Origin of the sequence: Stappia indica (assembly GCF_001696535.1) — a bacterium.
Classification (GTDB): domain Bacteria; phylum Pseudomonadota; class Alphaproteobacteria; order Rhizobiales; family Stappiaceae; genus Stappia; species Stappia indica.
In genome coordinates this window covers 623,190-723,176 of the sequence record NZ_MBQE01000002.1, presented here as the reverse complement: position 1 = coordinate 723,176, position 99,987 = coordinate 623,190, and the positions used below count along the sequence as shown (strand labels likewise).

The window sequence follows — 99,987 nt, the reverse complement described above, 5'->3', positions numbered from 1 at the left end:
AATGCAACGACGCAGAACATCCGCATCGTTCAGAGCGGCCCAAACCGCCCCGCGACCAGCCAAAATCCGATACTCACCAAACAAATCCATGAAAGCTCCTCCCGGCCCGGCCTCTGGCAGCAAGATGCATGGCGGGCCGTGTGCCCGGTCTCCCTCCAGGCGCCTTCAGGAGAAGGCAGCGCCTGGCGCTTGTACACTGTACTTTCGGTCGAAGCAGAACACCGGCTTGTCACGACGAAGCGGGCGGCCCTAGACTGAGCCGTCGCCGCAGCGTCATCCGGTCGTCGGCCTTGCCGACCGGCCGGAACGGGGGAGATGGCGGGCGGCACGAGGGAGGACAACGTGCAGCCGAACGGCGGCATCGAACACGCCTGCGGCGTCGTCGCGCTTGAATGCGACGACCCGGGCGATGCGGGATACTGGGCTCGCGTGGCTGCCGCGCGAGAGCGCAGCGCTGCAGGCTTTGCGCTGGTGTTCTTTTCCTCCGCGCGTTTCGCGCCCCACACGGTGACAAAGGCTCTCGCCGCGACCTGTCCGGGCCTGCGCTATGCCGCCTGCTCCACTGCCGGCGAGATCACCCGAAACGGCATCTCCGAGGGCAACCTCATCGTCATTCTCTTTCCGGCCGACCGCTTCCGCATCGCCGGGCACCGGATCCGCGATATTCGCCGCGCCGGGATGGAAAGGATCGTGGCGCAGGTCGGCGAAGCCAAGCGCCAGTTCGTCGGGCCCGCAGCCGCACGCTCCGCTCACACCTTCGCCCTGTGCCTGATCGACGGTCTCTCCTTCGCCGAGGAATCCGTCACTGCCGCCCTTCACTGGGGCCTCGACGACATCCCGCTGCTTGGCGGCTCGGCCGGCGACGACATGCGCTTCGGCGAGACGACGCTGATCCTCGACGGCGAGCCGGCCAGCGATGCCGCGCTCCTCGTGCTGGTCGAGACGCAAGTTCCCTTCCACATCTTCAAGACGGACAATTTCGTGCCGACGCCGGACAAGCTGGTGGTCACCCGCTCAGATCCCGACAGGCGCATCGTTCACGAGTTCAACGCAGCACCTGCAGCGCAAGAATATGCCCGCGTGATCGGCATGGATCCGCAGAGCCTGTCGCCGATGAGCTTCGCCTCGCATCCGCTCGTCGTGCGGGTCGGCGGCGAATACTACTGCCGCTCCGTGCAGAAGATGAACCGCGACGGCTCGCTCTCCTTCTTCTGCGCCATCGACGACGGCATCGTCATGACCGTAGCGGAACCAGCCGGGATGACCCGCACCACCCGCGCCGCCTTCGACGCGGTGCGCGAGCGCGTCGGCGGCATCGACTTCGTGCTCGGCTTCGACTGCGTGCTGCGCCGGATCGACGCCCGCAACCGCCAGGTGACACACCGCATCGCCGCGATCTATCGTGAGAACAAGGTCATCGGCTTCAACACCTATGGCGAACAGTACCTGTCGATGCATCTCAACCAGACCTTCACCGGCATTGCCTTCGGTCTGGGCCAGAGCGGCGGGAGCGGCCCGTGAGTATTCTCGATATCGACGATGTCGAACGCCTGAAACGCATCAACGATGCGCTGATCAATCGCGTCGAGCGCGCCATGGATCAGCAGCGCAACGCCTTCTCCCTGTTCCAGACCGCCATCGCGCTGGAGGGACAGGTGCGGCAGCGCACGGACGAACTCACCTCCACCTTGCGCAATCTCGAGAAGACCAACGCGGAACTGGCCCGCCAGAAGGAGATTTCGGAGCGCGCCGACCAATCGAAGACCAGGTTTCTCGCTGCCGCAAGCCACGACGTGTTGCAGCCACTGCATGCCGCACAGCTGACCATGTCGGCACTCTACGACCTGCAGGAAAGCGAGCGCGGCAGGGCGATGGTGATGCAGGTGGAGCGCTCGCTCGACACCATGAACGAGCTGCTGCACACGCTGCTCGACATTTCCCGTCTCGATGCCGGCGTGATGGTGCCGGACCATACAGCCGTCCCCCTGGTGCCGGTGGTCGAATCCCTGCTGTCCGACCTGCGGCCTATCGCGGAGGCCAAGGGACTGCGCCTGCAGACATCCATCACCGGCGATCATGTCCGCTCCGACCGCACGATGTTGCGGCGCGCGCTGCAGAACCTGATTTCCAATGCCATCCGCTATACCGACCGCGGCGGTGTGCTGATCGGCACGCGGCGCCGCGGCAACATGGTGGCCATCGAGGTGGTCGACACCGGCTGCGGCATTCCCCTCGACCAGCGCGAGCTGATCTTCGACGAATTCCACCGCGGGCCGGTCGCCAAGGGACGCGCCAGCCGCGACGACGACTGCGCTCTGGGTCTCGGCCTTTCCATCGTGCGCCGCCTGGTGACGGCGCTGGGACACGACCTCAGCCTGACGTCGGAAGTCGGCAAGGGCAGCCGGTTTCGCATTCTCGCCGAGCGCTGTGAACCGCCCTCGGTCGGCGAGATCAGGCCGCAAGCGGCCCAGCGGCCGGCCAACGACGCGACACTTTCCGGCCGCCGCGTTCTTCTCCTGGAGAACGATATCGAGGTGACGCGCGCCATGTCGACCCTGCTCGACGGATGGGGTTGCGAACACCGGATCGCGGCCTCGCACGCAGAAGCGGAAGAGGTGCTGAACGAAGGCTTCGTGCCGGACCTGATCATCGCCGACCAGCATCTGGACCATGGCGACCACGGTACGCAAACGGTAGCTGCCCTGGCGCGGCGTCTGAGGCGGCGGGTTCCGGCCATCCTGGCGACCGCCGATATTTCCGAGCCCGTCATGCGCGATGCTGCAAATCTCGGTGCGGAGTTCATGGCAAAGCCGGTCAAGCCGGCGCAACTGCGGGCGCTCATGGCGCATATGCTGGCCGCTGCGCCCTAGTTGCGCTTGGCGAAAGCAGCCGATCAGTCGCCAGTGCTGCCGCTGCGGCCATGTCCCACGGAGCCGGCCGGATCGAGCCCGGAAGCCTGCTCCAGTTTCGACATCTCGATCACCACCTGCGTGCGGCTGTGGACGTTGAGCTTGCGAAGGATCTCCGAGACGTGGGCCTTCACCGTCGTCTCGCCCACCTGCAGCTCATAGGCGATCTGCTTGTTGAGCAACCCGTCGCAAATCATGCCGAGCACCTTGAGCTGTTGCGGCGTCAGCGTCGCCACCCGGTTGATCATGTCCCGGGCATGGTCGTCGATCTGTTCGTCGCTCGTCGCCACCAGATTGTCCGGCACGAAGACAGCCCCGTTGATGACTTTCTGGATGGCGTCTGCAAGGGCCGCCTTCTTGGCAGACTTGGGAATAAAGCCGGCAGCCCCGTAGGCAATCACCTGCGAGACAACCTTAGGGTCTTCGTGGCCCGAGACGACCACCACCGGCAAGCGCGGGAAGTTGGTGCGAAGATGCAGCAGCCCGTCCATGCCGCGCACGCCGGGAATGCTGAGATCCAACAGTGCCAGATCGAAACCGCCTTCCGCGGCCAGGATATCGCAGGCCTCCGGCAGCGAGGCGGCATCCTGGGTATCGGCATCCGGATAGGCCAGCGTCACCGCGCTGTGCAGGGCCTCTCGAAACAGCGGATGATCGTCGATGATCAGGAATTTCGCCATGGCACCGGATTGAACTGGCATGTCGGTCTCTCCGACCATCGCATCAAATGCGTGATCTTCAAAGGCTTTGTCCGCAAGCAGCTGGCACATGCTTGCTCCCCGGCGACAAGTGTTGCCAAGGGCCTGCACTCCGGCAAGCGGACTAAAGAACGAGAGACGCGGCTCCTGGGTGCGCGGGAAGGTTCAGGCGAAGCGGGTGAAAAGCTCCGCCTCGCTGCTTTCGCTGTCGCCGACCGCCTCGAAACAGACGACCGGTCCTTCCGACAGGGCGGCATTGTAGGCAAAGCCTTCCGCGCAGAGGCCGGAGAAGATCTCGATCATGCCGGCCTTGCCGATCTTGTGCGGATGCACTTCCAGCACGATGCGCTTGAGACCGTGGACGCGCAGATCACGGAAGAGATCTAGCTCGGCCCCCTCGATGTCGGCGATAAGGACGGTGATGCCCTTGTCCGCGATGAAGGCGGAAGCGTCGACCGCCGGCACCCGCACCGTCTCGGTCACGCCCTCCTGGTCCTGACCGATGCCCGAGCGCCAGAATTCGCGGTGCAGGGTAAACTCGACGTAGCCGGTCTTCAGGGTCGCAGGATCGGAGACGAAGGCCGCATTGATCACCTCGACACCGGTCACGCCGTTCTTGAGATGGGTCTGGCGGATATGCGGGATCAGGCGTGCATCTGCCTCGACGGCAGCATAGTAGGCGGGCCCGACATTGCGCATCACGCCAGCGGAAATGAAGCCGATGCCGGCACCGAGTTCCAACACCCGGTCTTCCTTGCGCACGAAACGCGAGGCCATGGACAGCTCGGACGCCTCGTAACGGCCGCGGCGGATCTCCTCGATGATACGATCGTTGGCAACGGTCTCGTCCAGAGACAGCACCAAACCGCTGGTGCGATGGGTTACCAGTTGCCCCGACATCCGATCCACTCCCGTCCTTCGGCATGCGATGGCGCCACGGCCCGACCCGCAACCAGCTGCATCCGTATTTTTATCAATGCTCGCAATGCGAGCAATACTGCTCTTCTTGTCGCAAAGCTTCAGCGCCTGCGCAAGAGGTCCGTTGGATTGCGAAGGGTGTCGTTTCAGCGCTTTGCCGGAGCGGCGAGCCCCAGAATGGCGGCGACCAGCGCGTCGGCTGCCTGGTCCAACTCGCCGCTATTGTCGATAACGCAGACGGGCGCGACCGGCAGCGGCTCTTCGGCACGCGCGATGCGTGCAGCGATCTCGTCCGCGCGCTCGCGCCCACGCGCCGCAAGGCGGGCAGCCAGAACCTCGGGAGCTGCCGCGATCTGGATCACGGACAGCGTCGGAAACCGCTCCTTCATGCCAGCGAGAACCTTGCGGGACCCGTTGATAACGGCAGGCCTTCCGGCGGCGAGATGCCCGGTCAAGGACGCAGGAAGCCCGTAGCCCAACCCATGCGCCCGCCAGCAATAGGCAAAACGGCCCGCGCGTTCCGCCTCATCGAACGCTTCTGCCGTGATCGGCACATGCTCCTCGGCGTCCCCGCTTGCCGGCCGGGTGATCGACCGGCGCACGAAAAGCACCTCAGGCCGATCGGACAAGGCCGCCCTCGCCCGCGCAAGCAGCGTGTCCTTGCCGACCCCGCTTGGCCCGACGACGGCGATCAAAGGCCCCTGCCTGCCCGATGCTGCCCCCTGCATCGCTCAAACCACCCGGTTGCCTTCGCGCCAGACGGTGCGCACGATCGGGATGTGCTCCTCGACGCGCACACGCACCAGATCGGCGCGCTTGCCGATGGCGATCTCGCCGCGGTCGTCGAGCCCGGCGGAGCGGGCCGGCGTGCGTGTGACCATGGCAATCGACTCCGGCAGGTCGATCCCGTCGACCACCTCGCCCAGGAAGAAGGCGGACTGGATGAGGCTGAAGGGGATGTAGTCCGACGACAGGATGTCGAGCAGGCCGTTGGCCGCAAGATCCCGCGCCGAGACATTGCCGGAATGCGAGCCGCCGCGCACCACGTTGGGAGCCCCCATCAGCACCGCCAGCCCCTGCGACTTGGACGCGCGCGCCGCCTCCAGCGTGGTCGGGAATTCCGCGACGCGGATCCCCAGTTCCACCGCCTCGTCGACATGAGCATCGGTCGCGTCGTCATGGCTGGCCAGCATGACCCCGCGCGCTCTGGCGCGCTCGGCGACGATCTTGCGGTTCTTGTCGGACCAGGTCGCCGACTGAGCCATCCGCCGCTCGCAGAAGTCGTTGAACTCCGCGTCGCTCATGCCCCGCTTGCCCTTGTAGTAGATCGCGTAAGCCTCGAGGCTCACGAACTGGCGCTGCCCGGGCGAGTGATCCATCAGCGAAGCGATGCGCACGCGCGGGTCGTTCTCGAAGATCTCGAAGCTATCCAGGCAATTGGGCGCGGACACTTCGCAGCGCAGGTGGATGAAATGCTCCGCCCGCAGCCGGTCCTTCGCCATGCCCGCCTCGATGGCATCGGCCAGCCGCCGCATGTCGGCATCGGTGATGTCGGTATCCTCGTCGAGCCCGACGCGCAGGGCATCGAAGACCGTGGTGATGCCGCTGGCAGCGATCTGAGCATCATGGGCACAGACGGCTGCAATCGGGTTCCACCGGACCTTGGGGCGCGGCGCGTAGTGGTTTTCCAGATGATCGGTATGCAGCTCGACCAGCCCGGGGGTCACATAGTCGCCGCCCATGTCCTGTGCGCCCGGCAGCGACGAGGGGCCGCTGTCGATCCCGGCGATGCGGCCGTCGCGCAGATGCAGCGAGCCCTCGACAACCTGGTCGGCCAGCACGATCCGGGCATTGGTCAGTATGGTATCCATCGGTCCGTCTTTCTCGAGGGGAACGGTCTGTCAGCCGCCTGTTCCCGCAAGTGGCGCCTGATGCAGGCAGATGAAGGGAGCGCCTGGAGCCGGCTCGGCGAAGATCGCAAGCCGGTCGAAGGCGACCGGGGTCGCCACCAGCGCATCGAACTGCTCGTCCAAAGCCCGGCGAACGGCAACTGCCGTCTCGCCGTCCAGCCGGTCGCTGAGCGTCATGTGGAAGCGGAATGCGTCGAAAATATAGGGATAGCCCCAGGTCTCCAGCAGCTCCCGCTGCTGCGGCGACAACTTCTCCGGGCGGCGACGCGCGATCTCCGCCTCGGTAAGAGGCGCCCGGAAGGGCTCGAAATGCCGCACGATGCCGCTAGCCAACCCGTTCAGCTCGTCCACCGGGCCGGCGGGCGTCAGCGCGAAGAAGCCGTCGAGATCCGACAGCTTCAAGCTCACGGGAGCGATGGGCCGCGTCGCACCGCAGAAGGCATCGAAAGCGGAAACCAGCTCGTTCTCGCTCCGCCCTGCAGCCAGACGGAACGGCGCCTTCAGCGTCCCGTGAAAGCCGTAGCGCACCGCAGAGGCGATCAGGCCGGCCCGGGCCTGCGGCGAGAACCCGCCGATATCAGCCGGCTCGACAGCTCTGCCGAATACGCTGCGGCCGAGCCAGTCCTCGGCCGCGCGGACCAGCGGGTGCCCGGCGTCGGGCGTGAAGTAGATCGCGTATCGCATGCGTTCCGCTTTTCGTGAAGCCGAGAGCCGGCCAGGACGGTCGCGCCAGGGGACGCAACACCTCGCTCCGAACCCCAGCGACGGGCAGGACCTGCCGGGAAAGCCCCTGACAGTAAGCCGTCGAACTTACGTCCGACCGGCCCGACCGATCAACAGGCCTCTGAGCCATCCGGACAGGCTGTCCATCGCCATTACCATCAGGACGATGAGGATGATGTAGTAGCTGACCTCCTCCCAGTCCTTCTGGGTGATGATCGCCTGGGTGAGCAGCAGGCCGATGCCGCCGCCGACGATGGCGCCGATCACGGTGGCGCTGCGCGTATTCGATTCCAGGAAGTAGAGAACCTGGCTGAGCAGCACCGGCACGATCTGCGGCATCACGCCGAAGCGCGCCTGCTGGATCGGCGATGCGCCGGTCGACTGGACACCTTCCACCTGCTTGCGGTCGATGTTTTCCAACGCCTCCGAGAACAGCTTGCCGAAAGACCCGGTGTCGGTCATCAGGATCGCCAGCGACCCCGTCAGCGGACCGGGTCCGAAGGCGCGGCTGAGGATGATGGTCCAGATCAGCCCGTCGACGCCGCGCACGAAGTCGAACACACGCCTGAGCGCAAAGCGCACGATCCGTGCGGGCGTGAAGTTGGACGCGGCAAGGAACGCGAGCGGCAGTGCAACCAGCGCCGCGCCCATGGTTCCCAGGAACGCCATCAGTACCGTCTCGAACAGGGCCCAGGCGACGTCGCCGTGCCGCCACATCTTGTTGGTCCAGAATTCCGAGAGCATGTAGGCGATGTTCGGCCGTGCCGGATCGATGCGCTCGCCAGACACCGCCAGTCCCGCCAGCTCGGGAACCGAGCGGCCGCTGAACGGACTGTCGAGCGTGAAGAAGAACAGCTCCCAGCCCGGCTCGTAGCGGAAAGTCTCGGTCCGGTTGCGGGTCATCGAGAACCGCCCCTGCGGTGTCGTCGCGGTGACGCGGGCGGACGATGCGTTGATCCAACTCGGAACCTCGCCCTCCGGCAGTTCCAGACGGATGCCCCGCCCCTCCGGCTCGACGCGGATCACGCCGTAATCGGGAACGGTGAAACGCGCGCCCTCGCCCTCATAGACGACTTCGTAGCCCTTCCCGAGATCGATCCGCGTAACGCCGTCCTGCATGCCCACCCAGTCGGGCAGACGGCCGGGCGGATAGGTGCCCTTGTTCTCGCCTTCGATGGCCACGGTGACGTTGCCGGTGCGGTTGTCCCGCGTGACATGCGTCTTGTAGCTCCAGAAGTCGGAAAGCAGGATCGCCGCGTTGTCGGTCCGCGCATTGGCGACAATGCCCGGAATGTCGAAGGCGAAGAACACGTAGGTCAGGTAGAGGAGAACCACCGCGGGGACGGTGAAAGCGAGCCGCCGCTTGCGGTCGAAGGCGGCAACCGCAGCGTCGCCGAGCGAGCCGGCCTGCGCTGTGGAGATCATCGCAGCCATGTCAGTGCCCCTTCACCAGCTTGTGCCGGAAATGGCTCGACACCTGGTCTATGACGACGATGGTGGCGAAGAGCAGCAGGAAGATCGCGACGACCTGGTCGTAGCGCCCCTGCCCCCACTGCATCGCCGTCTTGAGATCGTAGCCGATGCCGCCAGAGCCGACGAAACCCAGAATGGCGGAGGCCCGGACGTTGATCTCGAAACGCAGGAGCGCATAGGAAAGCCAGTTCGGCATGACCTGCGGCAGCACGCCGAGCCACATCGACTGGCTCCAGCTCGCGCCCGCCGAGGCAAGTCCCTCGACCGGCTTGCGGTCGGCGTTCTCGCTCACTTCCGAGAACAGCTTTCCGAGCGCTCCCGTTGTATGGAAGGCGATGGCGATCATCGCCGGCACCGGCCCGCCGCCGAGCAGGAAGATGAGCACGAGCGCGATCACGATCTCGGGGATCGCCCGCATCGCATCCATCAGCCGCCGGAACACGGGGATCAGCGCGGGAAACCGCGCCAGCCCGCGTGTCGACAGCAGCGACAGCAGCGCGCCCCCACAGGCTCCGATCAGCGTTGCCACGCCGGCAATGTTGATGGTCTCGATCAGAGACGGCAGAAACGTCCACATCAGGCCCGGCAGGTTGCCGGCCTTGGCGATCGCCTCGCTCACCACCTCTGACGGAAAGTCGAAGAACTGGTGGATGCCGGTCCAGAAGCCGCCGGCATTGCGGGCATCGGCAAGCTGGAAGCCCGATAACATCAGCAGGGTGAAGACCAGCAGCAGGATGCCGCTGTACATCTGCCGCTGGCGGGCATGGGCGAGATAGTCGGCGCGGATGTCGCCCGACCTGGCGGAAGCCGTGTCCGTCATGAAGTCCTGCTATCGATGGCTGTTGGCCAAAGCGCACGGGCGGGACCACAGGCCCCGCCCGGCTGTCACGAAGATCGGCCGATCAGTTGCTCTTGGCCTTACGGACCGCGATGATCGACTCGTAAGCGTCGTGGGTGATCGGGGCGAAGCCCGCGGTCTCGCCGGCGGCCACGTTGTAGGCGCACTCCGGATCCTTGCCGTGCAGGTCCTTCAGGAGCTGGGTGACCTTCTCCTTGACGTCGGCCGGCAGGGCGCGGCGCAGGACGACCGGACCCTCCGGGATCGGCTTCGAGCGCCAGATCTCGACCAGATCGTTCATATCGACGAGACCGGCATCGACCGCCTTGCGCAGGGCGCCGGAATTGTAGCCGTCGATCCACTCGCCCTGGCCGTCGGCCCAGGTCACGCCGCCGTCGACATCGCCGTTCTTCACGGCAACGATGGTCTGCTCATGACCGCCGGTGAAGACCACTTCGCCGAAATATGCGCCGTTTTCCATGGACGCACCGGTCTGCTGCGGGATCTCGATGGACGGGATCAGGTAGCCGGAGGTCGAGTTCGGATCGCCGAAGCCGAACTTCTTGCCCTTCATGTCGGCAAGTGAGGTGATGCCGCTGTCCTTGCGGGCAAAACCGATGGAGTGATACGAGAACGACCCGTCGAGGTTGGTCTTGACCAGCACAACGTCGACCGCTTCCGGATCGGTCAGATAGGTCTTCGCGTAGCCCGAGGCACCGAGCCAGGCCAGATCGATGGAGCCGCCAAGCAGACCCTGGATCACACCGTCATAGTCGGCCGGGGTGAAGATCTTGGTCTCGACGCCGAGCAGGTCCTGCACATAGGAGCGCAGGCACTCGTTGGAGGCCAGACGGTCCTGGGCGTTCTCGCCGCCGAGAACGCCGATGCGGAACTCGGTGATCTCCTGCGCCGTTGCACCGACAGACATGGCCGCGACCGCGGTAGCGGCCAAGAGAAGCTTCCTGAGCATGTGACGTCTCCTGAAAGAGGTCGTTTGGTATTAGTTGTGTGACCGCGCGCGGAAAGCCGCGCCGGATCCTGCGGCTCAGGCGGAGGCGGAGGCCGTCCGCAACATGGCCGGGGATGGGGAGACCACCGCTGCCGGCATCGGCCGGGCGGTGATGCTGGTCGAGGTGATGGCCTCGGAGATTTCGTTGCCCTCGCCATCGGTGCCGTAGATCTCGCGCACCGCTTCGGCCGTCAGCTCATTCGCGGTGCCGTCGAACACGACCCGCCCCTGCGACATGCCGATGATCCGCTCGCAATAGGTGCGCGCGGTGTCCAGCGTGTGCAGGTTGGTGATGACGGTGATCCCCTCGCGCTCGTTGATGTCCTTGAGCGCATCCATGACGATCTTGGCATTCAGCGGGTCGAGCGAGGCGATGGGCTCGTCGGCGAGCAGCACCTTCGGTGATTGCATCAGCGCGCGGGCGATCGCCACACGCTGCTGCTGGCCGCCCGACAGTGCCTCGGCGCGCTTCATCGCATGCTCCGCGACACCCAGCCGCTCCAGGATGTCGATGGCGCGCAGGATGTCGGCCTTGGAAAACAGGTTGAAGACGGTTGAAAGCGTCGAGCGGGCATTCAGCGTGCCGTGCAGCACGTTGGACACCACGTCGAGGCGAGGCACGAGGTTGAACTGCTGGAACACCATCGCGCAGTCGCGCCGCCACGAGCGCAACGCCGATCCCGACAGCGCCGAGACCTCGGTGTCGCGGAACAGGATCCGTCCGCCATTCGGATCGACCAGCCGGTTGAGCATCCGCAGCAAGGTGGACTTGCCGGCACCCGAACGGCCGATGACACCGACCATCTGTCCGTCCGGAATATCCAGCGTCACGCCATCCACCGCGGTCAGCAATCCGAACTTTCGCGTCACACCGTCGAGCTTGAACATCTGCGCCTCAATCCTGATGATTGAAGCTTGCGTATCCTGTATAGATGACAGGGAATCTGCGGTTTTATGACAATTTCCTGACGTTTCCCGGCTCCGAAAAAGCAATGTGCCGGCTCATGACTTCACTGGCTTGCCCCGTAACGGTCCAGAAACGCCTGGGCATCGAGATTTCGAAAGTCTTCGAGCGTTTCGCGCAAGCGTTCGTGGCTCCAGTTCCACCAGGCAAGCGCCTGCATGCGTGCCACGACATCGGCCGGAAACCGCTCCCGGATCAGCCGCGCGGGAACGCCGCCGACGATGGTGTACGGCGCGACATCGCGGGACACGACGGCCCCCGATCCGATCACCGCGCCGTCGCCGACGGACACGCCGGGCAGGATGGTGGCACCGTGGCCGATCCATGTGTCGTGACCGATCCGCACACGCAGCGCCCGGCGCCGCCGGAAGAAGTCGGCCTCCTGGTCCGCGTCGTCCCAGTAATCGTTCGCCCGATAGGTGAAATGGTGCAGCGTTGCTCGCTCCATCGGATGATGGGTGGCATTGATCCGCACGCAGGCGGCGATGTTCGCGAACTTGCCGATCTCGGCGTTCCAGATCATCGCGTCGCGCATCACATAGGAATAATCATCCATGCGGGTCTCGCTGATGCTGACCCGCGCGTCCACCTCGGTGTAGCGGCCGAACTCGCAGTCGCTGACCTCGGCGGTCGGATGGATGAACGGAGTTTCGGAAAGTCGTGCCATACCCCGCCCCTCAGGCTGCGCGCGCCGGCCCGAAGCCGCGCACGTCGATGATCCGGTCTGCGACAGCCTCTCGCACCTCCTCGTCGTGGAAGATGCCGATCTGCGCGACGCCCTGCGCCTTCTTCTGAGCGATCATCTCGATCACCACGCGCCGGTTGGCGGCGTCGAGCGAGGCGGTCGGCTCGTCGAGCAGCAACACCGGATGATCGGTGATGAAGCCGCGGGCGATGTTCACGCGCTGCTGTTCGCCTCCGGAAAAAGTCGCGGGCGGCAGCTGCCAGAGGCGCTGCGGCAGGTTGAGCCGCTCGAGCGTCCGTGCAGCCCGCTCCCGCGCGGTGGCTGCATCGATGCCGCGCGCAACCAGCGGCTCGGCGACCACGTCGATTGCCGCAACGCGTGGAACGGTGCGCAGGAACTGGCTGACATAGCCGAGGGTTTCGCGGCGGATGGCCAGCACCAGCCGCGGCGAGGCCGCAACCAGATCGACCATCGCCTCGCCGTGGCGGATCAGGATCTCGCCGCCCGTTGCGGCGTAGTTGCCATAGAGCATCTTGAGGATGGAGCTCTTGCCGGCGCCCGACGGGCCGCCGAGCACGACGCATTCTCCGGCATGCACCTCGAAGGACGCCCCCTCCACCACCGGCAGTTCGAGACCGCCCTGCAGGTGCATGCGGAAGGACTTGGACAGGGCACTTGCCCGCACGGCGACGGTGCCGGCTTCGCGGCTGACGAGATCGGACATGGTCACACCTGCAGAATGGAAGAGACGAGAAGCTGGGTGTAGGGCGCCTGAGGATCGTCGAGCACCCGGTCGGTCAGTCCTTCCTCGACCACCCGGCCGTCCTTCATCACGATCATCCGGTGCGACAGCAGCCGGGCAACCGCGAGATCGTGGGTGACGACGATGGCGGCAAGGCCGAGGTCGTTGACGAGACCGCGCAGCAGATCGAGCAGACGCGCCTGAACCGACACGTCGAGACCGCCGGTCGGCTCGTCCATGAACACGAGGCGCGGCCCGGTCACGAGGTTTCGGGCGATCTGCAGCCGCTGGCGCATGCCGCCGGAAAAGGCGCGCGGCTGGTCGTCGATACGGTCGGCGGCGATCTCCACCCGCGACAGCCAGTGGGTGGCGGTATCGCGGATACGCCCGTAGTGGCGCTCGCCGACGGCCATCAGCCGCTCGCCGACATTGGCGCCGGCCGACACGGTCATGCGCAGCCCGTCCGCCGGGTTCTGATGCACAAAGCCCCAGTCCGTGCGCATCAACAGGCGCCGTTCGGCCTCGCTCATCCGATAGAGATCGCGGCTCTCGCCGTCCCGCATGCGGTAGCTGACGCTGCCCGCACTCGGCTCCAGCCGTGTCGAGATGCAGTTGAGCAGCGTCGTCTTGCCCGAGCCGCTCTCACCGACGATGGCCAGCACTTCGCCTGGATAGACCTCGAACGAGACATCCCGGCAGCCGACCCGCTCACCGTAGTAGCGCGACAGTCCCGCAACGCTCAGCAGCGGCGTTTCATCCAGCATCGTCATCGCGCTGCCTCCCCTTCACCCTTGCCATGGCCCGCATAGGCCTCGTCCGGCGACATGCTGCCGCGATGGCCGGCCGCGCGGCGGTCTTCGCAATGGTCGGTGTCCGAGCAGACGAACATCCGCCCGCCGCGATCGTCGAGGATCACCTCGTCGAGATAGACGCCCTCGGCGCCGCACAGGGCGCAGGGCTCGTCGAATGTCTGGATCTCGAAGGGATGGTCCTCGAAATCGAGGCTGACCACCCTTGTGTGCGGCGGAATGGCATAGATCCGCTTCTCGCGGCCCGCGCCGAACAGCTGCAGCGCCTCGCTCATGTCCATCTTCGGATTGTCGAACTTGGGCGTCGGCGAGGGATCCATCACATAGCGACCCGACACCAGCACCGGATAGGCATAGGTGGTCGCGATATGGCCGTGACGGGCGATATCCTCGTACAGCTTGACGTGCATCAGGCCGTATTCCTCGAGCGCATGCATCTTGCGCGTTTCGGTCTCGCGCGGCTCGAGAAAGCGCAGCGGCTCGGGGATCGGCACCTGGTAGACCAGCACCTGACCGGCCTGCAGCTTCTCTTCCGGGATGCGGTGGCGCGTCTGGATGATCGTCGCCTCGCGCGTTTTCGTGGTCACCGCGACGCTGGCGACCTTCTGGAAGAACGCGCGGATCGACACTGCATTGGTGGTGTCGTCCGCCCCCTGGTCGATGACCTTCAGGACGTCCTGCGGCCCAAGGATCGAGGCGGTCACCTGCACCCCGCCGGTGCCCCAGCCATAGGGCATCGGCATCTCGCGGCTGGCAAAGGGCACCTGGTATCCGGGAATGGCGATGGCCTTGAGAATCGCCCGGCGGATCATCCGCTTCGTCTGCTCGTCCAGATAGGCGAAATTGTAGGTGGCGAGGTCCTCGCCGAGTGCGGTTGCGGCGCTCATTCGGCAGCCTCCTGCGTGTCGCTTTCGCGTGTCTGCCGCGCCTCGAACTCGGCCCGCATCCGGCGGACGAGATCCAGCTCCGCCTGGAAGTCGACGTAATGCGGCAGTTTCAGATGCTCGACGAAGCCCGTCGCCTGGACGTTGTCGGCATGGGAGATCACGAATTCCTCGTCCTGCGCCGGGGCAACGCGGTCCTCGCCCAGCTCGCCGGCGCGCAGCGACCGGTCGACGAGTGCCATCGCCATCGCCTTGCGCTCCGACTGGCCGAACACCAGGCCATAGCCGCGGGTGAACTGCGGCGGCAGCTTCGCCGAACCGGCGAACTGGTTGACCATCTGGCATTCGGTCACGCGGATGCGGCCGAGCGAGACGGCAAAACCGAGCTCGGGCACGTCGATCTCGACCTCGACCTCGCCGATGCGGATCTCGCCGGCGAAGGGATGCGTGCGCCCGTAGCCGCGCTGGGTGGAATAGCCGAGAGCCAGCAGAAAGCCCTCATCGCCGCGCGCAAGAGCCTGAAGGCGCAGATCGCGCGCCATCGGAAACTCCATCGGCTCGCGCGTCAGGTCGCCGGAGGGTTCCTGAGGCATCTCGGCCGGGTCTCCCGAATAGGCCCGCTCGATCAGGTCTTCCTGCGCCAGAATGTCGGAGACACGGGTCAGCGGCTCGCCTTCGCTTTCGCGCGCCGGGGCCGGCGCCACCGTCTCGTCGCCGGCAAGGGCAGGATCGAGCAAGCGATGCGTGTAGTCGAAGGTCGGGCCGAGAACCTGCCCGCCGGGCAGATCCTTGTAGGTGGCCGAAACCCGCCGCTCGGCAACCATGTCGCCGGTCTCGACCGGCAGCGAGGCACCGAAGCGCGGCAGGGTCGTGCGGTAGGCGCGCAGCAGGAAGATCGCCTCGATCATGTCACCCCGCGCCTGCTTGACGGCCAGTGCGGCAAGCTCGGGCGCGTAGAGCGAGGCTTCCGCCATCACCCGGTCGACGGCCAGCGCCAGTTGCTCGACGAGCTGTTCGACGGTGATCGAGGGAAGGGACCGGTCGCCGCGACGACGGTCGGCCAGCATCTTGTGGGCGTTGGCGATGGCCGCCTCGCCGCCCTTTACTGCGACATACATCAGCCCGCCTCCGTCTCGTTGACATGGGATACGACCGTGCTGCGCGGCAGCGCCATCATGCGCAGCCCCGCGACGAGCACGACATCGACACCGCGCGGAAAGAGCGCCCGGTTCGCGGCGCGTTGAGCCACGAAATCTTCCGGCAGACCGACCGGCCCCACGACCCGCTGACCGTCGATACCGGGGCCGTCCAGCCTCAGACGCACGCCGCCTTCCAGCGCCTCCACCTCGACCACCAGCGTCGTCGAGCGGTCGGGATATTCCTGCGTTCCGATGGCAAAGGCGTCCATTGCCGGCATGTTCGTGCCCCTTGCGAAGGCGAAAGCCGACCTATCGGCATCGCGCGCCACCGGCGCGCCGCACTGGAAGGACAGCCAGGCCCGCACGCTCTCGCTGTCGGCTCCTTCGCCGAGCCAGACCGGGGTGTCGGGATCGCATATCGCCAGCGCCACTGCACCGGAGCCCTGCCCCAGCGGCGCGGGCGGTGCGATGGAGACGGGAAGATCATGAACGGTGCCAGGGCGGGCCATCGCATCCATCAGGGCGCGAAAGACGGCCTGCGCCTGGAAAACCGGATCGTCGAAGCCGCCGGAGACGGCAACCGTGGAAAGAAGGGCTTCGGACATCAGTCGTCTCCCCGGACCATGGTGAAGAAGTCGACGCGAGTGGCGGCGGCCTCACGCTTGACGCGGGAGACTTCCTCCGCGCGTGCCGCAGCCAGCGGCGTGAGCACCTGCGCCTCGATATCGTCGCGGCGCGCGCCCTCGCTCCACATCGCGGCAAGCACTGCACAAAGGCGCGCCTTCGCCCGATCCTGACCGAGCGCATAGGCATGACCGACAGTGCCGCCGGCGAGCCGGACGGTGGCCCGTGTCACCGCCGCCTCGCCGAGGTTGAACGGAGCGCCGTCCCCGCCGATGCGGCCGCGCACCATGACCAGGCCGATCTCCGGCCCGCGCACCGGCATTGCTTCCGGCAGGTCGCCGAGCGCCGCCGCGCAGGCCGCAATCTCCACGCCGGGGGAGGCCGCCAGCACGTCCATCAGCCGCTTGAGGCCAGACCCCGCCTCGCTTTGCGTTTCAGCTTCCGCCATCTGCCGCTCCGTTGCTGAATTCACACTTGCCTGAAGGATTGCCCGTCTCCGCAACCGCGGCGGCATGCCCTTCGAGCTCCAGGCTGACTACACCCGCCATCCATATTTGTCTAGTATTATAGACAACCGACAGAATGGAGCCTACAAGTTCCGCGTGACGACGGCATGACAGCGCCGGCCCGCCCCCTCTCCCTTGGGCCTGAGCCTGAGCCTGGGCCTGGGCCTGAGCATGGGCATGGGCAAGCACATGCCCGACAGTTGTTGGCTGTCAGCGCCCGGCCTTGCTAGAAGAGCGAGGGCCGAAGCGGCGGCGAAGGGACACGCATGAGCGGAATTGAACGGCAGACGGGGGTCGCCCTGTGGCGGCAGATCGCCGACGAAATTCGCGCTGCTATCGGCAATGGCGACCATGACGACACGGGGCGCCTGCCGACCGAGGCGGTGCTGGCCGCGCGCTTCGACGTCAACCGCCACACGGTACGGCAGGCCTTGGCGGCTCTTGCCCGGGAAGGCGTCGTGGAGACCGTGCAGGGGCGCGGCACCACCATCGTCCCGCGCCGCCGCGTCACCTACCCGATCGGAACCCGAACCCGCTTTTCCGCCGGCCTCGGCGGCCAGGTGGCTCAGGCCGTCACGCGCCTTGTCGGCGTCTCGCAGGAACGCGCGACACCCGAACTTGCGGCTCAATTGCGGCTCGCCGAGGGGGCCTCACTGCTCCGGCTCGAAACGCTGGGCGAGGCGGACGGGGTCCCCCTGTCCCGCGCCGTACACTGGTTCGACGCGGAACGATTCGCCCGCTTGCCCGAGGCCTATCGCCGGGAGGGCTCGATCACGCGGGCGCTGGCGGCCTGCGGCGTCGCCGATTATGTGCGCCAGTCGACGGAGATTTCGGCAGCCCCGGCCACCGCCTCCGACCGGGCGGACCTTGCCCTGCAGCCCGGTGCCGTGGTCCTGCTCACCCGTTCGATCAACGTGGATGCGCAGGGGCACCCGATCCAGGCCAGCCACAGCCGCTTTGCCGCGGACCGCGTCAGCCTCTCGGTCGCAACCGAGCCCGGCTCATCGTCCTGAGCAGAGGAGCGTTGTGCAGCCTAGGAAGCGCTGAGCCGCCCGGCCAGGCGCTCCAGCATCGCCAGACAGGCCCCGAGCTGATCGAGGGATACGAACTCGTCCGGCTTGTGGGCCTGCGCGATCGAGCCCGGGCCGCAGACGACGACCGACATTCCCAGCTGCTGGAACAGGCCCGCCTCCGTCCCGAAGGAGACGACATCGGCACCATTGGCGCCCGTCAGTTCGGCGACGATGCGGCGCGCCTCGTTGTCGTCCACCGGTTCCAATCCCGCGACTTCGCCCACCACCTCGCGGCGTATCGAAGCTTGCGGGTGCACGGCGCGCATGGCCGGCAGCAGCTCGTCGTGGACATAGGCATCGATGGCCTCGCACACATAGGCACGGTCGGCCTCGGTGACGGGGCGCATCTCCCAGTCGAGGCTGGCGAGCCCGGGGATGACGTTGTGCGCCACTCCGCCGACGAGCCGCCCGAGCTGCAGCGTCGTCCAGGGCGGGTCGAAGCGGCTGGCCGCAGGCGCCCTCCCCTTCAACTGCTCCTTCAGCTCCATCAGCCGCATGCCGTAGCGCAGGGCATATTCAACCGCGTTGACGCCGGCATCGGGGACGGAACCATGGCCCTCCAGACCGCGGAATGTCGTGGTGTACTCGCAGCAGCCCTTGTGCCCCTCGATGATCCGCATTTCGGTGGGCTCGCCGATCACCGCAAGCGCCGGCCGCACGCCCATGCCGGGCAGCTCGCTCACCAGCTTGCGCGCGCCGAGACAGCCCACCTCCTCATCGTAAGTCAGACAGATATGCACCGGCCGCGAAAGCTTCGACGCGGCGAAGAGTGGGGCCGTCGCCAGAACGGCGGCGATGAACCCCTTCATGTCGCAGGCACCGCGCCCGTAGAGCAACCCGTCCGCCTCGCGCATGCGGAACGGATCGGACGACCAGTCCTGATCCGCCACCGGCACCACATCGCTATGGCCGGAGAGCACGATGCCGCCATCCTCGTTCGGACCGATGGTCGCGAACAGGTTGGCCTTGCTTCCGGTCTCGTCGACCATCACCCGGGTCTCGGCGCCTAGATCTCCCAGCCGGTCTGCGGCCCAGGCTATGAGCTCCAGATTGCCGTCGCTCGAAACGGTGGCGAAGGAGATCAGCTCACCGAGCAGGGTCTTGGTGTCGTCGATCAGTGCCATGCCGGTCTGCCTGCCGCTTCAGTCTTTGACGAAGAGCGCACGCGGACGGTTGCACAGGCACTCCGCCGGGCCGTCTTCGCGGATCAGGATGCTCTCGGTGATCTCGAGGCCCCAATTGTCCATCCACAGACCCGGCATGAAGTGGAAGGTCATGCCTGCTTCCAGCACCGTGTCGTCGCCCGGGCGCAGCGAGATCGTCCGCTCGCCCCAGTCCGGCGGGTAGGACACGCCGATCGGATAGCCGCAGCGCGCGGCACGGTCGATGCCGGCACGCTCCAGCGGAGCGCCCAGCGCCTCTGCGATGTCGCACGCCCGGTTGCCCGCACGCGCCGCTTCCAGACCCGCCTCCAGGCCCTCGACCAGCGCCTTTTCCGCATCCAGCAGGAACTCCGGCGGCTTGCCGAGATAGACCGTCCGGCAGAACGGCACGTGGTAGCGCCGGTAGCAGCCGGCGATCTCGAAGAACGTCGCCGTATCGGCGGCAATGTGCCGCCCGTCCCAGGTCAGGTGGGGTGCCGCCGCATCCGATCCGCTCGGCAGCAGGGGAACGATCGAGGGATAGTCGCCCCAGGCATCCTCCGTGCCGCGGATCGCGTCGGCGTAGATGTCGGCAACGAGATCCGTCTTGCGCATGCCGGGATGGATCCGGTCGAAGATGCCGTCGATGATCTTCTCCGAAATCCGCGCGGCCCGGCGCATGAACACCAGTTCCTCGTCGGACTTCACCGCACGCTGCCAGTTCACCAGCGCTGTCGCGTCGACGAAACTCGCCTGCGGCAGTTCTTCCTGCAAGGTGAGGAAGGCCTTGGCCGAAAAGTAGTAGTTCTCCAGCTCCACGCCGATGCGGGCCTTGCCGAGCCCGGCCTCGCGGATCAGCTCCGCCAGCGTCTGCATCGGATGACGGACGTTCGACTGCACATAGTGGTCCGGATAGAAGGCGACGCGCTCGTCCGGCATCCACACGGTGCGCACCGCTCCGTTGGCGTCCTGCCGGCGTCCCCACCACAGGGGGGCTGCGTCGTGGAAGACGAGAACACCCTGGTGGACGTAGAACGACCAGCCGTCATACCCGGTCAGCCAGGCCATGTTGGCAGGGTCCTCGACGAACAGGACGTCGATGTCCCGCTCGCGCATTTCCTTGCGCACCTTTTCGAGTCGCCTGGAGAATTCCGCGTCGGAAAACGGAAGTTCGGTGGCCGGCATTCCTGTCACTCCTCAACAGCCGGACACCCGCGGAGATCCGGCAAATCATCGACGCACTGTGCACGCTCCCCCTGCCGTTTGAAAACCCGTCAGAATGAAGGATCCCGGCCGCACCTTGAACGCAGCGGCATCCTCTGGCAGATGGACTCTCCTGCCCCAACCCCGCTATGACCCCTGCATGATCCGCCTCGACGACCGTGACATCGCCATCCTGAAGGTCCTTTCCCGCGAAGGCCGCCTGTCCAAGGCGGAGCTCGCGCGCCGGATAAACCTCAGCCCGACCCCCTGTTGGGAGCGCCTGAAACGCCTCGAAAAGGCGGGGGTCATCGAGGGCTACCGGGCCGAGGTCGCCCTGCGCAAGACAGCCCCTCACGTTACCGTGTTCGTCACGCTGGAGCTGGAAAACCACAGTTCCGCGGCGTTTCAAGCCTTCGAGCGGGCCGTGGAGGCCTATCCCGAGATCGTCCAGTGCTGGGCGCTCGGGGGTGGTTTCGACTACCTGCTGCAGGTGGTCACGCGCGATGTCGACAGCTATCAGCGGCTGATCGACCGGCTGCTCGACCAGGGCCTGGGACTTGCCCGCTACTACACCTACATCGTCACCAAGCCCGTGAAGACGGGGCACGCGCCCCCCTTCGAACTGCTGCTCGGCAAGGGAGACTGATCGGTCTGCCGGCCAGCCGCAAAAAAGACGAATCGTCTACACGAGCGGCCCGCTTCAGACGCTTGTTCCCCCGTTCTTGCCCCATCCTCTTCCCGTCGCAGCCCCGTGGCTGCAGTGACCCCAGTCTTGCGGGAGACGGAACATGACGGCACCGAACACCAGGTCGGCGGAACGGACCGCCCCCCTTCTCGACGATGCCCGCCTGCTCAGGCAGTTTTCCTATATCGCCGGCCGCTGGTCGGCGGCAGCGGATGGCCGCACCTTCGCGGTGCGTAACCCCGCCGATGGTGGCCGGCTCGGCGACGTGGCAAGCCTGTCGGCCGACGAGGCGCGTGCGGCCATCGATCCCGCCCACAAGGCCTTTGCCGGCTGGTCTGCCCTCCTCCCGCAGGAGCGGACCCGCCTGCTGCGCCGCTGGTTCGAGCTCATCTGCGACAATCGCGAGGATCTCGCCCGGCTGATGACGCTGGAGCAGGGCAAGCCGATTTCCGAGGCGCGCGGCGAGATCGACTATGCGGCTGCCTTCGTCGAGTTCTACGCCGAGGAGGCCCGCAGGCCGGACACGCAGAGCGTCACCTCGCACCTGGCGGATGCGGAGATGGAGACGTGGCTCGAGCCGGTCGGCATCGCGGCTCTTGTCACGCCGTGGAACTTCCCTTGCGCGATGATCACCCGAAAGGCCGCAGCGGCCCTTGCCGCCGGCTGCACCGTTCTCGTCCACCCCTCGCACGAGACCCCGTTCTCGGCGCTTGCGCTGGCGGAACTGGCAGAGCGCGCCGGCTTTCCGGCAGGCGTCTTCAACGTGGTGACGGGCGATGCGGCAACCGTTGTCGGCGCCTGGATGGAAGACGAGAGAGTGCGTGCGGTCTCCTTCACCGGCTCGACCGAGATCGGCCGGCTGATCTATCGGCAGGCAGCCTCGACGGTGAAACGCCTTGTGCTGGAGCTGGGCGGCCACGCCCCGTTCCTCGTCTTCTCCGATGCCGACCTCGACCGCGCGGTCGCCGAAGCCGTCAAGGCGAAGTTTGCGACCTCGGGACAGGACTGCCTCGGCGCCAACCGCTTTCTCGTCGCACGGCCGCTCTACAAGGCATTCTGCAAGCGCTTCGCCGAGGCGGCAGCAGCGCTTACCGTGGGACCGGGACTGGAAGACCCGGCCATCGGCCCGTTGATGAACGAACGCGCCGTCGCCAAGCAGGAGGCACATGTCGCCGATGCGCTGGAGCGCGGCGCAAAGCTGCTCACCGGCGGCAAGCGCCTTGCGGCCGGCCCGCTGTTCTACGCACCGACGGTGTTGTGCGACGTGCCGGACGATGCGCTGATCATGCGCGAGGAAACTTTCGGCCCCGTTGCGGCGATCCGCCCCTTCGACAGCGAGGAAGAGGCTGTCAGGATCGCCAATGACAGCGAGTACGGCCTGATCGCCTATGTTCACAGCGAGGACCCGCGCCGCATCTACCGTCTGTCGCGGGCCCTACGCTACGGCATGATCGCCGTCAACCGGACCAAGGTGACCGGCGCGCCGATCCCCTTCGGCGGCATGAAACAATCCGGCATCGGCCGGGAGGGCGCTGCCGACGGCATGCGCGCCTTCATGGACCTCAAATACGTCTGCCGCGACTGGGCCTGATGCCCGCCGGCCTCAACCAAGGGAGCTATCCATGCTGACCAACGACCAGCTCGACAAATGGGACCGGGAGAACTTCTTCCACCCCTCGACCCATCTGGCACAGCACGCACGCGGCGAGAGCCCCTCGCGCATCGTCACCGGCGGTGACGGCGTCTTCATCGAGGACCGCGACGGCAACCGTCTGCTCGACGCCTTTGCCGGCCTTTACTGCGTCAATGTCGGCTACGGCCGCACCGAAATCGCCGAGGCCATCGCCGCGCAGGCGAAAGAGCTCGCCTACTATCACGCCTATGTCGGTCACGGCACCGAGACCTCCGTCACGCTGGCGAAGATGGTCGTCGAGCGCGCGCCGTCCAACATGTCGAAGGTCTATTTCGGCCTCGGCGGCTCGGACGCCAACGAGACCAACGTCAAGCTGGTCTGGTACTACAACAACATCCTCGGCCGGCCGGAGAAGAAGAAGATCATCTCGCGCTGGCGCGGCTATCACGGCTCCGGCCTGATGACCGGCTCGCTCACGGGCCTGGAGCTGTTCCACAAGAAGTTCGACCTGCCCTTTTCGCAGGTGCTCCATACCGAAGCGCCGTACTATTTCCGCCGTCCTGAGCTCGACATGACCGAGGCCGAGTTCACGGCCCATTGCGTCGCCGAGCTGGAAGAGCTGATCGCCAATGAGGGCGCCGACACCATCGCCGCCTTCGTCGCCGAGCCGGTCCTGGGCACGGGCGGCATCGTGCCCCCGCCGGCCGGCTACTGGAAAGAGATCCAGCGCGTGCTCAAGAAGCACGACATCCTGATGATCGCCGACGAAGTGGTCACCGGCTTCGGGCGTCTCGGCACCATGTTCGGCTCCGATCACTACGGCATCGAGGCCGACATCATCACCATCGCCAAGGGCCTGACCTCGGCCTATGCGCCGCTGTCCGGCTCGATCATCTCCAAGAAGGTCTGGGAGGTGCTGGAGCGCGGCACCGACGAGAACGGCCCGATCGGCCACGGCTGGACCTATTCCGCCCACCCGATCGGTGCCGCTGCCGGCGTCGCCAATCTCAAGTTGATCGACGAGATGGGCCTGGTCGCCAATGCCCGCGAGACGGGCGCCTATTTCAACGAGGCCATGCGGACGGCCCTTGCCGGCCATGCGAAGGTCGGCGACGTACGCGGCGAAGGCCTTCTGTGCGCGGTGGAATTCGTCGACGACAAGGCTTCGCGCCGCTTCTTCGATCCGTCCGCCAAGGTCGGCCCGGCGGTCGCCAGCGCCCTGCTGAAGCGTGGCGTCATCGGCCGCGCCATGCCCCAGGGCGACATTCTCGGCTTCGCGCCGCCGCTGTGCCTGACCCGGGCCGAGGCCGACCGCATCGTCGAGGAGACGCGCGCAGCCGTCACCGAGGTCTTTGCCTGAACCGGCAAACCACCGTCACGCTACGAAAAGGGCCGGAGCACATGCTCCGGCCCTTTTTCCGTTTTTGAACTCCGAAAGACGGATCAGGCCGGCAGGCCCGCCTCCGTCGGCCCACTTCCTCCCGCCGGCTCGTCCGGTTCCAGCAGGTCGGCCACCGTATGGAAGGCGCGGATGATCGAGGCCTGATCCTCCGCGCTCATGGCCGCCATGCCGGAAAAGAAGCGCTTGTGAATGAGCGGCGGTGCATCGGCCAGAACTGCCTTGCCGGTTTCGGTCAGTTCGGTGTGAACGATCCGGCGGTCGACTGTGCTCCGGCGCCGGGTGATGAGACCGCGCAGCTCCAGCTTCTCCAGGATCGTCACCGTCGTCGGCGGGCTGATATTGGCAACGCGCGAGATCTCCGCCGTCGTCGCGGCCTCGAAGTCCCGAACGGCATTGAGCACCACGATCTGCGGGATCGTCAGGCCCGTCTCTCGTGCCACCCGCTTCGACCGGACATCCATCGCCTGCACGATCCGCCGGATCGAGCGAATGACATCGCTTGCATCCTTTTGGGCGGCTGCGCGTTCATCCGTCACGGGGTCTCTCCTTGCGTTGGGTCTTGTCCAGCGGCTTGCATGGATAATTACACCACAAAAGATTTGATTTCAAATGATTTGTACTCTAACTAATAGCTCAAGCCAGCCACCGGATGCGGTGGGCCCTGTGCCCGCCCCGATGGCAGAAGTCATCCGCGAAGCCCTGCAAATCGGGGCTTGCGGCAACACGAGAAGCAGCAAAGGGGCTTCCTTTCATGTGCGGTATTGCCGGCGAATTTCGCTTCGATGGACAGTTTGCGGATGCTGAGGCGGTTGCCCGGATGACGGAGCGCCTGTCGCCCCGCGGCCCCGACGGATCCGGCGTCATGGCACAGGGTCCCGTCGCGCTGGGTCACCGGCGGCTGAAGATCATCGACCTGTCGGAAAAGGCGGCCCAGCCGATGGCCGATCCGGCGCTGGAGCTGTCGATCGTCTTCAACGGCTGCATCTACAACTATCCTGAGCTGCGCAAGGAGCTGCAAGCCAAGGGCTACAGCTTCTTCTCGCACGGCGACACGGAAGTGATCCTCAAGGCGTATCACGCCTGGGGCGCCGACTGCGTGAAGCGCTTTCACGGCATGTTTGCCTTTGCCATCCACGATCGCCGCGACGGCTCGGTCACGCTGGCGCGCGACCGCTTCGGCATCAAGCCGCTCTACCTTGCAGAAAAAGGCAAGCGCATTCGCTTCGCCTCCACCCTGCAGGCGCTGCTGGCTGGCGGCGATGTCGACACCGGCATCGACCGGGCGGCACTGGCCTGCTTCATGAGCTTTCATGCGGTCGTGCCTGCCCCGCGTACCATCCTGTCGGGCGTGCGCAAGCTGCCGCCCGCGACCGTGCGCCGGATCGAAGCCGACGGGAGCTCCAGCGAGCACCGCTACTGGAACGCCTCCTACACCCGCCGCGAGGAAGACAACGGCCTGTCCGCCGACGACTGGCGCGACCGGGTGCTGGAGGCGCTGCGCCTCGCCGTGCGTCGCCGCATGGTCTCGGACGTCCCGGTCGGCGTGCTGCTGTCCGGCGGCGTCGACAGCTCGCTGATCGTCGGCCTCCTTGCCGAAGAGGGGCAGAAGGACCTGATGACCTTCTCCATCGGCTTCGAGGAAGCCAATGGCGAGAAGGGCGACGAGTTCGTCTATTCCGACCTGATAGCGGAGCGCTTCGGCACCGACCATCACAAGATCTTCGTGCCCTCGGCCGATCTGATGACGTCGCTTCCGGACACCATCGCCGCCCAGTCGGAGCCGATGGTGTCCTACGACAATATCGGCTTCTTCCTGCTCAGCCGCGAGGTCTCCAAGCACATCAAGGTGGTGCAGTCGGGCCAGGGCGCCGACGAGGTGTTCGGCGGCTATCACTGGTATCCCCCGCTTGCCGGCTCCAACGACGTGGTCGCCGACTATGCCCGTGTCTTCTTCGACCGCTCGCGCGAGACGATGGGCCGGCACCTGTCGCCCGAATGGATGGCCGACAAGGACGAGGCGCTCGATTTCGTCGCCGCTCACCTGATGCAGGGCGGGGCCGAAACCCCGGTCGACCGAGCCCTGCGTCTCGATGCCGAGATCATGCTGGTCGACGACCCGGTCAAGCGGGTCGACAACATGACCATGGCCTGGGGCCTGGAGGCACGCGTTCCCTTCCTCGACCATGAGCTGGTCGAGCTTGCGGCACGCATTCCGCCGGAGCTGAAGCTGGCGCAGGGCGGCAAGGGTGTCCTGAAGGAAGCCGCCCGAAAGGTCGTCCCGCACGAGGTGATCGACCGCAAGAAGGGCTACTTCCCGGTGCCGCAGCTCAAGTACATCCAGGGGCCCTATCTGGACATGGTGCGGGACGCGCTCACCTCGGCTCCGGCACGCGAGCGTGGGCTGTTCCAGAGGGACTATCTCGACAGCCTCTTCACCGACCCGACCGCCCACATCACGCCGCTCCAGGGCTCCGAGCTCTGGCAGGTGGCCCTGCTCGAGCTCTGGCTGCAGACCAACGACATCTGAGGACACGACGATGACGGCAAGCAAGACCGGCGGTTCCGGGGGGAAGCGCGGCGAGGGATCGGGGCGCACGCCCCGCGACGCCCGCCAGAAGGACGCACGGCACCGGGACGCCTATTCGCACCGGCTAAAGCGCATGCGCGAGCACGGCCTGAAGCCGCCGATCGACAACCAGTCCAGCGACGCGCCGGCGGTCACCGCCGACTGCGCGCTGGATCTCGGCTGGGGGCGCCTGATCTTCGGGCAGACCTTTTCCGAGCCGGAACGGCTGGTCGCGACGCTGGAGGGCGAGCTGCCCGACCGTCGCGACATCGCCGTCTATGTGCGCGATCCGCACGTGCTTCTGGCGAACGCCCCGCAGGAGATCTTCCTCGATCCCTCGCATACGTTCCGTCTCGATCTTTCCACCTACCGGGCGTCCAAGCGGGCGCCTTCCGGCTTCTTCCTGCGCCGCCTGACCTCGCAGGCCGATGCGGAAGAGATCAACCGCATCTATGCCGGACGCGGCATGGTCCCGGTGCCGCCGGACTTCTTCTGGTCCAAGCGCGATGCCCGCTCGATCTGCTATTTCGTGGCGGAGGACGAGGTCAGCGGCGAGATCCTCGGCACGGTGACCGGCGTCGATCACTTCCGCGCCTTCAACGATCCCGAGCGCGGCGGCTCGCTCTGGTGCCTTGCGGTCGATCCGCAGGCGCGCCATCCCGGCGTCGGCCAGGCCCTGGTGCGGCACCTTGCGGAGTATTTCGCGGCACGCGGCCTCGCCTATCTCGACCTTTCCGTCATGCACGACAACGACCAGGCCATCGCGCTCTACGAAAAGCTCGGCTTCCACCGGGTGCCGTATTTCACCGTCAAGCGGAAGAACCTGATCAACGAGACCCTCTATACCGGCCCCGATGTCGACGACGCGCTGAACCCCTACGCCACGATCATCGTGCGCGAGGCGCGCCGCCGGGGCATCCGGGTCGAGGTCACCGATGCCGAACACGGCTTCTTCTCGCTGTCCCAGGGCGGGCGCACGATCCGCTGCCGCGAAAGCCTCAGCGAACTGACCAGCGCCGTCGCCATGTCGATCTGCGACGACAAGACCGCAACGCGAAAGGTGGTCGAGGGCGCTGGCGTGCATGTGCCGGCGCAACTGCTGGCCAGTGCCGGCGACGAGGCGCTGGAGACTTTCCTGCGGGAGCACGGCAAGGTGGTCGTCAAGCCCGCTCGCGGCGAACAGGGGCGCGGTGTCTCCGTCGGCCTCACCTCCATGGACGACATGCGCGCCGCCATCGACGAGGCCCGCCAGCTCTGCGACACGGTGCTGGTGGAAGAATGCGTCGAAGGCCAGGACCTGCGCCTGATCGTCATCAACTACCGGCTGGTCGCCGCCGCCATCCGCCGGCCGCCGACCATTGTCGGCAATGGCCGCAGCACCATCCGCGAGTTGATCGAAGCGCAGAGCCGCCGCCGCGGCGCGGCAACGGGCGGCGAGTCCCACATTCCGCTCGACGCGGAGACCGGGCGCACCATTGCCCAGGCCGGCTATACGCTGGACGATGCTCTGGAGAGCGGGACGCAGCTGCAGGTGCGCCGGACCGCAAACCTGCATACCGGCGGCACGATCCACGACGTCACCGACATCGTTCACCCGGTGCTGGTGGAAGCGGCAGTCCGCTCGGCGCGCGCCATCGATATCCCGGTAACCGGCATCGACCTGATGGTCGCCTCCCCGACCGAGGCCGACTACCGCTTCATCGAGGCCAACGAACGACCGGGGCTGGCCAACCACGAGCCGCAACCGACCGCCGAACGCTTCGTCGACCTGCTGTTCCCGCTGTCCATGCCGTCGACGGCGCGCCAGGTCGTCGCCGACCAGCATGCCAACCAGGGGGCCACATGACACGACTGAACATCGACACGGACTATCTCGCCGACACCCTGAAGGCGCTGCTCGCGATCCCCAGCCCCACCGGCTACACGGACACTGTGGTTCGCTACGTCTCGGCCGAGCTGGAACGCCTCGGCCTGCCGGTCGAGCTCACCCGGCGCGGCGCCATCCGCGCGATCCGCCGCGGCCATCAGGATCGCGGCGCACGCGCCCTCGTCTCGCATCTCGACACACTCGGCGCCCAGGTGAAGTACCTCAAGGAGAACGGTCGGCTGTCGCTGGTTCCCATCGGCAACTGGTCGGCGCGCTTCGCCGAAGGGGCGCGGGCCACGCTGTTTTCCTACTCCGGCGCCTATCGCGGCACGATCCTGCCGCTGAAATCGTCGGGCCATACGTTCAACGACGAGATCGACACCTCGCCCATCGGCTGGGACCATGTGGAACTGCGCGTCGATGCGCTCGCCTTCGGCAAACCGGATCTGGACCGCCTCGGCATCGAGGTCGGCGATATCCTGGCCATCGATCCGCAGCCGGAATTCCTCGACAACGGCTTCATCATCTCCCGCCACCTCGACAACAAGGCGGGCGTCGCGGTGATGCTGGCCGCGCTGAAGGCGATGACGGAAGCCGAGGTCGAAACGCCGGTGGACATCCACTGGCTCTTCACCATCGCCGAGGAAGTCGGCGTCGGCGCCTCCTCGATCATCACCCACGACGTCGCCTCGCTGGTCGCGGTCGACAACGGCACCACGGCGCCGGGGCAGAATTCGAGCGAATTCGGCGTCACCTTCTCGATGGCCGACCAGACCGGTCCGTTCGACTATCACCTGACGAAGAAGCTGGTGGAGCTGTGCCAGGAGCACGACATCCGCTACCAGAAGGACGTCTTCCGCTACTACCGCTCGGACTCCGCCTCCGCCATCGAGGCCGGCGCCGATGTGCGCACCGCGCTGATTACTTTCGGCGTCGACAGTTCGCACGGCTACGAGCGCATCCACATGCACGCGCTGCGCTCGCTGGCCGAGCTGATCACCGCCTATGCCTCCAGTCCGGTGGAAATTCCCCGCGATTACGAGGAGACGGCCGGCGTCTCCGGGTTCACCCGCCAACCGACGGCCGAAGCGGAACAGACCCTGACGCCGGACGCGGAAAACACCGACCTGCCCCAAACGTGAGGCGCGCCCTCAGAGCGCGAGGCCACAAGCCTCGAACGCGGCGCGAGTCGCCTCGCGCTCCGCATCGGTGAGCTGCAGCAGCGGCGGGCGCACCGGTCCGCCGACCTGGCCCAGCAGTTCCTGCCAATATTTCTGGTGCGCCTGCGGCTTGCCGCCCGGCCGCGTACCGCGCAGCGCCTTGCGCACCGGATCGAGGCTGGCGCTGATCGCCTTCGCCCGCTCCGCATCGCCGGCAAAGGCTGCCTGCGTGTAGTCGTGCATGCGCCGGTCGTTTGCCGTCTGCAGCAGGTAGGGGGGCGAGGAACACAGGTAGAGCTGCCAGCCGAGCTCGAGGATGTTGTCGAGCCACTCCTCCTCGGACGCGGTGGAGACCAGGATCTTGTCGCCGACCATCTCCGTCAGCTGGACATACATCGGCCGCGGCACGCTGTACTTGATCGCGACGATGTTCGGCAGTTCCGCTACCCGCGCGCAGAGCTCGGGGCTCATCAGATAGCCCGAATCCGGGTGGCTCCACATGGCGATGCCGATGTTCACCCGCTCGCAGATCGCCTTGTAGTACTCGTAGACCGTGTCGTCCTGATCGCTGATGAAATGCAGGATCGGCGCATGCACCACGATGTAGTCGGCGCCAACCGCTTCCGCGTGGCGGGCGAGCTCGATCACCGTGTCGAAGTTCTGGTCGGAGCACGACATGATCGTCCCGGCCTTGCCCGCCGTCTCCTCCACCGCGATCTCGAAGTTGCGCTTGCGCTCGTCGAGCGACATGGAGAAGAACTCGCCCTGCTTGCCGGCGATGAACAGCCCGGCGATGGCGAGATCGTCCACCCAGTGGCGGATGTTGGACCGCAAGCCCTCCTCGTCGAAGGAGAAGTCCTCGCGGAAGGGATTGAGCGCCGCTGCCCAGATCCCCTTCATGTTGGCGCGGGCATAGGCCTTGGCGTCGAGCCTCGAATAGTTCATTTCGGTCACCTCGTTGAAGCCGAGCGCAGGGCGCGCCACAGCGCCTCGGCGGTCAGCGGCATGGACAGGATCGCGGCGCCATGGGGGCGCAGCGCGTCGTTGGCGGCGTTGAGGATCGCGGCCGGCGCACCGATGGTGCCGGCCTCGCCGACGCCCTTGGCGCCCAGCGTGTTGGCGGGCGAAGGCGTCGACATCTTGCCGATGGAAAGGTGCGGCATGTCGGAGGCACGCGGCAGCGCGTAGTCCATCAGCGAGCCGGTCAGCAGCTGGCCGTCGGCGTCGTAGACGATGCGCTCCATCAACGCCTCGCCGATCCCTTGCGCGAAGCCGCCACGGATCTGGCCCTCGACCATCATGGGGTTGATCACCGTGCCGATGTCGTCGCAGCAATGCGCCTCCTCGATGGTCGGCGTGCCAGTGTCTGGATCGATGGTCAGAAGGACGAGATAGGCGCCATAGCCCCAGGCCTCGCCCTTGGCCTCGTAGATCACCTCGGCGCTCACCGGCTTGCCGTGATCCGCGCCATCCGCAAGCTTCACCAGCACTGCATCGCAGGCCTCCGCAAGCGCGCTTCCGCCGATCGGCGTACTGCGGCTGGCCAGGGCGCCGATACCGGTGGGACAGTCTTCGGTGGACCCGTGCAGCACGCGCACCCGCTCCAGAGGCAGGGACAGCCGGTCGGCGGCGATCTGGGCGAAGGCCGTTTCGCGGCCGTGGCCCTGGCTGCTGCCGCCGGTCGCGACATCCGCACGCCCGTCCGGATGCAGCGTCACCCGCGCGCTCTCCCAGCCCGTTCCGCAGGGCTCGACATAGAAGGCAAGGCCGAGGCCGGCGACGCCGCCCTGTGCCCGAATGTTGTCACGCGCTTTCTTCAACCGGCCGTAATCCGCATCTCGCGCCAGCTTGTCGAGCAGCTCGGCATAGCGGCCGGAATCGAGCTTTGTACCGGTCGGCCCCTCATGGGGCAGCCGGTCGGGACCAAGCAGGTTGCGACGGCGGATCTCCAGCGGATCGATCCCGCTGGCGCTTGCGGCCTCGTCGACGAGCCGCTCCATCAGGCAGTTGGCCTCCGGCCGACCCGCACCGCGATAGATGCCGACCGCCGCGCTGTGCGACAGACGCGCCCGCGAACGGATGTCGACCGCCGGAATGTCGTAGCCGCCCGGCAGGATGCGCCCGGCATTCCAGGCCGGAATGCCGGCGCTGTTGGGCAGCCAGTGGCCGAGCGGACAGTCGACTTCGGCCTGAAGCGCCAGGAAGCGCCCCTCCGCGTCGAGCGCCAGCCGTCCCCGGCTGCGCGCGCCGCGCCCATGCGTTGCGGAAATCAGGTCCTCGCTGCGGCTCGACGCCCAGCGAACGGAACGGCGAAAGCGGAAGGCGGCCCAGACGGCCAACACCTCTTCCGGATAGAGCGAGGCCTTCATGCCGAAGGCACCGCCGACATCCGGCGCCCGGACCGCAATGCGCGCCTCTTCGATGCCGAGGATCCGGCAAAGCTCACGCCGCGCCCGGTGCGGCGTCTGGGTCGAATACCAGACCAGCGCACGATCCCGCTCCGCGTCGTAGTCGACGGCAATGGCACGCGGCTCGAGCGGGGATGGGGCAAGGCGCGGATGCTCAACTTCCACCTCGACCACGAGGTGCGCAGCGGCGAAACCGGCGGCAACGTCTCCGCAGGACCAGTCGCCGCGAAATCCGGGCGCATCCCCGTTGGAATAATCCGGCGACGCACCGGCCTCGTCGATGTCGACGCCGATCAGATCCGCCGCATCCTGCGCGGTGGCCCTTTCGCTCGCCAGCACCGCCGCGACCGGCTGGCCGACGGCCGCGACAGAACCGCATGCAAGGACGGGGAACTCGGCCTCCCCCTCGAACGGCAGGACCGGATTGACGCCGAGCCTGCCAAGGACCTCGCCTTCGCGCGCGCCGAAACCTGTGAGATCGTCGCCCGTCACCACATGGGCGACGCCGTCCATCTCCCGCGCGGCCTCGACATCGCAGCCGAGGATCGCGCCGCGTGGCAAGGGACTGCGGACGAAGGTAAGATGCAGCGCATCCTGCAGCGGAATATCGGAAACGTAGCGGCCCTGCCCGGTCACCAGCGCATCGTCCTCGCGGCGACGAACGGCGCGCCCGACCAACGCATTGGCGTCGGCTATGCCCTCGTCCCGCACCGTCTGCGCAGCATGCCCGGTCTTGATCGTCACAGCGGCCACCCGTCGTCCCGCGTCCTGCCCTGACAGCGGGCCGGCGTCTGTTGGGTGGAGAGTGGCGCCGTTCAGATATCGCAGCAAATATCATGTTTCAAATCTGCTATCTGGATATTGGATAGCAAATCACCTGCTGTTCGCGCAGGATGGAAGGCAGGATATCCTTCGGAGCCTTGCATGAAACACGTCGCGATCATCGGCTACGGTGCCATCGCCAGCCACGTCATCCGTGCCATTTCCTCCTCCTCCGCCATACGGCTCGCCGGCGTGATCGGCCGTGCCGAACGGCTGGCGGCGGCACGGGAAGCGGTCGGACAGGATGTCGCCGTGGTCGAGAGCATCGACGGTCTCGCGACGCGTCCCGACCTTGTGCTGGACTGCGCCGGCCATCCGGGCCTGATCGCCCATGGCGCCGGCATCCTGGAACGCGGCATAGACCTCGTCAGCGTCTCCGCCGGTGCACTGGCCGACGCGGCACTTTACGAGACGCTCGCGCGCGCGGCCTCCGCTTCCGGAGCGCGCCTTCGCATCGCCTCCGGGGCCATCGGCGGGCTCGACGTGCTCTCGGCGGCGCGGCGCGGCGGGCTCGACCGGGTGACCTATCGCGGCCGCAAGCCGGTCGCCAGCTGGCGCGGCACGCCGGCGGAAACCGTGCTCGATCTCGACACTCTCGCGGAGGCCCGGACCCATTTCCGCGGCACGGCGCGCGAGGCCGCGCGCCTTTATCCGAAGAACGCCAACGTCACCGCCAGCGTCGCCCTCGCCGGCATCGGCTTCGACGCGACCACGGTAGAGCTCGTCGCCGATCCGACCTGCACCTCCAACTGTCACGAAATGGAGGCGGAGGGCGCCTTCGGCACTTTCTCGCTGCGCCTCAACGGGCACCAGCTGGCCGACAATCCGAAGTCGTCGGCCCTCACCGCCATGAGCATGATCAACGCCGCGCTCTCGCTCGAAGAGCCGATCCTGGTTGCGTGAGCCCGGTCGATCGGATACCGGCTGAAGATGCGCCCCTCGCGCAAGGACGGCCGATGAGCGAACCGACACAGAAGCATTTCCGCATCGTCGAGCGGATCCTGACCCGGCTGAAGCTGAAGCAGCTTCGCCTGCTGGTCGCCGTCGAGCGGCACAACTCGATCCTGCATGCCGCGCGCGAGCTGAACCTGTCGCAGCCGGCCGCCACCAAGCTGATCAAGGATCTGGAGACCGACTTCGGCGTCATGCTCTTCGAGCGGACCAACCGGGGCGTCGTCCCGACCATCTACGGCGAGGCGCTGGCCCGCCACGGCAAGCTGATCTTCGCGCAGATCTCTCATGCCGCCCAGGAGCTCGACGACCTGTCGGAAGGCTCCAGCGGCCGGATCGTCGTCGGCACGCTGCTGGCCGCCTCAGCCCTGCTTCTACCCCGCACCATAGCCCGGGTCCTCGCCGAAAAGCCCAACTTGTCGATCAAGATCCAGGAAGGCACCAACGAGGTGCTGATGCCGGCACTGCGCTCCGGCGAGCTCGATCTGGTGGTGGGGCGCCTGCCCACGCACCGGCACCGCGACGAGTTGCTGCAGGAACGGCTCTACGAGGAAAAGGTCATCGCCGTCACCCGCGTCGGGCACCCGCTGCAGGAGCGCAGGAAGGTCACCTTCGCCGACATGATGGAGTATGGCTGGATCCTGCCGCCGCCGGAAACGACCTTGCGCCGGCAGATCGACATGGTCTTCCTCGACCATGGCCTGTCCTCGCCGATCAATGCGGTGGAATCGGTGTCGTTCCTCGCCAATCGCAGCCTGCTGGTCAATTCCAGCATGATCGGCGTGCTGCCGAGCCACGTCGCCGAGCAGGACATCGCCGCCGGCATCCTCGCACGCGTCGCCTGGGACGTGCCGATCCCCATCGGCCCGGTCGGCGTCTCCTACCGCAAGGGCCGCAGCCTGACGCCGGCCGCGAGCTTCTTCCTGGAGCAGCTGCACCAGGTCGCTGCGACCTTCTGAACGGCTTTCAGCGGATCAGCACGGTCGAGATCGAAGGCGCCCAGCTCAGCAGCAGCAGTACCGCCGCGACCGCGGCCAGGAACGGATAGAGCGCGCGGAAGATCGCCATCGGCTTCGCCCCGCTCATCGCCGAGGCGATGTAGAGCCCCGCCCCCACCGGCGGCGTCAGAAGACCCAGCACCAGATTGAGGCAGACGATCACACCGAACTGAAACGGGTCGATGGCGTAGTGGGTCTGCGCGATAGGCAGCAGGATCGGCACCACCAGGATCACCGCGGCGATGCCGTCGATCACCATGCCGATCAGGAACAGCGCCAGATTGACGATCAGCAGGAAGACGAAGGGATCGGAGGTCAGCGTGGTGATCTGCGCGGCCAGCTTCTGCGGGATCGCCTCGTAGATGATCACCCAGCCGAAGACATTGGCCGAGGCGATCAGGAAGATCACGAGGCTGGAATTGGCGGCGGTGCGCACGAACAGCGCGCCCAGCCGGGTGATCTTCAGTTCGCCATAGACGAAGCGACCGATCACGAAAGCCACCAGCGAGGCGACCGCCGCCGACTCCGTCGGAGTCGCGATGCCCAGGAGAATGCCGCCGACGATGGCCAGCGGGATCAGCGCGGCCGGCAGGCAGTCGCGGATCGCGGCAAGCGCCACTCCCGGCGACATCCACTCGCCCTTCGGGAACTGCTCCTTGAGGCCGACCAGCGCGACGATGACGAAAAAGCTCGCGGAAAGAAGCAGGCCCGGCAGGATGCCGGCCATGAACATGTCGCCGATGGGGATCTGGGCCAGCACGCCATAGATGACGAACAGCATGGACGGCGGAATGATCGGCGACAGCAGTCCGCCCGCCGCCGTCGTCGCGGCGGCGAATTCCCGGCGGTATCCCTCCTCCTCCATCGCCGGCACCATGGCCCGCGACATCACCGCGATCTGCGAGGCGGCCGAGCCGATGATCGCCGCCATGAACATGTTGGCGAGCAGGTTGATATAGGCGAGGCCGCCGCGAAAGCCGCCGACGAAGACCCGCGCCGCCTGGATCAGCCGCTGGGTCAGGCCGCCCTCGTTCATCAGCTCGCCGGTCAGCATGAATAGCGGGATCGCGAGCAGTCCGTAGCTCTCGACGCCGGCGAAAAGCTGCTGCGCGAAGCTGGAATACAGCACCGTGTTGCCGCTGGCCTGGATGTACCAGACCGCCGACAGGCACAGAACGAGGCTGATCGGGACGCCTGCGAAAAGCAGGACCAGAAAGACGACGCCGGTCATTCGCCGCTCCTGCCGGGAGCAGCGAGCGCGGGAAGCGAACGCGACAGGTTGGCCGCCGCGTGCAGCAGGAAACCGAAGGTGAAGAGGATCATGATCAGCCAGACCCAGGCCTTGCGGATCCCCAGCGTCGTGGTCGGCTCCGCATAGATGAAGTTGAACGTGTTGCCCTGGAACGTCTCGATGTCGAAGCCTGCCGCCGCAAGGCCGGCGGGATCGAACCACAGCCAGCAGAACCAGCCGAGCGCGATGCCGAAACCGAGGGCGACGATATCGAGCGCTGCCGTGAGGCGCGCTCTCGCCCGGTCCGACAGCATGTCGCCGACCAGCGTCACCGCGACGGCGCTGCGATCATGCACGGCTGCGGACGCGGCGAGAAAGGTCATCCAGATCATCGTGTAGATCGCCGCCTCGTCGATCCAGTAGATCGCCATGCGGGCGGTGCGCGTGGCGACGTTGATCAGGATCAGGACGGTAATGGCCCCCGCGAGCACGGCGGCCACGGCGATTTCGCAGCGCGCCCACAAGGCCGACAGGCGGTAGAGCATCGCGGGACCTCCCTCCCTCTGACGCGACGGCGCGGGCGGCGATATCCGCCATCCCGCGCCGCAATCTTCGGCAACTTCGCCTCAGCGCGTCTCTTCCGCCACCTTGCGCAGGCCGGCAAGCGCCGGGGCCTTCTCGGTCCAGATCGCTTCCCACTTGGCGATGGCATCGGCAAAGAACGCGGCATCCGCCTCCACAACCGTCTTGCCAGTGCCCTCAATGGACAGGAGCCACTCGGCTTCCTTCTGGACGTAGGTGTCGATGGCCCCGTCGAGGTGGCGCTTCATCAGCTCGGCCACCGTCTTGCGGTCCTCCTCGGACAGGCCCTGCCAGACCTTGGCCGAGACCAGCCCGACCATCGGGAACATCATGTGGTTGGACAGCAGGATCGTGTCGGCGTGCTCGTAGTACTTGAGCCCCCAGATCAACTCCGCATCCATGTCGATGGCATCGACCTGGCCGTTGGCGAGCGCATCGTAGACCGCCGGCAGCGGCATCGGCGTCGAGGCGGCGCCCAGCGCGTTGTAGAAGTCCTTGATCGGTTCGAACGGGGTGATGCGCAACTTCTTGCCTGAAAGGTCCGCCGCCGTTGTCACCGGCGACCGGCTGACGATCTGGCGAAGCCCGCCCATCGAATAGCCGATGCCGACGACGCCGGCCTTCTGAGGCAGGCCCTGGAGCAGGCCGGTGGCGACGTCAGAGCGCAGGATGCGGGCCGCATGGCCAACATCGTCGGCGAGATACGGCGCGTAGAAGGCGCCGAAATCGGGCACCCGGTTTGACACTTCGGCGATGGTCAGGAAGGCCATGTCGAGCGCGCCCGTCTGCAGCTGCTGCATCATCTGCGCCTCGTTGCCGAGCTGCTGCGAGGGAAACACGGTGACGCTGTGCTCGCCGCCGGAGGCCGACTTCAGCTCGACGGCGAACGAGTTCGCCGCAACCGTCCAGATATGCGGCGGCGGGGTGATCAGGCCGAGGCGGAATTCCTTCGCCTCCGCAAGGCCGGCGCCCAATGTCGCCATGGCAATGGCTGCGGGCAAGAGACGGGCAAGATGCTTGGCTTTGGTCATGTCATGCTCCTCCCGGCACGGCGCTGCCCCGGCGGGCGGGCCGGCCGTCTTCAGTCGATGGGAATGGTCGGGACGCGGTGTCCGGTTCGTTCAGAGAACGACCCAGCCTTCCGGCGGCTCCTTGCCGGGATGCAGCGTGCCGCAGTTCGGGCAGGTGCGGTCTTCCTCGGAGGCGTAGAACGCCTTGTAGACCGGCGGCAGGTCGTCGACGATCGACTCAAGGTCGAGCTCGGCGCGGTGCACCAGGTGCTCGCATTCGAAGCAGTACCACTCGATGGCATCGAGCGCGCCTTCAGGGCGGGACGGCTCGATGACGAGACCGACGGACCCCTCCTGCGGGCGCTGCGGCGAGTGGCGCACATGCGGGGGCAGCAGGAAGATCTCGCCCTCGCGGATCGGCACGTCGTAGAATTCCTTGCCGTCGTAGACCTTCAGGACCATGTCGCCCTTGAGCTGGTAGAAGAACTCCTCGACCGGATCGTCGTGATAGTCGGTGCGCTTGTTGGGCCCGCCGACCACGGTGACCATGAGATCCGCGTCCTTGAAGACCTGCTGGTTGCCGACCGGCGGCTTCAGCAGGTGCTTGTGCTCGTCGATCCATTTCTGGAAATTGAAGGCCGCAAGTCTCGACATCTATGGCTCCCCGCACTGGCTGGCTCGCGCACGACGCCGCTTCTTTCGGAGCCCCCGCCCCACGGTCGTCCGCACGTTTTTCTCAGCCAAGGAGACGGCAGAGTGGTATGTCAATCAAATACCAATATTCGAAGCAGATATAACGAAACCGGATATCCGAACCTCGCGTCGCGTCCGTTTGCGCACAAGGCCCGGCGGCACAGTGCGAGGTGTGCCTTGCAACAGCGACATATCGCCGGAAGGTTGGTCAGTCGCCGATGGGCTTGGGGCCCACATCCTTGGACAGCGGCACCAGCGAGGTGCGGATACGGCGCAGATACTCGCGCACGCGCTCCGGCCGCTTGCGCGCAGCACCAGCCGCCAGCACGTCGATGATCGCCACATAGGCAAGCCGCGAGGCGCTCGGCTTGTAGATGTCCTGGTCTTCCGGCAGGTCGAGGCCGAGCGCGATGTCGGTGGCGCCGGCAAGATCCGATCCCGCCTTGGTGAGGCTCAGCGACTGGGCTCCGTACTGGCGGGCGATGGCGACGCTGTCGAGCAGTTCGGCCGGCGTGCCACTCGCAGAGATCGCGAAGACCACGTCGCCGCGCTCCAGCGTCGAGGCGATCATCCGCTGCAGGTAGCCGTCCGAATGCGCCTCTGCCGGCACGCCCAGGCGGAAGAAGCGGTTCGCGCCCTCGCGCGCGACATTGGCCGAGCCGCCGCCGACGCCGAAGAAGACGATCCGCCGCGCTCCGGCCAGAAGATCGATCGCCGCCTCCACCGACACGGGATCGAGCTGGGCCCGCGCCCGGTTCAGCGTGTCCATCAACGCGCCGAACACCTGAGACACCAGCGCATCGGACAGGGATCCGCTGTCGGGCGCATGCACGTCCATGTATTGCAGCGACACGGCGACGCTCTGGGCGAGGCGGATCTTGAAGTCCTTGAACCCGTCGCATCCGAGCGTCTGGCAGAACCGGTTGACCGTGGCATCGGACACGCCGGCGCCCTGGGCGATCTCGCTCTGGCGCTGGTAGGCGATGGTCTCCAGGTTCGCCAGCACGTAGTCGGCAACACGCTGCTCGCGCTTGGGGAAGGCGCCGTCGAGCTGCCTGAGCTGCGCGATGATGTCGATCACCTTGGCCACGCCCCCGGCCCCTTCCTTGCCATCCGCCCCGGTCTGCGGAGCGAGATTAATCGGCTTTGTAGGCGATGACATCCATCTCGACCTTCGCATCCACCATCAACGGCGACTGCACCGTGGAACGTGCCGGAGGGTGGGCTCCGAAATGCCGCTCGAACACGGCGTTGAAGCTGGAGAAGTCGCGCGCATCGTCCAGCCAGACATTGACCTTGACCACATGCTCCAGTCCGCAGCCCGCCAGCGCCAGCACCGACTTGATGTTCTCGATCACCTTTTCAGTCTGCGCGACGATGCCGCCGGTGATGATCTCGCCTCCTTCGACCGGCACCTGACCGGAGACATAGACGAACCCGCCGGCCATGACGGCCTTGGCGAACGGACGCTTCTGACCGCCGGCTGCGAGGTCGGCGGTGTCGTGACGGGTGATGCCCTTGGTCATGGAAATCCTCAGCTGCTTATGAAAGTTTCTTTCATTATCTACCGCGGTTTGGCGGGAAACTCAAATTCCCGTTTGACAGTTTCGGCAGATTATGAAAATTTTTTACACAACGAACAGCCGGCGCAGACACGGCAGATCGTGGGATGGCTGCACGGCCGGCGACTGCACGTCGCCTGCTCGTGTAGCCCATTCGGGCTACCCAGAGGACCCTGTATTTGGAGGAGTGGAATGTTTCGGAACACCCGCTGGAAAACCGTGTTCGCCGCGGCGATCGCGACATCCATGGCCAGCACCGCCTTCGCGGCCGGCACCCTGCGCTACGCCACGGTCGGCGAGCCGCCCAGCCTCGACCAGCACGTCGTCACCTCGGACCTGTCGACGACCATCGCCCACCACATGTTCGAGGGTCTCTACACCTTCGACGCCAGCAACTCGCCGGTGCCGCTTCTGGCCGAGAGCGACCGGCTGGAGGATGACGGGCGCACCATCGTCATCACCCTGCGCAAGGACGTGACCTTCCACAACGGCACCGACATGACCTCGGCCGACGTCGTTGCCTCGCTGAAGCGCTGGGGCGAGTTCGGTTCGCGCGGCAGCCTGCTGTTCTCGAATGTCGACAGCATCGAAGCGACCGGCGACCATGAGGTCACGCTGCGCCTGAAGCAGCCGTTCGGCCCCTGGAAGAACCTGCTGGCCTTCATCAATGGCGGCCCGGCGATCTATCCCGCCTCCGTGATGGAAGGTGCCGGCAAGGAGCCGATCGCACCGGAAAACTACATCGGCACCGGCCCCTATCGCTTCGGCGAGTGGCAGCCCAACCGCCATGTCGAGCTCGTCCGCTTCGACGACTACGATTCGCCGGAAGGCGAGCCGAACGGCTATGGCGGCACCCGCAAGGCCGAGTTCGATGCGCTGCGCTTCATCCCTGTCCCCGACGTCGGCACCCGCGTCAGCGGCCTGCAGGCCGGCGACTACGACTATGCCGAGAACATCCCGGGCGACCTCTTCGATGCCCTCGATGCAAGCCCGGACGTCACGACGATCCTGAACGGCGGCCCGATCTTCGGCTTGGTCTTCATGAACTCCAAGGAAGGCCCGCTGAAGGAGAATTTCGCCCTGCGCCGCGCCATCCAGACGGCCATCAACAAGACGCCGGCGCTCCAGGTCTCCATCGGCCCGGAAAAGCTGTGGCGTGCCAACGGCTCGTTCATGCCGCAGGGCAATGTCTGGTACACTGAATCCGGCGCTGACAACTTCAGCAAGGGCGATGCGGCCGCGGCGAAGGAGCTGGCCAAGGAAGCCGGCTACAACGGCGAGCCGATCAAGTTCATGGTGTCGACCAACTACCCGTTCCACTACGACACGGCGATCGTCTACACCAAGCAGCTCGCCCAGGCCGGCTTCAACATCGACCTGCAGGTCTACGACTGGGCAACGCTCATCAAGAAGCGCGGCGAGCCGGACCAGTGGGACCTGTTCTTCACCCATCACGGCTTCGTGCCGGATCCGATCCTGATCTCGGTGATGAACCCCAACTACCCCGGCTGGTGGGCCACCCCGGAAAAGACCGCGCTGTCGGAGAAGTTCACCGCCTCGGCCGATCCGGCGGAGCGGCAGAAGCTGTGGGGCGAGCTGCAGGCGCTCGTCTACGAGCAGGTCCCGACCATGAAGACGGGCGACATCTACACCTACAACATTGCCTCCCCGGCGCTTAAGGGCCTCGGCGAAGCAACCCTGATCTGGCCGCACTTCTGGAACGTCTCGAAGTAACGCGAAGATCCCGTCGTCCCCCTCCGGCCTTTGCGAAAGTCCGTCCGACGGACGACACTCGCAACAGGCCGGGGGCGGGCTGGCCGCCTCCCGACATTTCGCGGAAAGTCACGCTCATGCTCGGATATGCCCTGCGGAGACTGCTGACGCTCGTGCCGACGCTGCTCGCCGCCTCGCTGCTGGTCTTCCTTTTCGTGCACCTGATCCCCGGCGATCCGGCTGCCGTCCTGCTCGGCGATAGCGCCACGCCCGAGGAAATTGCCAGCCTGACGCGCGAGCTCGGTCTCGACCAGCCGCTCTACACGCAGTACCTGCTATGGCTCGGCAACGTGTTGCAGGGCGACTTCGGCACGTCGATCTTCTTCCGCGTTCCCGTCACCTCGGTGATCGCCGACGGTGCGGAGACCTCGATCCTTCTCGCTCTGATGACGATGGTCTGGATCGTCATTCTCGGCGTCCCCATCGGCGTCGTCGCCGCCAGCTATCGCGGCACCTGGGTCGACCAGGTCACGTCCGGCGGCGCCATGCTGTTCGCCTCCGTGCCGACCTTCTGGCTCGGTCTCTACCTGATCCTGATCTTCTCGGTGACGCTCGGCTGGCTGCCCTCGTCCGGCTTCCCGTCCGTGACCGACGACGGCGGGCTCGCGAACCTGCGCTATCTGCTGCTGCCGAGTTTCACGCTCGCCGCGCCCAACGCCGCGCTGATCATCCGTCTGGTGCGCGCCTCCATGCTCGACGTGCAGCGCGAGGATCATGTGCGCACCGCCCGCGCCAAGGGCCTCGCCCCGTGGAAGGTCTCGGTGAAGCACGTCTTCCGCAACGCGCTGATCGCCGTCGCCGCCGCCTTCGGCTTCACCTTCGCCGCCCTCGTCTCCGAGGCGGTGGTGACCGAAACCGTCTTCTCGCTGCCCGGCATCGGCCGCCTCGTGGTGCAGTCGATCCTGCGCCGCGACTACCCCGTCATCCAGGGCGTGATTCTGGTGATCGTCGTCCTCTACATGGTCATCAACCTCCTGGTCGACCTCGCCTATGCGCGCCTCGACCCCAGGGTGTCGCTGAAATGACCCGGACCCGTTCTCTCAAGCCGCAAAGCCAGGGAGCTGAGGCATGACCGCGATCCTCACCATGGGCCGCATCTTCCGCGGGCGCTGGCTCGCCACCGCCGGACTGTGCTGGCTGATCCTGGTCGCGCTGGCCGCGATCTTCGCCCCGCTCGTCGCGCCCTACGACCCGCTCGAGCTCGACCCGCTCGTGCGCCTGTCGCCGCCCAGTCTCGAGCACCTGTTCGGCACCGACCACTATGGCCGCGACAGCTTCTCGCGCAGCCTCTACGGCGCCCGCATGGCCATTATCACCGGCATCGGCAGCGTCGTCGTCGCGCTGGTCGCCGGCGGCCTTGCCGGCATGGTCTCGGCCTATTTCAACCGCCTCGGCCATGTGATCATGCGCGTCGTCGACGTGCTGATGGCGTTCCCGGCGCTGCTGCTCGCCCTCGTTCTGATGACCCTGCTGGAGCGCAGCGTCGTCAACACGGTGATCGTGATCGGCATCGTCTACGCCACCACCACCGCCCGCATCCTCTTCGGCATGACCTTGAAGCTCAAGGGCGAGGTTTTCGTCGATGCCGCGACCTGTTCGGGCGCCGGCCATGCCAGCATCCTGTTCCGCCACATCCTGCCGAACCTCGTCTCGCCGCTCCTGGTGCAGGCAAGCTTCATCTTCGCCTTTGCCCAGCTGCAGGCGGCGGCGCTCGACTTCCTCGGCCTCGGCCTGCCGCCGGAAGTGCCGAGCTGGGGCAACATGCTGTCGGAATCGCGCATTTACGTCACCCGCGCCTCCTGGCTGCTGCTGTTCCCCGGCGCGCTGATCATCCTGTCGGTCTTTTCCATGAACCTGGTCGGCGACGCCCTGCGCGACAGCATCGACCCGCGGTTCCGCAACGACATCAAGGGGGTGTGAGATGACGCGCCCGAATTCAGACACACGCGACCTGTTGCTCGACATGCGCGGCCTGACGCTCGGCGTCGCCACGCCCGACGGCATCCTGCCGGTGGTGCAGGACCTCTCGCTCAGCCTGTCGACCGGCGAGACGCTCGGCATCGTCGGCGAAAGCGGCTGCGGCAAGAGCCTCACCTCGCTCGCCATCATGGGGCTGCTGGAGGGAACGCCGGTGCGCGTTCTTGCCGGCGAGATCTTCTTCCGCGGCCGCGATCTCCTGCGCCTGTCGCCGCGCGAGCGCCGCGCGGTCATGGGCAACGAGATGTCGATGATCTTCCAGGAGCCGATGACCTCGCTCAATCCGGTCTACCGGATCGGCGACCAGATCGTCGAAGCGATCCGCGAGCATCAGCCGATGTCGCGCCGCGCCGCCCGCGACCGGGCGCTGGAGCTGCTGACCATGGTCCGCATCCCCGACCCGGCGGGGCGCATCGACAGCTTCCCGCACCAGCTGTCCGGCGGCCAGCGCCAGCGCGTGATGATCGCCATGGCGCTCGCCGGTTCGCCGCGCCTCCTGATCGCCGATGAGCCGACCACCGCCCTCGACGTCACCGTACAGGCGCAGATCCTCAAGCTCATCGTCGAGCTGCAGAAGGACACCGGCATGGGCGTCATGCTGATCTCCCATGACCTCGGCGTCATCGCCGAGACCTGCGACCGCATCGCCGTGATGTATCGCGGCCGCGTGGTCGAGACGGCGGGGGCACGCGAGCTCTTCCAGGACATGCGCCATCCCTACACGCGCGGCCTGCTGGACTCGATTCCCGAGGCCGACGAGGACGTCGACCGGCTGTCCGCCATTCCCGGACGCGTCCCGACGCTCGACGAGACCATCACCGGCTGCGCCTTCCATCCGCGTTGCGCGCGGGCGGGCGCCGGTTGCGACAGCGACCAGCCGGCGCTCGCCGCCTTCGCGCCCACCCATTTTGCCCGCTGCCACTACCCGCTGGAGCCGGACGCATGACCGACGCAGCCCCCCTCCTCCAGGTCCGCGACCTGAAGACCCACTTCACCTTCCGCGCGCCCTCAACCGGCGTGTTGCCGGGCCCCAAGCGCATCCTCAAGGCGGTCGACGGCGTCTCCTTCGACCTTGCCGAGGGCGAGGTGCTCGGCATCGTCGGCGAGAGCGGCTGCGGCAAGTCCACGGTCGGGCGCACGCTGACGAAGCTCGAGCCGGCGACGAGCGGCGAGGCGCGGTTCCGCGGCCGCGACATTCTGGGGCTTTCGGCGGGCGCCTTCCGGCCGCTGCGCCGTGAGATCCAGATGATCTTCCAGGACCCCTTCGCCTCGCTCAATCCGCGCCTCACCATTGAGCAGACGCTGGCCGAGCCCGTGCGCATCCACGGCCTTGCCCGTACCCGCGAGGAGGTGCGCGCCCGCATCGCCGACACACTGGTGAAGGTCGGCCTCGATCCGAAGGTGATGACCCGCTACCCGCACGAGTTCTCCGGCGGCCAGCGCCAGCGCATCGGCATCGCAAGGGTGATGATTGTCGAGCCGCGCCTCGTCATCGCCGACGAGGCGGTCTCCGCACTCGACGTGTCGATCCAGGCGCAGGTGCTCAACCTCATCAAGGACCTGCAGCGCGACAGCGGCATCTCGATGCTGTTCATTTCTCACGATCTCGGTGTCGTGCGGCACATCTCCGACCGTGTCGCCGTCATGTATCTCGGCCGCATCGTCGAGACGGCCCCCAAGGCCGCCATCTTCGAAAAGCCGGCGCATCCCTACACGCGCCTGCTGCTCGCCTCCATCCCGCGCATCCGGCCGGGACGGCAGCCGGTCGCCGACCTCGGCGAACCGGCAAGCGCCGCCTCGCCGCCCTCCGGCTGCGCCTTCCATCCGCGTTGCCCGCTGGCCACCGATATCTGCCGCTCGACGCGGCCCGATCCGGTGGACCTCGGCAACGGACGTTCCAGTGCCTGCCACCATGCCGGCCAGCTTCTCGGGGAGGCCGCCTGATGGCCGAAATGAAACGCGTATTCGTCGGGTCCCTGGCAACGGAGACCAACACCTTCTCGCCCCTGCGCACGGACCTGCAGGACTTCCGCGACAGCTTCTATGCCGGCCCCGGCGAGCATCCGGCAACGCCGACCCTGTGCAGCGCGGTCTTCCCGGTCGCCCGCGACCGCGCGCGGCAATACGGCTGGCACGTGATCGAGGGCACCGCGACCTGGGCGGAGCCGGGCGGCCTCGTCAACGCCCGCACCTGGGAGCTCCTGCGCGACCAGATGCTGGCCGAGATCCGCGCCGCGCTGCCGCTCGACATCGTGCTGCTCGGCCTGCATGGCGCGATGGTCGCCGACGGCTGCCTCGACTGCGAAGGAGAGATCCTGGAGGCGGTGCGCGCCATCGTCGGGCCGGACACGATCGTCGGCGCCACCTTCGATCCGCACAGCCACCTGTCGGCAAAGCGCACCGCCAATGCCGACTTGCTGGTCGCCTTCAAGGAATTCCCGCACACCGATTTCGTCATCGCCGCCGAAAGCCTCATAGATCTCGCCCACCGCACCTCGGTTGGCGAGGTGAAGCCGGAAATCTCCGTCTTCGACTGCCGGATGATCGAGGTGTTGCCGACCAGCCGCCAGCCGATGCGCGGCTTCGTCGACAAGCTCAAGGCGCTGGAAGGACATGACGGCGTCCTGTCGGTTTCGGTGATCCATGGCTTCATGGCCGCCGACGTGCCGGACCTCGGCTCCCGCCTCGTCGTCATCACCGACGGCGACCGGCCGAAGGGCGACCAGCTGGCGCGCGAACTCGGCATGGAGCTCTTTTCCTATCGCGGCCGCACCCGGCCGGATTTCCTCACCCCGGCGCAGGCGCTCGACAAGGCGGCCGAGACCGACGGCCATCCGGTCGTCATCGCCGATGTCTGGGACAATCCCGGCGGCGGCGTGCCGGGCGATTCCACCATCGTGCTGCGCGAGATGATCGCACGCGATCTCACGGATGCCGCCCTCGCCTCCATCTGGGATCCGGTTGCGGTACGCACCTGCATTTCCGCCGGCGAGGGCGCGACGCTCCCCTTGCGCTTCGGCGGCAAGATGTCGGCCGCAGCCGGCGAGCCCATCGATGCCGAGGTCACGGTGGAGAAGGTGGTGCGCAATGCGGTGCAGAGCTTCGGCACCAGCGTCGTGCCGCTGGGCGATTCGGTGACAATCCGCATCAAGGGGCTGCGCGTGGTGCTCAACACGGTGCGCTCGCAGATCTTCAGCCCGGACGCCTTCGCCAACATGGGGATCGACCCGACGGCAATGAAGATCCTGGTTGTGAAGTCGACCAATCACTTCCACGATGCCTTCTCGCGGATCGCCTTCGACATCCTCTATGCGGCGGTCGACGGGCCCTACCCGAACGATCCGGCGACCAACACCTACCACACCCTCACGCGCGCCATCTGGCCCCGCGTCGAGGATCCCCACGCCGCCTGAGACGAACGGACCACTCCATGACCGCCGACGCGCCCTTCCAGCCCGAAACGCCCGCCCTCGTGCTGGACGAGGCGGTTGCGCTCGCCAACATCGCCCGCTTCCAGGCCCATTGCGACCGGCTCGGTCTCAAGAGCCGGCCGCATATCAAGACGCACAAGCTGCCGCGCTTCGCCAAGGCGCAGATCGAGGCCGGCGCGCGCGGCATCACCTGCCAGAAGATCGGCGAAGCCGAGGTCATGGCCGATGCCGGCATCGACGACATCCTCATCACCTTCAACATCCTTGGCGAGGCCAAGCTTGCGCGGCTTAAGGCGCTTGCCGGGCGCATCGCCCGCCTTGCCGTCGTCGCCGACAGCCAGACGACGGTGGACGGCCTCGCCGCCGCCTTCGCGGACGGTGCGGCAACGCTGCATGTGATGGTGGAATGCGATACCGGCGCCGGACGCTGCGGCGTCCAGACGCCCGAAGAAGCGGCAGATCTCGCCGCCCGCATCGCGGCTGCGCCCGGCCTCGTCTTCGCCGGACTGATGACCTACCCCGCCCCCGGCAAGGCCGGCAATGTCGAGCGTTTCATGGGCGAGGCGCTCGGCCTGCTCGCCGCGCGCGGCATCGAGTGCCCGGAAATCTCCAGCGGTGGCTCGCCGGACATGTGGCATGCGGGCAAAGCGGAAGGCGGGTCCCGCAACCTCGTCACCGAATACCGGGCCGGCACCTACATCTACAACGACCGCTCGCTGGTCGAGCGCGGCGCCTGCGCCCTCGACGACTGCGCCCTGACAGTGCACGCCACTGTCGTAAGCCGGCCGACCCCGACGCGTGCGGTGCTCGATGCCGGCTCCAAGGCGCTGTCCTCCGACCTGCTCGGCCTCACCGGACACGGCACCATCATCGACCATCCGGATGCGCATATCGCAGCGCTCAGCGAGGAACATGCGGTGGTCGACATTCCCGCCGGCAGCCTCGCCGTCGGCGACCGCGTTCGCATCGTGCCGAACCATTGCTGCGTGGTGACGAACCTGTTCGACAGCGCCTGGCTGCTCGGCGCCGATGGCAGCGTTCAGCAGATCGATATCGCCGCGCGCGGCCGCATGACCTGACGGACTGACCGGCGCGCCCCTCTCCTCAGGCCTCGTCGGGATCGAAATAGTCTGCGTGGGCGGCCCGAATATCGTCGATGATGCCGGCGATACGGGCCAGATGCGACCGCATCCGCGTGATCGCCCCGTCCTGGTCGCCGCCGCGCACCGCCGCCAGGATGGAGATGTGGTCGTTCAGCGCCAGCCGGGCGCCGTTTTCCAGCGACAGGTAGCGGACCCGATCCATATGGGCCTTGTGGTCGCGGATCAGTGCCCACACGTGCCCCTGCCCGGCGATCTCGCAGATGCGGTTGTGGAAGCTGTCGTCGAGCGCATGGAAGCCGGCCCGGTCGTCGCGATCCACCGCCTTTTCCTGCTCGCCGATCATGTCTTCCAGCTCGCCCATCTCCGCCTCGGTCATGTTGGCCATGGCCGCGCGCATCGTCTCCAGTTCGAGCGCGGTGCGGATGAAGCGGGCCCGGTGCACCGCCTCCACCGAGATCGGCGTCACCACCGTGGCGCGCTGCGGACGGATCAGCAGGAAGCCCTGCTGCGACAGCCGGTAGAAGGCATCGCGCACCGGCTGCCGGCTGACCCCCATCTGCTTGGCGACTTCGGCCTCCGACAGCTTGGTGCCGGGCAGCAGGTCGAGCCCGACCACCCGATTGTAGAGCTCGGCAAACACCAGATCGGTCACGGACGGCACGCGCGACATGTCGAGCGTCCTGAGCTTGATCTGTTCCGTCATTCACCTGCCCTCCCTGCGACCACCGCAGCCCGCCCGCAAGATCGGACGAGGCCTTGGCGCCGCGCTGCCGGACGTGTCGTCCGCGCCGGTTTTCCGGCATTTGCCGGGAGGCTCGTCCTAGCGACTGCCGCCCGGTTTGACAATTCGCCGCCCCTGTTTCGGGAGGCGTTGACTCAACTTGTCGACTAACATATTAGATTACTAGTTAGTTCGCCAGCCCCAAGAACGAGACGCGGAAAACGCGACCGGGGCGGCAGGGAGGATCGGAATGGCGCTACTGGACGAGGACCGGCTGTTTCCGGTGGAGCCGCGCACGCGCGGCCTTGCCCGCGACATCTATCGGACCATCCGCGACCTGCCGATCGTCAGCCCCCACGGCCACACGGATCCGGCCTGGTTCGCGCTGAACGAGCCGTTCCCCGACCCGGCCGAGCTTTTCGTCGTGCCGGACCACTACGTCTTCCGCATGCTGTGCTCGCAGGGCATCGCGCTGACCGATCTCGGCGTGCCCCGCGTCGACGGCGGGACAAGCGAGCGCGACCCGCGCCGCATCTGGCAGCTCTTCGCCGACAATTTCTACCTCTTCCGCGGGACGCCCTCCGCGCTCTGGCTGAACCACGCCTTCCAGGAGGTCTTCGGCATCGACGAGCCGCTGGGTCCAAAGACCGCGACGCGCATCTACGACCACATTGCCGACTGTCTCGCTCGCCCCGAATTCCGACCGCGTGCCCTGTTCGATCGCTTCAACATCGAGGTCATCGCCACGACGGAACCGGCGCTGGACCCGCTGGAGCATCACCGCACGATCCGCGACAGCGGCTGGGGCGGCCGGGTTATCACCGCCTATCGGCCCGATGCGGTGATCGATCCCGAGTTCGAGGGCTTTGCCGCCAACGTCGCCCGTCTCGGGGAGATCACCGGCGAGGACACGAGGAGCTGGCACGGCTATCTCGCCGCCCACCGGGCCCGCCGGGCCTTCTTCAAGCAGCACGGCGCCACCTCGACCGATCACGGCGCGCCCAGCGCCCGCACCGAGGACCTTTCGCCGACCGAGGCCGCCGGCCTCTTCGACAAGGCGCTGGCCGGGCGCTGCACGGCGGAGGAAGCCGACCGCTTCCGCGGCCACATGCTGACCGAGATGGCGCGCATGAGCCTCGACGACGGGCTGGTGATGCAGATCCACCCCGGCGCCTTCCGCAACCATTCCCCTGCCGTGCTGGCACGGCACGGCCGCGACAAGGGCTTCGACGTCCCGACGCGCACCGACTACGTGCGCGCGCTCAAGCCGCTGCTCGACGCGGTCGGACACGAGCCCGGCCTCACCATCATCCTCTTCACCCTGGACGAGACCTCCTACGCCCGTGAACTGGCGCCCCTTGCCGGCGCCTATCCGGTGCTGCGCCTCGGCCCGCCCTGGTGGTTCCACGACAGCGCGGAGGGCATGCGCCGTTTTCGCGAGATGGCGACGGAAACCGCCGGTTTCTACAACACCGTGGGGTTCAACGACGACACCCGCGCCTTCTGTTCCATCCCCGCCCGCCACGACGTGGCCCGGCGGTCGGATGCGGCATTCCTCGCCACACTCGTCGCCACAGGGAGGCTCGGCGAAGGCGAGGCATACGAGGTCGCACGCGACCTCACCTATACCCTGGTCAAGGCCGCCTACAGGCTGTGACCGGGCTGAAACTGCTCTAGGGAGGAACTGAACATGAAACACTGGAAGACCATGACGGCGGCCTTCGGGCTGCTCGCCGCCTCCGCCATGACGGTGCAGGCGGCCGACATCGTCCTGCGGTCCTCGGACACCCATCCGGACGGCTACCCGACCGTCGAGGCGGTCAAGTATCTCGGTGAGCTCGTCAAGGAGCGCTCCAACGGCCGCATCGAGATCGAGGTGTTCCACTCGGCCCAGCTCGGCCAGGAGAAGGACACGATCGAGCAGACCCAGTTCGGCGTGATCGACATGAACCGCGTCTCGCTCGGGCCGTTCAACAACATCATCGAGGAGACTCAGGTTCCCTCGCTGCCCTACATCTTCCGCTCCGTCGACCACATGCACAAGGTGATGGACGGCCCGATCGGCCAGGAGATCCTCGACGCGTTCTCCGACCATGATCTCGTCGGCCTGGTCTTCTACGACGCCGGCTCGCGCTCCTTCTACAACCGCCAGAAGCCGGTCGAGAACATGGCCGACCTGTCGGGCATGAAGTTCCGCGTCATGCAGTCGGACCTGTTCGTCGACATGGTCAACGCGCTCGGCGCCAACGCGACGCCGATGCCCTATGGCGAGGTCTATTCCTCGATCCAGACCGGCGTCATCGACGGCGCCGAGAACAACTGGCCGTCCTTCGAGAGCTCCGGCCACTTCGAGGTCGCCGGCTACTACACGCTCGACGAGCACCTGATCGTGCCGGAAGTCCTGGTCATGTCGAAGAAGAGCTGGGACAAGCTCTCGGCCGAAGACCAGGCGCTGATCCGCCAGGCCGCCAAGGACTCCGTCCCGCACATGCGCAAGCTGTGGGCCGAGCGCGAGGCGGCCTCCGAGGCCAAGGTCCGCGAGGCCGGCGTCAAGATCGTCAACAACATCGACAAGACGCCCTTCATCGAGGCGATGAAGCCGGTCTACGAGAAATACGTGACCTCCGACAAGCTGAAGGACGTCGTCGCCCGCATCCAGGCGACCGAGTGATCCCTGCCTGACCTCGAACCCGCGGCGGCCGGTTCGCCGCGGGTTTCTTCTTGCCGGGAGGACGCATCTTGCAAGGGACAATGCGCGACATCGCGCGGATCACGGGCACCATGGGCCGCATCGCCCTGTGGCTGTCGGGCACGGGCCTCGTGCTGATGACCGCATTCATTTCGGTCCAGGTCTTCTACCGCTACGTGCTCAACGACAGCCAGTCCTGGACGGAGCCGGCATCGGTGATGCTGATGGGCTGGTTCATCTTCCTGGGCGCCGCCGTCGGCATCCGCGAAGGCTACCACCTGTCCTTCGACGTGCTGCTCTACGTGCTGCCGCTGAAGGTCAAGCTGGTGCTGCATTCGATCTCCGACGCCGTCGTCATCGCCTTCGGCGGAGGCATGGTCTGGTTCGGCGCGGAACTCGCCGAAAAGACCGCCGGCAACAAGCTGCCCTCGCTCGGCATTTCCGGCGCGTTCGACTTCCTGCCGCTCGTCGGCGGCGGGATCCTCATCGTCCTGTTCTCGCTCGAGCGCCTTGCCCGCCGCGCCGCCGGCCTGCCGACCGCCCGCTTCGGCGAAACCGAACTGGAGGATTGACCGATGGAACTGTTGATCCTCTTCGGCACCTTCACCACCCTGCTGCTGATCGGCACGCCCGTCGCCTTCTGCCTCGGCGTCTCGTCCTTCGCCACCATCGTCTATATCGGCCTGCCGCCGGTCGTCGTGTTCCAGCGGCTGAACTCCGGCGTCTCGGTCTTCGCGCTGATGGCGATCCCCTTCTTTATCTATGCCGGCGAACTAATGGTGCGCGGGGATATCGCCCGCCGACTGGTGGCGCTGGCCGGCGCGCTGGTCGGCCATCTGCGCGGCGGCCTCGGCCAGGTCAACATCACCGCCTCGGTGCTGTTCGGCGGCATCTCCGGCTCGGCTGCGGCCGATGCGTCCGCAATCGGCGGCCTGATGATCCCGCAGATGAAGGCCCGCGGCTACGACGTCGACTACGGCGTCAACGTCACGGTGGTCTCCTCGATCATCGCGTTGATGCTGCCGCCCTCGCACAACATGATCATCTACTCGATCTCGGCAGGCGGGCGCATCTCCATCGCCGACCTGTTCACCGCCGGCATCCTGCCGGGCCTGCTGCTGGCGCTGTCGCTGATGTTCGCGGCCTGGTACGTCGCCAAGAAGCGCAACTACCCCATCGATCCGTTCCAGGGCTGGGGCATGGTCGGCCACCTGCTGATCAACGCGACCCCCGGCATCCTGCTGATCGCCATCATCTTCGGCGGCGTGCGTTCGGGCATCTTCACCGCCTCGGAGAGCTCCTGCATCGCGGTCGTCTACGCGCTCTTCATCACCGCCGTCGCCTATCGCACCATGCACTGGCAGAACTTCGTGCTGGCGACCACCGCGGCCGTGCGCACCACCGCGATGGTGCTGCTGGTGATCGGCTGCGCCGCCTCCTTCGGCTGGCTGCTCGCCTATCTGAGGGTGCCGGCAACGCTCGTCGCCTTCATGCAGGACATCTCGCAGAACCCGCTTCTGGTCCTGCTGCTGATCAACGTGATCCTGCTGATCCTCGGCACCTTCATGGACATGTCGCCGCTGATCGTCATCACCACGCCGATCTTCCTGCCCGTCGCCCAGGCCTTCGGCGTCGATCCGGTCCATTTCGGCGTGATCCTGATCCTCAACCTCGGCATCGGCCTGTGTACGCCTCCCGTCGGGGCGGTGCTCTTCGTCGGCTGCGCCGTCGGCCGGATCACCGTCTGGGATGCGGTCAGGACGATCTGGCCCTTCTACTTCGCCGCCTTCGCGACCCTGATGCTCGTGACCTACGTGCCGTCCCTGTCGCTCTGGCTGCCCTCGCTGTTCCACTGATCGAACCGGAGCCCGCCGATGTCGCCCGCCATGTCTCCCCTTGCCGCCTTTCCGGAAGTTGCGACCGGCCCCGGCGTCACCCGCCGCGTCGTCGCCGACAGCCCGCAGATGATGGTCGTCGCCTTCACCTTCGAAGCCGGAGCCGAAGGCCCGCTGCACAACCATCCGCACATCCAGTCGACCTATGTGGAAAGCGGCCGCTTCGTCTTCTCGCTCGACGGCGAGGAATTCGAGGTCGGCCCCGGGGACAGTTTCGTCATCCCGTCCAACGCGGTGCACGGTTGCCGCTGCCTTCAGGCCGGGCGCCTGATCGACGGCTTCACGCCGCGCCGCGACGACTTCCTCTGATCCTGCAAACCCCACCCCTTCAAGGAGCCGCCATGCTGAGCGTCGAGACCCGCCACGCCGTCCACCAGGACCATGCCAAGGGCATGGACACGGACGAGCTGCGCCGCCACTTCCATGCCGGGGACCTGTTCCGCGACGGCGAGATCCGCCTCGTCTACACCCATTACGACCGCTTCGTGCTGGGCGGCGCGGTGCCGGGCGCCGGCAAGCTCACCCTCGACAAGGTCGAGGAGACCCGCACCGCCACCTTCCTGGAGCGGCGCGAGATGGCCGTGGTCAATATCGGCGCCACCGGCGAGGTCTCCACGCAAGAGGGAAGCTGGACGCTGGAGCGCGGCGACGTGCTCTATCTCGGCATGGGCGCCGGCCCGGTCACCTTCTCCGGCGGCGGGCGGTTCTACATCACTTCCGCCCCGGCCCACCGCACCCTGCCCACGCGGCTGATCCGCCTGTCGGAGGCCAACAGCCTGAAGCTCGGCGCTACCGAGACCTCCAACAAGCGGACCATCAACCAGTTCGTCCATCCGCTGGTGATGGAAAGCTGCCAGCTCGTGCTGGGCTATACCACGCTGGAGGACGGCTCGGTGTGGAACACCATGCCGGCCCATGTCCACGACCGGCGGATGGAGGCCTATCTCTATTTCGACATGACGGAGGATCAGCGCGTCCTGCACCTGATGGGCGAGCCGCAGCAGACCCGCCACCTCATCGTCGCCAACGAGGAAGCCGCGATCTCGCCGCCCTGGTCGATCCATTCGGGCGCCGGCACCGGCAGCTACACGTTCATCTGGGCGATGGCCGGCGACAACGTCGACTACAAGGACATGGATTTCGTCAGCATGGCGGAGATGAAATGAGCACCTCCTTCTCGCTCTCCGGCCGCAAGGCGCTGGTGACCGGCGCCAATACCGGCATCGGCCAGGCCATCGCCCTCGCGCTGGCTGCAGCCGGCGCGGAAGTGACCTGCGCCGGCCGCCGCTCCTGCAGTGAGACGGTCGCCGCGATCGAAGCTGCCGGCGGCCGTGCGACCTCGCGGACCCTCGATCTCGCCAACCCGATGGCGGCCCGCGACGTCTTCGCCGGCACGGGACATTCGCTCCTCGTCAACAATGCCGGCATTATCCGCCGCGGGGACAGCGTCGACTTCACCGAAGACGACTGGGACGCGGTGATGGACGTCAATCTCAAGGCGCTGTTCTTCACCACCCAGGCCTTCGCTCGCGACCTGCTGGCGCGCGGCGAGGGCGGCGCGGTGGTCAATATCGCCTCGATGCTGTCCTTCCAGGGCGGCATCCGCGTGCCGTCCTACACCGCCGCCAAGCACGGGGTTGCGGGGATAACCAAGATCCTCGCCAACGAATGGGCAGCCAAGGGCATCAACGTCAACGCCATTGCGCCCGGCTACATCGCCACCAACAACACCAAGGCGCTGCGCGAGGACCCGGACCGCTCCGCCGCGATCCTCGACCGCATCCCGGCCGGCCACTGGGGCGCGCCCGAGGATATTGCCGGCACCGCCGTCTTCCTCTGCTCCCCGGCCGCCCGCTACGTGCACGGCGCGGTGATCCCTGTCGATGGAGGCTGGCTTGCCCGCTGACCTGCCCCGCCTGAAGCCGCGCCGCGAAGGTCCCCGCCCCGGCACCGGCATCGTCCATCTCGGCCTCGGCGCCTTCTTCCGCGCCCACGGCGCCCTCTATGTCGCCGAGGCGATGGCCGCATCCGGCGGCGACTGGGGAATTGTCGGTGTCTCGCTGAAGCGGCCCGACCAGCGCGACCGGCTGGCGCCGCAGGACTTCGCCTATACCGCGCTGGAGCTCGCCCCCGGCGGCGAGGTTCCGCGTATCGTCGACGTGCTGGCCGGCGTCCTCGTCGCGCCGGAAGACCCGGAAGCCGTGGTCGCGCTGATGGCCGCCCCCGCCACCCGGATCGTCACCCTTACCGTCACAGAAAAGGGCTATTGCCACGAGCCGGCGACCGGGCGCCTGTCGCTCGCCCATCCCGACATCGCGGCCGATCTTTCCGATCCGGCCCGGCCCGCCTCGGCACTCGGCTTCCTGGTGCGCGCGCTCGCCCGCCGCCGCGATGCGGGGATGAAGCCCTTCACCGTGCTGACCTGCGACAACCTTCCCCACAACGGCGCGATGCTGCGCGGCCTGGTGCTGGAGCTGGCCGAGCGGATCGACCCTGCCCTGTCCGCATGGATCGCGGCGGAGGGGCGCTTCCCCTCCACCATGGTCGACCGCATCGTGCCGGCGACAAGCCCGGCCGATCTCGACCATGTCGCCCGTCTGATCGGCTGCCGCGACGAAAGCCCGGTGCTGCACGAGCCGTTCCGCCAGTGGGTGATCGAAGACGATTTCGTCGGCGGCGACCGGCCGGACCTTGGCGCAAGCGGCGCGGAACTCGTCGCGGACGTCGCCCCGTACGAGCTGATGAAGCTGCGCTGCCTCAACGGCACGCACAGCTCGCTCGCCTATCTCGGCTATCTCGCCGGGCACGAGACCATCGCCGACACCGTCGCGGATCCCGCCTTCTCGGCCTTTCTGGATCACCTGTGGGCCGACGAGATCCTGCCCGGTCTCACCCCGCCGCCCGGCGTCGATCTCGCCGCCTATGCGGCGCGGCTGAAGGAGCGCTACGCCAATCCGGCGATCCGCCACCGCACCTGGCAAATCGCCATGGACGGCTCGCAGAAACTGCCGCAGCGCATTCTCGGTCAGCTGGAGGAAGGGCTTGCCGCCGGCCGGCCGATGTCGGGCCTCATCCTCGCGGTCGCCGCCTGGATGACCTATGTCGGCGGCACCGATCTTTCGGGAAACCCCATCGACGTGCGCGATCCCATGTCCGAGCGCCTGCGCGCCCTGTGCGATGCGGCCGAAGGCTCGAACGCCAAGGTCGCCGCCCTCTTGGCGCTTCGCGAGATCTTTCCGGCAAGCCTTGCCGGCAACACGGCGTTCCGCACCCGTCTCGTCGAGGCCCATGCGGGCCTTGCCGGGCGGGGCGCACGCACCATGGTCGAGGCCTGTCATGCTTGAAAGCTGGCGCTGGTACGGACCGCTCGACCGCATCGGGCTTCACGAGATTTCGCAGACCGGCGCGCGGGGCATCGTCACCGCGCTGCACGAGATCCCTTACGGCGAGATCTGGAGCCGGCAGGCCATCGCCGACCGCAAGGGCCTGACCGCCGCCAGCGGCCTCGACCTCTCCTGGCAGGTGGTGGAAAGCCTGCCGGTGCACGAGCGCATCAAGCGCGGCGAGGGCGACCTCGCCCCACTCTTCGCCAATTACCGCCAGTCGCTAGCCAATCTTGCGGCCGAGGGCATCTTCACCGTCTGCTACAACTTCATGCCGCTGCTGGACTGGACGCGCACCGACCTGGCGAGCCCGGTCAGGGGCGGCGGCACTTGCCTGCGCTTCGATGCGGCGCGCATGTGCGCGCTGGAAATGTTCATGCTGGAGCGCGAAGGCGCGGAAAAAGACTACCCGGAGGAGGTGCGCCACCGCGCCCGCCAGTGGTTCGAAGCCAGCGATGCGGCCGCGCGCGAGGAGCTCGTCGCCTCGATCATGGCGGGGCTTCCCGGCGCCTATGACCGCTACGACATCCCGGCCCTGCGCCGCGCGCTGACGCTGTATGACGGCATCGACGCGGAGGCGCTGCGGACGAATTTCGCCCGCTTCCTCGATGAAGTGGTGCCGACGGCGGCAGAGCTGGGGATGCGCCTCTGCGTCCATCCGGACGACCCGCCGCGCGACATTCTCGGCCTGCCGCGCATCGTCTCGGACGCCGACGACATCGCCTGGATCCTCGGCCGCGACGAGACGCTCGCGAACGGCCTGACCCTGTGCTCCGGCTCGCTCGGCGCCAATCCGGCGAACGACGTGCCGGCCATCGCCCGCCGGTTCGCCCCGCGCATCCATTTCGCGCATCTGCGCAACGTGGCGAAGGAGCCGGACGGCAGCTTCGAGGAAGCCGCCCACCTTGCCGGCGACACCGACATGGTCGCGCTCGCCGCCGCCTTGCTGGCCGAGGAGCGGCGCCGCTGGGACGAGGGCCGGCTGGACGCGGATATCCCCTTCCGTCCCGACCACGGACACGAGTTGCTGTCGGACTTCGACCGCGACACCCATCCGGGTTATCCTCTGATCGGACGCATGCGCGGGCTTGCCGAGCTGCGCGGCGTCGTCACGGCCCTCTCCCACCCCGGAACCCGCCATGCCTGATACCGAAACCGGCCTCGCCGCCCGTCCGCCGCTCGTCCTTTCGGAACGCGACAATGTCGCGGTGCTTGCCGCCCGCGCGGAGGCCGGCAGCGATCCGCTGGAGTTGGGAGCGCCGCTTTCGGCCGCCGTCGCGCCGGGGCACAAGATCGCCCGCCGCCCGATCGGGGCGGGCGAGCCGGTCGTCAAATACGGACAGGTGATCGGCTATGCCACGGCCCCGATTGCCGCCGGCGAGCATGTCCATTCGCACAATTGCGAGATCGGCGAGCACGAGCGCGCCTACCGCATCTCCGACAAGCTGGCCGAGGCGCGCGCCGCGATCCCGCGTCTCAACGACGGGGATATCGCGGGCAGCTTCCTCGGCTACCAGCGCGCCGACGGGCGCGCCGGCACGCGCAACATGATCGCGCTGGTCGCCACCGTGAACTGCTCGGCGACCGTGGTGCGGCGGGCCGCCGACATCCTCAACGCCTCCGGCATGCTGGACGACTGGCCGAACATCGACGGCGTCGTCGCTTTCGCCCACGGCACCGGTTGCGGCATGGCCTCAAACGGCCCGGGCTGGGAGATTCTCCAGCGCGTGCTGTGGGGCCATGCGACCCATCCCAATGTCGGCGCTGCGGTTTTCGTCGGCCTCGGCTGCGAGGTGATGCAGGTGGCGCGGATGAAGGCGCTCTACTCGGATGGCGCCGAGACCCGCTTTCACGGCCTTGCGATCCAGGAAAACGGCGGCACCCGTGCCACCATCGAGCGGATCGTCGAGACCGTGCGCGAGCTGCTGCCGGAGGTGAACCGCACCGCCCGCCGGCCGACACCGGTTTCGGCGCTGAAGCTCGGTCTGCAATGCGGCGGGTCGGACGGCTGGTCGGGGATAACCGCAAATCCGGCGCTCGGGATCGCCTGCGACCTCCTGGTGGCGCAGGGCGCAACGGTCGTCCTGTCGGAGACCCCGGAAATCTTCGGCGCCGAACAACTGCTTCTGTCGCGCGCGGCCTCAAGGGAAGTCGCCGACCGCCTGATCGAGCGCATCCGCTGGTGGGAGGACTATGCGGCGCAGAACGGCGCCTCGCTCGACCAGAACCCCAGCCCCGGCAACAAGGCCGGCGGCCTCACCACCATCCTGGAAAAGTCGCTGGGGGCTGTTGCCAAGGCCGGCGCCACGCCGCTGAACGAGGTGGTCGGTTACGGCGAACAGGTGAAGGGCCCGGGCCTCGTCTTCATGGACACGCCGGGCTACGACCCGGTCTCGGCGACGGGACAGATCGCCGGCGGCTGCCAGCTCGTCGCCTTCACCACCGGGCGCGGCTCGGCCTTCGGCTCCAAGCCCGCCCCGACCTTGAAGATCGCCACCAGCGACCGGCTCTACCGGGCGATGCGCGAGGACATGGACGTCAATGCCGGAGACGTGCTGGAAACGGGCGTTTCGCTGGCCGAGAAGGGCCGCGAGATCCATGATCGGCTGATCGCCGCTGCCTCGGGCGAACAGACGAAGTCGGAGGCCCTGGGCCTCGGCGACCACGAATTCGTGCCCTGGCAGATCGGCGCGGTCCTCTAAATCCTGACGGATGGAACCCCAGGCAACCACGTGCGTTGACCCGTTAGACAGGGTTCCAGATGACGCACATGGAAGAGCTATACCGAATACTCCGTAACAGCCACGTCCAGGCCCAGGGCATTGTCGATACGGTCTCCGAACCGCTTCTCGTCCTCGACGAGACGCTGCGGGTCCAGACCGCCAATCGCGCCTTCTTCGAGACCTTCCAGGTCGACCGCGACGAAACCATCGGCCAGCCGCTCCATGAGCTCGGCAACGGCCAGTGGAACATCGCAGACCTGCAGCGGCTGCTGGTCGAGGTCATCCCGCGCGCGGCCGCCATCATCAACTACGAGGTAGAGCACGAGTTTCCGGCGCTGGGGCGCCGAACGATGCTGCTGACCGCGCGGCGTCTGCACCATCCCGACAGCCCCAGCCGATTGATGTTGCTGTCAATTCTAGACGTCACCGAGCGCTACCAGCGCGATGCGGCTCGCGAGATGCTATTCGACGAGTTGCGCCACCGGATGAAGAACCTCCTGAGCGTCACGCAGTCGATCGCGCGGCAGACCAGCACCGAAAACCGCACGGCGGAAGAGTATCGCGACGACTTTCTCGGGCGCTTCGAGGCGCTGGTCGATGCGCAGGATCTGGCCTTCTCGGACCAGGGGGAAGGCGCGCTTTCGGCGCTGGTGGAGCGTGTCCTGATGCCCTACACGCCGCAGCCGGACGCCATCGTCGTGGAAAGCGGGAGCGCCATCCGCCTGGCGCCGCAAACGCTCCAGTCGCTGAGCCTCGTGCTGCACGAGCTGGCGACCAATGCGGCCAAATACGGTGCGCTCTCGGTCAAGGGAGGAACGGTGCGGATCGGCTGGCAGCTCGAGGACAACCCGAGCCAGTTGCACCTGAGATGGGCGGAAAACGGCGGCCCGCCGGTGACGCCGCCCGAGGATACCGGCTTCGGCACCCGGCTCATCCGCGCGGCAATTGCCTACAGTCTCGGTGGGAATGTGGAACAAGACTATGCCGAAGGCGGTTTGGTTACCCAGATCGTCATCCCGCTGGGGGAGGCCCATGTATCGCGTTGAAAGCCTGCCATGCCCGGAACAGTTCTCATCGTCGAAGACGAATTCATGATCGCGTTGGATCTGCAATTGCTGCTCGAGCGTCAGGGGTGGCGGGTCATCGGCCCGGCCGCAACGGTAGCCTCGGCGCTGCAACTGCTGGAAGACGAGACCCCCACCGTCGCCCTGCTGGACGTCAAGCTGGGAGGCAAGCTGGTCACGCCCGTGGCGGAATCCTTGCGCGCGCAAGACGTTCCGTTCGCACTGACCAGCGCCTACGAGGACCCGGAGCAGATTGCCGGGAAGGCGGTCGCCAGGGCGCCGAATGTTGGCAAGCCCTCAACCGAGCGCCGCCTGCTGGCGACGCTGGAAAAGCTGGCGGCCTGAACCCGACAGTCTGGCGTCAAGTCCGCAGGAAACCGCCATTTAAAATGCAAAAAGGCCGGGCGAGCCCGGCCTTTCCCATGTGCCTCGATGAGTGCTGCCAGTACATCCGTGGTCAGCGCTCAGAAGCACGATTTGTTCGCCAGGCGCCCGCTTCAGGAGCGCGCGGCCCGACGCTGCAGGTCCTTAAGCGGCCTGCAGGTTGTCGGCAGCAGCCTTGCCGCTGCGGCGATCGGTGACGATCTCGAAGTTGACCTTCTGGCCCTCGACGAGAGTGGTCATGCCGGCGCGCTCGACAGCAGAGATGTGAACGAAGACGTCGGGCTGACCGCCGCCCTGCTCGATGAAGCCGAAGCCCTTGGTGGTGTTGAAGAACTTCACGGTACCGGTGTTCATGGCGATTTCCTTTTCAGATCGCGAACGGGTAGGTGCCTGCCGCGCGAACTCCCGCGCTGCAAACGGTTCAGATCGATTTTGAGAGAGGAAGATCGCCGGACGCGCGACAAGCACGCTCAGGAACAAAGTTCAACAGCCAAGATCGATGATGCATATATGGACGGCAACGGTGTCCAAAACAAGGCCGCATTTTCGCGGGGGCAAAATAAATCGCGGCCGGCTGCGAAATCGGCCCCGCACCCGTGGCGCGGAGCCATTTTTCGGAAAGGCCCCGTTACCTCAGGCCGGCGCCCCCTCGCCGCACATCGCGCCCTTCGCCGCCTCGCGCAGGTCGTCGCCGAGAACCGTGCGAACCGGTGTCGAAACCGCCCAGCGATGGCCGAACGGGTCCTCCAGGAGGCCGTAGCGGTCGCCCCAGAACATCTCCGCCACCGGCATGACGAGGCTCGCGCCCGCCTCCACCGCGCGGGCGGCGACCGCATCCGCGTCCTCCACGATCATGTGCAGGGTCACGGCGCTGCCGCCGAGCAGGCGCGGGCCCTTGACGCCGCGCTCCGGCCACTCGTCGACCAGCATCACGGACGAGCCGTTGATCCGGAGGCAGGCATGCATGATGCGGCCGTCTTCGCCGTCGAGCCGCATCAGCTCGTGCGCCCCGAAGGCCGCCGTGTAGAAATCGATCGCCTGCGCCGCCCCGGCGCAGACCAGATGCGGGCTGAGGCTGTGAACGCCCTGCGCCGCGGCCCTCTCGATCACGCTTTCCATCTCTTCTCTCCCTTTATTTTCAGCTACTTGGCGCTACCACGATCCGCCGCGATGAAGGCGGCCTGCCCCGTCATCGGGTCGAAGGGCACGGAGACGTGCTCGTGGACAACCTGCCAGCGCCCGCGGACCCTGCGGAACACGGAGGTGATGCGCATGGAGCTCGTGCCGCAGGGATGCCCCTCCTCCTCCGGCACCATCCGGTGCAGGCCGTGGACGAGGGCCATGTCACCGCCGACACTCACCTCAAGCTCCTCGTGCCGCGAGGCGAACCGCTCCGGCAGATGGGGCATGCAGGCGTCCCAGGCCGCCTTGATCGCCGCGCGTCCGACCGTGCGATAGGGCGGAATGGCGTCGTAGAGCACCGTCTCTTCGGTGTAGGCGGCCGTCAGGGCCTCGGTGTCGCGCGCTTCAAGGGCCCGCGACCAAGCGGCGACCAGCGTACGGATCTCGACCTCGGCGGCCGCGTCATTGGCATGTAGGTTCATCGTCCTGCTCCTCCTTCGTCGGCTGCGCCGATCCTCCGCCCCCTGCCCTCGCACCCTGCAAACCATTGGTCCTGCTCAGGGATTCCTTCGGCCAAACAGCATCTCGACATAGGTCTTGAGATGTCCGATCGACTGGGCCGCCACCTCCGCTCCCATCCGCGCCTTGGCGAGAATGAAGCTGCCCTGGATCACCGCCTGGGTGTGCAGGGCGAGGCTTTCCGAACTCCAGGTCGCCTCGGGCGCATGGAGCTGCCGGGCCGCCTCGATGTCCTTTTCCAGCTCCGCCGCGTGACCGGTGATGGACCGGTCGCAAGCCTCGCGGATGGCCGGCACGGTCTCGTAGACCTCCTGCACCATCGTGCCGACGAGGCAGGTGAACTCCGGCACCTCACCCGCCAGAATCTCGCGGCGGAAGTCGATGTAGCCGAGCAGCCGGTCGAGCGGATCCTCCAGCGCGTGGTACGGCGCACGGGCGAAGAAGCCGTCCGTGGTGGTCGCCCAGTGGTCCGCCGCCGCTACCGCCAGCTCCTCCTTGGAGCGGAAATGATGGAAGAAGGCGCCCTTGGTCAGGCCCGCTGCCTCGCAGATATCCTCCACCCGCGTTGCGGAATATCCCCGCGTGCGGATCACCGTCAGCGCCGCGTCGAGAATGCGGATTCGCGAGGCTTGCGAACGGATTGCCGCCTTCCCGCCGGCCTTCGCGGTGCTGCCGTCTGTCCCCTGCACCTGTCGGTCGCTGTCCATCGTTCGCCGCCCCTTCCGTTCGGTCCGCGGGCCCCGCCGGCCCGTGCCGGCACCTTGCCCGCAGCGGCTCGGAAGTTCCATACCAACCGGTATGTAAATTACATACCCACCAGTCGGTATGTTGTCAAATGCGCGTTTGGGGAAAGCGGGACGGGTGGGGTGCGGCGGAAGGGTAAGTGGGGGGCGGGAGAGGTGAGCCGGGGCGGAGGGAGCGGGCCGGGCGGGAGGGATTGGTCTCGGGTCAATGGGGCGCACCGGGGCGGACTGGACGGGGCGGGCCGAGGCAGGAGGCGCGGCCTCAGGGCCAAGGCGGCCCGAGAAGCGAAAGTGCGGTTTAGGGGGGCGGAGTTGCGGGCCGGGCGGGCGCGAATGGGGCTCCGGAGGCGTAGGGGCAGCACCTCAGGCCAATCGCGAGGCGCTGCGGGCGACAACACAGCGAAACCGGCGACGCGGCGGCCAGCGGCGACGCGGCAAGTCTCCGGCAGCGCCTTGGGCCGGACTTGCGGGGCCGGCGCCATCCGGCAACCCGAGGCGCGGGGGCCCGGCGCAAAATGTGCCGGAAAGAAGCCCGAGACACCGCCAGATTGGCCCCGCCCCCGAGGATAAGCACGTAGGAAGCCCCGCTGACGGCAACCCGCGGCGCCAAGACACCAAGGCGGGGACAAGTGGCAACGGGAAGCGCAGAACCGCCCGAAACGGCCGTCTCGAAATTCAGCACGTCCAGGATGCCGGCACGCGGACACGCGGGCGCTCCACGGCGGGGAAAGGCGCGACAGGCGAGCGGGGAGATCCCGTGCCGGCCAGAGCGCGAGGCCGCAGAGCGCGAGGTCGGCGAAACGGCCGGTCGCAACAGCAAGACGGAAGCGGCGCAAGGGCCGAAACGGCCAAAAGATGCGCGTCAGCCCTCGGCAGCGTGAAAGGCGCATGCGAATGCGCCTGCCCCATCGACCCTGCCATTTCGGATAAGCCCCGGGGAGAGAAAGCCGGCGCCGGCGGGGACAGACCCGCTCGCCTGCGGCCGCCGGGGTGCGGTTTGGAGCTTGCGGATTTCGAGACGAATTTTGCAAAATCCCGTCTCGAAATTCGGAAAATTCGAGTTTCGGCTCTCGAAATTCGCTTTTACACGGCGAGCTGGCGGGCAACGTCCGACAGGGCGGCGAGAAGCGGCGTCAGCGGCTCGCGCTGGACCATGACCAGGCCGACCGGCTCGCCCTTGTCCTCCCCCTCGCCTTCGGGATGTCCCCGCCCGCCGGAAATCGGCACGGCGGCGATGGCTCCGGCGGAGACGAACATCCCGGCGAGCTTTTCCGGAACGACCGAGGCCCACTTGCCTGACATCACATGGGCGACGAGGGCGATGATGGAGTTGGATTCGACCTGCGCCCTCGGTGTGATGCCGGCGGCGGCCAGATGGCGGTCGACGATAGCGCGGTTCTGCATGTCGGGGGTGAGCAAGCAGAGCTGCTCGCCGCCGAGCTCGTGCCAGCCGATCCGGTCGCGGGCGGCCAGCGGATCGGACACGGAGACAAGCAGACGATAGCGCTCGGCGTAGAGCGGCAACACGGTGCGGCGGCGCCGGGCGTCGGCATCGAGATAGGTGATGCCGGCATCGAGGTCGAGCCGGTCCATCTGGTCGAGGATCTCGACCGAGGTGCGCGAGAAGATCTGGAAGCGCACCTGCGGATGGCGCAGCGCATAAGGAGAGACGAGTTCCGCCACCATGGGCAGCGCCGTCGGGATGACGCCGATGCGCAAGGTGCCTTCCAGATCCGAGCGGACGGCGCGCATCTCCTCGCGCAGGGCCCGCATGTCGCCGACGATCCGCAGGGCCAGAAGGTGGACGCGCTCGCCCTCCGGCGTCAGCCCCTGGAAGCGCGAACCGCGATGCACGAGCTGGACGTTGAGCTGGTCCTCGAGCTGACGGATGGCCGAGGACAGCGTCGGCTGGGTGACGCCGATGCTCTCGGCGGCGCGTCCGAAATGACGCTCGCGCACCAGCGCAATGAACATTTCCAGCTTGTCGATCATACCCGCCGCACCCGTTTCCGCCCTTTATCGACGGTCTGCCCTTTGGCTGCCGTCGCATTTGCGCCGGACGATAACACGGGCACGACCGCAGCGGGCGCCGGCGGCAGGCAAGGACAGTGGAAACCGCGTCAGATCGAGCGCTGGTTGACGCGCGCCGAGACCTCCGCTGCCGTCTCGACCCGCTCCGAATAGCGGTCGACCAGAGCGCCAGAGCGCCCGCGCACCATCAGGGTGAACTTCACCAGCTCTTCGGTGACGTCGACGATCCGGTTGTAATAGGAGGACGGCTTCATCCGGTCGTCCTCGCCGAACTCGGCGAAGGCGCGGGCGACGGAGGACTGGTTGGGAATGGTGACCATCCGCATCCAGCGGCCGAGAATGCGCATCTGGTTGACCGCGTTGAAGCTCTGCGAGCCGCCGCAGACCTGCATCACCGCCAGCGTCTTGCCCTGGGTCGGGCGGATGCCGCCGAGCGACAGCGGCAGCCAGTCGATCTGCGTCTTCATCAGGCCGGTCATCGCCCCGTGCCGCTCCGGCGAGACCCAGACCATGCCTTCCGACCACATGGCGAGCTCGCGCAGCTCCTGCACCTTGGGGTGCGCGGGATCGGCCCCGTCGACGAGCGGCAGGTCGTGCGGATCGAACATCCGCGTCTCGCAGCCGTGCCAGTCGAGCAGGCGACGGGACTCCTCCGCAACCAGCCGCGAGAAGGAGCGCTGGCGCAGCGACCCGTAGAGCAGCAGGATGCGCGGGGGATGGAAGGCCTCGCCCGGCAGGGCGTAGTCGGCCGGGTCGACCCGGCGCATCTGCGAGAAATCGATGTTCGGCAGGTCGGCGGCGGCAAGATCGGCGACGAACCTCACGAGGCGTCTCCGGAAGCGGAGCCGGCCACGACGACCTCGCCGTCCTCCTTGCGGAAGGTGCCGATCGCCGCATTGGGCAGGATCTCCAGCACCGTCTCCGACGGACGGCACAGGCGAATGCCCTTTTCCGTGACGACGATGGGCCGGTTGACCAGAACCGGATGCTCCAGCATGGCGGCGAGGATCGTCTCGTCGTCGACGGAGGGGTCGGTGAGGCCGAGTTCCTCGGCCGGCGATTTCGACACGCGCAAGGCGGTGCGCGGTGTCAGACCGGCGCCGGCGAACAGCGCCTGAAGCTGCGGCCGGGTCCAGCCGGTCTTGAGATATTCGATGACGACGGGCTCCTCGCCGGAGGCCCGGATCATCTCCAGCACGTTGCGCGAGGTGCCGCAGGCGGGATTGTGGTGAATGACGATGGTCATGAGTTTCCTTCGGACAAGGCGGCGGCCGGCGCGCAACAGGCCGGCAACGCGGCGAGGACGGGACGGCAGACATCGGGCGCGCCGCCGCAGCAATCTTCCATCAGGAAGGCAAGCAGCGCCGTCAGTCCGCCCATGTCGGCGAAATAGCGGATCGACCGGCCCTCGCGGCTGCTGTGCAGCAGGCCGGCGCGGGTGAGGATCGCAAGATTGGTGGAGAGCGTGTTCTGCCGCACATCGAGGGCAGCGGCGATGTCGCCGGCGGACATGCCCTCCCCGCCGGCGCGGATCAGCAGGCGCAGGACGTCGAGACGGGTCTCCTGTGACAGGGCCGCGAAGGCCGAAAGGGCGTCTTTCTTTTCCATAATTCGAGAATACTAGATATATCGTGCCGGTCAAGACCGGCAGTGGCGCGAGGCACGAATGCAAAACGGCCGCGCGGAGATCCGCGCGGCCGTCATGGCTGCAATCGCAAGAGGCGGGATGTCAGGCGGGCTGGGCGCCGCTGGTGCCCGCGTCGCGGAACTCTTCGGGCTTCGTCTCGCGGCCACCCGGCGCCGGCGCAGGCGCCGAGGCGCGCAGGCGCGTGTCCGAAAGCTCGCCGCAGGCCTCCAGGATCGGCTGGGCGACGACGACGAAATGGCCATGGATGCGCTTCAGGTCGCGCAGCACGTCCATGTGGATCGAGGTCGTCTCCATCGACAGCTTCACCCCGTCGCGCAGCCGGGCGTAGTGGCGCTCGGCATAGTGGCGCTCGAGATCGCGGATGGTGGTCTTTTCGGCGAAGAGCCGACGCGCCAGATCCGTGTCGCCGGTGGCGAAGACGTTGAGCGCGGTGGCGAAGTTCGACGCGACCCGGGCATGGAAGGCGCGAAGGTCCGCAAGGCCCTCCGACGAGAAGGCGAGGTTGCCGCGCCCCTTCTTCTCCGCCAGTTCCAGCAGCTGCTTGTCGATGACGTCGCCGATATGCTCCAGGTTGGTGGTGAAGGAGAGGATCTCCATGAAGCGGCGAGAATCCTCCTCCGACATGCCCTTGCGGGACATGCGCACCAGATGCAGCTTGATCGCCTCGTTGACCGCGTCGACCGCATCGTCCGAGGTGCGGATCTCGCGGATCAGCTTCGGATCGCCGGTCTCCAGCGCCTCCATCGACTTGACCAGCATCGCCTCGACCCGGTCGCCCAGCGCCAGCGCCTCGCGATGGGCGGCGGCCAGCGCCTCGGACGACATGTCGGTGGCGGCGCTGCCGAGATAGCGCGGGCGCTTGGGATCGGCCGGCTGCGCCGCGGCGGGAACCAGCCGCTCCAGCAGGCGCGACACCGGGCCGACCAGCGGAATGAAGATCAGCGCGACGACGATGTTGAAGGCAAGGTGCACATCGACGGTCAGCCGCGCGCCGACCAGCCCGTGGCTGGTGGCGATGTCGGCGAGCACGCCGGAGAACGGCACCAGCACGGCCGCAACGACGCCGCGCATCAGCATGTTGCCGAGCGGCACGCGCTTGGCCTCCGGCGCCCCGCCCCAGTTGGCGGAAAGGGGCGCTGCGGCCGCGCCGACATTGGCGCCGAGCACGGCGGCGATGGCCAGCGTCGGCGTCACCGCGCCGGTGAGCGCCAGGGTGGCGATGACGAGAACGACGGCGAGCGAGGAATGCGCCGCCCAGGTGATGCCGGCGGCAAGGATTGCGGCCAGCACCGGCTCGCTGCCGAGCGCGGCAAGCACGAGGCCGAAGGTCTCGGACTCGGCCAGCGGCACCACGGTGAGCCGCAGGGTCTGCAGCGACAGGGTGAGCAGGCCGAGACCGATCAGCGCCCGACCGATGCACTGGGCCCGGTCGGCCTCCATCGACAGGAACATGAAGACGCCGGCGGTGACGAAGACCGGCCAGAGATAGGAGACGTCGAGCGACAGGAGCTGCGCGGCGATGGCCGAGCCGACATCGGCGCCGAGCACCACCGCCAGCGCCATGGCCAGCGGAACGAGGCCGCTGCGCGAGAACGAGGTGAGCAGCATCGCCGTCGCCGTCGCGCTCTGCATCAACACCGTGACGCCGGCGCCGGCAAAGGCCGCCATCGTCCGGTTGCGCGTTGCAGACGCAAGAACCGCCCTGAGGGAGGAGCCGAACGCCCGCACCACCCCGGTGCGTACCATCCGCACGGCCCAGATCAGCAGCGCCACGCCGCCGATCAGCTGCACGAAGACCGCACTCGCACTCATCATCTTTCTGTCGTCCTCTTGTCGCGCCGGCTGTCGCGGCAACCGCGCCTGTCGCTTTTCGGGCTCTTGTCCCGGGAGCGGCAATCGCCGATTGCTATTGGCGCCGGCGCCATGATCCGGTGTCCTGCCTCCGATTTTCCGGCCAGACTGGTGATTCTGACAGGGAATAATGGCGGCAACATGCCGAGGAAATCGCTTTTCCGTCGGCTGAATACGTGGAAAAACAATGATGACAGATATTTGTCGGCTAAGTAAGAGGAAAGCATGAGCGGATCCGCTAACCCCGAAGTGACGTTGCGTTTCCTTGCTCTTCAGGGACTTGCCGCGGAAGCCGCGGCCCTGGCGATGCGGTATTTCGAGAACCGCGACGCCATGGCGATCTCCCTGAAAGGCGCCCAGGACTGGCTCACCGAGGCCGACGGCGCGGTCGAGGCGCTGATCCGCGCACGCATCGCCGAGGTCTTCCCGCAGGACAGCGTGCTGGGCGAGGAAGGCGGCGGCGAGGTGAGCGAGCGCATGTGGATCGTCGATCCCATCGACGGCACCGCCAATTTCGCCCATGGCGACAACACCTGGTGCATTTCCATCGGCTTCCTGCTCGACGGCACGCCGGAGCTCGGCTGCATCGCCGCGCCCGCGCTCGGCGAGACCTTCCTCGCCCGCCGCGGCCATGGCGCCACGCTGAACGGCAAGCCGATCAAGGCGGCCGCCACCGAAACGATCACCCGCGCCACGGTGGAACACGGCTGGTCGCCGCGCCTGCCGGTCGCCGGCTACATCGACAACGTCCGCGCCCTGTTCGAGGCCGGCGCCAACGTCAAGCGCTCCGCTTCCGGCGCGATGGGCCTTGCCTCCGTCGCCTGCGGCCGCAGCGACGGCTATCTCGAAGGCCACATCAACTCCTGGGACGTGGCCGCCGGCGTCGTCATCGCCAGCGAGGCGGGCGCCCGCGTCAGCAACTTCTTCAGCGGCGACTGGACCCGCGGCAACCCCATCGTCGTGGCAGCGCCCGGCATCGCCGAGGATGCGGCCCGCGTCACCGGCCTGCCCCTGGAAACTTCCGTAAAGACAGGAGATTGACGACCGGCCCTGCGCCGTTCAAGCTGAGCCAACGAATGCACAGCTTTGCAATGATGCATCGTAATGGGAGGAGAACCATGAAGATCACCGTCAGCCTGCAGGCGCTTGCGTCTGGTGCCGCCTTCGGCCTCGCCGGACTGATGTGGGCCGTGCCCGCATCGGCCTCCGGAGAGCTCACCGTCTACTGCTCCGTGCAGGAAGAATGGTGCCGCCCGATGGTCCAGGCCTTCGAGCGCGAGACCGGCATCAAGGTCAACATGACCCGCAAGTCCTCGGGCGAGACCCTCGCCCAGATCAAGGCGGAAGCCGCCAACCCGCGCGGCGACGTCTGGTGGGGCGGCACGGGCGATCCGCATCTGCAGGCCGCCGAGGAAGACCTGACGGTCGAGTACAAGTCGCCGATGCTGGACCAGCTGCAGCCCTGGGCCGTGTCCCAGGCCGAGCAGTCCGGCCACAAGACCGTCGGCATCTATGCCGGCGCGCTCGGCTACTCGTTCAACACCGAGATGCTGGCCTCCACCGGCGCGCCGGAGCCGACCTGCTGGTCGGACCTGCTGCGCGAGGAGTTCCGCGACGAGGTGCAGGTCGCCAACCCGAACTCGTCCGGTACGTCCTACACGATGGTCGCGACGCTGGTGCAGCTGATGGGCGAGGACAAGGCCTTCGAGTACATGAAGGCCCTGCACAAGAACATCAACCAGTACACCAAGTCGGGCGCTGCGCCGGCGCGCGCCGCCGCCACCGGCGAGACGCTGATCGGCATCACCTTCCAGCACGACGGCGTTACCCAGGTCGTCCAGGGCGCACCGGTCAAGGTGGTGTCCCCGTGCGAGGGCACCGGCTACGAGATCGGCTCCATGTCGATCATCAAGGGCGCCCCGAACATGGACAACGCCAAGAAGTGGTACGACTGGGCGCTGACCCCGGCCGCGCAGGAAATCGGCGCGTCGGCGAACTCGTTCCAGGTGCCGTCCAACAAGGGCGCCAAGGCTCCCGAGCAGGCCCCGGACCTGTCGTCGGTCAAGCTGATCGACTACGACTTCGCCAAATACGGCTCGTCGGCCGAACGCACCCGCCTGCTGACCAAGTGGGATGCGGAGGTCGGTGCCGCGCCGAAGTAAGGCGCGCACCGTCCCCGACCGCGACAGCATCGCGATGATCGACCGTTTTCCGGTGATCCTGGCCGCTGCCGGGCTGATCGGCCCGGCGGTGCTGGCCTACCATGCCGACGACGGAACCCGCCTGGCCGGAGCGCTTGCCTCCGGCCATGTGGCGCCTGCGCTCGGCTGTCTGGCGCTGGTCCTTGCGGCCGGCGCGAGCCTTGCCGGGGCCCAGCGCGCAAGCGCCCTTGCAGGGGCGATCGGCGGCACGCTGGCGCTCCTCGCGATGATCCTCGCCGGCTTCTTCCCGGCCTTGGCCACCGGGATCGGCTTCGCCGGAACCGAGGTCGGCCGCGCCATCGGCCCGGGCGCGGGCATTCTCGCCCTCGCCCTGGTCGCGCTCATTGCCGGCGCCATCGCCCGCTTCGGCGCCTTCAGGAACGACCGCTTCGTCTCGGTCAGCGTGATCACCATCGGCGCGCTGGTGGTGATGTTCGTGTTCTGGCCGGTGCTGCGGATGCTGTCCGAGGCCTTCCACGGGGAGAGCGAGGCGCGCGCCGCCGTCTTCCTCGACCGGCTGCTGCAGGGCGACATCTGGTCGCTCGCCTGCCTGTGGTCGACGGCCCGCTGCGGCGTCGCGCCCAACACCGTCATTCTCGGCGTTCTCGCCGCCTTCTTCTCCACGACGCTGGCGCTCGGCCTTGCCCTGATCGCGGTGCGCACCAATGTGCGCTTCCCGCGCGCCTTCGACGCGCTCGCCATCCTGCCGATCATCACGCCGCCCTTCGTCATCGGCCTTGCGCTGATCGTGCTGTTCGGGCGCACCGGCCTCATCACCACCGCCCTGTGGGACTGGTTCGGCATCCCCCGCTCGCGCTGGCTCTACGGCCTGCCCGGCGTGTTGCTGGCGCAGGTCCTGTCGCAGGTGCCGCTGTCCTTCCTGATCCTGGTCGGCTCGCTGAAGGCCCTGTCGCCGACGCTGGAAGAGGCCGCGCAAACCCTGCGCGCCACCCGCACCCGCATTCTCCTGACCGTGACGCTGCCGCTGCTGCTGCCGGCCATCGCCAACACCTATCTGCTCGCCTTCGTCGAGAGCCTTGCCGACTTCGGCAACCCGCTCGTGCTCGGCGGCAATTTCGAGGTGCTGTCGACCAAGATCTTCTTCGCCGTCGTCGGCGCCCAGCACGAGCCGGGCCGCGCCGCGGTGCTGGCCATGGTGCTGCTCGCCTTCACCCTCGCCGCCTTCCTGGTGCAGATGCGCCTGCTCGCCAACGCCTCCTTCGTCACCGTATCGGGCAAGGGCGACAGCGGCGTGCCGGCCGCCCTGCCCAAGGGTCTGCCCGCCGGCCTGTGGAGCATCATCATTCCGTGGATCGGTCTGACCATCGCGGTCTACTCGATCGTGCTGATCGGCGGCTTCGTGAAGGATATCGGCCGCTTCGACATGACGCCGACGCTCGATCACCTGCGCACCGGCTTCCTGGTGGAATGGACCGACAACGGCCTGTTCTGGGCAGGCTCGGCCTGGGACAGCTTCTGGACCACGGTGCTGGTCTCGGCGGCCGCCGCCCCGCTGACGGCGATCATCGGCCTCCTGACCGCCTATGTTCTGGCGCGCCAGAAGTTCCGCGGCCGCAGGTCGCTGGAATTCCTGACCATGCTGTCCTTCGCCATTCCCGGCACGGTGATCGGCGTCGCCTATATCCTCGCCTTCAACGTGCCGCCGGTGGAGATCACCGGCACCGGCTTCATCCTCATCGCCTGCTTCGTCTTCCGCAACATGCCGGTCGGCGTGCGGGCGGGCATCGCCGCGCTGTCGCAGATCGATCCCTCGCTCGACGAGGCCTCGGCCACCCTGCGCGCCAGCACGGGGCGCACGCTGATGACCGTGGTGCTGCCCCTGATGAAGCCGGCCATCGTCGCGACGCTGATCTTCTCCTTCGTCCATGCGATGACGGCGGTCTCGGCGATCATCTTCCTCGTCACGGCGCGCTACAACATGGCGACCGCCTATATCGTCGGCCGGGTGGAGGCCGGCGAGTACTCGCTCGCCATCTCCTACTGCGCCTTCATGATCGTCTTCATGATCGCCGCCATCGCGGCCATCCGTCTCCTCGTCGGCGAGGCACGGCTGGGCCGGCGCGGCAGCGAATCCATCGCCGCAGGGGGACACTGATGGGACCGGCAAGCCTCGACTTCATCGGCGTCACCAAGCGCTACGGCGCGGTGACCGCCGTCGACGACGTCTCGTTCCGCTGCGAGGCCGGATCGCTGACCACGCTGCTCGGCCCCTCCGGCTGCGGCAAGACCACCACCTTGCGCATGATCGCCGGGCTGGAGCTGGCGAGCGAGGGGAAGATCCTGATCGACGGCAAGGACGTGACGCACCTGTCGGCGGCCGAGCGCGACGTCACCATGGTGTTCCAGTCCTATGCGCTGTTCCCGCATATGAACGTGCTGGACAATGTCATGTACGGGCCGCGCTCGTCCGGCATCGGCAAGGCGCAGGCGGCCGAGATGGCGCGCGAGAAGCTGGGCCTGCTCGGCCTGTCCGGCTTCGAGAGCCGGCTGCCGTCGGAACTGTCCGGCGGTCAGCAGCAGCGCGTCGCCGTCGCCCGCGCGCTGGTGCTCGAGCCCTCGATCCTGCTGTTCGACGAACCGCTGTCGAACCTCGATGCGCGGCTGCGCCGAAAGGTGCGCGAAGACATCCGCGCGCTGCAGAAGGATCTCGGCCTGACGGTGGTCTATGTCACCCACGACCAGGAGGAGGCGCTGGCCGTCTCCGACGAGGTCATCGTCATGTCCAATGCCCGCATCGCCCAGAAGGCGAGCCCGCGCGATCTGTGGAACGCCCCGGCGAACCTCTTCGTCGCCGACTTCATCGGCGATGCCAATGTCGTCGACGGCACCATCGCCAGCGTTGCCGGCGAGACGGCGGTGCTCGACCTTGCCGGCGCCAGCGTCGAGGCGCCCGCGCGCGGGCTCACACCCGGCCCGGTGAAGATCGCCGTGCGGCCCGACGCGCTGCGCCTGGCACCGCTCGAGGCGGGCGATGCCGGCGGGCTGACCGGAACGGTCCGGACCGCAAGCTATCTCGGCAAGCACATGGAATACGAGATCGAGACGCCGCTCGGCGAGCTCTTCATCACCGCCCCTGCCGATGGCGACGAGGTCGGGGTGGGCGCCGCGGTGCGCCTGCTGCCCAAGGGGCACGGCATCGCGGTCATTCCGCAATAGCCGGACCGGCTCCGCCCGATCCGCAGGCGCGGCGAAAAACCCCGCCGCGCCCGCGACATGACCGGCGGATGGCAGGCGTCCATCCCCATGCCCCGGCCGCCACGGCGCCGCACGGGCTATAGGGCTGCACAATAGCTCCGTGCATGCAAAGATATTTCCAGCCGGGCGCCGGACCTGCGATTTTGCGGCCAGCCAATTTCAGGGACCGGCCCGCGTGCCGCGGCCCGCTCGAGTTCTCAGGGAAAACCATGAACGCCTTCGATCCGACAGCCGAATACAGTGCCATTCGCGACGGTGTCGCCAAGGTCTGCGCCGAGTTCCCCGGCGAGTACTGGCGCGACCTCGACGCGCGCCGCGCCTATCCCAAGGACTTCGTCGACGCCCTGATCCGCGAAGGCTATCTCGCCGCGATGATCCCGGAGGAATACGGCGGGTCGGGCCTGAACCTGTCGGCTTCCGCCGTGATCCTGGAAGAGATCCACCGCAACGGCTGCAACGCCGCCGCCTGCCACGCGCAGATGTACACGATGGGCACGGTGCTGCGGCACGGCAGCCCTGAGCAGAAGCAGCAATACCTGCCCGGCATCGCCGACGGCACGCTGCGCCTGCAGGCCTTCGGCGTGACCGAGCCGACCAGCGGCACCGACACGCTGGCGCTGAAGACCACCGCGCGGCGCGACGGCGACGACTACATCGTCAACGGCCAGAAGATCTGGATCTCCCGCGCCGAGCACTCCGACCTGATGGTGCTGCTGGCCCGCACGACGCCGCGCGACCAGGTGAAGTCGAAGACCGACGGCCTGTCGGTGTTCCTCATCGACCTGCGCGAGCTCAAGGGCAACGGCGTCGAGATCCGCCCGATCCGCACGATGATCAACCACGCGACGACGGAGATCTTCTTCGACAACGCGCGCATCCCCGCCTCCAGCCTGATCGGCGAGGAAGGCAAGGGCTTCCGCTACATCCTGTCGGGCATGAATTCCGAGCGCATCCTGATCGCCGCCGAGTGCATCGGCGATGCCAAGTGGTTCATCGAGAAGGGCTCCAATTACGCCAAGGAGCGGGTGATCTTCGGCGCCCCGATCGGCCAGAACCAGGGCGTGCAGTTCCCCCTCGCCCGCGCCTATGCGCACATGATGGCGGCCGAGGCCATCGTCTACCGCGCCGCCGCCATGTACGATGCCGGCCACAATCCGGGCGTGGAGGCCAACAGCGCCAAGATGCTGGCCGCCGACGCCAGCTGGGAAGCGGCCGAGGCATGCCTGCAGACCCATGGCGGCTTCGGCTTCGCCGAGGAATACGACGTGGAGCGCAAATTCCGCGAGGCGCGGCTGTACCAGGTGGCGCCGATCTCCACCAACCTGATCCTGTGCTTCATTGCCGAGCAGGTGCTCGGCCTGCCGAAATCCTACGGGGCCCCCAAGGCATGACGCTGATCGACCGCATCCTCGACCTTGCCATGATGCCCGCCGGCGAGTTGCCGGCTCCGGCGCTCGCCATGGCCCGCTTCTCGCTGTTCGACTGGCTGGTCTGCGGGCGGGCCGGCATCGATGAGCCGCTGGCGGGCAAGCTGCGCCAGCTTGCGGACGAGGAAGGCGGCCGCGGCACGGCCTCGGTCTTCGGCGGTGCGCCCGCCCCGGCGCGCATGGCCGCGCTGGTCAACGGCGCAACGAGCCACGCGCTCGACTACGACGACACCCATTTCGGCCATATCGGCCACACCTCCGTCGGCATCTATCCGGCCGCGCTTGCCGCCGGCGAGACGGTCGGCGCCAGCGCCCGCGCCGTGGTCGAGGCCTTCCTCGTCGGCGCGGAAGCCTCGGTGCGCATCGGCATGGCGCTGGGGTCCGTCCACTACAATCGCGGCTTCCACCAGACGGCGACGGCCGGTGCCTTCGGCGCGGCGATCGCCGCCGGGCGACTCTTCGGCCTGACCCGCGACCAGATGCGCGTCGCCATCGGCCTGTGCGCTACCCGCGCCTCCGGCCTCAAGTCGCAGTTCGGCACGATGGGCAAGCCGTACAATGCGGGCATCGCCGCCGCCAATGGCGTGGAATGCGCAAGGCTCGCGGCCCTCGGCTTCACCTCCGCCGACGACGGGTTGATGAACACGCAAGGCTTCATCCCCACCCATTCCGACAAGCCCGATCCGGACGCTGCCTGGCAGTCGCCGCCGCCGGAGACGTTCCTGTTCGAGGACATCAAGTACAAGCTGCATGCCTGCTGCCACGGCACCCATGCGATGATCGAGGCGCTGCGCACGGTGCGTGGGCAGGACGGCGTCGGCATCGATGACGTCGAGGCGATGGTGCTGCACACCAACCCGCGCTGGCTGTCGGTCTGCGACATCAAAGCGCCGCGCACCGGGCTGGAGGTCAAGTTCAGCTACAACTGGCTGGCCGGCATGGTGCTGGAGGACCGCGATACCGCGCGCGACGACACCTATACCGACGCGCTGGCGACCGACGCCGGTCTTGCCGCCTTTGCCCCGCGCATCACCGTGGACGGCGACCCGGCCTTGAGCGACATGCAGGCCAAGGGCCTGCTCCGGCTGAAGGACGGGCGCAGCATCGCCTTCTCGCACGATCTTGCCCGCCGGCTCGGCGAGGCGGAGCTTTCCGCCGGGCTCACCGCCAAGGCAAAGGCGCTGCTCGGCGAGGAAGGCGAACGGCTGCGGCAGGCGGTCGAAAAGCTCGACCGGCTTACGGCCGCCGACCTTGGCACCCTGGTGGGAGCACGGGCATGAGCGACTATGCGGACTGGATCGGCAAGCAGCGGCGGGTGAGCGAAGCGCTCGACCGCGAGCTGCTGGAGCGCTACCGGGCGACCCTGTCGGGCATGCTGTGGCAGACTGACGTGCCGGCCGGCGTGCACTGGTGCCTGGCGCCCGACGTGGTGGAGCCGGCGGATCTCGGCCGCGACGGCCATCCGCGCACCGGCATCTTCCTGCCGGCACTGCCCCTGCCCCGGCGCATGTGGGCGGGCGGCCACCTGGAATACCGCAAGGCCTTTTCGCCCGGCGACGAGGTGACGCGCGTGACGACGATCCGCGACGTGACCTTCAAGCAGGGCCGCAGCGGGCCGCTCGGTTTCGTCACGCTGGACCATGTCTACGAGGTGGCGGGCGAGGCCCATGTCGTGGAGCGCCACGACATCGTCTATCGCGAAGACCCCAAGCCGGGCACGGCCACCGCGCCGCAGCCGGGAGAGGACTGGCAGGCGCTGGCGCGCTGGCAGGTGACGCCGACGCCGACGCTGCTGTTCCGCTATTCGGCGCTGACCTTCAACGGCCACCGCATCCACTACGACCACCCCTACGCCACCGGCGTGGAAGGCTATGACGGGCTGGTGGTGCACGGGCCGCTGCAGTCGATCTGGATGCAGAACCTTGCCGCCTCGCTGCTCGGCAAGTTGCCGGGCGCCTTCACCTATCGCGGCCTGTCGCCGCTGACCTGCAACCGGCCAGTAACCGTCGAAGCGCGCGAGGGCGAGGACGGCGCCCTGGAGCTGCGCGTACGGCGCGACGAGGATGGGGTCGTCACCATGCAGGCAACGGCGAAAGCCTAGGCAACTCACCCCCGGCGGCCGTCTGGCACGCCGGAGCGAGTTTTGAAACCTTACCGAGGGCTAGCTCTCGATCAGGTTGCCTTCCCAGATGCCGCGGCGCACGAGATCGCGCGCGACCTCCAGCGTGATCTGCTCGACGGCGCGGCAGGCCCGGCTCGTCGAGCGGGAGGGTTTGCTGACCAGATAGACCGGGCGCGAGATCGTCGGCTCGACGATGGGCGCCTTGAGCAGCTCGCCCCGGGCGACGAAATCGTGGACGGCGGCGGGGGCGAAGATCGTGTGGCCGGAGCCGCGCGCCACCAGCTCCTTGATCTGGGTCATCGCGTCCATCTCGATGACGACGTTGAGATTGACGTCGCAGGCCGCCGCGTGCCGCTCGATGGTCTTGCGCAGCCCGTGCGAGACGCCGGGCAGGATCATCTCCAGCTTCTCCAGCGCCTGCATCGGCACCGGCGCGCCGGGCGGGGTGTCGAGCGGCCAGGTATCGGGCGCGGAGAAGAAGAACAACTGCTCGTCCAGCACGTGGATGATGCGGAAATGCTCGACCTTCTCCAGGTCGTAGATGAAGCCGATATCGACCGTCTCGTCCTCGATCCAGCTCTTGATGTAGCCGCTCATCGCCTCGATGGCGCGCAGCCGCACATCCGGCAGCTCCACCCGCACGGTCTCGGCCAGCGGCACCGACATCACCATCGACACCGACGGCGGCATGCCGAAGCCGACCTTGCCGCGAATGCCGCCGCCAAGGTCGCGCATCTCCGAGATGCAATGCTCCATGCTGGCGCAGATCTCGCGCGCATGGCGCACCAGCAGGTGCCCCTCCTCTGTCAGCACCGTGCCGCGCGGCGAGCGCTCGACCAGCTGCACGCCGAGCTCCTGCTCCATGCGCTGGACGTATTGCGACAGGGACGGCTGGGCGACGCCCAGGACCTGCGCCGCCGCGGAGAGCGACGGCGCCTCGGAAATGGCGATGAAGTAGCGAAGGTGACGAATGTCCATGGAGGGCAGATTAGCCGGTTTTCAGCCGATCTCCACCACCTGACGGATCGCCGATCCGTCCTCCAGCCGGTCCATGGCAAGGTTGATGTCGGCCAGCGGCAAGCGGTGGCTCAGCATCTTTTCCACCGGCAGCAATCCGCGGCGATGCAGGGCGAACATGCGCGGCAGGTCGCGCTGCGGCACGCAGGAGCCGATATAGCTGCCCTTCAGCGAGCGCTCCTCGGCAACCAGCTTGAGCGCGTTGAGCGCCATGCGCGAATCCGGATGCGGCAGGCCGGCGGTGACGGTGGTGCCGCCGCGCCGGGTGATGTCGTAGGCGGTCTCCAGCGCCCGCACCGAGCCGGCCAGCTCGAACGCATAGTCGACGCCGCCGCCCGTGAGATCCCGCACCGCCTCGACGACGCCCTCGCCCGCCTTTACCGCATCGGTCGCGCCCATCTGGCGGGCGACCTCGAGCTTGTTCTCGAACGGGTCGATGGCGACGATCTGCCCGGCCCCGGCGGCCGCCGCGCCCAGGATCGCGGCCATGCCGACGCCGCCGATGCCGACCACCGCGACCTTGGCGCCCGGCTTGATATGGGCGGTGTTGAACACCGCGCCGGCGCCCGTCAGCATGGCGCAGGAAAACAGCGTCGAGATATGCGGGGCGATGTCCTGGTCGACCTTGACCAGCGACTGGCGCGCGACGACCGCATGGCTGGCGAAGGCGGAAATGCCGACGTGATGATGCACGGGCCGCCCGTCCATCGACAGCCGGCGGTGACCGGTCATCAGCTCGCCGACGCCGTGATGCTTGGCCGCCTTCTCGCACAGGGCCGGCCGGCCTTCCGCGCAAGGCGTGCAGCGGCCGCAGCCGGGCGCGAAGATGCACACGACATGATCGCCGGGGGCGAGATCGTCGACGCCCGCACCCACTTCCTCGACATAGCCGGACGCCTCGTGGCCGAGCACCATCGGCAGCGGGCGCGGCCGGGTGCCGTTGATCACCGAGAGGTCGGAATGGCAGACGCCGGCGGCCGCGATGCGGATCAGCACCTCGCCGGGACCGGGCGGCGCCAGCTCGACCTCGCGCACGGTCAGCGGCTTCTCCGCAGCGTAGTTGCCCTTGACCTCGCCCCGCTCCAGCACCGCCGCCGTGATCTTCATGTCTCCACCCTTTCGTCTCGAAGGTCGCCGCAGCCGAAGCGCGGCGTTGCCCGTTTCCGTGCGATGGTGCACCCTGAAGCCCTCCCGGCCGGCGGATCGCACCCCGCTGTCGGGCGGATGCTAGCGGCAAACACGCATGAAGACAGAGCTTAAATGGCTTTTCGTCTTCGGTCATAGGTTTTTGCAATAGCCGAGCACCAAGCAAATTATTGGTGCACCCTGTCGGCAATACCTAGGCTTCTTCATCTCACATGCTTTGGGAGGAAAGCCATGAGGGTCTTCAACTGCACTGCGGCGCTCGCCGGGCTTGCGCTCGTCGCCGCCACCAGCCTTGCCCATGCCGACAATCATAATCACGAATGGACGGAATCGCGCTGGGGCAAGGACGACCAGATCGGGTCGGCGAACCTGATGACGCCGGAGCGCGTCAAGCTCGCGGCCGAACTCGTCACCACCGGCAAGGTCTACAGCCTCGGCATGATCGTGGGCAGCGACACGCCGGCCTTTCCGCCGCGCAGCCTGTCCGTGACGGTGCTCCAGCCCAACCAGATCACCAATAGCGGGCTGGGCGAAAACGCCTTCACCTACAACGACGACATCTTCATGGGCTGGCTCGGCATCGGCCCGCAGATCGACGGTCTCGGCCATGCCGGCATCGACCACGTCTATTACAACGGCCACAAGGCCGGCGACTTCGCCAAGGCCGCTGGCCTGACCGAACTCGGGCTGCACAACCTGCCCGGCCTCGTCGGCCGCGGCGTGCTGCTCGACATGGCCAAGTTCTACGGCGTCGACATGGTCGAGGAAGGCAAGGCCTACACGGCCGACGACGTCAAGGCCGCCGCCGCCCAGCAGGGCGTCGAGCTGCGCGAGGGCGACGTCGTGCTGTTCAACTCCAACTGGATGAACCTGCTCGACGGGCCCAACGCGGATCCCAAGCGCTTCGGCGCGGCGGAACCGGGCCTCGGCGTCAGCGGCGCCGAATATCTCGCCGAGCTGGGCGTGATGGCGGTGGGCGCCGACACCTGGGGCATGGAGGTCGTTCCGGCCGAGGTCGAGGGCGAGGCATTCCGCGCCCACCAGATCCTGCAGCCGCAGAACGGCATCTACATCCTGGAGAACATGGATACCCGCGAACTGGCGAAGGACGAGGCGTACGAGTTCCTCTTCGTTCTCGGCCAGGCCCGCCTCAAGGGCGCGGTGCAGATGATCATCAACCCGATCGCGATCCGCTGACCGGGCAAACAGACACGCGGGCGGCACGCAATCGCCCGCGGCTACTCGAAGGGAGTGAAACCATGCGGAAATTCCTGCTCACAACGGCGGCGATCCTCGCTGCCCCGATCGCCGCGCTGGCGGCGGAAAAGCCGGCCGAGCTCAAGGTCGGCGTCACCACGTTCCTCACCGGCCCGGCCTCCGTGTTCGGCGTGCCGGCGCGCGATGCGGCCGAGATCATCGTCGGCAAGCTCAATGCCGAAGGCGGCATCGGCGGCGTGCCGGTCGCCCTGTCCTTCATCGACGAGGGTGCCGGCGCCGAGGCGCTGACCACCGAGTTCCGTCGCCAGGTCGAGGGCGGCGCGCATGCCATGATGGGCGCGATCTCCTCCGGCAACTGCCAGACGCTCGCCCCGCTGGCCGAGGACCTCAAGGTCCTGAACCTGATGTGGGACTGCGGCACCCAGCAGATCTTCGAGAAGAACGACTACAAGTACGTCTTCCGCACCCAGGCGAACGCCACGCCGGAAATGCTCGCCACCGTGCTCTACCTGCTGAAGGTGAAGCCGGACTTCAAGACCATCGCCGTCGTCAACCAGGACTACGCCTGGGGCCGCGACAGCTGGCAGATCTTCTCCGCCGCGCTGAAGGCCCTGAAGCCGGACGTCGAGGTGGTCGGCGAGTTCTTCCCGAAGTTCGGCGCGGCCGACTTCTCGACCGAGATCTCCCGCCTGCAGGCGATGCAGCCCGACGTCATCCTGTCGACCTCCTGGGGCGGCGACCTCGACACGTTCATCCAGCAGGCGGCCCAGCGCGGCCTGATGAACACCTCGACCTTCGTCATCCCGCTGGCCGAAAGCTCCCTTGAGCGTCTCGGCTCGACCCTGCCGGCCGGCCATATCGTCGGCGCGCGCGGCGACCACTACTTCCTGCATCCGGACCGTCGCGACGACGCGGACTTCAAGGAGTTCATGGCAGCCTTCGAGGAAAAGACCGGCGCCCATGCGATCTACCCGGTCTTCCACATGTCGCAGGCGCTTGCCGCGCTGAAGGCGGCCTACGAGAAGGCGATCGCGGCCAAGGGCGGCGAGTGGCCGGAAGAGGACGAGGTCATCGCGGCCTTCGAGGGCCTGACCTTCCAGGGTCTCGGCCGTGAGGTCACGATCCGCGAGGACAACCAGGGCATCGAGGCCCAGCTCCTCGGCATGAGCGTCCAGAGCGGCGAATACCCCTTCGCCACGCTGGAAAACATCATGATCTTCGACGGCGCCGCACTGACCACTCCGGTCGGCCAGGAGTCGGTCGAATGGGTCAGCAAGCTCACGCCGGAATACGCCGCGAGCGTGAAGGTCGACAGCTACGAAAAGTAAGAAGCGCCGGGACAGAACGAGCGGATCTGGGCAGGCGTGCCCGGGTCCGCTCCCCCCGGCCTTCCTCCCGGCCCGCCCCGGACGGTACCCCGTCCGGGGCGGTTGCCGAACACGCCGCCGCAGCAGACCTGCGGACTGTTCCGCCCATCGACCGAATGGACGACCATGAACCTCACCATCTTCCTTCTGGCCCTGTTCGACGGCATCGCCTATGCGGCCCTCGTCTTCAGTGTCGCCGTGGGGCTCACGCTGATCTTCGGCGTGATGCGCATCCTCAACGTCGCGCACGGCTCGCTCTATGCGGTCGGCGCGTATCTGACGGCCACGCTCACCGGCTACGTGCTGGCGCTCGGTTTCGCGCCGCTGCTGGCCTTCCCGCTGATGATCGTCTCGGCGGTCCTGGTCGGCGTTCTGCTCGGCGGCCCGATCGAATGGCTGCTGCTGCGACGGATCTACAACAAGCCGGAAGTGCTCCAGCTGCTGGTCACCTTCGCCGTCTTCATGATCCTGGAGGACGTGCAGCGGCTGGTCTGGGGCACCCAGCCCTATTTCCAGGCCTCTGCGCTGCAGGCGCTCGGCATGGTGAAGGTGTTCGGCGTCAACTACACCGTCTACCAGCTGATCCTGCTGCCGCTGCTGGCGCTGACGCTGCTGGTGGGCCTGCGCTTCTTCCTGCGCCATACCATCCTCGGCAAGCTGATCCTGGCGACCACCGAGGACCGCGAGGCGGCCCAGTCCATCGGCATCGACGCAGACAAGGTGTTCCTGGTGACCTTCATCGTCGGCGCGGCCCTTGCCGGGCTCGGCGGCGCGCTGGCTTCACCGACCACCTCGATCCTGCCGGGCATGGGCGCTGACATGATCGTGCTGTCCTTCGCCGTGGTGGCGACGGCCGGTCTCGGCCAGATCGAGGGCGCGGCCTTCACCGCGCTGCTGATCGGCCTCGGCCGCTCCTTCGCGGTCTATGTCTGGCCGGAGACGGCGGTGCTCGTCCCCTATCTCATCATGCTGATCGTCCTGCTGGTGCGCCCGGAAGGGCTGTTCGGCAGCCCGACTGCGCGCAAGATCTGAGGAGGAACGGATGACCTTTCGTCTGGCCATTCCGGCCCTGCTCCTGCTCGCCATCGCCGCGATCCCCTTCGCCGCGCCGCAGCTCCAGCTCCTGATGAACCTGGCGCTCGCCAAGGGCATCGCCGTCGTCGGCGTGACGGTGCTGCTGCGCGCCGGCCAAGTGTCCTTCGGCCACGCGCTCTACTTCGCAATCGCCGCCTATGCCGCCGCCTTCCTGTCGGCCTCGATGCCCGGCGCGGACCTCATCCTGGTGCTCGTCGTCGCGGTTGCCGGCGCGGTGCTGTCCGGCGTCATCGTCGGCCTGTTCGTGGTGCGCTACCGCGGCATCTTCTTCGGCATGCTGAACCTTGCCTTCTCGATGATCTTCTGGTCGATCCTGGAGAAGTTCTACCACTACACGGGCGGCGCCGACGGCATCCGCCTGCCGCGCCCGACCGTGTTCGGCATGGCGCTGGAGCGCGGTCCGTTCGAGCTGATCATGTTCTACCTGTCGGTGGCTCTCGTGGTCCTGCTCGGCTGGTTCACCATGCGCTGGTTCGCCTCGCCCGCCGGCCAGATCTTCCAGACCATCAAGACCAACGAGACCCGCCTGCAGTATCTCGGCGTCTCGCCGCAGCGCGCGCTGCTGTCCGGCTACATCCTGTCGGCGGCCCTGTGCGGCACCGGCGGCGTCATCATGGGCATCGTCCAGGGTGTCGTGACGCCGGAATTCGCCTGGTGGATCCGTTCGGGCGAGATGGTCTTCATCGCCGTGCTCGGCGGCGCGGGCTCGGTCGCCGGCGCCTTCGTCGGCGCGGTCATCTACGAGACCATCCGCACCTACGCCTCGGCCTTTGCCGGCGACGTATGGCAGATGGTGCTCGGCGGCTTCCTGCTCGTCATCATCCTGTTCGCACCCAAGGGCGTGATCGGCATCTACGACGCGGCGCTTGCCCGCCTGACCGGCAAAGGGAGGTCGGAATGAGCGAGATCCTTCTCGAAGCCCGCAACCTGCAGATCAGCTTCGGCGGCGTGGTCGCTGCCGACGACGTGTCGCTCGCCATCGAGCGGGGCAAGAACCTTGCGATCATCGGCCCGAACGGCGCCGGCAAGACGACGTTCCTGAACATCTGCACCGGCTGGATCAAGCCGACCAAGGGCAAGGTCTATTTCGAGGGCCAGGACGTCACGCCGCTGCCGCCGCGCCGCATCGTGCGGCTCGGCGTTGCCCGGGCCTTCCAGATCCCGCAGCTGTTCACCGAGCACACCGCGCTGGAGAACCTGCTGATCTCGGCCGCTGCCCGCGAACAGCTGCGCCATCCGCTGCAGGACCTGCACCGCATCCGCGAGCGGGCCGAGATGCTGCACCTGCTCGACATGGTCGGCTGCGCGGACGTCGCCGACCGGCTGGTGGTCGAGCTCTCGGAAGGCCAGCGCAAGCTGGTCGACATCGCCGTGGCGCTGGCCCTGCGGCCAAAGCTGCTGCTGATGGACGAGCCGACCTCGGGCGTCGCCTCGTCGGAGAAGTTCAAGATCATGGAAATCCTGGTCAAGGCCCTGTCCGAGGCGAAGGTGACGAGCGTCTTCGTCGAGCACGACATGGGCATCGTCTCGCGCTACGCCGACGAGGTGGCCGTGTGGGCCGCCGGCCGGCTGCAGATGCAGGGATCGCCGGAGGAAATCCTGCGCCATCCCGACGTGATCCGCGACGTCATCGGGGAGGCCGTGTGATGCTGGAGCTGAACAATGTCGGCGCCTCGATCGGCATCATCCCGATCCTGCGCAATCTCGACGTCACCGTCGGCGCCGCCGAGACCGTGGCCCTGATCGGCCGCAACGGCGCCGGAAAGACCACTTTCCTGCGCTCGATCATGGGCTTCACCACGGTCACCGGATCGATCCGCTTCGAGGGTGAGGACATCACCGGCCTGTTGCCGGCGAAGCGTCCAGGCCTGGGCATCGGCTACGCGCCGGAGGACCGCCGCCTGTTCTCCGCCTTCACGGTGGAGGAGAACATCCTGCTGCCGGCGCAGGTCGCCAAGCTGGATGCGGCCGAGACCAAGCGCCGGCTCGACCGGGTCTACGACATCCTCCCCGAGCTGAAGACCATGGCCGGCCGCCCGGCCGGCAACGTCTCCGGCGGCCAGGGCAAGATGGTCGCGCTCGGCCGCGCCCTGATGCTGGGCACGCGCCTCGTCATGCTGGACGAGCCGTTCCAGGGCCTCGCCCCGGCGCTGGCGCTGCGCTACGCCGAGGCGCTGAAGGCGCTGCGCGACGCCGACCGGACGGTGACCCTGATCATCACCGAATCCAACCCCTCCCTGCTGCGCGGCTTTGCCGGCCGCACGCTCCTGATCGAGCGCGGAGAAGTCTCCGAAAGCTCGCTCGAGCACGAAAGGACACACTGATGACTGCCACCAACGCGCCGCTGCCGCGCGCCCTCAACCTGATCGACGGGAAATGGGTGCCGGCGGCTTCCGGCAAGGAGATGGACGTGCGCTCGCCGATCGACGGCGAGGTCTTCACGAAGATCGCCGACAGCGGCCCCGAGGATGTCGATGCCGCGGTCGCGGCCGCCCGCGCCGCCTTCGACGGCGGCCCCTGGTCGAAGCTGACGGCGGCCGAGCGCGGCCGGCTGATGGTTCGCCTCGGCAATCGCATCCTGGAGGAGGCCGAGGCGCTTGCCCGGCTGGAGACCATGGACAACGGCAAGCCGATCAAGCAGTCGCGCGCCGACATGATCGCCACCGCCCGCTACTTCGAGTATTACAGCGGCGCCGCCGACAAGGTGCATGGCGAGGTCATTCCCTTCCTCAACGGCTACAACGTGCAGGTCTTCCGCGAGCCGCACGGCGTCACCGGCCACATCATCCCGTGGAACTACCCGGCGCAGATGTTCGGCCGCTCGATCGCCCCGGCGCTGGCCATGGGCAATGCCACCGTGCTGAAGCCGGCCGAGGATGCCTGCCTGACGGCGCTGCGCATCGGCGAGCTGGCGATGGAGGTCGGCTTCCCGGCCGGTGCCATCAACATCGTCACCGGCCGCGGCGAAGTCGCCGGCAAGGCCTTGTCCGAGCATAAAAAGGTCGACTTCCTGTCCTTCACCGGCTCGCCGGAAGTCGGCGTGCTGATCCAAACGGCGGCGGCGCGCAACTTCATCGGCTGCACGCTGGAGCTCGGCGGCAAGTCGCCGCAGATCATCTTCGACGATGCCGATCTCGACGCGGTCTATCCGGTGCTGGTCAACGCCATCATCCAGAACGGCGGCCAGACCTGCTCGGCCGGCTCGCGCGTGCTGCTGCAGCGCGGCATCTACGACAAGGTGATGGCCGAGCTGAAGACCCGCTTCGAGGCGGTCGCGGCCTCCGATTCCGGCGAGGACGCCGTGCTCGGACCGCTGATCTCCGCACGCCAGAAGAAGCGGGTGGAGACCTATATCGCCGAGGCCGATGCGCCGCTGGTCGCCCGCGGCACGGTGGCCAAGGGCTCGCCGGAAGGCGGCTACTACGTCGCCGCGGCCCTGTTCGGCCCCTGCGACCCGAACTCCAGAATCGCCCAGGAGGAAGTGTTCGGCCCCGTGCTGTGCGCCATCCCCTTCGAGGACGAGGCGGAGGCGATCCGCATCGCCAACGGCACCGAATACGGCCTTGTCGCCGGCATCTGGACCCGCGACGGCGGCCGCCAGCAGCGCATGGCCAAGGCGATGCATTGCGGCCAGGTCTTCATCAACGGCTACGGCGCGGGCGGCGGCATCGAGCTGCCCTTCGGCGGCATCCGCAAGTCCGGCCACGGCCGCGAGAAGGGCTTCGCGGCGCTGCACGAGTTCTCCCACATCAAGACCGTCGTCCACAATCACGGCTGAGGACAGGAAAGACATGCGACTTCAAGGAAAGACCACTCTCGTCACGGGCGCGGCCTCCGGCTTCGGCAAGGGCATCGCCGAGACCTATGTGCGCGAAGGCGCCAAGGTGGCGATCGTCGACCTGAACGAGGACGGCGCCAAGGCCGTCGCCGCCGAGCTCGGCGATGCGGCCATCGCCATCAAGTGCGACGTCTCCAAGGGTGAGGACGTGGCGGCGGCCGTGGCGAAGACCTGCGATGCCTTCGGCTCGCTCGACATCGTCGTCAACAATGCCGGCTGGACCAACCCGAACCGTCCGCTGATGGAGACGGACGAGGCGACCTTCCGCAAGATCTACGACATCAACGTGCTGTCGATCTTCCACATGACCAAGACCTGCGTGCCGGTGTGGCGCGAGCAGGGCGCCGGCGTGATGATCAATGTCGGCTCGACCGCCGGCATCCGTCCGCGCCCGGGCCTGACCTGGTACAACTCGTCGAAGGGCGCGGTGAACCTGATGACCCGCAGCCTTGCCGTCGAGCTGGCGCCCGACAAGATCCGCGTCAACGGCATCGCCCCGGTGATGGGCGTCACCGGCCTGCTGGAGCAGTTCATGGGCATGCCGGACACGCCGGAGAACCGCGCGAAGTTCCTGGCGACCATCCCGCTCGGCCGCCTGTCGCAGCCGCGCGACATCGCCAACGCCGCGCTCTACCTCGCCTCGGACGAAGCCGACTTCATCACCGGCGTCATCCTCGAGGTCGATGGCGGCCGCACCATCTGAACAAAAGGCAGCCCGGGGTCCCCTGCCCCAACCACTGAAAACGCCCGTGCCATTGGCACGGGCGTCTTTTTTGGGGCCGATGGCACGGGCGTCTTTTTTGCGCAAGTCCCACAAAGATGCGCAGGACTGATCAGCCGGAGGCGGAACTCGCCCGTGCCAGGATCTGCCGGGCCTTGATGATCACCGGCGCATCGACCATCGCGCCATCGACGGCAACCGCCGCAGCGCCCCCTTCCACGGCAGCAAGCACCCGCTGCGCCCACTCGCACTCGGCCTCAGACGGCGCAAAGCCCCGCCGCGCCGGAGCGATCTGCGCCGGATGGATGATCAGCTTGCCGGCAAATCCCATTTCCACCGCATGGCGGCAGTCGGAGGAGATCAGGTCCTCGTCCTTGAGCGCGGTCGTCACCCCGTCGATGGGGCCCGACTGGCCGGCAAGGCGCGCGGCCATCGCCAAGGCGAAGCGGGCCGGGCGCAGCACCTCGCGCTCATGCGCCATGCCGAGATCGGCGGCAAGATCGATGGAGCCGAAGGCCATCCGCGCGCTGGCGCCGGCGACCTCCCCGGCATTGGCAAGGCCGCGGGCGCTTTCCACCAGGGCGATCACCGGCAGGCCGGTGGCCTCCGCAACGCCGGCGCAATCGGCCGCCGTTTCCGCCTTGGGCAGGACGACCCCGGCAAGGCCGGCAATGCCGGCGCAGGCGGCAAGGTCCGCCGCGTGCCAGGGCGTGCCGCTGGCGTTGACGCGCACCAGGATGCTCGCCGCGCCGACCAGCGGGGCCAGCGCCTCGGCAAGGCCGGCGCGCGCGGCCTCCTTGGCGTCCGGCGCCACCGCGTCCTCCAGATCGACGAACACCGCATCGGCGCCGGCGGCGACCGCCTTGGCGAAACGCTCCGGCCGGTCGCCGGGCACGAAGAGCGGCAGGGTGATGCGGTCGACCTTCTCGGTCGTCTCGTTGGGATGTGTCATGATGGGGTCCGCCAGATGGGTTGGTCAGAAGTGCAGGCGCCCACAAGAACCCGAGCGGCGCCCGCGTGCCAATAGCGAATTGCGCCCGCCCTCATTGATTGGGGCTATGGCGGAGGCGGGCGGCAGGGCCAGAATGAGTGCCGGGGCATAGATTGCGGCAATAGCTGCGGGCGCTCCCCTCTATTACTCCCGATGCCGCGCTTCGGGCATACTGGCGCCACTTACAGGGAGAAGCTTTGAAAATGCAGGGTGATCTTTCCGGTCTCTTCGTGGTGTCCGTCGAACAGGCGGTGGCCGCGCCCTATCTGTCCGGGCGGCTGGCGGAAGCCGGCGCGCGCGTCATCAAGGTGGAGCGGCCCGAGGGCGATTTCGCCCGCGCCTACGATCATCTGGTGCATGGCGAGAGCGCCTATTTCGTCTGGCTCAACCGCGGCAAGGAATCCGTCTGCCTCGACCTTCGCGACGATGACGACCGCGCCCTCCTGGCCGCGATGATCGCCAAGGCCGACGTCTTCATCCAGAACCTTGCGCCCGGCGCCATCGACCGCCTCGGCTTCGCGCCAGACCGGCTGCGCCAGGAGAACCCGCGGCTGATCACCGTGTCGATCTCCGGCTATGGCGACGAGGGCCCGTTCCGCGACCTGAAGGCCTATGACCTGCTGGTGCAAGCGGAAAGCGGGCTGTCGGCAATCACCGGCAATGCGGAAGGCCCGGCGCGCGTCGGCGTCTCCGTCTGCGACATCGCCGCCGGCATGACCGCGCATCAGGCCGTGCTGCAGGCGCTCTTCGCCCGCGAGCGCACCGGCGAGGGCCGGCATATCGCCGTGTCGCTGTTCCATGCGCTCTCCGACTGGATGAACGTGCCCTATCTGCAGTTCGCCTATGGCGGCAAGGAGCCGGAGCGCAACGGCCTCAACCATCCGACCATCGCCCCCTACGGCGCCTATTCGGGAAGCGACGGCAAGGACGTGTTGTTCTCGATCCAGAACGAGCGCGAATGGGTCAACTTCTGCCGCGACGTGCTGGAACGCCCGGAAGTTGCGACCGACACCCGCTTCACCAGCAATTCGCGCCGTGTCGCCCACCGCGCCGAGCTGGACGCGATCATCAACGAGGTGTTCTCCGGCCATCCGCGCGATGCGCTGGCCGACCGGCTGCGCGATGCCCGCATCGCCTTCGGCCGGGTGAGCACGATGGACGACCTGGTCCGCCACCCGCAAAACCGCCATGTGGAGACCGACACGCCGACCGGCCCGGTGCGCCTGCTCGCCCCCGGCGCGCTGGTCAACGGCAAGTCGCCGGAATTCGGCCCGGTGCCGGCGCTTGGCGCCGATACCGACAGGGTCCGCGCGGAGTTCTCGCATGTCGACGCCTGAGGCGCTTGCCGTGCCCCGTCCGGTTCCGCAGACCGGCGAGCGGCTTCTGGAGATCCTGACGGACCGCAAGGCCCGCAACGTACTGGACATCGGCTGCGGCCATGGCGCGCTGTCGCGCTCGCTCGCCGCCAAGGGCTTCGTCATGACAGGCATCGACCCGGACGAGGACGCCGTCATTGCTGCCCGCAAGGCGGTGCCGGATGCGCGGTTCGAGCGGGCAACCGCCGAGGCCCTGCCTTTCGCGGACGGAAGCTTCGATGCCGCGATCTTCCTCAACGCCCTGCACCACGTGCCCGAAACGGTGATGCGCCAAGCGCTTGCCGAGACCCGGCGCGTGCTGACGAAAGGCGGCGCGCTGATCGTCGTGGAGCCGCTCGCCCGCGGCACCTTCTTCGAGGTGATGCGCCCGGTCGAGGATGAGACGGAGATCCGGGCCGCGGCCCTGCGCGCGCTCGATGCCGACATCGCCGGCGGACACTGGCATGTCGCCCGGCACGACACCTACGACCGCCTGTCGGACTTCGCCGCGCTGGAGGAGTTCATCGACTATCTCGTGGCCGTCGATCCGGCGCGCAAGACGGTGGCGCAGGAGCGCCGGGCCGAGCTGGATGCCCTGTTCAAGGCCAATGCAACGGCGAGCGAGAAGGGCTTCCGCCTGATCCAGCCGCTGACGCTCTACGAGCTGCAACCGGCAAACTGACGGTCAGCTGGGCCCAAACGGGTCCGGCACCTCGCTGGAGAGGTCGGAATTTCGCACCAGATCCAGAAAGGCGGTGGCGGCTGGCGAGAGCACATGGCCGGCCCGCCAGATGATGCCGACATGGCGCAGCACCTCCGGCTCCACCAGCCGGCGGTAGATCAGGTTTCCCGAACTCAGCACCGGCAGCGTCAGCACCGGCAGGGCGGTGACGCCGAGCCCCTGCGACACGAAGGCCCCGGCGGTGGCCAGATGCGCCACCTCGAAGCGCGGGCGGAGCGGCAGGTTCTGCTGCGAGCAGGCCGCGTCGATCAGCAGCCGGACGCTGGTGCCCCGCGACATGGCAACCAGCGGCATTTCGGCCAGCTCCCGCCAGGTGCAGCTGTCGCGATCCTCCAGAATGCCGCCGGCCGCCCCCACCGCCACGAACGGGTCCGACAACAGGGTGCGGAACGAGATCCGGTCGGAGCTTTCCACCGCGCCGGCCGTGAAGCCGAGATCGGACTCGCCCTGCTCGACCGAGCGGATGACGCTGTCGGAGAGCGCATCGTTGATCTGCACGTCGATATCGGGATGGCGGGCGAGAAACCGCGCGACCAGCGAGGGCAGCAGGCCGGCGGTCACCGAGGGCAGGCCGGCAATCGTCAGCCGGCCGCGCCGGGCCGCAAGATAGGCATCGAACTCCGCCCCCGCATTGGCGGCGGTGTTGAGCACCTGCTGCGCCAGGCGCAGCAGGGTGTGCCCCTGCGGCGTCAGCGAGACGTTGCGGGTGTCGCGGTTGAACAGGCGCGTGCCGAGCCGCTCCTCCAGCCGGGCGATCTGCCGGCTGAGCGCCGAGGCGGACATGCCGATCTCGTCGGCGACGGCGCGAAACCGCCCGCCGGTGGCGAGGCTGGAAAAGACCCGCAGGTCCTCCAGATCGAATTTGTTGCGATCCATGCATCAATTATCGCAAAATAAGCACTTCTGACAACAAAGAACCTGGGACACTCTTGCAAGAGGGTACAGGTCCGCGGCAGTGCGGGCGCCGGAGGAGCGGCGTCCTGTCGAAGGACCGGCCCGAGATCGCTGCCCGCCAAGGGCACATGGGAGGAAATCACGATGCGACTTTCACATCTCGCCATGGCGGGCGCGTTCGCGCTTGCGCTCGCCCAGCCCGCCAGCGCCCAGGAGAAGCTGCTGATCGGCTCCACCTCGGCCTCGTCCAGCCATTACGGCTACTTCGTTTCCGTCGCCAAGCTGGTGAACGAGAAGGCGGAGGGCCTCGAGGCTTCCGTCGTGGAGACCGGCGCGACGCTCGACAACCTGCGCCGCATCGAGCGCGGCCAGGTCGACTTCGGCCTCGTCACCACCAATGTCGCCCAGCATGCCCATGCCGGCACCAACGAGTTCGACGGCCGGCCGATGAAGCTCGGCCTGCTGTGGGTCTATACCGGCGCGCCGCAGAACGTCATCGTGCGCGCGGACGCCGAGGTCGGCAGCCTCGCCGAGCTGAAGGACGTGCGCTTCAACCCGGGCATCAAGGGCTCGGCGACCGAGAGCACCACCGAGGCGGTGTTCGGCGCGCTCGGCCTGTCGGCCGACTATGTGCGCGGCTCCACCACCGACGTCGTCGACATGATCAAGGACAACCGCGTCGCCGGCTACGTGAAGTCGGGCGCCGGCGACAAGCTCGACGGCTCGACCCTCGACATCGCCACCTTCACCCCGATCAAGGTGCTCGGCCTGACCGACGAGCAGAAGGCGGTGCTCGCCGAGAAGATGCCGGACGTCTCCATCGTCGACGTGCCCGCGGGCGCTGCCGACGGCATCCCGGCCTATTCGACCTGGAGCTTCGGCGTCGGCGCGGCCGCCGGTCCCGCCCTCTCCGAAGAGGCAGCCTACAAGATCGTCAAGGCGGTGATGGAAGACAAGGAGGCCCAGGGCGCGGCGCTGGCATCGGTCAAGGGCGTGGATCTGGCCCAGCTGACCCTGCAATACGCCACGATCCCGCTGCATCCGGGCGCCGCCCGCTGGTACCGCGAGCAGGGCATCGAGATCCCGGCCCGCCTGCAGCCCACCGCCAACTGACGCCTGAGCATCGGGAGGATCGCCGTGCTGAACCGGACCCGCGACGCCCTGGCGCTGCTGACGGGCATCTTCGTCTTCTACACGGCAGCGACAGGTCCGTTCGAGAGCCTGATCCAGCGCGCGATCTTCCTGGCGCTCGTCGTCTGCCTCGGCCTTGCGGTCTATCCGCTGGGCCATGGCCGGCGCTGGCGCCCGCTCGGCCTTGCCGTCGACCTTGCGGCCGCCGGCATCTCAATCGCCGCCTGCGGCTACATCGTCGTCAACTACGACCGGATCATGACGACCCTGCCCTGGGCGACGACGCTGGACATGGCATTGACCGTCGGTCTCGTCGCCTCGGTGCTGGAAATCGGCCGCCGGGCCGTCGGCATCATCTTTCCCGCCCTCGTTCTCGTCGGCCTCGCCTATGCGCTGTTCGGCGACATGCTGCCGGGCACGCTGGCCCATCGCGGCTTCGACAACGCCTTCGTCACCGAGACCATCTTCCTCGGCGATCTCGGCATCTGGGGCATGCTGACGGGCGTCGCCGCCACCGTCATCGCGGCCTTCGTGCTGTTCGGCTCGCTGCTGCTGCATACCGGCGGCGGCCAGAGCTTCATGGACCTTGCCATGCGCATCGGCGGCCGCCAGGCGGGCGGCGCGGCCAAGATCGCCACCATCGCCAGCGGCCTGTTCGGCATGATCTCCGGATCGGCGGTGGCCAATGTGGCGACCACCGGCAACTTCACCATCCCGATGATGAAGCGCCTCGGCTACCCGCCGGCCTTCGCCGCCGCCGTCGAGGCCGTCGCTTCGACCGGCGGCCAGCTGGCCCCGCCGATCATGGGCGCGGCCGCCTTCGTCATGGCCGAGATCCTCGGCGTCTCCTACATCCAGATCATCACCGCCGCGATCATCCCGGCGCTGCTGTTCTATCTCTCCGTCTTCGTCACGGTGCACATCGTCTCGGTGCGCAAGAACCTGACGCTGGTGCCCGAGGACGAGTTGCCGGCCTGGTCGACGATCCTCGCCCCGCGCCGGGTGCTGCCGATCCTGGCCGCCATCGGCGGACTGGCCATCGGCGTCTATCTCGGCCGCTCGGTCGCCACCACCGCGTTCTACGGCATCACCGGGCTGATGATCGCCTTCGTCGCCACCTCGATCGGCCAGATTCCTGCTCCGAAGATGGCGAGCCTCGTCGTCGCCGGCATCAAGGACGCCGGCAAGGGCATGGTGATCATTGGGGTGCTGCTGGCGGGAGCGCAGATCCTCGTCTCGATGATCAACCTCACCGGCATCGGCGTCACCCTGAGCTCGATGATCGTCTCGCTGGCCGGCGACTCCGCCCTGCTGGTGGCGCTGATCGTCGGCGGCGTCTGCCTGATCATGGGCATGGGCCTGCCGACCACGGCGGCCTATGTGCTGGTCGCCGCCGTGCTGGCGCCGGCCATGACCGCCGTCGGCATCGACCCGCTGGCGGCCCATCTCTTCGTCTTCTACTTCGCCACCATCTCGGTGATCACCCCGCCCGTCTGCGTCGCCGTCTTCGTCGGTGCCGGCATCGCCCAGACCAACTGGCTGCCGGCAGCGATGGAGGCCGTGCGCCTCGGCGCGGTCACCTATGTGGTGCCCTTCATGCTGCTGCTCTATCCCGGCATGACGGCACAGGGCGACTGGATGGCCATCGGCAACGCGCTCCTGTCGGGGCTGGTGCTGGTGATCGCCATTCCCGCCGTGCTGAGCGGGCAGAAACTCTTCGCCATTCGCGCCCTGGACATCGCCGTGTTCGCCACCTCCATCGCCCTTGCCATCTGGCCGCATCCGGCCGCACCTCTCCTTGCCGGCCTGCTGCTCGCCCTGTCCTGGCATTTCGGCAAGGCGCGCCGGCCCCTGAGGGGAGCCGCAGGATGAAAAGCCTGAGGATCGGAACCGGCGCCGGCTTTTCCGGCGACCGCATCGAGCCGGCGGTGGATCTCGCCGCGCGGGGCGAGCTCGACTATCTCGTCTTCGAATGCCTGGCCGAGCGCACCATCGCGCTGGCCCAGCAGGCACGGCGTGCCGACCCGGAGGCCGGCTACGACCCGCTGCTGGAGCGACGCATGCGCGCGGTGCTGCCCGCGCGCGGGGCAAACGGCCCGCGCATCGTCTCCAACATGGGCGCAGCCAACCCGCTGGCCGCCGCCCGCAAGACGCAGGAGATCGCCCGCGAACTGGGGCTCCGGGGCCTGAAAATCGCTGCCGTCACCGGCGACGACGTGCTGGCCGCCGTCGAGGGATCGCAGCTGGAGCTGCTGGAGACCGGCGGCACGGTGCGCGGCCTCGGCCGCCCGCTCCTCTCCGCCAATGCCTATATCGGCGCTGCGCCCATCGTCGCCGCGCTGGAAGCGGGCGCCGACATCGTGCTCACGGGACGCGCCGCCGACCCGGCGCTCTATCTCGCGCCGCTGGTCCATGCCTTCGGCTGGGCGATGGACGACTGGCCGCTGCTCGGGCGCGGCACCCTGGTCGGCCACCTGATGGAATGCGGCGGCCAGATCACCGGCGGCTATTTCGCCGATCCCGGCTTCAAGGACGTTGCCGACCTCGCCCGCCTCGGCTTTCCCATCGCAGAGGTGGAGGCGGACGGCAGCGCGATCATCACCAAGCTTGCCGGCACCGGCGGCGCGGTCACCGAGGCGACCTGCAAGGAGCAGCTGCTCTACGAGGTGCACGATCCGGCCGCCTATCTGCAGCCCGACGTCATCGCCGACTTTTCCGGGGTCGAGATCGCGGCGGAAGGTCCAGACCGGGTGCGCATCTCCGGCGGCTCGGGCCGCGCCCGCACAGGCACGCTGAAGGTCTCGCTCGGCTATGTCGACAGCCATGTCGGCGAGGGGCAGATCTCCTATGCCGGGCCGGGGGCGGAAGCGCGCGGGCGGCTGGCGCTGGAGATCCTGCGCGAGCGGATCGCGAAAGGCCCCGTGCCCTATCTGGAGACGCGCGGCGAGCTGATCGGCGTCGACGCGATCCTCGGCGGATCGAGCTCCGGCGCCCATGAGGCGCGCGAGGTGCGGGTGCGCTTTGCCGCGCGCGCCAGCACGGCGGAGGACGCCCGGCTGGTCGCCGACGAGGTGGAGAGCCTTTATCTCAACGGCCCGGCGGCCGGCGGCGGCGTGACGCGCCAGGTGCGTGAGATCGTCGGCATTCTCTCCACCCTGATCCCGGAGACCGAGGTCTCCCCCGCCCTGACCCTGATGGAAAGCTGAGCCATGCTGCTGCGCGACATCGCCCATTCGCGGACCGGCGACAAGGGCAACATCTCCAACGTCTCGGTGATTGCCTACGAAATGGCGAACTGGCCGCTGATCGAGGCGGAGGTGACGCCCGAGCGGCTGCGCGCCCATCTTGCCTGGCTGGAGATCGGCGAGATCGAGCGCTTCGCCCTGCCGCGGCTCGGCGCGCTCAACTTCGTGCTGCACGGCGCGCTGAAGGGCGGCGTCACCCGCTCGCTCGCGCTCGACGCGCATGGCAAGTGCCTGAGCTCGGCGCTGCTCGACATGGAGATCGCCGGGCCGGCGTGACGCGCGCTCAGCGGCGCGGCACCGTCTCGGGCCGCAGGTGGCGCTTCTGCGCGGCGATGCGGAACTGCGCATTGGCCGCGCCATAGCCGCGATAGCCGCCGCGCCGCTCGACGATTTCGAAGAAGAAGCCTTCGCCGTAGTTCGGGCCGTAGAGCTGGAAATATTCGCCCTCCCCGTCCCGGTCGTAGAGGATGTTCTCGGCCCGCAGCCGGTCGGCGAAGTCGGGATCGAGGCCGAAACGCGCCTCCAGGTCGTCGTAATAGTTGCGCGAAATCTCCAGCGCCTTGAAGCCGCAGGCCTTCAGCGCGGCGGCGGTCGCGAAGATGTCGCGGCTTTCGAAGGCGACATGCTGGACCGCCGAGCCGAAGCTTTCGGCGATGAAGCGGCCGGCGAGCGTGCGCCGGTTCTCCGCCCCGTTCAGCGTGATCCGCAAGGCCCCGTCCGCCGTCTCGATCGCCTGGCTGCGCACCAGCCCGGCCGGGTCGACCACATCCACCATCGGCGTCTTCGCCGTCGCGAAGATCGAGGTGTAGAACAGCGTCCAGGTCAGCATCTCCTCGTAGTTCATCGTCTGCGCCAGATGATCGATGGAGACGAGCCCGGCATCGGCCGCCGCCTTGCCGCCGCCGGCAAGGCGGAAGTCGGTCTCCCAGAGCCCTGCGAGCTTCTCGTCGACGAAATGCATCACGCCGCCGCCGACACCCCGGATCGCGGGAATGGCGAGCTCGCCCGGCCCGACCGGCTGGTCGAACGTGTCGGCGCCCAGCGCCCTGGCGCGCGCCACGGTGGCCGCGGCATCGGCGACGCGGAGGCCGATGGCGCAGACCGACGTGCCGTGCACCAGGTAGGACGAATGGGCAAAGCCCTCCCGCTCGGTGTTGATCAGCAGGTTGATCCCGCCTTGTCGCCACAAGGTGACGTCCTTGGAGACGTGACGGCCGGCCTCGACGAAGCCGAGGCTGGCGAACATGCGCGCCAGCTCCTCCGCCTCCGCCTCGTCGGCGGCGAACTCGACGAACTCGATGCCCTGCGCCTCGATCCGGTCGGGCATTTCGGGCAGCGGGATGCGCACGTCCGGCTCGCGGCGGCGCACCTGGTCCATCAGGTAGACGAGCGAGCGATGGCCATCGACGGCGATGGACTTCGGCGAGCCGCCGCGAAACTGGTCGTTGAAGATCTCCAGCGACAGAACGCCGTCGTAACCGGTCGCGGCGACCGCCCGCATGAAGTCGGTGACCGCAAGGTCGCCCTCGCCCGGCATGTTGCGGAAATGCCGGCTCCAGTAGAGCAGGTCCATGTCGATCAGGGGCGCGTCGGCCAGCTGGACGATGAAGATCCGGTCGCCGGGGATCGCGCGGATCGTGTCGACATCGGTCTTGCGCGCCAGCGTGTGGAAGCTGTCGAGGATGATGCCGACATTGGGATGATCGGCGCGGCGCACCACCTCCCAGGCGTCGCGGTGGTCGTTGACGTGCCGGCCCCAGGCCAGCGCCTCGTAGCCGACGCGAAGGCCGCGTGCCGCCGCGCGCGCGCCGAGCTCGGCGAAATCGTCGGCCGCCCGGTTGATGCCGCCGAGCGAGACCGGCGAGACGTTGGAGCAGACCAGCATCAGGTCGGTGCCCAGCTCCTGCATCAGGTCGAACTTGCGCTCCGCCCGGTCGAAGGCGCGCGCCCGGTGCGGCTCCGGCATGCCCTCGAAATCGCGGAACGGCTGGAACAGCGTGATCTCCAGCCCGGCATCGCGGATCATCGCGCCGACATCACGCGGACTGCCGTCGAAGGCGAGGAAGTCGTTCTCGAAGATCTCGATCCCGTCGAACCCGGCGGCCGAGATCGCCGCCAGCTTTTCCCGAAGGTCTCCGCTGATCGAGACGGTGGCGATGGACGTCTTCATGGGGCACCGGCCTTGCTGTGAGAGGAAAGGGAAACGCCTGCGGCGGGCGGAACGGCGAGGCTCAGCGGCGGGGCAACCTCGACCTCGCCGCCGGTCTCGGCCGCCCGGCGGATGGCGGCGAGCACGTCGAGCGTCGCAAGGCCTTCCTCGCCGGGGACGAGCGGAACGGCCCGGCCGAGCGCGACCTCGCAAAAATGGCGCATCTGCAGCGCGAAGGGGTCGCCGCCCTGCCGGGTCAGCACCTTTCGCGAGATCGGCTGTGCCCAGTCGGCCGCGCCCTCATAGTGCCAGAGCCCGAGATCGGGCAGCGACAGCGAGCCGGCCGTGCCGCCGATCGTGTAGCAGCTGGCCGAGGTTTCCGGATAATCCGGGTTCTCGCCGGCCGTCAGCTCCCAGCTCCAGGGCGCGGCGACGGCATCGGAAACGGTCATCGTGCCCAGCGCGCCATTGGCGAAGCGCAGCAGCACGGCCGCCGTGTCCTCCACCGCATGGCCGCGCGCCAGCGACGAGGCGCGCGCCTGCACGCTGGCGACATCGCCGCACAGGTGGCGGAGCAGGTCGATGTCGTGGATCAGGTTGGTGAGGATCGGCCCGCCGCCCGGCTGGGTGCGCCAGGGTACCTCGAAATAGCTGTCCGGCTTGCGGAACCAGCACAGCGCGTTGACCGCGACCAGCCGGCCGATGGCACCGCTGGCGATCTCCGCCCGCGCCGCCGCGATCAGCGGATTGTGCCGCCGGTGATGGCCGACCAGCAGCGCAACGCCGGCCGCGCGCGCGGCCACCACCACCTCGCGCGCCGCCTCCGCCGTGTCGGCCAGCGGCTTTTCCACCAGCACCGGCACGCGGGCCGCGATACAGGCGAGCGCCTGCGGCGCATGCAGCCGGTTCGGCGTTGCCAGCACCACCCCGTCGGGCCGCAACCGGTCGAGCATCTCGTCACAGCTGTCGAAGCACGGCACGCCAAAAGCCTCCGCCGCCTGGCGCCCGTCCGCGGACGGGTCGGCGACGCCGGCAAGCTCGCCCTCGCGGGCGGCCTGGGCCATGTGCACGCGGCCGATCTTGCCGGCCCCGACAATGGCGATGCGGGCTTTCGTCTTCATCTCTTCGCTCTTTCGCGCCAGGAGGCCCGCCCCTTTCCGGGGGGGGCTCAGGTCTCCGGCAGATCGGCCCTGCCGGCGGTCATCCCGCCCCGCGCCCCGGCGCCCGCCGTCCCCG

95 protein-coding genes (1 of these 95 cut by a window edge) are annotated in these 99,987 nt (G+C 67.5%); 51 read left to right on the top strand and 44 right to left on the bottom strand.

What is annotated here, in order from left to right; translation table 11 throughout:
- The first annotated feature begins 342 nt into the window (after positions 1-342).
- On the top strand, positions 343-1,521 hold the full coding sequence (locus tag BBX35_RS11295) for an FIST N-terminal domain-containing protein (RefSeq protein ID WP_067220022.1): 1,179 nt from the start codon (positions 343-345) through the stop codon (positions 1,519-1,521).
- On the top strand, positions 1,518-2,870 hold the full coding sequence (locus tag BBX35_RS11290; protein WP_067219851.1) for an ATP-binding response regulator: 1,353 nt from the start codon (positions 1,518-1,520) through the stop codon (positions 2,868-2,870). The genes BBX35_RS11295 and BBX35_RS11290 overlap by 4 nt, the downstream gene beginning before the upstream one ends.
- 23 nt (positions 2,871-2,893) lie before the next feature.
- Here the strand turns inward: BBX35_RS11290 and BBX35_RS11285 are convergent, their stop codons facing one another.
- The 16 genes from BBX35_RS11285 to phnG all read right to left on the bottom strand — a co-directional run bounded on the left by BBX35_RS11285 (position 2,894) and on the right by phnG (position 16,773).
- Positions 2,894-3,610: a response regulator gene (locus BBX35_RS11285; RefSeq protein ID WP_083206231.1), complete on the bottom strand. Its 717-nt coding sequence runs from the start codon at positions 3,608-3,610 to the stop codon at positions 2,894-2,896.
- Between the two features lie 162 nt (positions 3,611-3,772).
- Positions 3,773-4,507, bottom strand: a complete 735-nt coding sequence (locus tag BBX35_RS11280; RefSeq protein ID WP_067219849.1) for an FkbM family methyltransferase — start codon at positions 4,505-4,507, stop codon at positions 3,773-3,775.
- A gap of 164 nt (positions 4,508-4,671) precedes the next feature.
- On the bottom strand, positions 4,672-5,220 hold the full coding sequence (phnN, locus tag BBX35_RS11275) for a phosphonate metabolism protein/1,5-bisphosphokinase (PRPP-forming) PhnN (RefSeq protein ID WP_244271611.1): 549 nt from the start codon (positions 5,218-5,220) through the stop codon (positions 4,672-4,674).
- A gap of 36 nt (positions 5,221-5,256) precedes the next feature.
- Positions 5,257-6,396, bottom strand: a complete 1,140-nt coding sequence (locus BBX35_RS11270) for an alpha-D-ribose 1-methylphosphonate 5-triphosphate diphosphatase (protein WP_067219844.1) — start codon at positions 6,394-6,396, stop codon at positions 5,257-5,259.
- A 30-nt stretch (positions 6,397-6,426) separates the two neighbouring features.
- Positions 6,427-7,119: a DUF1045 domain-containing protein gene (locus BBX35_RS11265; RefSeq protein ID WP_067219841.1), complete on the bottom strand. Its 693-nt coding sequence runs from the start codon at positions 7,117-7,119 to the stop codon at positions 6,427-6,429.
- Positions 7,120-7,245: 126 nt separating this feature from the next.
- Positions 7,246-8,592 (bottom strand): phosphonate ABC transporter, permease protein PhnE, encoded by a 1,347-nt coding sequence (phnE, locus tag BBX35_RS11260; RefSeq protein ID WP_067219838.1) that lies wholly within the window; start codon positions 8,590-8,592, stop codon positions 7,246-7,248.
- 1 nt (position 8,593) lies between these two features.
- Complete coding sequence (phnE, locus tag BBX35_RS11255; protein ID WP_067219836.1) at positions 8,594-9,451, bottom strand: phosphonate ABC transporter, permease protein PhnE; 858 nt, start codon at positions 9,449-9,451, stop codon at positions 8,594-8,596.
- Between the two features lie 82 nt (positions 9,452-9,533).
- Entirely contained in the window at positions 9,534-10,439 is a 906-nt protein-coding gene (phnD, locus tag BBX35_RS11250) for a phosphonate ABC transporter substrate-binding protein (protein WP_067219834.1), read from the bottom strand.
- A gap of 75 nt (positions 10,440-10,514) precedes the next feature.
- Complete coding sequence (phnC, locus tag BBX35_RS11245; RefSeq protein WP_067219832.1) at positions 10,515-11,366, bottom strand: phosphonate ABC transporter ATP-binding protein; 852 nt, start codon at positions 11,364-11,366, stop codon at positions 10,515-10,517.
- 122 nt (positions 11,367-11,488) lie between these two features.
- Positions 11,489-12,109 carry a DapH/DapD/GlmU-related protein gene (locus BBX35_RS11240; RefSeq protein ID WP_067219830.1) on the bottom strand — a complete coding sequence of 207 codons (621 nt, stop codon included), beginning with the start codon at positions 12,107-12,109 and terminating at the stop codon, positions 11,489-11,491.
- A gap of 10 nt (positions 12,110-12,119) precedes the next feature.
- Positions 12,120-12,851 carry a phosphonate C-P lyase system protein PhnL gene (gene phnL, locus BBX35_RS11235; protein ID WP_067219828.1) on the bottom strand — a complete coding sequence of 244 codons (732 nt, stop codon included), beginning with the start codon at positions 12,849-12,851 and terminating at the stop codon, positions 12,120-12,122.
- 2 nt (positions 12,852-12,853) lie between these two features.
- Positions 12,854-13,630 carry a phosphonate C-P lyase system protein PhnK gene (gene phnK / locus BBX35_RS11230; protein ID WP_171901438.1) on the bottom strand — a complete coding sequence of 259 codons (777 nt, stop codon included), beginning with the start codon at positions 13,628-13,630 and terminating at the stop codon, positions 12,854-12,856.
- 5 nt (positions 13,631-13,635) lie between these two features.
- Entirely contained in the window at positions 13,636-14,565 is a 930-nt protein-coding gene (locus tag BBX35_RS11225) for an alpha-D-ribose 1-methylphosphonate 5-phosphate C-P-lyase PhnJ (protein WP_067219825.1), read from the bottom strand.
- Positions 14,562-15,680 carry a carbon-phosphorus lyase complex subunit gene (locus BBX35_RS11220; protein ID WP_067219824.1) on the bottom strand — a complete coding sequence of 373 codons (1,119 nt, stop codon included), beginning with the start codon at positions 15,678-15,680 and terminating at the stop codon, positions 14,562-14,564. The genes BBX35_RS11225 and BBX35_RS11220 overlap by 4 nt, the downstream gene beginning before the upstream one ends.
- Positions 15,680-16,306 carry a phosphonate C-P lyase system protein PhnH gene (gene phnH, locus BBX35_RS11215; protein ID WP_067219821.1) on the bottom strand — a complete coding sequence of 209 codons (627 nt, stop codon included), beginning with the start codon at positions 16,304-16,306 and terminating at the stop codon, positions 15,680-15,682. Before phnH ends, BBX35_RS11220 begins: the two co-directional genes overlap by 1 nt.
- A complete protein-coding gene (gene phnG, locus BBX35_RS11210; RefSeq protein WP_067219818.1) occupies positions 16,306-16,773 on the bottom strand; it encodes a phosphonate C-P lyase system protein PhnG in 468 nt (155 codons plus the stop codon). The genes phnH and phnG overlap by 1 nt, the downstream gene beginning before the upstream one ends.
- A 324-nt stretch (positions 16,774-17,097) precedes the next feature.
- Between phnG and phnF the strand changes: the two genes are divergently transcribed.
- Positions 17,098-17,844 carry a phosphonate metabolism transcriptional regulator PhnF gene (phnF, locus tag BBX35_RS11205; RefSeq protein WP_067219816.1) on the top strand — a complete coding sequence of 249 codons (747 nt, stop codon included), beginning with the start codon at positions 17,098-17,100 and terminating at the stop codon, positions 17,842-17,844.
- Between the two features lie 20 nt (positions 17,845-17,864).
- Here phnF and argE read toward each other — a convergent pair whose 3' ends face one another.
- On the bottom strand, positions 17,865-19,028 hold the full coding sequence (gene argE, locus BBX35_RS11200) for an acetylornithine deacetylase (RefSeq protein WP_171901434.1): 1,164 nt from the start codon (positions 19,026-19,028) through the stop codon (positions 17,865-17,867).
- A gap of 18 nt (positions 19,029-19,046) precedes the next feature.
- Positions 19,047-20,231, bottom strand: a complete 1,185-nt coding sequence (gene doeA / locus BBX35_RS11195; protein WP_067219814.1) for an ectoine hydrolase DoeA — start codon at positions 20,229-20,231, stop codon at positions 19,047-19,049.
- Positions 20,232-20,409: 178 nt separating this feature from the next.
- On the opposite strand from doeA, the gene BBX35_RS11190 reads away from it, so the two are divergent.
- From BBX35_RS11190 to BBX35_RS11180, 3 genes are all read left to right on the top strand, one after another.
- Positions 20,410-20,895: an Lrp/AsnC family transcriptional regulator gene (locus BBX35_RS11190; protein WP_208979815.1), complete on the top strand. Its 486-nt coding sequence runs from the start codon at positions 20,410-20,412 to the stop codon at positions 20,893-20,895.
- 142 nt (positions 20,896-21,037) lie between these two features.
- Positions 21,038-22,525, top strand: a complete 1,488-nt coding sequence (locus BBX35_RS11185; RefSeq protein WP_067219811.1) for an NAD-dependent succinate-semialdehyde dehydrogenase — start codon at positions 21,038-21,040, stop codon at positions 22,523-22,525.
- A 31-nt stretch (positions 22,526-22,556) separates the two neighbouring features.
- On the top strand, positions 22,557-23,927 hold the full coding sequence (locus BBX35_RS11180; protein ID WP_067219808.1) for an aspartate aminotransferase family protein: 1,371 nt from the start codon (positions 22,557-22,559) through the stop codon (positions 23,925-23,927).
- An 83-nt stretch (positions 23,928-24,010) separates the two neighbouring features.
- On the opposite strand, the gene BBX35_RS11175 is transcribed toward BBX35_RS11180, so the two are convergent.
- Positions 24,011-24,505 (bottom strand): MarR family winged helix-turn-helix transcriptional regulator, encoded by a 495-nt coding sequence (locus BBX35_RS11175; RefSeq protein WP_067219806.1) that lies wholly within the window; start codon positions 24,503-24,505, stop codon positions 24,011-24,013.
- A gap of 215 nt (positions 24,506-24,720) precedes the next feature.
- On the opposite strand from BBX35_RS11175, the gene BBX35_RS11170 reads away from it, so the two are divergent.
- From BBX35_RS11170 to BBX35_RS11160, 3 genes are all read left to right on the top strand, one after another.
- Positions 24,721-26,496, top strand: coding sequence for an N-acetylglutaminylglutamine amidotransferase (locus BBX35_RS11170; protein ID WP_067219804.1), 1,776 nt, complete (start codon positions 24,721-24,723; stop codon positions 26,494-26,496).
- Between the two features lie 133 nt (positions 26,497-26,629).
- Positions 26,630-28,381, top strand: a complete 1,752-nt coding sequence (gene ngg / locus BBX35_RS11165) for an N-acetylglutaminylglutamine synthetase (RefSeq protein WP_067220011.1) — start codon at positions 26,630-26,632, stop codon at positions 28,379-28,381.
- Positions 28,378-29,544 (top strand): osmoprotectant NAGGN system M42 family peptidase, encoded by a 1,167-nt coding sequence (locus BBX35_RS11160; RefSeq protein ID WP_067219801.1) that lies wholly within the window; start codon positions 28,378-28,380, stop codon positions 29,542-29,544. The genes ngg and BBX35_RS11160 overlap by 4 nt, the downstream gene beginning before the upstream one ends.
- A gap of 9 nt (positions 29,545-29,553) precedes the next feature.
- Here the strand turns inward: BBX35_RS11160 and BBX35_RS11155 are convergent, their stop codons facing one another.
- Complete coding sequence (locus BBX35_RS11155; RefSeq protein ID WP_067220009.1) at positions 29,554-30,507, bottom strand: dihydrodipicolinate synthase family protein; 954 nt, start codon at positions 30,505-30,507, stop codon at positions 29,554-29,556.
- A 5-nt stretch (positions 30,508-30,512) separates the two neighbouring features.
- On the bottom strand, positions 30,513-32,714 hold the full coding sequence (locus BBX35_RS11150; RefSeq protein ID WP_244271610.1) for a xanthine dehydrogenase family protein molybdopterin-binding subunit: 2,202 nt from the start codon (positions 32,712-32,714) through the stop codon (positions 30,513-30,515).
- Between the two features lie 180 nt (positions 32,715-32,894).
- Between BBX35_RS11150 and BBX35_RS11145 the strand changes: the two genes are divergently transcribed.
- Together BBX35_RS11145 and BBX35_RS11140 are read left to right on the top strand one after the other, a co-directional pair.
- The gene (locus tag BBX35_RS11145; RefSeq protein ID WP_067219799.1) at positions 32,895-33,695 is read left to right on the top strand and encodes an aspartate dehydrogenase; all 801 of its coding nucleotides are present in this window, start codon (positions 32,895-32,897) and stop codon (positions 33,693-33,695) included.
- Between the two features lie 53 nt (positions 33,696-33,748).
- The gene (locus BBX35_RS11140; RefSeq protein ID WP_067219797.1) at positions 33,749-34,702 is read left to right on the top strand and encodes a LysR substrate-binding domain-containing protein; all 954 of its coding nucleotides are present in this window, start codon (positions 33,749-33,751) and stop codon (positions 34,700-34,702) included.
- Positions 34,703-34,709: 7 nt separating this feature from the next.
- Here the strand turns inward: BBX35_RS11140 and BBX35_RS11135 are convergent, their stop codons facing one another.
- The 6 genes from BBX35_RS11135 to BBX35_RS11110 form a co-directional block, all read right to left on the bottom strand.
- Positions 34,710-35,972 (bottom strand): TRAP transporter large permease, encoded by a 1,263-nt coding sequence (locus tag BBX35_RS11135; protein WP_067219794.1) that lies wholly within the window; start codon positions 35,970-35,972, stop codon positions 34,710-34,712.
- Positions 35,969-36,517, bottom strand: a complete 549-nt coding sequence (locus BBX35_RS11130) for a TRAP transporter small permease (RefSeq protein WP_067219792.1) — start codon at positions 36,515-36,517, stop codon at positions 35,969-35,971. Before BBX35_RS11130 ends, BBX35_RS11135 begins: the two co-directional genes overlap by 4 nt.
- 81 nt (positions 36,518-36,598) lie before the next feature.
- Positions 36,599-37,585 (bottom strand): TRAP transporter substrate-binding protein, encoded by a 987-nt coding sequence (locus tag BBX35_RS11125; protein ID WP_067219789.1) that lies wholly within the window; start codon positions 37,583-37,585, stop codon positions 36,599-36,601.
- Positions 37,586-37,675: 90 nt separating this feature from the next.
- Positions 37,676-38,218, bottom strand: coding sequence for a 3-hydroxyanthranilate 3,4-dioxygenase (locus BBX35_RS11120; RefSeq protein WP_067219787.1), 543 nt, complete (start codon positions 38,216-38,218; stop codon positions 37,676-37,678).
- 247 nt (positions 38,219-38,465) lie between these two features.
- Positions 38,466-39,347 (bottom strand): MurR/RpiR family transcriptional regulator, encoded by an 882-nt coding sequence (locus tag BBX35_RS11115; protein WP_067219784.1) that lies wholly within the window; start codon positions 39,345-39,347, stop codon positions 38,466-38,468.
- A gap of 46 nt (positions 39,348-39,393) precedes the next feature.
- Positions 39,394-39,783 (bottom strand): Rid family hydrolase, encoded by a 390-nt coding sequence (locus tag BBX35_RS11110; protein WP_067219781.1) that lies wholly within the window; start codon positions 39,781-39,783, stop codon positions 39,394-39,396.
- Between the two features lie 228 nt (positions 39,784-40,011).
- Between BBX35_RS11110 and BBX35_RS11105 the strand changes: the two genes are divergently transcribed.
- From BBX35_RS11105 to BBX35_RS11075, 7 genes are all read left to right on the top strand, one after another.
- Positions 40,012-41,553 carry an ABC transporter substrate-binding protein gene (locus BBX35_RS11105; protein ID WP_067219779.1) on the top strand — a complete coding sequence of 514 codons (1,542 nt, stop codon included), beginning with the start codon at positions 40,012-40,014 and terminating at the stop codon, positions 41,551-41,553.
- A gap of 116 nt (positions 41,554-41,669) precedes the next feature.
- Positions 41,670-42,617, top strand: a complete 948-nt coding sequence (locus tag BBX35_RS11100; protein WP_067219777.1) for an ABC transporter permease — start codon at positions 41,670-41,672, stop codon at positions 42,615-42,617.
- Between the two features lie 43 nt (positions 42,618-42,660).
- The gene (locus BBX35_RS11095; RefSeq protein ID WP_067219774.1) at positions 42,661-43,512 is read left to right on the top strand and encodes an ABC transporter permease; all 852 of its coding nucleotides are present in this window, start codon (positions 42,661-42,663) and stop codon (positions 43,510-43,512) included.
- A gap of 1 nt (position 43,513) precedes the next feature.
- Positions 43,514-44,515 carry an ABC transporter ATP-binding protein gene (locus BBX35_RS11090; RefSeq protein WP_067219771.1) on the top strand — a complete coding sequence of 334 codons (1,002 nt, stop codon included), beginning with the start codon at positions 43,514-43,516 and terminating at the stop codon, positions 44,513-44,515.
- Positions 44,512-45,513 (top strand): ABC transporter ATP-binding protein, encoded by a 1,002-nt coding sequence (locus BBX35_RS11085; protein WP_067219769.1) that lies wholly within the window; start codon positions 44,512-44,514, stop codon positions 45,511-45,513. Before BBX35_RS11090 ends, BBX35_RS11085 begins: the two co-directional genes overlap by 4 nt.
- Positions 45,513-46,982, top strand: coding sequence for a M81 family metallopeptidase (locus tag BBX35_RS11080; RefSeq protein WP_244271609.1), 1,470 nt, complete (start codon positions 45,513-45,515; stop codon positions 46,980-46,982). The genes BBX35_RS11085 and BBX35_RS11080 overlap by 1 nt, the downstream gene beginning before the upstream one ends.
- Before the next feature lie 17 nt (positions 46,983-46,999).
- The gene (locus BBX35_RS11075) at positions 47,000-48,079 is read left to right on the top strand and encodes an alanine racemase (RefSeq protein WP_067219766.1); all 1,080 of its coding nucleotides are present in this window, start codon (positions 47,000-47,002) and stop codon (positions 48,077-48,079) included.
- Between the two features lie 25 nt (positions 48,080-48,104).
- Here BBX35_RS11075 and BBX35_RS11070 read toward each other — a convergent pair whose 3' ends face one another.
- A complete protein-coding gene (locus BBX35_RS11070; RefSeq protein WP_067219764.1) occupies positions 48,105-48,806 on the bottom strand; it encodes a GntR family transcriptional regulator in 702 nt (233 codons plus the stop codon).
- Between the two features lie 268 nt (positions 48,807-49,074).
- Between BBX35_RS11070 and uxaC the strand changes: the two genes are divergently transcribed.
- From uxaC to BBX35_RS11010, 12 genes are all read left to right on the top strand, one after another.
- The gene (gene uxaC, locus BBX35_RS11065) at positions 49,075-50,481 is read left to right on the top strand and encodes a glucuronate isomerase (protein ID WP_067219761.1); all 1,407 of its coding nucleotides are present in this window, start codon (positions 49,075-49,077) and stop codon (positions 50,479-50,481) included.
- A 33-nt stretch (positions 50,482-50,514) separates the two neighbouring features.
- On the top strand, positions 50,515-51,495 hold the full coding sequence (locus BBX35_RS11060) for a TRAP transporter substrate-binding protein (RefSeq protein WP_067219759.1): 981 nt from the start codon (positions 50,515-50,517) through the stop codon (positions 51,493-51,495).
- Positions 51,496-51,575: 80 nt separating this feature from the next.
- Positions 51,576-52,085, top strand: a complete 510-nt coding sequence (locus BBX35_RS11055) for a TRAP transporter small permease (RefSeq protein WP_083206208.1) — start codon at positions 51,576-51,578, stop codon at positions 52,083-52,085.
- 3 nt (positions 52,086-52,088) lie between these two features.
- The gene (locus BBX35_RS11050) at positions 52,089-53,369 is read left to right on the top strand and encodes a TRAP transporter large permease (RefSeq protein WP_067219755.1); all 1,281 of its coding nucleotides are present in this window, start codon (positions 52,089-52,091) and stop codon (positions 53,367-53,369) included.
- 30 nt (positions 53,370-53,399) lie between these two features.
- Complete coding sequence (locus BBX35_RS11045; RefSeq protein WP_067220002.1) at positions 53,400-53,717, top strand: cupin domain-containing protein; 318 nt, start codon at positions 53,400-53,402, stop codon at positions 53,715-53,717.
- A gap of 32 nt (positions 53,718-53,749) precedes the next feature.
- Positions 53,750-54,574 (top strand): 5-dehydro-4-deoxy-D-glucuronate isomerase, encoded by an 825-nt coding sequence (gene kduI / locus BBX35_RS11040; RefSeq protein WP_067219752.1) that lies wholly within the window; start codon positions 53,750-53,752, stop codon positions 54,572-54,574.
- On the top strand, positions 54,571-55,314 hold the full coding sequence (gene kduD / locus BBX35_RS11035) for a 2-dehydro-3-deoxy-D-gluconate 5-dehydrogenase KduD (protein WP_067219749.1): 744 nt from the start codon (positions 54,571-54,573) through the stop codon (positions 55,312-55,314). Before kduI ends, kduD begins: the two co-directional genes overlap by 4 nt.
- The gene (locus BBX35_RS11030; RefSeq protein ID WP_244271607.1) at positions 55,304-56,752 is read left to right on the top strand and encodes a mannitol dehydrogenase family protein; all 1,449 of its coding nucleotides are present in this window, start codon (positions 55,304-55,306) and stop codon (positions 56,750-56,752) included. Before kduD ends, BBX35_RS11030 begins: the two co-directional genes overlap by 11 nt.
- Positions 56,745-57,938: a mannonate dehydratase gene (uxuA, locus tag BBX35_RS11025; protein WP_067219746.1), complete on the top strand. Its 1,194-nt coding sequence runs from the start codon at positions 56,745-56,747 to the stop codon at positions 57,936-57,938. The genes BBX35_RS11030 and uxuA overlap by 8 nt, the downstream gene beginning before the upstream one ends.
- Positions 57,931-59,493 (top strand): UxaA family hydrolase, encoded by a 1,563-nt coding sequence (locus BBX35_RS11020; RefSeq protein ID WP_067219743.1) that lies wholly within the window; start codon positions 57,931-57,933, stop codon positions 59,491-59,493. The genes uxuA and BBX35_RS11020 overlap by 8 nt, the downstream gene beginning before the upstream one ends.
- Positions 59,494-59,561: 68 nt before the next feature.
- Positions 59,562-60,560 carry an HWE histidine kinase domain-containing protein gene (locus BBX35_RS11015; protein WP_341871219.1) on the top strand — a complete coding sequence of 333 codons (999 nt, stop codon included), beginning with the start codon at positions 59,562-59,564 and terminating at the stop codon, positions 60,558-60,560.
- Between the two features lie 9 nt (positions 60,561-60,569).
- Positions 60,570-60,923 (top strand): response regulator, encoded by a 354-nt coding sequence (locus BBX35_RS11010; protein ID WP_067219739.1) that lies wholly within the window; start codon positions 60,570-60,572, stop codon positions 60,921-60,923.
- 183 nt (positions 60,924-61,106) lie between these two features.
- Here BBX35_RS11010 and BBX35_RS11005 read toward each other — a convergent pair whose 3' ends face one another.
- The 9 genes from BBX35_RS11005 to BBX35_RS10965 all read right to left on the bottom strand — a co-directional run bounded on the left by BBX35_RS11005 (position 61,107) and on the right by BBX35_RS10965 (position 68,840).
- Entirely contained in the window at positions 61,107-61,316 is a 210-nt protein-coding gene (locus BBX35_RS11005) for a cold-shock protein (protein ID WP_067219737.1), read from the bottom strand.
- A 279-nt stretch (positions 61,317-61,595) separates the two neighbouring features.
- Positions 61,596-62,081, bottom strand: a complete 486-nt coding sequence (locus tag BBX35_RS11000; protein ID WP_067219735.1) for a VOC family protein — start codon at positions 62,079-62,081, stop codon at positions 61,596-61,598.
- A gap of 23 nt (positions 62,082-62,104) precedes the next feature.
- The gene (locus tag BBX35_RS10995; protein WP_067219733.1) at positions 62,105-62,566 is read right to left on the bottom strand and encodes a YybH family protein; all 462 of its coding nucleotides are present in this window, start codon (positions 62,564-62,566) and stop codon (positions 62,105-62,107) included.
- A 75-nt stretch (positions 62,567-62,641) separates the two neighbouring features.
- Positions 62,642-63,310, bottom strand: coding sequence for a TetR/AcrR family transcriptional regulator (locus BBX35_RS10990; RefSeq protein ID WP_083206206.1), 669 nt, complete (start codon positions 63,308-63,310; stop codon positions 62,642-62,644).
- A gap of 1,119 nt (positions 63,311-64,429) precedes the next feature.
- Entirely contained in the window at positions 64,430-65,338 is a 909-nt protein-coding gene (locus tag BBX35_RS10985) for a LysR family transcriptional regulator (protein ID WP_067219731.1), read from the bottom strand.
- 128 nt (positions 65,339-65,466) lie between these two features.
- Complete coding sequence (arsH, locus tag BBX35_RS10980; protein ID WP_425274579.1) at positions 65,467-66,159, bottom strand: arsenical resistance protein ArsH; 693 nt, start codon at positions 66,157-66,159, stop codon at positions 65,467-65,469.
- A gap of 38 nt (positions 66,160-66,197) precedes the next feature.
- On the bottom strand, positions 66,198-66,623 hold the full coding sequence (arsC, locus tag BBX35_RS10975; protein WP_067219728.1) for an arsenate reductase (glutaredoxin): 426 nt from the start codon (positions 66,621-66,623) through the stop codon (positions 66,198-66,200).
- The gene (locus BBX35_RS10970) at positions 66,620-66,985 is read right to left on the bottom strand and encodes an ArsR/SmtB family transcription factor (protein WP_067219726.1); all 366 of its coding nucleotides are present in this window, start codon (positions 66,983-66,985) and stop codon (positions 66,620-66,622) included. The genes arsC and BBX35_RS10970 overlap by 4 nt, the downstream gene beginning before the upstream one ends.
- A gap of 121 nt (positions 66,986-67,106) precedes the next feature.
- Positions 67,107-68,840 carry a Na/Pi cotransporter family protein gene (locus BBX35_RS10965; RefSeq protein ID WP_067219724.1) on the bottom strand — a complete coding sequence of 578 codons (1,734 nt, stop codon included), beginning with the start codon at positions 68,838-68,840 and terminating at the stop codon, positions 67,107-67,109.
- Between the two features lie 261 nt (positions 68,841-69,101).
- Here BBX35_RS10965 and BBX35_RS10960 point away from each other — a divergent pair, with 261 nt between their 5' ends.
- From BBX35_RS10960 to BBX35_RS10930, 7 genes are all read left to right on the top strand, one after another.
- Positions 69,102-69,917 (top strand): inositol monophosphatase family protein, encoded by an 816-nt coding sequence (locus BBX35_RS10960; protein WP_067219722.1) that lies wholly within the window; start codon positions 69,102-69,104, stop codon positions 69,915-69,917.
- 77 nt (positions 69,918-69,994) lie between these two features.
- Positions 69,995-71,038 (top strand): ABC transporter substrate-binding protein, encoded by a 1,044-nt coding sequence (locus BBX35_RS10955; protein ID WP_083206204.1) that lies wholly within the window; start codon positions 69,995-69,997, stop codon positions 71,036-71,038.
- Entirely contained in the window at positions 71,022-73,193 is a 2,172-nt protein-coding gene (locus tag BBX35_RS10950) for an ABC transporter permease (protein WP_067219719.1), read from the top strand. Before BBX35_RS10955 ends, BBX35_RS10950 begins: the two co-directional genes overlap by 17 nt.
- Positions 73,193-74,254 (top strand): ABC transporter ATP-binding protein, encoded by a 1,062-nt coding sequence (locus tag BBX35_RS10945; protein ID WP_067219716.1) that lies wholly within the window; start codon positions 73,193-73,195, stop codon positions 74,252-74,254. Before BBX35_RS10950 ends, BBX35_RS10945 begins: the two co-directional genes overlap by 1 nt.
- A 248-nt stretch (positions 74,255-74,502) precedes the next feature.
- Complete coding sequence (locus tag BBX35_RS10940) at positions 74,503-75,684, top strand: acyl-CoA dehydrogenase family protein (RefSeq protein WP_067219714.1); 1,182 nt, start codon at positions 74,503-74,505, stop codon at positions 75,682-75,684.
- Positions 75,681-77,000, top strand: a complete 1,320-nt coding sequence (locus BBX35_RS10935; protein WP_067219711.1) for an MmgE/PrpD family protein — start codon at positions 75,681-75,683, stop codon at positions 76,998-77,000. The genes BBX35_RS10940 and BBX35_RS10935 overlap by 4 nt, the downstream gene beginning before the upstream one ends.
- Complete coding sequence (locus BBX35_RS10930; RefSeq protein ID WP_067219710.1) at positions 76,997-77,821, top strand: HTD2 family dehydratase; 825 nt, start codon at positions 76,997-76,999, stop codon at positions 77,819-77,821. The genes BBX35_RS10935 and BBX35_RS10930 overlap by 4 nt, the downstream gene beginning before the upstream one ends.
- A 60-nt stretch (positions 77,822-77,881) precedes the next feature.
- On the opposite strand, the gene BBX35_RS10925 is transcribed toward BBX35_RS10930, so the two are convergent.
- Complete coding sequence (locus tag BBX35_RS10925; RefSeq protein ID WP_067219707.1) at positions 77,882-78,820, bottom strand: LysR family transcriptional regulator; 939 nt, start codon at positions 78,818-78,820, stop codon at positions 77,882-77,884.
- A 21-nt stretch (positions 78,821-78,841) separates the two neighbouring features.
- The gene (locus BBX35_RS10920) at positions 78,842-79,966 is read right to left on the bottom strand and encodes a zinc-binding dehydrogenase (protein WP_067219706.1); all 1,125 of its coding nucleotides are present in this window, start codon (positions 79,964-79,966) and stop codon (positions 78,842-78,844) included.
- A gap of 270 nt (positions 79,967-80,236) precedes the next feature.
- Between BBX35_RS10920 and BBX35_RS10915 the strand changes: the two genes are divergently transcribed.
- From BBX35_RS10915 to BBX35_RS10880, 8 genes are all read left to right on the top strand, one after another.
- The gene (locus BBX35_RS10915; protein WP_067219703.1) at positions 80,237-81,202 is read left to right on the top strand and encodes a cyclase family protein; all 966 of its coding nucleotides are present in this window, start codon (positions 80,237-80,239) and stop codon (positions 81,200-81,202) included.
- 62 nt (positions 81,203-81,264) lie between these two features.
- Positions 81,265-82,551 (top strand): ABC transporter substrate-binding protein, encoded by a 1,287-nt coding sequence (locus BBX35_RS10910; RefSeq protein ID WP_067219700.1) that lies wholly within the window; start codon positions 81,265-81,267, stop codon positions 82,549-82,551.
- Positions 82,552-82,716: 165 nt separating this feature from the next.
- Positions 82,717-83,622 carry a branched-chain amino acid ABC transporter permease gene (locus BBX35_RS10905; RefSeq protein ID WP_067219993.1) on the top strand — a complete coding sequence of 302 codons (906 nt, stop codon included), beginning with the start codon at positions 82,717-82,719 and terminating at the stop codon, positions 83,620-83,622.
- 10 nt (positions 83,623-83,632) lie between these two features.
- Positions 83,633-84,586 (top strand): branched-chain amino acid ABC transporter permease, encoded by a 954-nt coding sequence (locus BBX35_RS10900; RefSeq protein ID WP_067219698.1) that lies wholly within the window; start codon positions 83,633-83,635, stop codon positions 84,584-84,586.
- Entirely contained in the window at positions 84,583-85,332 is a 750-nt protein-coding gene (locus tag BBX35_RS10895; RefSeq protein ID WP_067219696.1) for an ABC transporter ATP-binding protein, read from the top strand. The genes BBX35_RS10900 and BBX35_RS10895 overlap by 4 nt, the downstream gene beginning before the upstream one ends.
- On the top strand, positions 85,332-86,009 hold the full coding sequence (locus BBX35_RS10890; RefSeq protein ID WP_067219694.1) for an ABC transporter ATP-binding protein: 678 nt from the start codon (positions 85,332-85,334) through the stop codon (positions 86,007-86,009). Before BBX35_RS10895 ends, BBX35_RS10890 begins: the two co-directional genes overlap by 1 nt.
- Entirely contained in the window at positions 86,009-87,463 is a 1,455-nt protein-coding gene (locus tag BBX35_RS10885) for an aldehyde dehydrogenase family protein (RefSeq protein WP_067219692.1), read from the top strand. The genes BBX35_RS10890 and BBX35_RS10885 overlap by 1 nt, the downstream gene beginning before the upstream one ends.
- A gap of 13 nt (positions 87,464-87,476) precedes the next feature.
- Positions 87,477-88,226: an SDR family oxidoreductase gene (locus BBX35_RS10880; RefSeq protein ID WP_067219690.1), complete on the top strand. Its 750-nt coding sequence runs from the start codon at positions 87,477-87,479 to the stop codon at positions 88,224-88,226.
- Between the two features lie 130 nt (positions 88,227-88,356).
- Here BBX35_RS10880 and BBX35_RS10875 read toward each other — a convergent pair whose 3' ends face one another.
- On the bottom strand, positions 88,357-89,196 hold the full coding sequence (locus BBX35_RS10875) for an HpcH/HpaI aldolase/citrate lyase family protein (RefSeq protein ID WP_067219688.1): 840 nt from the start codon (positions 89,194-89,196) through the stop codon (positions 88,357-88,359).
- A 242-nt stretch (positions 89,197-89,438) separates the two neighbouring features.
- Here BBX35_RS10875 and BBX35_RS10870 point away from each other — a divergent pair, with 242 nt between their 5' ends.
- Positions 89,439-90,572, top strand: a complete 1,134-nt coding sequence (locus BBX35_RS10870) for a CaiB/BaiF CoA transferase family protein (RefSeq protein ID WP_067219687.1) — start codon at positions 89,439-89,441, stop codon at positions 90,570-90,572.
- A complete protein-coding gene (locus tag BBX35_RS10865) occupies positions 90,559-91,272 on the top strand; it encodes a class I SAM-dependent methyltransferase (protein ID WP_083206203.1) in 714 nt (237 codons plus the stop codon). Before BBX35_RS10870 ends, BBX35_RS10865 begins: the two co-directional genes overlap by 14 nt.
- 3 nt (positions 91,273-91,275) lie before the next feature.
- On the opposite strand, the gene BBX35_RS10860 is transcribed toward BBX35_RS10865, so the two are convergent.
- Entirely contained in the window at positions 91,276-92,208 is a 933-nt protein-coding gene (locus tag BBX35_RS10860; protein WP_067219685.1) for a LysR family transcriptional regulator, read from the bottom strand.
- Positions 92,209-92,370: 162 nt separating this feature from the next.
- On the opposite strand from BBX35_RS10860, the gene BBX35_RS10855 reads away from it, so the two are divergent.
- The 4 genes from BBX35_RS10855 to BBX35_RS10840 are packed head-to-tail and all read left to right on the top strand — an operon-like array spanning position 92,371 to position 96,878.
- Positions 92,371-93,339 carry a TAXI family TRAP transporter solute-binding subunit gene (locus tag BBX35_RS10855; protein WP_067219682.1) on the top strand — a complete coding sequence of 323 codons (969 nt, stop codon included), beginning with the start codon at positions 92,371-92,373 and terminating at the stop codon, positions 93,337-93,339.
- Between the two features lie 24 nt (positions 93,340-93,363).
- A complete protein-coding gene (locus BBX35_RS10850; RefSeq protein ID WP_067219680.1) occupies positions 93,364-95,229 on the top strand; it encodes a TRAP transporter permease in 1,866 nt (621 codons plus the stop codon).
- Entirely contained in the window at positions 95,226-96,563 is a 1,338-nt protein-coding gene (locus BBX35_RS10845; protein ID WP_067219678.1) for an acyclic terpene utilization AtuA family protein, read from the top strand. The genes BBX35_RS10850 and BBX35_RS10845 overlap by 4 nt, the downstream gene beginning before the upstream one ends.
- 3 nt (positions 96,564-96,566) lie before the next feature.
- Positions 96,567-96,878 (top strand): AtuA-related protein, encoded by a 312-nt coding sequence (locus tag BBX35_RS10840; protein ID WP_067219676.1) that lies wholly within the window; start codon positions 96,567-96,569, stop codon positions 96,876-96,878.
- 7 nt (positions 96,879-96,885) lie between these two features.
- On the opposite strand, the gene BBX35_RS10835 is transcribed toward BBX35_RS10840, so the two are convergent.
- The 3 genes from BBX35_RS10835 to BBX35_RS10825 all read right to left on the bottom strand — a co-directional run.
- Positions 96,886-98,772: a bifunctional sugar phosphate isomerase/epimerase/4-hydroxyphenylpyruvate dioxygenase family protein gene (locus tag BBX35_RS10835; protein ID WP_067219674.1), complete on the bottom strand. Its 1,887-nt coding sequence runs from the start codon at positions 98,770-98,772 to the stop codon at positions 96,886-96,888.
- A complete protein-coding gene (locus BBX35_RS10830; RefSeq protein WP_067219671.1) occupies positions 98,769-99,872 on the bottom strand; it encodes a Gfo/Idh/MocA family protein in 1,104 nt (367 codons plus the stop codon). The genes BBX35_RS10835 and BBX35_RS10830 overlap by 4 nt, the downstream gene beginning before the upstream one ends.
- Positions 99,873-99,951: 79 nt before the next feature.
- Positions 99,952-99,987, bottom strand: the final stretch of a protein-coding gene (locus BBX35_RS10825) for a tripartite tricarboxylate transporter permease (RefSeq protein ID WP_067219668.1). It continues 1,491 nt past the right edge of the window; 36 of the gene's 1,527 nt are visible here — the last part of the coding sequence; its start codon lies off the right edge, out of view — the gene reads right to left on this strand; it ends in the stop codon at positions 99,952-99,954.

What these genes read in the sequence shown, in the direction of transcription:
- BBX35_RS11280 (WP_067219849.1), bottom strand. Translation starts at nt 4,507, where the DNA reads ATGTCGGGGCAACTGGTAACCCATCGCACCAGCGGTTTGGTGCTGTCT.
- BBX35_RS10835 (WP_067219674.1), bottom strand. Translation starts at nt 98,772, where the DNA reads ATGAAGACGTCCATCGCCACCGTCTCGATCAGCGGAGACCTTCGGGAA.
- BBX35_RS11125 (WP_067219789.1), bottom strand. Translation starts at nt 37,585, where the DNA reads ATGACCAAAGCCAAGCATCTTGCCCGTCTCTTGCCCGCAGCCATTGCC.
- BBX35_RS11110 (WP_067219781.1), bottom strand. Translation starts at nt 39,783, where the DNA reads ATGACCAAGGGCATCACCCGTCACGACACCGCCGACCTCGCAGCCGGC.
- BBX35_RS10830 (WP_067219671.1), bottom strand. Translation starts at nt 99,872, where the DNA reads ATGAAGACGAAAGCCCGCATCGCCATTGTCGGGGCCGGCAAGATCGGC.
- phnL (WP_067219828.1), bottom strand. Translation starts at nt 12,851, where the DNA reads ATGTCCGATCTCGTCAGCCGCGAAGCCGGCACCGTCGCCGTGCGGGCA.
- BBX35_RS10890 (WP_067219694.1), top strand. Translation starts at nt 85,332, where the DNA reads ATGCTGGAGCTGAACAATGTCGGCGCCTCGATCGGCATCATCCCGATC.
- BBX35_RS10945 (WP_067219716.1), top strand. Translation starts at nt 73,193, where the DNA reads ATGGGACCGGCAAGCCTCGACTTCATCGGCGTCACCAAGCGCTACGGC.
- BBX35_RS10855 (WP_067219682.1), top strand. Translation starts at nt 92,371, where the DNA reads ATGCGACTTTCACATCTCGCCATGGCGGGCGCGTTCGCGCTTGCGCTC.
- doeA (WP_067219814.1), bottom strand. Translation starts at nt 20,231, where the DNA reads ATGCCGGCCACCGAACTTCCGTTTTCCGACGCGGAATTCTCCAGGCGA.
- BBX35_RS11095 (WP_067219774.1), top strand. Translation starts at nt 42,661, where the DNA reads ATGACCGCGATCCTCACCATGGGCCGCATCTTCCGCGGGCGCTGGCTC.
- BBX35_RS11160 (WP_067219801.1), top strand. Translation starts at nt 28,378, where the DNA reads ATGACACGACTGAACATCGACACGGACTATCTCGCCGACACCCTGAAG.
- uxuA (WP_067219746.1), top strand. Translation starts at nt 56,745, where the DNA reads ATGCTTGAAAGCTGGCGCTGGTACGGACCGCTCGACCGCATCGGGCTT.
- BBX35_RS11090 (WP_067219771.1), top strand. Translation starts at nt 43,514, where the DNA reads ATGACGCGCCCGAATTCAGACACACGCGACCTGTTGCTCGACATGCGC.
- BBX35_RS11180 (WP_067219808.1), top strand. Translation starts at nt 22,557, where the DNA reads ATGCTGACCAACGACCAGCTCGACAAATGGGACCGGGAGAACTTCTTC.
- BBX35_RS11100 (WP_067219777.1), top strand. Translation starts at nt 41,670, where the DNA reads ATGCTCGGATATGCCCTGCGGAGACTGCTGACGCTCGTGCCGACGCTG.
- BBX35_RS10870 (WP_067219687.1), top strand. Translation starts at nt 89,439, where the DNA reads ATGCAGGGTGATCTTTCCGGTCTCTTCGTGGTGTCCGTCGAACAGGCG.
- kduD (WP_067219749.1), top strand. Translation starts at nt 54,571, where the DNA reads ATGAGCACCTCCTTCTCGCTCTCCGGCCGCAAGGCGCTGGTGACCGGC.
- BBX35_RS10900 (WP_067219698.1), top strand. Translation starts at nt 83,633, where the DNA reads ATGACCTTTCGTCTGGCCATTCCGGCCCTGCTCCTGCTCGCCATCGCC.
- BBX35_RS10960 (WP_067219722.1), top strand. Translation starts at nt 69,102, where the DNA reads ATGAGCGGATCCGCTAACCCCGAAGTGACGTTGCGTTTCCTTGCTCTT.
- BBX35_RS11220 (WP_067219824.1), bottom strand. Translation starts at nt 15,680, where the DNA reads ATGTATGTCGCAGTAAAGGGCGGCGAGGCGGCCATCGCCAACGCCCAC.
- arsC (WP_067219728.1), bottom strand. Translation starts at nt 66,623, where the DNA reads ATGACCATCGTCATTCACCACAATCCCGCCTGCGGCACCTCGCGCAAC.
- BBX35_RS11225 (WP_067219825.1), bottom strand. Translation starts at nt 14,565, where the DNA reads ATGAGCGCCGCAACCGCACTCGGCGAGGACCTCGCCACCTACAATTTC.
- BBX35_RS11285 (WP_083206231.1), bottom strand. Translation starts at nt 3,610, where the DNA reads ATGCCAGTTCAATCCGGTGCCATGGCGAAATTCCTGATCATCGACGAT.
- kduI (WP_067219752.1), top strand. Translation starts at nt 53,750, where the DNA reads ATGCTGAGCGTCGAGACCCGCCACGCCGTCCACCAGGACCATGCCAAG.
- BBX35_RS11140 (WP_067219797.1), top strand. Translation starts at nt 33,749, where the DNA reads ATGAGCGAACCGACACAGAAGCATTTCCGCATCGTCGAGCGGATCCTG.
- BBX35_RS11000 (WP_067219735.1), bottom strand. Translation starts at nt 62,081, where the DNA reads ATGGAAAGCGTGATCGAGAGGGCCGCGGCGCAGGGCGTTCACAGCCTC.
- argE (WP_171901434.1), bottom strand. Translation starts at nt 19,028, where the DNA reads ATGGCACTGATCGACGACACCAAGACCCTGCTCGGTGAGCTGATCTCC.
- BBX35_RS11085 (WP_067219769.1), top strand. Translation starts at nt 44,512, where the DNA reads ATGACCGACGCAGCCCCCCTCCTCCAGGTCCGCGACCTGAAGACCCAC.
- BBX35_RS10905 (WP_067219993.1), top strand. Translation starts at nt 82,717, where the DNA reads ATGAACCTCACCATCTTCCTTCTGGCCCTGTTCGACGGCATCGCCTAT.
- BBX35_RS11075 (WP_067219766.1), top strand. Translation starts at nt 47,000, where the DNA reads ATGACCGCCGACGCGCCCTTCCAGCCCGAAACGCCCGCCCTCGTGCTG.
- phnE (WP_067219838.1), bottom strand. Translation starts at nt 8,592, where the DNA reads ATGGCTGCGATGATCTCCACAGCGCAGGCCGGCTCGCTCGGCGACGCT.
- BBX35_RS10910 (WP_067219700.1), top strand. Translation starts at nt 81,265, where the DNA reads ATGCGGAAATTCCTGCTCACAACGGCGGCGATCCTCGCTGCCCCGATC.
- BBX35_RS10915 (WP_067219703.1), top strand. Translation starts at nt 80,237, where the DNA reads ATGAGGGTCTTCAACTGCACTGCGGCGCTCGCCGGGCTTGCGCTCGTC.
- BBX35_RS11060 (WP_067219759.1), top strand. Translation starts at nt 50,515, where the DNA reads ATGAAACACTGGAAGACCATGACGGCGGCCTTCGGGCTGCTCGCCGCC.
- BBX35_RS11010 (WP_067219739.1), top strand. Translation starts at nt 60,570, where the DNA reads ATGCCCGGAACAGTTCTCATCGTCGAAGACGAATTCATGATCGCGTTG.
- BBX35_RS10860 (WP_067219685.1), bottom strand. Translation starts at nt 92,208, where the DNA reads ATGGATCGCAACAAATTCGATCTGGAGGACCTGCGGGTCTTTTCCAGC.
- BBX35_RS10885 (WP_067219692.1), top strand. Translation starts at nt 86,009, where the DNA reads ATGACTGCCACCAACGCGCCGCTGCCGCGCGCCCTCAACCTGATCGAC.
- BBX35_RS11155 (WP_067220009.1), bottom strand. Translation starts at nt 30,507, where the DNA reads ATGAACTATTCGAGGCTCGACGCCAAGGCCTATGCCCGCGCCAACATG.
- BBX35_RS10965 (WP_067219724.1), bottom strand. Translation starts at nt 68,840, where the DNA reads ATGATGAGTGCGAGTGCGGTCTTCGTGCAGCTGATCGGCGGCGTGGCG.
- BBX35_RS11240 (WP_067219830.1), bottom strand. Translation starts at nt 12,109, where the DNA reads ATGGCACGACTTTCCGAAACTCCGTTCATCCATCCGACCGCCGAGGTC.
- phnG (WP_067219818.1), bottom strand. Translation starts at nt 16,773, where the DNA reads ATGGCGGAAGCTGAAACGCAAAGCGAGGCGGGGTCTGGCCTCAAGCGG.
- phnD (WP_067219834.1), bottom strand. Translation starts at nt 10,439, where the DNA reads ATGCTCAGGAAGCTTCTCTTGGCCGCTACCGCGGTCGCGGCCATGTCT.
- BBX35_RS11080 (WP_244271609.1), top strand. Translation starts at nt 45,513, where the DNA reads ATGGCCGAAATGAAACGCGTATTCGTCGGGTCCCTGGCAACGGAGACC.
- BBX35_RS10985 (WP_067219731.1), bottom strand. Translation starts at nt 65,338, where the DNA reads ATGATCGACAAGCTGGAAATGTTCATTGCGCTGGTGCGCGAGCGTCAT.
- BBX35_RS10875 (WP_067219688.1), bottom strand. Translation starts at nt 89,196, where the DNA reads ATGACACATCCCAACGAGACGACCGAGAAGGTCGACCGCATCACCCTG.
- BBX35_RS11070 (WP_067219764.1), bottom strand. Translation starts at nt 48,806, where the DNA reads ATGACGGAACAGATCAAGCTCAGGACGCTCGACATGTCGCGCGTGCCG.
- BBX35_RS11130 (WP_067219792.1), bottom strand. Translation starts at nt 36,517, where the DNA reads ATGCTCTACCGCCTGTCGGCCTTGTGGGCGCGCTGCGAAATCGCCGTG.
- BBX35_RS10865 (WP_083206203.1), top strand. Translation starts at nt 90,559, where the DNA reads ATGTCGACGCCTGAGGCGCTTGCCGTGCCCCGTCCGGTTCCGCAGACC.
- BBX35_RS11135 (WP_067219794.1), bottom strand. Translation starts at nt 35,972, where the DNA reads ATGACCGGCGTCGTCTTTCTGGTCCTGCTTTTCGCAGGCGTCCCGATC.
- phnE (WP_067219836.1), bottom strand. Translation starts at nt 9,451, where the DNA reads ATGACGGACACGGCTTCCGCCAGGTCGGGCGACATCCGCGCCGACTAT.
- BBX35_RS11270 (WP_067219844.1), bottom strand. Translation starts at nt 6,396, where the DNA reads ATGGATACCATACTGACCAATGCCCGGATCGTGCTGGCCGACCAGGTT.
- phnF (WP_067219816.1), top strand. Translation starts at nt 17,098, where the DNA reads ATGAGCGGAATTGAACGGCAGACGGGGGTCGCCCTGTGGCGGCAGATC.
- BBX35_RS10935 (WP_067219711.1), top strand. Translation starts at nt 75,681, where the DNA reads ATGACGCTGATCGACCGCATCCTCGACCTTGCCATGATGCCCGCCGGC.
- BBX35_RS10840 (WP_067219676.1), top strand. Translation starts at nt 96,567, where the DNA reads ATGCTGCTGCGCGACATCGCCCATTCGCGGACCGGCGACAAGGGCAAC.
- phnH (WP_067219821.1), bottom strand. Translation starts at nt 16,306, where the DNA reads ATGTCCGAAGCCCTTCTTTCCACGGTTGCCGTCTCCGGCGGCTTCGAC.
- BBX35_RS10940 (WP_067219714.1), top strand. Translation starts at nt 74,503, where the DNA reads ATGAACGCCTTCGATCCGACAGCCGAATACAGTGCCATTCGCGACGGT.
- BBX35_RS11170 (WP_067219804.1), top strand. Translation starts at nt 24,721, where the DNA reads ATGTGCGGTATTGCCGGCGAATTTCGCTTCGATGGACAGTTTGCGGAT.
- BBX35_RS11005 (WP_067219737.1), bottom strand. Translation starts at nt 61,316, where the DNA reads ATGAACACCGGTACCGTGAAGTTCTTCAACACCACCAAGGGCTTCGGC.
- BBX35_RS11015 (WP_341871219.1), top strand. Translation starts at nt 59,562, where the DNA reads ATGGAAGAGCTATACCGAATACTCCGTAACAGCCACGTCCAGGCCCAG.
- ngg (WP_067220011.1), top strand. Translation starts at nt 26,630, where the DNA reads ATGCGCGAGCACGGCCTGAAGCCGCCGATCGACAACCAGTCCAGCGAC.
- phnC (WP_067219832.1), bottom strand. Translation starts at nt 11,366, where the DNA reads ATGTTCAAGCTCGACGGTGTGACGCGAAAGTTCGGATTGCTGACCGCG.
- BBX35_RS10895 (WP_067219696.1), top strand. Translation starts at nt 84,583, where the DNA reads ATGAGCGAGATCCTTCTCGAAGCCCGCAACCTGCAGATCAGCTTCGGC.
- uxaC (WP_067219761.1), top strand. Translation starts at nt 49,075, where the DNA reads ATGGCGCTACTGGACGAGGACCGGCTGTTTCCGGTGGAGCCGCGCACG.
- BBX35_RS10930 (WP_067219710.1), top strand. Translation starts at nt 76,997, where the DNA reads ATGAGCGACTATGCGGACTGGATCGGCAAGCAGCGGCGGGTGAGCGAA.
- BBX35_RS10995 (WP_067219733.1), bottom strand. Translation starts at nt 62,566, where the DNA reads ATGAACCTACATGCCAATGACGCGGCCGCCGAGGTCGAGATCCGTACG.
- BBX35_RS10880 (WP_067219690.1), top strand. Translation starts at nt 87,477, where the DNA reads ATGCGACTTCAAGGAAAGACCACTCTCGTCACGGGCGCGGCCTCCGGC.
- BBX35_RS11050 (WP_067219755.1), top strand. Translation starts at nt 52,089, where the DNA reads ATGGAACTGTTGATCCTCTTCGGCACCTTCACCACCCTGCTGCTGATC.
- BBX35_RS11265 (WP_067219841.1), bottom strand. Translation starts at nt 7,119, where the DNA reads ATGCGATACGCGATCTACTTCACGCCCGACGCCGGGCACCCGCTGGTC.
- BBX35_RS10920 (WP_067219706.1), bottom strand. Translation starts at nt 79,966, where the DNA reads ATGAAGATCACGGCGGCGGTGCTGGAGCGGGGCGAGGTCAAGGGCAAC.
- BBX35_RS11120 (WP_067219787.1), bottom strand. Translation starts at nt 38,218, where the DNA reads ATGTCGAGACTTGCGGCCTTCAATTTCCAGAAATGGATCGACGAGCAC.
- BBX35_RS11105 (WP_067219779.1), top strand. Translation starts at nt 40,012, where the DNA reads ATGTTTCGGAACACCCGCTGGAAAACCGTGTTCGCCGCGGCGATCGCG.
- BBX35_RS10845 (WP_067219678.1), top strand. Translation starts at nt 95,226, where the DNA reads ATGAAAAGCCTGAGGATCGGAACCGGCGCCGGCTTTTCCGGCGACCGC.
- BBX35_RS11185 (WP_067219811.1), top strand. Translation starts at nt 21,038, where the DNA reads ATGACGGCACCGAACACCAGGTCGGCGGAACGGACCGCCCCCCTTCTC.
- BBX35_RS10925 (WP_067219707.1), bottom strand. Translation starts at nt 78,820, where the DNA reads ATGGACATTCGTCACCTTCGCTACTTCATCGCCATTTCCGAGGCGCCG.
- BBX35_RS11055 (WP_083206208.1), top strand. Translation starts at nt 51,576, where the DNA reads ATGCGCGACATCGCGCGGATCACGGGCACCATGGGCCGCATCGCCCTG.
- BBX35_RS11190 (WP_208979815.1), top strand. Translation starts at nt 20,410, where the DNA reads ATGATCCGCCTCGACGACCGTGACATCGCCATCCTGAAGGTCCTTTCC.
- BBX35_RS10955 (WP_083206204.1), top strand. Translation starts at nt 69,995, where the DNA reads ATGAAGATCACCGTCAGCCTGCAGGCGCTTGCGTCTGGTGCCGCCTTC.
- BBX35_RS10990 (WP_083206206.1), bottom strand. Translation starts at nt 63,310, where the DNA reads ATGGACAGCGACCGACAGGTGCAGGGGACAGACGGCAGCACCGCGAAG.
- BBX35_RS11045 (WP_067220002.1), top strand. Translation starts at nt 53,400, where the DNA reads ATGTCTCCCCTTGCCGCCTTTCCGGAAGTTGCGACCGGCCCCGGCGTC.
- BBX35_RS11020 (WP_067219743.1), top strand. Translation starts at nt 57,931, where the DNA reads ATGCCTGATACCGAAACCGGCCTCGCCGCCCGTCCGCCGCTCGTCCTT.
- BBX35_RS11145 (WP_067219799.1), top strand. Translation starts at nt 32,895, where the DNA reads ATGAAACACGTCGCGATCATCGGCTACGGTGCCATCGCCAGCCACGTC.
- BBX35_RS10970 (WP_067219726.1), bottom strand. Translation starts at nt 66,985, where the DNA reads ATGGAAAAGAAAGACGCCCTTTCGGCCTTCGCGGCCCTGTCACAGGAG.